This window comes from Alteromonas confluentis, assembly GCF_001757105.1.
Lineage (GTDB): Bacteria > Pseudomonadota > Gammaproteobacteria > Enterobacterales > Alteromonadaceae > Alteromonas > Alteromonas confluentis.
This window is the reverse complement of record NZ_MDHN01000037.1, coordinates 1-115,343: the sequence shown is the minus strand read 5'-3', so window position 1 is coordinate 115,343 and position 115,343 is coordinate 1. Positions and strand designations below refer to the sequence as shown.

Here is a 115,343-nt window from a genome sequence, read left to right as displayed (position 1 = left end):
CGACCCAGCCCTCGCTAAGCGCGCATGGCAAGAGTTTGCTAAAGAGTGGGGAGGCGAAAAGACCATAGGAACTACAGGGGTATACGGACCAAATGTGCTAAATCCAGTTGAAGAAGCGGCTTGGGTGTCTACTAACGACGCCGCCCAATGGGGCCTTGCTGCCATTCAAAATATAGCGCTTGTTAAATCAGCGTTATAGGTCGATCGAACAACGGAGTGTGTGAAGTGAGGTTTGTTATCAAACCTACTTTTATGGGCAGCAGCAATGCTGCCCTTTTTTTTCATAATTAAACTACCTATTGAACTTAGTGTTCCAAATGTGAAATTAATGTCACGTAGTTTTACAATTTGATTGTTAATGTGATGTGAAGCGATGTAACGTGATTGAAATTGATTTTTTCAGGTACATGACGGTACCGAAGTTTGGTTTCAACAAGGATTTCACATGCCTGCACTAGTTAACGACATCGCCTATTCCACCGTTCGTCAGAAAATAGACAAACTCATCGACAACCTGGTGAATATCACCGACGAAACCGGTGAGTTCTTATTAAAGCTGGAAGACGGCAGAATCATCGATACCAAAGGCTGGAACGACTGGGAATGGACCCACGGCATCGGCCTTTACGGTTTGCTTAAATACTGGGATATCACCGGCGACGATAAAGCCCGGGAAATCATCGAAGACTGGTTCGCCAATCGCTTCGCCGAAGGCACACCGACCAAAAACGTAAATACCATGTCGCCTTTCCTCACACTTGCCTACATGCAGGAACGCACGGGTAACCGCAGCTATTTACCCTACCTGGATGTGTGGGCCGAATGGATCATGGATGGCATTCCTCGCACCGAAGAAAACGGTATCCAGCACATTGTTTTCAACTCAGTCAATTATCAGCAAATGTGGGACGACACGCTGATGATGAGTGTCATGCCGCTGGCAAAAATCGGCTTACTGATGGATCGCCCCCACTACGTGGAAGAAGCCAAACGCCAATTCATGCTACACATCAAATACCTGGCTGACAGAAAAACCGGTTTGTGGTTCCACGGCTGGACATTCGACGGTCGTCACAACTTCGCAGATGCCCTTTGGGCCCGTGGTAACTGCTGGGTCACCATCGCGATTCCTGAGTTTATTGAGTTGCTGGATCTGCCTGAAACCGACGCTACCCGCATGTTCTTAATTGAAACCTTAGAAGCACAGGTTAAAGCGCTGGTTAGAACCCAACATGAAGACGGCCTATGGCACACCCTGCTGGACGATCCGACTTCTTATCTTGAAGCGTCTGCCGCTGCTGGTTTTGCCTACGGCATCATGAAGGCTGTGCGCAAAGGCTACATCAGCGACGAATACCTGCCTTGCGCAGAAAGGGCCATTAAAGCAGTGCTGGAGAACATCGACGACACCGGCGAACTGCAACAGGTGTCTTTCGGCACGCCGGTATTCGACACCTTGCAGGGATACAAAGATATTCCTCTGACTTCTATGCCCTACGGTCAGTCGATGGCAATTCTCGCCCTCGTTGAATACATGAACGCCTACATCTAACCGATAAATAATAAGGGGGAGAGCACGATGGCACGACGTGAACTCAAACCGATAAACTATGTCGCCTACGGTCTCAACGATATTCTTGGGGCCGGTTCCATGGCTGTTATCAGCGGTTGGATCCTGTTTTTCTATACCACCTTCTGTGGCCTGTCGGCAGTGCAGGCTGCCAGTATTTTCGCCATCGCGCGTATTCTGGACGCCGTTGCCTCTCCCCTGCTCGGCCACATATCCGACGGTTTAGGCAATACTCGTATTGGTCGCCGTTTTGGCCGTCGTCGGGTATTCCTGATTTTTTCTATTCCCCTGCTACCTAGCTTTGCGTTGATGTGGGTAAGCGGCCAGCACTACCTTTATTATCTGGTCACTTACGTGTTCTTCGAGCTGGTTTACGCCGCTGTTATCATTCCTTATGAAACCCTGGCAGCGGAAATGACTGACGATTATAAGAAGAAAGCAAAACTCGCCGGTGCCCGTATTCTTACCGGTCAGATGTCTGCAATCCTAGCTGGTATTTTGCCCGCCTGGATTGTCAGCGCTGTTGGCGGCAAAGAATCGGCTTCTACCTTCCTGATCATGGGTATTATCTTCTCGGTACTGTTCATGATTGTGGTGTTCACGGTGTGGATGTTTACCTGGGAACGCGACCTCGATGAAGTGGGCGAGCAGGAACTCACAAAAGGTGAAGGTTGGACTTTATCCGGTTCCATGAAGGCGCTTTACACCAACCTCTTGTCAACCCTGAAAATCCGCGCATTTCGTTTGCACCTGGGCATGTATCTGGGTGGTTACATCAGCCAGGACGTTTTCAACGCCGTGTTCACTTACTTTGTGGTATTTGCCATTGGCGGCTCGGTAGTCATTGCGTCTGAAATGATGGCGGTCACTTATGTTGCCCAGCTATTTGCCGTTGCCGTTGCCATTCCCATGGTAATGCGCTTCGGGCCATCCCCCAGCTATCGTGTCGCTGTGTCACTGTACATTATTGCGATAATCTCGCTGGTTGCCATGTACGCCACCACCGACAACTTTAACTTTGTGTGGCTGGTTGTGGGTGTCGTTATTGCCGGTTTAGGCCGGGGAGCGCTGAACTATATTCCCTGGAATACCTATAATTACATGGCCGACGTGGATCAGATAGTCACGGCACGTCGTCGTGAAGGCAGCTTTGCCGGGGTAATGACTTTTATCCGCAAAGCTACACAGGCCTTCGCTGTGATGTCGGTGGGTATCATTCTCGAGTTCGGTGGATTTGTTTCCAATGCAGAAACTCAGAACAGCCAGGCTATTTCGACCATTGTGATGATGATGGCAATTGGTCCGGTTCTGGTGCTGCTGTTCGGCTTCTTTGTTTCTACGAAGTTTCGCCTGAGCAAAGAGACGCACGAAGTGCTGATGAACGAGATCGAGCATTTCAAAGCCGGCCACACCAAGCCCACCAGCCCGGAAAACCAGGCGATTGTGGAAGACCTGTCCGGCTTTAGTTACAAAGCGCTTTGGGGCAACAACACGGTTGGCGCTGTACAGCAGGACGGCACGGCATCGGGGAGGACCCACAATGCTAATGTTTAAGGTATTAGCAGGTCTGGCGATGGCGGGCGTGCTTGCTGCGGCGCCAACAAAGGCTGACGAATCCATTCCAAAATCCTGGATTGATAAAGACACCGGTCACCGCGTTGTCAGACTTTCGGAAGAAGCCGGTTCCCGCTCGCTGTACTTCCACCAGAACGCTTACAGCGCCGACGGCAAATCCATGGTGATTTCTGTAGACAATCCTAAAGGTGTAGCAGTGGTGAACCTGGAAGACGGTTCGGTAAAACGGATTTTTGAAGATCCGGACGTAGGCATTCTGTTCATGGGTCCGTCGAGCCGTAACGTGTATGTGACTCGTATTGAAGGCGCCGGTACCGGCGAAGTGGTAGCCAAAAATGAGCTACAGTCGCCCACCGAAGTACTGGCCATCAACATCGATAGCGGCAAAGTAAAGCATGTGGCTACGGTTCCCCGGGGCAAGGTGCACTCCATCAACAACGATGAAACCCTGCTGATTGGTGCCTTTGCTGAGCAGGAATACAGCATGGAATCAGGCCCCCGTCACGCGCGGTTTGAAGCGCGCTATGAAGCCACCGACAAGAACGGCAACCCGATGAGTTTTGCCGATGCAAAGGAAGTGCGCATCAATGAGCGCCTCGAAGCCCGCATTCCTATGCAGATGTTTGTGGTCGATACCCGCACCGGTGAACAACGTACTATCCACCAGGCGACTGACTGGCTCAATCACATACAGTTCTCCCCTGCTGATCCGAACAAAATCATGTTCTGTCATGAAGGCCCCTGGCACAAGGTGGACCGCATCTGGACCATGAACGTGGACGGCAGCGACATTCGTAAAATGCACACCCGCACCATGAACATGGAAATCGCCGGGCACGAGTTTTTCGACGCCAGCGGCGAGCGGATTTTCTATGACCTGCAAACGCCCCGGGGCGAGGTTTTCTGGCTGGCCAGCGTAGATTTAAACACCGGAAAGCGGGTATGGCGTCATTTGCCTCGTGATTATTGGTCAGTGCATTTTAACGTTTCACCAGATGGCTCCCTGTTTGCCGGCGACGGTGGCGATGAGGAAATGGTGGCCCGGGCTGAAGACGGCAAGTGGATTTCCCTGTTTCGCGATGAACCCATTAACGATGTAGCCGGAATCAGTGCACCGGATGCCGAGTCCCTGATTAAGCCTGCGGTTCTCAAAGCAGAACGCCTGGTGAACATGGAAAACCATGATTACCGGCTGGAGCCCAACGTGACGTTTACTCCTGACAATAAATGGGTGGTATTCCGCTCGAACATGCACGGCCCGGTTCACGTTTATGCCGTGGAAGTGGCCAAAACGAATGACAATAAAGAGGGTAATTAAGGATGAGTATTTCTTTTGACCTAACAGGTAAAGTAGCCCTGGTCACAGGAGCCAGTCGTGGCATTGGTCAGGCGCTTGCCATTGGCTTTGCTAAAGCCGGAGCCAAAGTGATTTGTGCCAGCAGCCGCACCGGTGGTTGTGACGACACCGTCGCCGCCATCCGCGATGCCGGTGGTGAGGCTACAGCGCTGGCTGCTGACCTCAGTAACGCAGAGGCAACCATCAGGCTGGCCGAAGACGCACTGGGTGTGTATGGCGGTGTGGACATTCTACTGAACAATGGCGGCACGATTTTCCGCGCCCCTGCCGTAGAATTCCCACTGGATAAATGGCAGCAGGTGATGCAGGTCAATATCGACTCCGCATTCATTCTCTCTCAGGCAATTGGCAAAGCCATGGTGGCACAAGGAAGCGGCAAAATTATTTATATCGCTTCTATGCTGAGTTACAGCGGCGGCATTACTGTGCCTGCCTACACGGCCAGTAAACATGCTATCGCCGGTCTCACCAAAGCTTTAGCTAACGAATGGGGCACCCACAATGTGCAGGTGAACGCCATTGCTCCTGGTTATATTCGCACAGACAACACTCAGGCATTGCAGGACGATGAAAACCGCAGTACCGAAATATTAAAACGCATTCCGGCAAACCGCTGGGGTGAAGCCGAAGACCTGCAAGGTGCTGCGGTATTTCTGGCCAGCGCAGCCAGTAACTATGTCAACGGCCACATTCTGGCTGTCGACGGTGGATTTCTGGCTCGCTAGCCAAAGTGATAAAAAGGACACAACCATGACAGAACGTTATCTGATCCCAAGTGTTGTACATGCATGTGAAGTTTTCCGTCTGCTCGCCAGTCGCGATCGCGGAATGACCATGCAAGAGCTGGAAGCTTCACTTAATTTACCTCGCACCACAGTCTTCCGTCTGCTGCGAACTCTGGTATCCGAAGAAATGCTGGAGAAGCGCGGAAAGGTGTATTTCAGCGGTGCCAACCTGATGCAACTGGGCCTGCAAATCATCCATTCCGATCGCATGCAGCAAATGGCCATTCCTCATATTCAGCGATTGGCGCTGCGTACCGGACACACCGCACACCTGGCGGTGCCCAATCACGGCAAGGCGCTAATTGTAGAAGTGTTCGACAGCCCGAATCCGCTGATGGTATCGAAACGCCCCGGTGTAGAAGCGCAAATGCATTGCTCATCCACCGGCAAAGTGTTCCTGGCGTTCTTGTATTACGACAACCTGGAATTGTTATTGTCGGAACACCCCATGGAGAAGCATACGCCGTTTACCATCACCAACATGCAGGATCTCAAAAAAGAGCTAAACCGGGTGCGTGCCCTGGGGTATGCGGTTGATGAACGTGAGTACAATGAGAATGTACGTTGCGTGGCGGTGCCAGTGAGAAACAGCTTGGGAACCGTGGTCGCCTCAGTAGGCATTACTGCGCCAGCGGCAGTGTTCCCGAAAAGCGCGGTGCCGAAAGTGGCCGAAATGGTTAAAGAAGCGGCACGCGGCATCTATAAAGATGCCTATCAGCTTGACCGTGTTAGCAGTTCCTAGCAGGCCATAGAGAAACCCATGTCGCAATCAGCAGTATTATCGAATAGCCGTTCCCGTCGCTGTATCCTGGCCGGAGAAGTGATGATTGAGCTCTCTGAGGCGGACAAAGATCACTTCCGTCAGGGCGTGGCTGGCGACGTTTATAATACAGCGGTGTATTTAAAGCGCTGTTTGCCGGAAGGTGAAATAAGCCTGCTTACCGCCCTTGGCTGCGATACCCTAAGCGAGCACATGAAGTCGGTGATTCAGCATGAACACGTTGATACATCGATGATTTTATCTCACCCCAATAAGCAGCCCGGCTTATATGCCATTCATACCGACGATGACGGTGAACGTAGCTTTCAGTATTGGCGAAACGACTCTGCGGCTAAGCAATGGGTGAATCTTTGGTTGCATGAAAACAGCCTCCTGCCCGCAGTCGACCTTATCTATCTCAGCGGCATTACGCTGGCCGTGCTGGATAACAATCAGCGGGAGCAGCTACTTTATATGCTGTGTGAAGCCAGGGAAGCGGGTGCTCAGGTTGCCTTTGACCCCAATTATCGCCCCGCGCTGTGGCAGTCTGCAGACGAGGCTGCTTTGTGGACAGAGCGCGCTTACCAGCTAACAGATATTGCGTTTCCCGGCATTGAAGAGCACAAGCTTTTGTTTGGTCATCAAGACGGTTTTGATGCCATGGACGCATTGGCCAGCATGGGGGTGAGTGAAATAGTCTGTAAGAATGGCACAGACCATATTCAAATTCTGCATAACGAAACGATGGTAAGCGTGGAAGTAACGCCTGTCGAAAAGGTTATCGATACCACATCAGCCGGCGACGGCTTTACCGGTGGTTATCTTGCCGCCCGACTGCAAGGTAAACCAGTGCGAGCTGCTGCCGAGCAGGCCGCGAAGGTAGCAGGTATTGTCATTCAACATGCCGGCGCCATTGTGCCTCAAGCCCTGTTTCATCAGGCTTACAACTAGTCTTTTTCATCCTGCGAAAACGCCTTCCATATTGTTAATTATTTAAAAAAGTGATCCTTTTCTGTAAAGCATGCGCTTTTTTGTACAAACGCCTTGCTTGGTGGTTTAATAGGCGCATGTAATCCCAACCTGATATTAAGAATGCGTGCAGTACTGTGGTCCTGGTTTGCCGTGATGTTTTTGTGGTCTGTGAATTTGTCGCCTGCGTTGGCGCAATCCACGCTGCAACTCATCAATGAAGAAGTCGAAACCAAATTAACGGATAACCTTGAGTTTTATTTTGAGACGGATTCTCAACTGACCATCAGTGAAGCAATCAAACGCCGTCCAGATTTCAGGCTCTATACCGAATCGAACCCTAATTTTGGCTTTCAGTCCCGCGCGCTATGGCTGGTCACAAAAATTAATAACACCAGCAATGCCAATGACTGGGTATTCAATATCGATTTTAGCCAGCTAGATAAAGTGGACTTTTATCTGGTCGAAGGCGATGAAATCGTAAAGCAAAGTCACCAGGGAAAGCTGCAGTCAGAGCAAATCTATCGCGTTCCTACTATGCGTGTAGAACTGCCCGTTAATACCCCCATGGATCTTTATCTTCGAATTGCAAGCACCTCGTCGGCGTTAATTGTGCCGTTAAGTGCTGAAACAGAACAACATCACAGTTTTGGTACTCAACTCGACAGTTTAATGTGGGGCTTGTTTTACGGCGGCCTGATCATTCTTGCCATCTACAACTTCGTATTGTTTGTTGATGCCAAAGAATCCAGCCTGATGGCCTATGTGGGCTACATTCTGGCGGTAATGTTATGGCAGTTTGTCTGGGGTGGTCATTTACACCTGTTTGTCAGCGATGGACTGGCGCCCTGGTTCGCCTCGCACACCGAGCTAATATTCGTGATTATCGGAATGTGTTCCGGCTTTTTCACCCTGTCATTTCTGGAAACCAAAAACAACGCGCCCACAGCGCACCCCGTGATCCAGTCGTTGCTGTTACTTCAGTTCATTGTGGGGCTAACCTGCCTGGTAGACTTTCTTCCCCATATCTGGAAAAACAACCTGGTGTATGGCGTGGGCATGATTGCCATTTGCAGCTATATCTACGCCGGTTTTGAAGCTTTCTTTAACCATTTCAAGCCCGCTCGCTACTTTATCATTGCCTGGTCAATGTTGGCGGCAAGCGCCATTATCGGCATGCTGAGTTTGGTAGGGCTGCTGCCATCTAACGACTTCACGACTTACTGTTTTCAGGTTGGAGTATTCCTTGAAGCGGGCATGTTTTCCTTCGCGCTGATGGAAAAAAGTCGCAGCCAGATGGAATCCGAAGTGGATCAGGCCACCAATGACTTGCGTAACAACATGGAACTGATTGAAGAGCAGAACGCTCGGCTGGATATCGCCCGTAAAGATGCAATTAAAGCCAGTAACGTAAAATCTCAGTTCCTCGCCAACATGAGTCACGAAATTCGCACCCCGCTCAACGCCATTCTGGGGTTCAGTAAGGAATTAACACACACGGCGCTGCCTGTGGAGCAACAAGAGCAAGTTCGCATAATCAACACAGCGGCAGACAATCTGCTTGGTATCGTGAATGATGTACTCGATTTCTCGAAGATTGAGGCCGGTAAGCTGCAAATCAACAATCAGCCGTTTGCACCGAATCAGTTACTGGAAGATATGGTAACCATGATGGCCAAATCGGCCCATGCGAAGCGTATTGAATTTGTGTTTGATCTTGCGCCGTTACCGGAAAAACTCATCGGCGATGTTTTCCGCATAAAGCAAATCTTAAACAACCTGTTGAGCAACGCGTTAAAGTTCACTTCCTCCGGCACCATTACGCTTTCGGTAAACGGTAAGTCGCTACCTCATGGTATTCACGAATTGCACTTCCGGGTTGAAGATACCGGAATCGGGATTAGCCGCCAGGATAAGAAAAAGCTGTTTAACGCGTTCTCGCAGATAGACGATGCACTGAATCGCAGTTATCAGGGAACCGGTTTGGGGTTAGTCATTTGCCGTGAGCTCATCAAACTGATGCGCGGTAAGCTAGACCTTACCAGTGTACCGGGTATTGGCAGTACCTTTGATATTACCTTGCGCGCTAATCAGCTTAGCCAGAAGTACACGTTAGCCCCTAACGCAGACTGGATTGGCAAACGGGTGATAGTACTCGACCCTATTCCCGACACCCGTCGGGCGTCGGCATCGTTACTCAAACATTTGGGCGCGAACGTGACCTCGGTAGAATCTGTCGCCGGCTTACGCAGCCTGGATATGCAGGCAGACTTACTGTTCGCAACAGTGCCGGTTTCGCGTATAGCATCCAGAAACGAATACATCTCTGAAGCCGTGGAGTTTCCGGCGAAGAAGCGTATTCTCTGGTACTCGGGCCCAGAGCCGTTTAATCAGTATCCCAGCCTTGCTCAGCATTTCCATGAACAGGTTCGTATGCCGGTAACGATAACGAAACTGGAAAGTCTGCTGCATCAGAAAACCGCTAAGCGTCGCAACCCGTTACAGGAAAAAACGAATTCCTTGCCGAAAGCACGTATTCTGGCCGTCGACGACATGGAAATGAACCTGAAGCTACTGCATACCTGGCTCGATCATTCCCCTGTAAGCCTGACCACCTCGATGAGCGGACAAGATGCGGTTAACCGCTGTCACAGCACAGAATACGATCTCATTTTGATGGATGTACAAATGCCTGGCATGGATGGCTTACAAGCCTCCAGACAAATCCGTAAAACGGCACTGAACATGGGCACGCCCATCATCGCGGTTACCGCTCACGCCTTTAAAGAAGAGCAAGAGCGCTTATTAGCATCAGGCATGGATGACTATCTGCCTAAGCCTATTGAAATGGGCGCATTGCTAGACCTCATCAAACGCTGGTGTCAGAACGTGGCACCTGCCGCCATGGCGTTACCCACGCTTGATTGGCAATTGGCGGTAAAGCGCACGAACCAGAACCCGGATGCTGCCCGCACCATGCTGGGCGATTTCATCATGCTGCTGCCGCCTACAACGGCCACGCTAAAACTCATGTGGGAAAGTAAGGATTACGACGGACTGAAAGCGGAAGTACACAAGCTGCATGGTGCCTGTTGTTATACCGGTGTGCCCCGGTTGCAGGAACTGGCCAACGAGCTGGAAACCGCACTTAAACTGGAACAGCATTTCCTGGTGGCAGAACACCTACCCGCGCTGTTGTCTGAATGCGATATTCTGATGACCGAAGCCCGCCGCTTTATGGAAGAAATGAGTTACTCATTTCGTAGCTGATATAAGTCGTGGCCTGGCACATTATCAGGTTTGATTCTTTCTCAGGCTTCACCCACTGTGCGCTCTTGCCGCGCTTGCTGACATTGGCGTAAGAAAGCCGCAAATTCTGTGGGCTCTCTGTCGATATCAGAAGACGAGATAAAGACGTCATAACCGAACAGTTCCCTAAGCTGAGTCATGCGGTTTGCCAACATGGCTTTGACCCCGGTAAAGGTTTGCGCGTCTGCGGCGGTGTAATGCTTGTCGTCAAACATGTTCTGATCGAAGCAGGCACCGGTTTTACAGTTATTGTCCTGATGCAGTAACAGTGGTCGCTGCTCCATCAGCAGATGGGTAGCCAGGCGCGGTGAAACCTGATTAAGAAACGCGCCATAATCTTTAATCCGAATACCTACCGCTTCCAGGTCGACATGGTCGAGTCCTTGCTGCACTCGGGGACACCCCACACGCTGTACGTTGTCCCAATCTAACAGCCAATTTCCCAGACGATGGTGATAGCGAATATCGTCTGGCGAAATTTCGATACTGAACTGAGGTTCACGCACTTTGAACCACCCTATCAGCAGCGACACAATAGACGCGCTGGTAAGAAAAATACCGGCGAGAAATAACCATTCAGGAAACACATTAAGCCAGACTGCCGACACGCAAAGACCGACACCGCCTAACACCAGGGCGGTAATACCGTTGCTTTTGGACGTCGCTCGAACAAAAATCGGATCAGAATCAGTTCCAGACATAGAAATACACCACGAAAACAATAATTGCCCACAACACGATCATACGCATACGCTGACATTTCACACAGTCGGTTTGCCACCACGAGCGGGGCTTTCGGGACTGCGAATGAGGATTACGCTCTTTCATCGTTAACCTTTTCGAGTATAACAGGATCAGTTTATCTGATTGCATGAAGAAAAACTCACAATCCTAATTAGCGAACTTATCTCTACACCTAGAGCGGTTTTTGATAAACTATTCAGGTTTGTTTCATTTATTGAGAGCGCTTAATGTCACAGTTTACTGGCAATCATATTCTTTCGGTTAATCAATTCGACCGTGACGCCATCGAGAAAGTTTTCGCTGTGGCCCATTCAATGGAACCTTACGCCCGTCGTCAAAAACGAACGACCGTGCTGGATGGCGCCATTCTGGGCAATTTATTCTTCGAACCCAGCACCCGAACACGAGTGAGTTTTGGTACCGCTTTCAACCTGTTAGGCGGTGAAGTAAGAGAAACGACCGGCATGAGTAACTCTGCTCTGGCGAAAGGGGAATCGCTGTACGATACCGCGCGGGTGTTAAGTGGGTATTCCGACATTATCGCCATGCGACATCCGCAGGCCGGTTCAGTGGCAGAATTTGCCGAAGGTAGCCGGGTACCGGTTATCAATGGCGGTGACGGCGCCAACGAGCACCCCACACAAGCGCTGCTCGACCTGTTCACCATTAAACGTGAGCTGGAATACAATGGCAAAGGCATCGATGGACTGCATATCGCCATGATTGGCGATTTACGCTACGGTCGAACCGTACACTCTTTGTCTAAGTTACTGTGTCTGTTCGACAACATTCATTTTACGCTGATTGCCCCTGCCGAGCTGGCCATGCCCGATTACATCATCGATGCCATTGAAAATGCCGGTCACAAGCTCACCATCACCGACCATATCGATGGTCGCGTTGAAGCCGATATCTGCTATCAAACCCGTATTCAGGAAGAGCGCTTCCCCTCGCAGGAAGAAGCCAATAAATACCGTGGCCGGTTCCGCCTGAATCAAACCATTTACACCAAACACTTTCAGTCAAAAACCGTGATCATGCATCCACTTCCCCGAGATTCCCGTATGGAAGCTAACGAGCTTGATAACGATTTAAATTCCAACCCGAACCTCGCTATCTTCCGTCAAACCGATAACGGTGTGTTGGTAAGAATGGCACTTTTTGCCCTGACACTGGGCGTTGAGGATTTGGTCGCAAAATATGAACGCGACGTGGTTTGGTACACAAATAAGAGCCAGTAATTACTATGACAACAAAATCAGAAGCCCTATTTGCCCGCGCCCAGAAAACCATTCCTGGCGGCGTGAACTCGCCGGTACGCGCATTTAAAGCCGTAGGTGGTACGCCACGCTTTATCACCAAAGCCGACGGCGCCTATATCTGGGATGCCGACGACAATCGTTACATTGATTACGTACAGTCATGGGGCCCGATGGTATTGGGTCACAACAATGCCAAAATTCGTGAAGCGGTAGTTACCGCTGCACAGAATGGACTGAGCTTTGGTGCGCCTACGGAAGCAGAAATCATCATGGCTGAGAAAGTCAGCCAACTGGTACCGTCTATGGAAATGGTACGCATGGTGAATTCCGGTACCGAAGCCACCATGTCAGCCATTCGTTTGGCCCGTGGTTTCACAGGCCGTAACAAACTGGTTAAGTTTGAAGGTTGCTACCATGGTCACGCCGATTCTCTGCTGGTAAAAGCCGGTTCGGGCGCGCTGACGCTTGGCGTACCCAGCTCACCTGGCGTGCCTGCTGACGTAGCACAACACACGCTAACGGTTGAATATAACAACCTGGAAAGCGTTGAGGCGATCTTCAAAGAATGCGGTGACGACATTGCCTGTATCATCGTTGAGCCGGTGGCCGGTAATATGAACTGTATTCCTCCGGTACCTGGTTTCTTAGAAGGCCTGCGTAAAATTTGTGATGACTACGGCAGCGTGCTGATTTTTGATGAAGTGATGACAGGCTTCCGCGTGGCTAAAGGTGGCGCACAGGCTCGTTACAATATCAAACCCGACCTTACCTGCTTAGGAAAAGTGATAGGTGGTGGTATGCCAGTGGGTGCCTTCGGTGGTCGTCGCGACATCATTGAACATATCGCACCTACCGGCCCGATTTATCAAGCTGGCACGTTGTCAGGTAATCCGGTTGCTATGGCTGCAGGTTTAGCCGCACTGAACCAAATTGATAACGACGCCATGTATGAAGAAATCTTTACCCAAACACAGGCGCTGGCCGATGGTTTCAAAGCGATTGCCGACAAACATGGCATTCCCATGAGCACCAATGTGGCCGGTAGCATGTTTGGCCTGTTCTTCACTGATATTGAGCGGGTGACCAACTATCAGCAGGCGATTAACTGTAATCAGGAACAGTTTAAAGTGTTCTACCACGGCATGCTGAAAGAAGGTGTGTATTTGGCACCCGCTTCCTACGAAGCAGGTTTTGTTTCCAGCATGCATACTGCAGATGTGGTAGCAAAAACTCTCGAAGCAGCTGACAAAGTGCTGGGTTCGCTGTAAAACCCGGATTGCGGTGACACCATGACGTTAAGTTGGTTACTCATAATTCTGCTTATCGCCCTTGGCGGTGTCGCCGTGTATTTGCTGCAACAGCAGCGCCAGGAAATCCGTTTTCTGAAAAATGAATTAGAAAACACGCATCCGCGCAACACGCCCATCAAAGACTCTCCCGATGAACGGGAAGCCAGCTATGCCGAGAAAGCCAATGAGGCCATGCTGCTAACCCAAACATTTCAGAAGTTTGTCCCACGCCAGTTTGTTGAGCACTTTGCAAAACATGGGCCGGCCTCAACCCTGGAATTGGGTCACGCTGATGAAGACGAAGTGGCAATCCTGTTCTGCGATATACGCGGATTCACTGGCCTTTCAGAGCGGTTAAGCCCACAGGAATTAATGAAGTTTCTGAACTCCTACTTCCTGCGCATGAACGACCCTATTCACCAGAATCGCGGCTTCATCGATAAGTTTATCGGCGATGCCATCATGGCGTTGTTCGATCATCCCGGTGGCTCGCCAAAAGATAAAGCACGGGATGCTATTCAGGCTGCCATCGACCTGCGCAAAGCTTTGATTTTATACAATTCACATCGCGACAACTGCGAATACCTGCCTATCAACATGGGCATCGGCATTCACTTTGGCCCCGTTATTATTGGTACTGTAGGTTCAGATGACCGTATGGATACCACGGTACTTGGAGACAGTGTGAATATCGCGTTTCGACTCGAGTCGCTAACGCCGAAATACAATGCCGATATCATTGTGAGTGCACAAACCCTGCAAACCATTGGCGCCGATTATCCGCTTAAGACACGCTTGCTCGATTGGGTGAGAGTGAAGGGGCGTCAGTCTGCCATTGAAGTGTATGAAGTGCTGGAACATCTTAGTGAAGCAGAGCAGAAAGCGCGTCTGTCAGTACAAACGCAAATCGCCGCCGGATTAGCCTGTCGAATTCGTCAGGAATGGGATGATGCGCTGGCCCACTTCATGAAAGCACAGCAAATTAATCCTGAAGATAAGCTTGCTCAGCATCACATTGACGTGTGCCTGCAATATCGCGGATTAACCTTACCGAAAGACTGGGACGGTGCCCTCAGCCTGAGCCAGTAAGCAACCTGCACTTACTCGAGGCTTTGTTTCGCGTGTTCGCGGATGAAGGTGACAGAAGGAGCAAAAAACGCCGCCCCATTTTCTGCACTGGTGTAATCCAACCAGCGATCATAGTCGCCATCGCCCGTGCCAAATACCTGACTGTGTAACATGGCTTTAAATGGCTGTGCGCTGGCACCGCAGCTAACGAAAAATAGCCCCTGCGTGCTCAGATCGCCGTACGGCATACCTTGTTTAATTAACCCCGGTAAATCATCGTCAGCGGACTTCACACATGCTCTGATGCAGTGCGACATGGGATTTTGCTCTTGACTGACAAGGTTATGTTCGCGAGTGAGCCCCATCACCTGCTCTTGCTGTCTCGTAGACAAACTTTCCCAGCGCCGCAAATCGTGGCGATAACGCTGAACGTGCACGTAACTTCCGGCAACAAATTCATTTTGTTCATCGTTAATCAACCCCACTTTTCGCCGCTGCATGCCTCGTGGGTTATCAGGGGCATAAATATAGCCATTGAGATCCCTGCCATCGAGATAGCGGAAGCCGCGGACTTGCTCTACCAGCTCTACATGCAGCCGCAACAACTCCATAACTTCCATGCCTACGGCATGACAGATATCGAGGCGGTCGGCACGAATTTGAATGAAAAGATCGCAGGGCGTCGCTGGCGCGGTTCTGTCTTCACACTGCATATCGGGAAACGGTGCCAGCTCGGTAGGAATAAAGCCGGGGTACACCTCTGTCCAGAAATTAGCACCAATGGCGACCATACCCGTCAGCATGGCCTCGTAGTGCTCATTTTCGTAGTAATCAAAAATATCCAAAACCCGGGCGAGTTTGCCTCTAACCGTTTCCGCATCGTCATCCACGACATTCAGCAGCAAATACTGCGCATGCAGGTTTGGTTCAGCACACACCCCTTTTTGAGGTTGACTCATTTTAATCTTCCATTCGCCCGCTGGTTATTGAATTTATGGTGTTTTCCGCCGGACCTTTAGGTATTAGTTTGGCTCAATAACCCGCAGCTTGTCCATCTTTTCGGCTTTCTGAGGCACCAAAGTAAACTTTTCGCTTATTATCCCACAGGATTGCCATAAAACATGCTGCACAGAACAGTTTAACTGTCTGCTTGATGGTTGCTCTGTTATTGTTCAATTATCCTCTCCATAGTGCACTGTGCCTGTAATATTTACCGACTTTAAAGACTTTTATGGTGTATTACAAAGCCTGCATCGATTCGACCTTTACAGTGTTTAAAGGAATAATCATCGACAAGTCGCATAGTTACCATTTGAACTATACTAAAGTTGAAAGATGGAACTAAGTTTGCAGTGTTCTTTCCGATCAATTGACTGTTTTGCTCAAATGACTCACCACTAGCCGTATCTGTGGATCACTATTAAATCCGTCCGTTAGGACATGAACCGACAGAGAGACGACGCCATGAGCACTGAATTTAGTATTGTTACTATTGTAAAGCGACGTACCCAGCAGTTGTCTAACCTGATTAGCAGTATCGAGCGCTCCACTGTTCAACCAAAAGAAATGGTGATTGTGTGGATGGCGCCCCCCAGTGATGAATCGCTGCTGAGTAGCGAGCAATTCCCTATTGTGCACCGTTTTGCAGCAAGCGAGGAGCTTCCTATTCCCAAAGCCCGTAATCGCGGCTTTGACACCTGCAAAACCGATAAATTTATTTACCTGGATGTAGACTGCATTTGTCCGGAGACCCTACTTGACGACCTGACAAAATCCCTTGGCGTTGGCAAAGTGGTCACCGCTAACGTCAGTCAGCTTGAACAGAAAGTAGATAATATTGATGAACGCTACCTGCAATCACTGGTTGCCCCGAATGTGACCGCACCTGAGAAAGTCCCGTTTATTAATTTCGATACCAACATCTTCGGCATCACCCGTATCGATTACGAGCGCGTTGGCGGCTTCGACCTCGATTACCACGGTTTTGGTATTGGTGACCTCGATTTTGCTGCGCGCTGCAGTAAAGCGGGCCTTTATCTGCTGAATACCGGCAAACAGGTGTTTAAGCAGTTCCATGCTCACTACAACCCGCCGGTTAATCACCTTTACGATATCGTTGCGAACGCTGAAGTATTCAAACAGAAATGGGGCGCTTACCCGACCTGCGATATGTTTTCCCAATTTGCTGAGTTAGGTTTGATTAACCAGGACTACGAGCAGGAAGGTATGCGCGTAATGCGTTTAGTGACAGACGAAGAGCTTGCGAAATATCTGGTAAAAGAGTCGGATGAAGACGCAACACAAGCTGTGGATTTAGCGCAAACCGCCTAGGTGTTCGCGCACAAACTAGCTGTATAGCTGTTTAATACATTTAGCAGTAAGTTAAAAAACAAAGCCCGGCTTTTCAGCCGGGCTTTTTACTGTATTAGCTTATTAGCAATTAGTTATCTTCTAACGGTGTGTCATCGGTTACTGGCACGGCATTTACGTCAGAATCCAGTGCTTCATTGGCTTTTCTCACACCGGCGGCGTAATCAGGATGTACCTTTTCCAACACTGCATACCAACGCTCTTTCACGCTATCGGAACAAGGTCCCATCGCGGCAGCATAGTTGTTGTATAAGCGTTGCTTTTGTTCGTCCGAAAACATTTCGTATAACGCGCGCGGCTGCACATAATCAATATCGGCGTCTTCCTGATAATAGCGGTCTGCGTCACCATCAATACGCAATGGTGGTTCAGGGTTTTCAACCTGCGCTACCGGACCATTATGTTGATTCGGCTCATAGTAGGCGTCTGGATTATCAAAGTCATTCGTGAAGAAGCGCATAGCGCCGTCTTTATGATAGTGATTCACCTTAGCATTTTTAGGCGCGTTCGCTGGCAACGCTTCGTAATGCGTACCCAGGCGATATCGATGGGCATCGGCATAGGAAAAGACCCTTGCCTGCAGCATTTTATCCGGGCTGAAACCAATACCAGGTACCACATTCGACGGGCTGTAAGCCGCGTTTTCAATCATTTGGAAATAGTTCTCAGGCACCGTGTGCATTTCCAACTCACCCACTTCGATTAGTGGGAAGTCTTTGTGCGGCCACACTTTGGTTAAATCAAAAGGATTGTAAGCCTGGTTGCCCGCTTCTTCTTCTGGCATTACCTGAATATAAAGCGTCCATTTTGGATACTTACCTTCTTCCACCGCATTGATCAGGTCTTCCTGATACGACTCACGGGTTTTACCAATCAACTTTTCAGATTCTTCATTGGTATAGTGCTCGTGACCCTGCTGTGTTTTAAAGTGGAACTTCACCCAAAAACGTTCGCCTTCTGCGTTCCACATGCTGAAGGTATGAGAACCATAACCATTCATGTACATGGGGTTTTTAGGAATACCGCGGTCAGACATCAAGATGGTCACCTGATGCACACACTCTGGCTGCGCCGCCCAAAAGTCGAACATGGCTTCGGGACTACGTAAATTGGTTTTAGGGTGACGCTTTTGGGTACGAATAAAATCAGGGAATTTGTAACCGTCGCGGATAAAGAATACTGGCGTATTATTCCCTACCATGTCCCAGTTTCCGTCTTCAGTATAAAACTTCAAACTGAACCCACGCACATCACGCTCGGTGTCAGCAGCACCAGACTCACCGGCCACGGTGGACCAACGGCTTAGTACTTCGGTCTTCTTACCGATCTCATTGAATACTTTTGCACAGGTATATTTGCTGATGTCGTGGGTCACGGTGAATGTGCCTTGCAGACCCCAGCCTTTGGCGTGAACCGTGCGCTCAGGAATACGCTCCCTATTTTGGTGCGCCAGCTTTTCGATAAGCTGATAGTCGGTTAAAAGTGCCGGGCCACGGGCCCCTGCTGTACGGGTTGTTTGATTCGATTCGACCGGTGCACCGGCGCTTGTAGTAAGAGTTGGTTTCTTGCTCACATTGGTCTCCAGAGTGTCACTGTTGTGGTGTTTGTGTTAGTACAACAATGAGCAGAAAAACGACCAATCGGATTTAGTGATTTATGTAGTAAGTTTTTTTGATTAGAAAGAAAAAACCCCGCGAGATGCGGGGTTATAAGTTTGGTGAGTCAGACATTATAGTTGTATTTTAAACTGCCTGATCAAGTCTCCTGGAGTCTGTATTAACGACCAGAAGTGAAGTCTGGATATGCTTCCAGGCCACATTCTGCAACGTCAACACCTTCAAACTCTTCTTCTTCAGATACTCGGATACCCATGATTGCTTTGAGTACTACCCAAACGATCAGGCTGGTAACGAATACCCAAACAAAGATGGTTAATGCACCTAACAGCTGGCCACCAAAAGTAGAACCATCGTTAGTAACAGGAACCAGTAACAGACCTAACAGACCAACAACACCGTGAACAGAGATAGCGCCCACAGGATCATCGATTTTCAGTTTATCAAGGAACAGGATAGATACTACAACCAGTAGACCACCCAGCGCACCGAACAGTGTCGCTTGCAGCGGAGTAGGTGTAGAAGGTTCAGCAGTAATAGCAACCAGACCAGCCAGCGCACCGTTCAGTACCATGGTCAGGTCAGCTTTACCGAACATGATGCGAGCCAGCAGCAGAGCAGCAATAGCACCACCAGCGGCAGCAGCGTTAGTGTTCATGAATACAACCGCAACTGCGTTTGCACTTTCTACAGTAGCAGTAGCCAGTACTGAACCACCGTTGAAACCGAACCAGCCCATCCACAGGATGAATGTACCTAATGTTGCCAGTGGCAGGTTTGCACCTGGGATAGCGTTAACTTTGCCATCTGCAGTGTATTTACCTTTACGCGCACCCAGAACCAGTACACCAGCAAGCGCTGCAGCAGCACCAGCCATGTGAACGATACCAGAACCTGCAAAGTCAGAGAAACCTTCATCACCCAGCGTGTACATACCGAATACGGCTTCGCCACCCCAAGTCCAGGCACCTTCCATTGGGTAGATGAAACCAGTCATCACAACCGCAAAAGCAAGGAAAGCCCACAGTTTCATACGCTCAGCAACCGCACCAGATACGATAGACATAGCAGTCGCTACGAATACTACCTGGAAGAAGAAGTCAGCAGATGGTGCATAAGTGGCTGCATCTTCAGCAACGCCAGTTGCACCGTCACCAACGATACCAGAAAGGAATAAAGTGAAGTCACCACCACCGTACATGATGCTGTAACCGCAAATCATGTACATGGTACAGGCAATCGCGTAAAGCGCGACGTTTTTGGTCAGGATTTCAGTTGTATTTTTCGCTCGTACCAGACCCGCTTCCAGCATTGCAAAGCCCGCAGCCATCCACATGACCAACGCACCGCAAATCAGGAAATAGAAGGTATCTAATGCATACCCAAGTTCGAATGTGATTTCCATTGTGTTCTCCGCAATTTCTCTTTTTGTTTTTTACAGCGCGTCTGCGTCAGTTTCGCCGGTACGAATACGTACTGCATGTTCAAGGTCGTAGACAAATACTTTGCCGTCACCAATTTTGCCAGTTTTTGCTGCACCGGTGATGGCTTCTACCAGTCGCTCAACCTGATCAGCTGCAACTGCAACTTCCAGTTTTACTTTTGGTAAGAAATCCACCTGATATTCAGCACCGCGGTACAGTTCAGTGTGTCCTTTCTGACGTCCAAAACCTTTCACTTCGGTAACGGTCAGGCCGTCGATTCCGATCTCTGAAATGGCTTCACGAACATCATCCAGCTTGAACGGCTTGATGATAGCTGTGACTAGTTTCATGTGTTGCTCCCAGATAATGGTTGTTTGTGTTCGCTTAAAGCGGCTTTTCACAATCTAAGACAAGTCCTATGCCATAAATTTTAATCCAACAGAATCATATATTTATGCAAATCGATGAATAAAAAATGTGAATTTTTTGCACCACATGTGATCACTACACACCAATAGCACCAATTTGGTGCGAAGATTCATATCTGTTAGGAAATAGCATTGTAAATGACGGAACTTCAAGCAGTTATTCAGGTCTTTGATGCGTATGGAAACCATGGAAAGCCCTTTCTTTGCGCCTCAAAGGCCACATATTGAGACGCCTCACTGCAAAAAGCGACGAGGGGTATTTGTTGCATCTGTGGTAATACACGCTGTACTGATTGTGATTCTCGCAACCGCTGAAAAGAACAGGACTATTCCAGCCCCCGAACTGCCTCCTCCAATTAACGCAAGATTAGTGTTCAAAGCACCGACACCGGCAGTCACTAGCAAAGAAAATTTGCCGCAACCCGCCATTACGTCACCGCCGGCGACACAGCCTGTTGAAGAACCTTCACCTCAAATAGAGAAAGTCGACATTGAGCCCGTTGAGCCCGCGCCTGCTGAAAAGGTGAGTCAGGCGCCGGCGCAAAACCCCGTCTCGACAACGAAGGACACTGCACCTGCTGCATCTTCTGAACCGGCCCCAGTGGAATCGGAAAAGGGAAGTCGCCCTGCAACCTCATTAACATCACGACGTGCACTGGATGCTTTTTTTAGCCAACAGCAAGCGCAAGCCCGGCAACGAGACGCTGAAATGGCAGCGAAAGCATATAGAAAGCAGAAAACATCGCCTGATATTGTCGATCCCCGCAAAGATAAACTTGAAGAAGAAGTGAACGCTCCATCCACGGTTAACGTAAATTGTTCCGATACAACAACGAATGTGCTAGCCACTATCGCCACCTTTACCGGCGGGCGTGTCGCCTGTTCCAATCGAAGCAACGGCTTCGATAAGTTTATCGATAAACACCTGAACAAAGGTGTAAAAGACGATGAGAACCGCTAGCCCGCATATTGCGCACAACCATAACTGTGGTTAATCTACCCGCTGAAATTTTTATAGGAATTATCCATGGCAGCCGCCAACTTACTTGCTCTTATTGACGATATCGCCACCCTGCTCGATGACATTTCAGCCATGTCTAAGGTCGCCGCTCAAAAAACAGCCGGCGTACTCGGTGATGATTTAGCCCTTAATGCGAACCAGGTTCAGGGCGTACGCGCTGAACGAGAACTGCCTGTGGTGTGGGCGGTCGCGAAAGGCTCATTGCTAAACAAAGTGTTTCTTGTCCCCGCAGCCATGCTGATCAGTGTGTTTATACCTGTACTTATCACCATTTTGCTGGTCATTGGCGGCTTGTACCTGTGCTTTGAGGGGGCAGAAAAAGTCATTCATAGCCTGTTCCATAAGCAGGACGAGGCCGAACGGGAAGCGAGAATCGCCAAACTGGCGCAGGAAGATGTCGACCTTGTGGCAATGGAAAAGGATAAAATTAAAGGGGCAATTCGTACCGATTTTATTCTTTCTGCTGAAATCATTGTAATCGCACTCGGCAGTGTACAAGGCGCCGATTTAGTCACCCAATTAGGTGTTTTGTGTGCGCTTAGCGTGGGGATTACGGCTGGCGTTTATGGCATTGTCGCCGGTATCGTGAAAATGGACGATGTTGGCCTTTACCTGCTCAGAAAGTCTCTCACTGGCGGTTACAACGGTTTTCAACGCATTACCGGGCGCGCACTTCTGGTTTCGGCTCCCATTTTAATGAAAGTTCTCGCGTTTGTGGGAACTATCGCCATGTTTCTGGTGGGTGGCGGTATACTCACTCACAATATTCCTTTCCTGCATCATGTTGCAGAAAGTATGAGTCATGGCTTTGAGCAGCTTGGCTTTATCATTCCACTGCTCATCGATGGTGTAGCAGGTTTGATTGCGGGCTCGTTGATTGTGGGCGTGGTATCAATTTTCACTCGCGGTAAATCTCACGATTAAACCGACCTGTGCTTGCAGGCAAACATCAATGATCAAATAACAAAAGTGGTGATTTTCACCACTTTTGCTTTTTTATTTTCACCAAATTTTGGTTTCTTTCCTTTCAAGATTATTTATTCGCGCCCTCTTCGAAATAAAAATCCCTTTAAAATCAATACAAATGGAATTTTAAGCGATATGGCACAACTATCGCTATTCAACTATCACTTACGCAAATGCGACTAAACAATTAACTGCCGGGAAGTCAGCCAGCGCGCAGTTTCTAATCTTAGTTAATGGAGAGTAACGATGATAACTTCCGGTGGTTTATTACTTCTTGCGCTTGGGCCCGTTGTTGCTTACCTGGCCAGTGCTGTACTTTTCAGCGGACTGCAAAGCCTCGCAGCCCGCTTTCACTAATCCCAACGCTCCCGTAGGGCCTTTCCCTGGGTCAGCTGATATATCGCGTACGAGTTTTAATGAATCGATATATCCTGGCCGCAGGGCTTTTTTATGCCTGCGCCTTTATGTCTTTACAGTTTTGGAAAAGCAACGGCCTTTACCCATTGCAAGCTTAACCACCAAATAACCGCTCCCACCAACTCTTTTTCTTACCCGATTGTTGCTCTTGCCTTACTGGCTGACCATAACAATCCTGACTTGGTGGTGGCAGCACATCCAGAATCGCTGGCACACTCATAGAATCCGGACAACCAGCAATGGTAACAGCGCCGGTTTTGCTGTCGAAATGTGCAATCCCCAGCCCTTGCGGGAATCGACGGGATAATGATTTCGGAGACTGTGATTTCTGGTAATTCACGAATACTGGTAGTGCACCGCCCGCACCGGTAAGCAGAACCGGCTGGTTGTCATCGTTGCCGACCCAAACGGTGGCCACATTGTTGCGGTCGAAGCCGGTAAACCAGCTATCACGATAATCGTCGGTAGTCCCCGTTTTACCGGCCATATTGATATTGGGGAACGTTTGCCCTACCCGCTTCGCCGTACCTTCTGTAGTCACTTTATAAAGCGCGTAATTCAGCAGATAGGTGGCCGCCTCGTCTACCCGCTGCGAATAATACTCTGCATGTCGCCAAACCAAGCGGTTGTTTGCAGACACCACCGACGTAACAGTATGAAGTGGAATATACCGGCCATTATTAGAAATGGTCTGGTACATCTGGTTAGTTTCCAATGGTGATAAAGACATAGCACCTAACGTCATTGCGGGTACTTCGCGGAATGTGCTTTCCACGCCCAAACGATGAATGGTATCTGCTACGTTTTCTAGCCCAACCTGCATACCCAGGTTAACCGTGGGTACGTTGAGTGATTCAGACAAACCTTCCACCAGCGGGACCTGACCGCGGAATTTCTTGTCTGCGTTTTTGGGTGACCAGGTTTTTCCGCTTTCGTTTTCCAGCGTAATAGGTTCATCCTGAAGCGGTGTCGCCAGATTAAACGAAACAGGATCTTCCAGCGCAGTGAGATATACCGCTGGCTTAATTAACGACCCCACCTGGCGCTTGGCATCCAGCGCACGGTTAAACCCTTTAAATCCGGTTTCACGGCTACCAACAATAGCGCGAATTTCGCCACTGGCAATATCGGTTACCACCATAGCGCCCTGCAATTGCGCTTTACGATCTGACTGCAAACCGTTTAAGGTACTGGCAACGGCCTTTTCTGCCCGGCGCTGCGCGTAAATATCTAGCGTAGTAAAAACTTTAACGCCAGAGTCCCTTAGCGAAGGATCGGCCAGAATTTCCGTTAACTCCCGACGAACCTTGTCCATAAAGGCAGGATGTTTACCACTTGCCAGACTCGCACCCGAAGCCAAACCGATAGGGGAATTCACCGCGCGTTCATAGGCAGCCCGGTCGAGCTCATTGGCTTCAAACAGTATGCGCAATACCAGATTACGACGTTCCAGTACCCGCTCTTCGTAGCGACGAGGATTGTAATAAGAAGGCCCTTTTATCATTGCCACCAGCGTGGCGATTTCAGGGGTACTCAGCTCGTTCGCCGGACGGTCAAAATAGAAGTAGCTGGCGAGGCCAAAACCATGCACCGCCATGTCTCCATTCTGCCCCAGAAATACCTCGTTAAGGTAGGCCTGCAAGATCTCATCTTTGCTGTAGCGGGCATCAATGATCAATGCCATCAGCGCTTCTTTGATCTTACGGGTAATGGCTTTTTCCCTGGTAAGATAGAGATTTTTCACCAACTGCTGCGTGAGCGTACTGCCGCCCTGCACTGTGCGGCCTGCGCGAATGTTCGCTATCAACGCCCGTAAAATCGAAAGCGGTGCCACGCCGTGGTGAGAATAAAAATCTTTGTCTTCAGTGAGTATTAACGCTTTGGGTAATAATGCTGGCACTTCATCCAGTTTTACCAGCATGCGATCTTCGCGACTGCTGCTCACCATACGAGTGACCAGCCAGGGCTCCAGGCGAATACGGTTCAGCGACTGCCCGGCACTGTCGTCGTTAATCGAACCGATGCGATCACCGCTCCAGCTAATAGTGATTTGTCTTAGCGGCTCATCACCGTCGGGGAAACTGAACGCCCGGCGCTGCATCACTAACTTGTTTCGGGTATAGCGATATTCACCGCTACTATCAGGCGAGTTTACGCTGCGATAGCCGAGTAATTTCAGCTCATCGAGGACTTCTTTCGGGGTGATTTCCTGCTCTTCAGACAACACCAGTGGGCGAGCAAAAATTTGTGCGGGCACTTCCCACTTATTACCGGTGAAAGTGTGTTTTATCTGTGCATCGAGATACACCATGTAGCCAAGTAACACGGCAAAGCCAACCAGGCATAATTTAAAAAGCAGCCCGGGCCAGCGCCGACGGGGCTTACTACCAATTTTCTTCGGTTTCGTTACTTTCGTCTGTTTTTTAGCCACTTATCATGCCAATATAGAAAATGTCACAAAGGATTTTGCGGTTTTCGCAGCGGAATTGCCAGCCGCATGTTACCGTAAAAATCATTGTCGTTCTGTTGTGATAAAACCTTTACGTCAGAACCATCAATCCGGATGGCTGGATGAGCCAGAAAGGAGCGAAATATGAAAATTTCTATCGATGTTGACCTGTCCCCACAGGAAGCCCGCGAATTAATGGGCTGGCCGGACATGAGCAAAATCCATGAAGCCACCATCTCACAACTTACAGAGCAAATCAAAAGCGGCAATCAGGAACTAATGTTGTCAATGCTGAAGCCATACCTGGATGGCAGTCAGCAGGCCTTTACCTATTATCAGAAAATGCTGGAGAGCATGGCCACTGCAGGAACCAGCAAAAAGTAAGCATGGAGGTGTCTTGTGCACGAGCAGGACAAAGACGATATTCTGGACACACTGAATCAGTATGCGCAGCAGTTTAATGCAATGGTTCACAATATTCTTACCAAGAAAAATAGCAGCGAGGAGACGTCCGCTATGTTCGATCCGGAGAAGCTGGGCACATTGCTTTCAGGCGACGCGGTAGAAGTTGATTCAGCCAAACTCATTCAAACCCAAATGGATTTCATGCGCCAGCAAACTGAATTGTGGCAACAAGCCACAAAAGCGATGCTGGGCGAAAATTCCCATCCTGTCATGCAGGAAGAAAAAAGCGACCGTCGGTTTTCTCACACCGACTGGCAAGACAACCCTATTTTCAGTTACATGAAACAGGCTTATCTGATTAACTCTAAAATGTTGCAGGGAATGATTTCTTCCATGCAGTTCAAAGATCCAAAATCAGAAGAGCAAGTGAAGTTCTATACTCGCCAGTATATTAACTCGGTGTCTCCTACCAATTATTTGCTGTCGAACCCGGAAGTCTGCGAAGAAATTCTCAAAACCAAAGGCCAGAACATGGTGAAGGGTATCGAGAACTTCATGCGTGATTTGGAAAAGAGTCCGCTGGAAGCCTTCAAAATTACCCAAACCGATATGGATGCTTTTGAGGTTGGTGTGAACCTGGCTACAACGGAAGGCCAGGTGATTTACCAGAATGAGCTCATGCAGCTGATTCATTACAAACCTAAGGTGGAGAAAACCTATTCAACGCCAGTGCTGTTTGTGCCGCCGTTTATTAATAAGTACTACATTCTTGACCTTGATGAGCGCAAGTCTGCGGTAAAAGGATTGCTGGATTCTGGCTTTTCAGTATTCATGATTTCCTGGGTAAACCCAGATGCATCACTCGCAGACAAAGACTTCTTTGACTACATGAAACAAGGTCCCATAGAAGCACTGGATGTGGTTTGCGACATTACCGGTAAGAAAAAAGTGAACATGGTGGGCTTTTGTGTTGGTGGCACATTGTTAAGTGCAGCCACGTCTTACCTGCGAGCGAAAAAAGATACCCGGATCGAGTCACTCACCCTGCTCACCACACTACTGGACTTTAGTGAGCCCGGAGAAGTTGGCAACTACCTCACCGAAGATGCTTTGCCCATTATGGAGCAAAATGCAGACATTAAGGGCATTTACGATGGCCGCATTCTGGGTTTGAGCTTCAGCCTGCTGCGTGAGAACAACCTGTTTTGGTCGTACTTCATCAATAATTACCTTAAAGGCAAGGACCCAGCGGCTTTCGACATTCTGTTCTGGAACAGTGATGCGACCAACATTACCGCGTCTTGCTTCAAGCAGTACATTCGTACCACCTATTGGGAAAACAAACTGAAAGATCCGGGCGCGGTGGAAGTCGATGGCATTCCGATTGATCTTGGCAACATTGATGTTCCAGTCTATTTCCTGACGACTCTGGCCGACCATATCGTACTGTGGCAAGGCGCATACAAAGGTACGCAGTTAGTGAAAGGCGATACCCGTTTCGTACTGGCAGGTTCAGGCCACCTGGCTGGCGTTATTAATCCACCAGAAACCGGCAAATACCCGCACTGGACGAACGAAAAGCTGCCTGAAAGTGCCAGTGAATGGTTCGACGGTGCGGTGAAGCACGAAGGTTCATGGTGGCCAAACTGGCACGAATGGCTTATTAGCCATCGCAAAACCAAAGTAAACGCCCCTCAACCCGGAGAACACGAAAATTACCCAATCATCGAAGCCGCGCCCGGCTCGTACGTGAAAAAGCAACTCGGTTGAGTTGCTGGTTTGTGGTTGGTGCTTCGCTCTCGGTGACGAAGAGAAACAAAAAAGGGGCCTTGCGGCCCCAGTGCTTTTGTCTATTCGGTTTGCGGTAAATTATGACTCGCTGTTTTTCTCTTTAGCGATGTCTAGTACACGTGAACGCAATTTTTCATCCGTTTGTACTAATTGTGCAATTGTGGTGTAAGTCTGTACTTCCAGACCTGTTTTCTCAATTTCACTTACCATTTCAGTTTGCGCTGCTTGCTGAATTTGCTGCATTTTTTCAGGCGTTTCATCGCCGCTGATTTCAGACTGGTATTTATCTGCTACATCGCTAACTGCATTCATCGCAACAGTAAATTTTTCCAGAGTTGCGTCATCAAAATTTTCAGTTTGCATTGTAGGTGCGCTGGATAGACCCGTCTCTTTGGTATCTTCGGCAGCCTGTGAAGCGAAGTTAACAGAACATGCTACTGCCAGGCCAAGCGCTAATGATTTGACGAATTTATTCATATTGATCTCCAATTTGGATTCGAATTGCCGTCTAACCTTAAGACTCAGCGTAAAACGGCTCTCATCATCACTACAGCGATAACCATGCCACCCCGACAAAACCGAGCAATATCATGTAATTAAGAAAGCCGCATATATTTTCACCGGTAATTGTTGTGCAACAGTGTCGCTTTTTTTCACACCTTTTAAGTTGCCGGTGGAGCGTCTAATGCGCTACTCTGCGTATTGAACCGAAGAGGTAACGTCATGATCATCATTAAAAAATATCCTAACCGCCGACTGTACGATACGTCACAGAGTCAGTATGTAAATCTTGATTACATCAAAACACTGATTAATGAACGGCAGGAATTTAAGGTCATCGACTCCAAAACCGAAGATGACATCACCAAGTCATTACTCCTGCAGATCATCAGTGAATCTGAAGCCAACGAAAATCAGTCTCTGCTGACCAATACCCTGCTTAAGCAACTTATTCGCTATTACGACACTGACATGCAATATTTTCTTCGTCAGTATTTAGAACAGTCGTTAGTGGCCTTTATTGAGCAGCATGATCAGGTTCAAGGTGTGATGAAGAATATGATGGATAACACGCCTTTTGGTATGTTCAATAAAATGATTGAACAAAATATGGAAGCGTGGAAAAAGTCGCAAAAATAAGTTTGTCTCCCTCCTTAACGCCACTTTGTTGCACAGCAGCATAAAAAGCTATTTGCTTATTATTTATTCGTCTAACTATTTTTGCTGCACCGCAACATTTTAGTTGATCTCCTGATTTCGATTGCTTAATATCTAACCAAAGATTGCTGCAACGCAGCAGATGGAAATCATCAACTGGTCAGGAGAAGAATATGTTTGGCAAGTTTTCAGAGCAGCTGAAAAGTACCACTAAGCCGGTACACACGCTGTTTGCTGTGAATACAAAAACATTGGAAAGTCTGTCTCAGCATCAGACAACACTGTTTACAGGGTTACTGAGCGACGGTATGCACTATATCGAAGCGGTATCTAAGCAAACAGAGTTGAAAGGTGTGATGAATGCGAATTCAGAGCTGGCAGAATCAGTTCGTGAGCGCATGACCAGCGCATCGAAAGATACCTACTCTACGCTCAACGCCATGCGAGAAGAAGTAACAGAAGTGATGGCTTCCAGCTTAACTTCTGCAGCGGAAGCAGCAAAAGAGACGGCGACTAAGGCAACCACTGAAACGAAAGAAGCAGTGAAAAAAGCCACGCCAAAGCCAGCCGCTAAAGCGACACCGAAAGCGGCCGCCAAACCTGCGAAAGAAGCAGAAACCGTAACGAAAGAAGCGGAAAAGGCAGTCGAAAAGGTCGCAGAGGCAACGGAGAAAACGGTTGAGAAAGCCGCAGAAACCACAAAGGCTGTAGCAAAAGAAACCAAGCAGGCTGCGACTGAAACCAAAGCAGCACCGGCTAAAAAGCCTGCTACCAGAACCCGTCGTACGGCTGCGAAAAAGCCTGCGGCAACTAAATCTACAAGTTAAAACAACCCAGAAACTGGAGAAGAGTAATGTTTGAGCAAATGAACGAGCAAATGAAAAGCGCAATGAAGCCTATGACTGACCTTGCTACATTAAACATGAGCACTATGCAGGATCTGGCTGAGAAGCAAAACGCCATGTATAGCTCTCTGTTATCAGAGAACATGTCTTATTTTGAGAAAGCAGCACAACAGAAAGACATGTCTGCGCTGGCTGAAATGAACAAAGCTTATGTAGAAACTGTTCAGGAAACAGTGACTGATACTGCAAAAAGCTCTTACGCCATCATTTCAGAAGCACAGCAAAAAGCTGGCGAAATGTTTAAAGGTTTAAGCGACGAAATGACGTCTAAGTTCCAAAGCGCCGCTAAAGCGTAAAAAAACGACAGAGCGACGTTCTCGTCGCTCTTGTTCCCCTCCACATTATGTGAGCCTTTTTCCCCTAAAGGTCTTAGCCCCAGCCAGTTTTCGAGGAGAGACGTAATGAATTATCAGGCATATGATTATCTGACACGCGGTGCATATATTATGCACGAGGGTTTCAGTCTGCTTAACGATATTGCGAGCCATCCTTCCAATCTCTATGGTCATACCTTGCCCGGCCGCATCACCCGCGCTTCGCTGGAAACTGCTATGCGGCTGACACAACGCTACGAAAAGCTGGGGTTTAATATCGACGAGATAAAAATCGACGATAAACGGCATAAAGTGAAAGAAGAGGTCGTATTTAGTAAGCCGTTTTGCGACCTCATTCACTTTCATCGAGCCGGTGTGCACGACGACCATAAAGTATTATTGGTTGCTCCGTTATCAGGTCACTTTGCCACGTTACTAAAAGGTACCGTTGAAGCATTATTACCTGATCACGAAATTTACGTGACCGACTGGGCTGATGCCCGTGAAGTACCTCTTGAAGATGGCCCTTTCAGTTTCGACTGCTATGTTGGTTATCTTATCGAAATGCTCGAATTTCTTGGCCCTGGCACACACTTGATGGCGATCTGTCAGCCAACTGTGCAGGCGCTAATTGCAACAGCCGTTATGGCTGGGAAGAAAAATGAATGTGTGCCTAAGTCGCTAACACTCATGGCCGGCCCGTTAGATTGCTCCAAAAATCCGACACGGGTAAACGAGTTCGCTCAGGAACACTCGATGAACTGGTTTCGTAATGTAGCCATTATGAAAGTGCCTTATGGTTACCCTGGTGAAGGTCGACAGGTTTACCCTGGCTTCATGCAGCTCGGCGGCTTCATTAGTATGAACCAGAAGTCACACTTGAAGAAATATCAGAACTTTTTCCAGAACCTGGTATTTGGCGAAGAGGAAGATGCTGACCGCTTCCGTGCATTCTATGATGAGTACATGGCCGTTTTAGATATGCCGGCTGAGTTCTATCTTGAAACCATTGAACGCGTTTTCAAGAACAATGAAATTGCCCGCGGCGCTATTACCTATCAGGGTGAACCGGTGAATTTCGAAACAATCACCAAAACGGCACTACTCACCGTGGAAGGTGCCGATGATGATATTTGCGGTCTTGGCCAAACGGAAGCTGCGCAGGATATTTGCAAGAATATCCCCAAAAACATGCGTAAGCACCATGTTCAACCGGGCGCAGGTCATTACGGTATTTTCAGTGGATCTAAGTTCCGTCAAAGTGTGCGCCCCATCATCACTGATTTCATCCACAAATACGCTTAATCACGCTGTGGTTAACGCACGACCATCTCTACGCGCCTGATCTCCAATCAGGCGCGTTTCGTATTTTCCCCTATGTTTCTCTCGCCCCAATGGGGACAGTTAAGGTAGCATGAACGCCTCAACAAAAAGGGTAATTTGTCATGTCTAAATGGATCCCGCGTAAACTTGGTTTATCTGTTCTGTCATTACTGGCAGCGTCTTCTTCTGTTTACGCCAACACCGATTTTGAACAGTGTAAAACGGAACTGTCACAACAGGCCGTTGCGCAGGGCGTTAGTGGCGAAACGGCCAGTAAAGTATTTGCCAACATTCAATATCAGCCCAGAGTGATTACACTCGATCGCAGCCAACCAGAATTTGTGCAAACGTTTCCGGGCTATTATGGTAAGCGCGTAACGGCGTGGCGAATTGGCAAAGGTCGGGAGATGTACGCGAAGCATCGCGAACTCCTTCGTAAACTGAGTCATAAGTACGGCGTTCCGGCGCACTACCTTGTTGCATTTTGGGGTCTTGAAACTAACTTCGGCTCCTACAAAGGCAAAATGAACGTATTAAACTCTTTGGCAACATTAGCGTGTGATGAGCGTCGTAGTACCTATTTCACTAAAGAATTAATAACCGCAGTGAAGCTACTTGAGCGGGAATCCCTCGACCAAACACAAATGGTTGGTTCGTGGGCTGGCGCCATGGGCCACACGCAATTTATGCCATCGGCCTACATGAACTATGCTATCGACGGAGACGGCGATGGACAAATCAATCTCTGGGAAAGTGAAGAAGACGCCTTAGCATCTGCAGCGAATTTCTTATCGCAGTTAGGCTGGCAGCCAGGCTTCCGCTGGGGCCGGGAAGTAAACTTACCAGAAAATTTCGACTACCGTGATACCGGTTATAAAAACCGCCAGGCAATTACCAACTGGGATCAGATGGGCATTACCAAAGCCAATGGCGAGTCACTGGGTAGCAGCGACGAAAAAGGATACGTTGTGGTGCCGGCAGGACATAATGGCCCTGCTTTCATTGCCTACCACAACTTCCGCATCATCATGCGTTGGAATAATTCTGAGTTTTACGCTATTTCAGTAGGAAAGCTTGCCGATCAAATTGCCGGTGAAGCCGGACTCATCAAGCCGCTACCTGAACTCCCCGCCTACGAACGCAACGATATCATAAAGCTGCAAACTGCGCTCAATGAACTGGGCTATGATGTGGGCAAGCCTGACGGCATTATCGGACCTGCAACTCGCTCAGGTATTCGGGAATACCAATTGTCGAAAAACTTAGTTGCCGATGGATTTCCAGGTTTAGATGTGATGGAAGCGATAGGGGTTTTCAGCGAAGCGCCAAAGCAAGAAAAGCAAAGTTAATTTGAATCTTTCAGAGAGCGAACAATCGCTCTCTGAAGTGTTGTACTGTGCCGAAAGGCTTAGTACATGTGTTGACCACCGTTTACGGACAGAGTTGAACCGGTAATAAAACCCGCTTCATCGCCAATTAAGAACAATACGCTACGCGCGATATCTTCTGGCGTACCAAGACGCCCAACCGGGATCTTAGCAACAATCTTCTTCAATACTTCTTCTGGTACAGCGCGAACCATTTCAGTATCAACGTAACCCGGTGCAATTGCATTCACGGTAACGCCTTTCGCCGCACCTTCCTGAGCAAGTGCTTTGGTAAAACCATGAATACCTGATTTTGCAGCGGCATAGTTGACCTGACCATATTGACCAGCCTGACCATTAATTGAACCGATATTCACAATGCGACCAAAACCTTTCTCGCGCATAGAATCGATAACTGCACGACAAGTATTAAAACAGGAAGCAAGGTTCGTTTGAATAACAGCATTCCATTGTTCAAAATCCATGCGGTGCATGGTGCCATCCCGGGTGATACCGGCGTTATTTACAAGAATTTCAACAGGGCCATAATCAGTCGCAATTTGCTCAATTGCTTCTTTGGTTTTTTCAAAATTCGAGACATCAAATTTAAATGAAGGAATGCCGGTGTGCTCAGTGAACGCTTTGGCTGCTTCATCGTTACCACCATAATTTGCCACAACAGTATAACCAGCATCTTTTAATGCTGTGCAAATCGCTTCACCAATTCCTCGGGTACCGCCTGTGACTAGTGCAACTTTACTCATTTCGTCTCCCTCTTATTGTTGACGTAAATATGTACAACAATGCATATATAAACACGCTTATTCATACTTTTACAACGGGTTCAGAAAGACTTTTTATGCGACTTTTGTCTAATAAAATTTATAAATAACTATGCGCGTAAATATTTACCATAAATATCATACGCTTAATTTTCATGCAGGGAATTTATGCCAGAATTAATCTCATTATCTTTTTCAAAAACAAGGAGTTGAGTCAGGTAAAAATTACTACCAAATAGCAGTAGGCAGCACGGAAAATAACTTTTTTATGAGCGACGGTCGGATTACTTGTTTCTTGGTTTAATCGAACGCCCAGGTTTTTCACTCATCGGATCGTCAGGCCACCGGTGTTTAGGATATCGACCTTTCATTTCTTTCTGCACATCGAAGTAACTGCCCTGCCAGAACGCTTTAAGATCAGAGGTGGTTTGAATGGGTCGTCCGGCCGGCGACAATAATTCAATGGTCACAGTTTTGTTTCCGTCGGCGACTGTGACAGTTTCGGTTTGCCCGAACATTTCCTGTAATTTTACTGCAAGCATCACTTCGCCATCGGACCGATAAACCAACTTACGATTCTCGCCAGCAGGTACCGTAATACTCTCTGGCAGGAAAGTATCCATTGCATGCTGTTGTCCCCAGGGCAATGCCTGGTGACAAAGGTTTGCCCAGCCGAGACCTTCAAGCTGCTCCCAGCGGCGGAACTTCCCGAGTCGCTTTTTTAACTCGTCAGCTTGCAGTAAAGATAACGGCGAGTCTGCGGGCAGCCAATTTGCGTCGCCGTCGAATGCCTGCGGCTGCCGTAGTGAGTACTTACAAGCCAGTTGATATCTGTTCCACCATGTCCGGTCTTTTTCAGACATCGGCCAGTCATTCAAGAGCGTCGCTTCAAGAAGCTGATACCATGCCGTAGCGACTACGGTTTCACTTACCGAAGTCGCGGGTTCGCTACTCAACGTAATGTTATAAAAACCTTCAGTGGTTCGCGCCTCCATCTGCTTCTTCTGAGCATTGAAGATCATTGTTTCCCGGGCGCTAAAATGCTGCGGAAATAGTGTTCGCAAATCCGCTTCGGTTATCGGTTCTGCAGTGCGAATAATGACGTCACTTCCCAGAACCTGACCATCTAACACCACCAGCCAATCCGACTTCTCAATAACATTGTCTGGTAACTTGGCACCGCGGCCACTGGCAAGCTTATACTCGTTACCCTTGCGGCGATAAGCCACCCGAAATGGGAAAGCAACCGCGAGACACAGACTTAGCGCTCTGGCGGGCAATTTATCGGGCGAATGTTTTAACGCCGTCGCTATCAGTTTTGCGTACCGTCGGGCCTGACTTTTCATGCGTTCGACTGTAGAAGCGTCTGCGTGCTGAAGCCATGTTGAAAGGTGAATACCTGACGACTGCACAATATTCTCTTCAGCAACTGCTGCTATCCAACATGCCGCCTCTTTGATGGTGCCCTCTATAAACAGATCATTAAATTGCGAAGCCAGCGCCTCGGCTTTCATTAGCATTGCTGCGATAGCGGGTTGCGCGGGCACTTCGGCAATCTGTCGCCCGGTGGCTGTGAGGCTACCGCTATCATCAAGTGCATCAAGGGCTTGCAAACGCTGGGTCGCACCGTTGCACTGCGCTTTAGAAGGCTTGGTAAGCAAGGCCATGTCTTCGGGCTTGGTGCCCCATGCCAGCGCATCGAGATACAGCGATGTGATATCTTCACGCTGAATTTGCGGTACGGGAAAACCAGCCAGGCGATCTTGCTGCTCTTTACTCCATAACCGATACACCTTACCCGGCCCGAGTCGTCCTGCTCGTCCTTTTCTCTGAGTCGCTGATGCCTGAGAAATTAATTGGGTGTTCAGTTGGGTAAAACCATTGGACTGATGGAAGGTCGCTACATTTTCGAGGCCACTATCAATCACCACACGTATGCCTTCGATGGTCAGACTGGTTTCTGCGACATTGGTTGCAAGAATAACTTTTCTTCTACCATTTTCGTCCGGTTGAATTGCTGCCATCTGCCGATCTTTAGTAAGCGCACCGTACAGCTGATGAATCACACAATGAGACGACACATTTCGATCATGAAGCAAATTCGCAACCCGCCTGATAGCGCCGGTGCCCGGCAAAAATACCAGAATGTCGCCATCATCCAGATCTACGCTGTTTTTCACCGCGCGAGCCACGGCTTCATGCATTTGATGTGCAGCAGGCTGCCCAAGGTAGACCTCTTCCACCTCAAATTGTCGGCCTTCCGACTTTAACACTGCGGCATCGGGCAACAGCATTTTCAGCTCGTCCACATCGAGGGTGGCAGACATAACGATAACACCTAAGTCATCCCGCAAGCCCTCCTGCACTTCCAGCGTCAGCGCCAGGCCAAAGTCGCTATGCAGGCTGCGCTCATGGAATTCATCGAAGATGATCAGAGAAACGCCAGTGAGTTCGGGGTCGTTCTGAATGAGTCGGGAGAGTACGCCCTCGGTTACAATTTCAAGTCGGGTGGCGTTACTGGTTTTATTCTCACCGCGAATGCGGTAGCCCACCGTTTCTCCTACCTTCTCACCCAGCTGGGATGCCAGATAAGCGGCCAGATTGCGAACCACCACACGACGGGGCTGCAACATGATAATGCGCCCATTCACCGCCTCTAACAGCGCAAGAGGTAAAACCGTTGATTTACCCGCTCCCGGCGGCGCGCCGACAATCACATTGCCGGTTGCAACGGCATGGAGCAGTTCAGGAATAAGGGCACTGGCAGGCAAATCAGTTCTGGCGGCAGTCATAGTGCTTCAGTGTGGTTTATGTATGGCGCATTTTACCTGCCTGCCATGATTTTGCACGGGGCGAATGAGAGCAATATCGCAGTATGCTACATCACTCTATTTACGATTACTCTGGCGCTACCTTTATCAGCATATCTTCCACTGCCTGAATAACTGCTGAAGGAGCATCTGCGGGAATATCATGGGTCGCGCCCTCAACCACACGTATTTCACTGTTGTCAGAGAGAGCGGCCAACTCTTCTTGCAAAGCTGTCCATAAAGGACCAACCCCCTCGAAACGTGGATTACCTTCGTAGGCTTTATCATCGTGAGACAGCACAATCATGGGCAAATCACCAAAGTCATAGTCGAATTCATCCAATGGCGTGTAATTGCCTTTTTCCCGAACATAAGTTGAGAGCACGTGCGCCCAGCGAAGGCTGACATAATACGCGCTCGAATCAACTTCTCCTTCCTCCACGCCCGGCCTGAACATGGCCAGAATGTCATCCACACCAAACCAGGCTGTCCAATAGGCTTTCTGTTCCACTTCGGCAGGAATAGGGTCGAGCTTGCCACGCAGGATCTCGTGCTGATTTTCGTGGGCGGAGTCCACCAGAATAAGGCCGGCTATGTTCAAGTTCGCCACTTCACCAGTGTTGTTTAAAGCGCGATGCAGCGTGCGTCGAGCCAAAATACCGCCGTAGGAATGCCCAACGACAATCACTGGCTGGTCAGCGGCAACATGGGTAAGAATGGCTTGCTGCACCATCGATTTATCGTCGGTAGAGAAATCGGGGGCAATGTCATCACTGCCGCCATAACCTAAGCGATCGTAGTAACAAACCCGATTCGTTTGAGATAATTTTTCAGACAGCGATTTCCAGGTTTCATCTGAGCCTGAACCAAAGCCACTCTCAAAAAATATCAGCGGCGCCCCGTCGCCACTGCATACGTACCTTACCTGTTTACTATTTACCGACAGGTATTCACCGGGATAATGAGAAGAAGGAGAATGTACCCAGGCAGCCGCTCTTAGCACACCGTAAATAATCACAACTAGTAGAATGAGCAGTCCGATGCCTTTCAAAATTTTGTGCGTCATTGCCATGAGTCATTAGTCCTTTAATCATTGATCCCGGCTTAAACCGTTAACCTATCAATAACATATTAATTTCCAGACAACCAGATCGACGCCAGACTGATATACTCACACCCATGAGCGCCAGACGCCCTGTTTAAGTCGACATTAAAAGTGGTAAAAGCATTATGCGTAGTTTCATCGGACTGGACTTGTCCGCTAACAACAAACTTGCCCTGGCAGAATGGCGTGAGAAAGCCCTGCCGTCGGTGTCAGCCAAGCGACCTGAAGGATTACTGCCTAATCAGAAAAGTCCGCCGGTTTCGGTGCCGCCAGAGAACTATCACATCACCCTGGCATTTCTGGGTGACATCACTCCCCGCCAGCATGACGAATTACTTTCCATTCTGGATGAGCTCACAGCTGAGCCTTTTGACATTGAATTGGATACCACCGGCTACTGGGACGGCCCGAAAATTCTCTTTGCCGCGCCCTTTTCGCCTGAAAAGCCGCTGATGAAACTAGCAAAGGAAATCCGCAAAGCTGCCCGGGCCAGTGGTATTCCGGTAGAAAGTCGGGAATATCGCCCGCATGTTACTTTGGTGAGGAAAGCCACCAGCGAGGTTCCTGCTCCTTTACTCCCGCCGTCACTAAAATTGCACTGTCAGGATTTCCACTTTTTTGAGTCTGTTTCAACGCCTTCTGGGGTGCGGTATCCCATCCGACACTCCTGGTCATTGGAGCCGAATATTTCTGTCCGCGAGCGGCTTCGCCGGGGACTGCTATGAGATATATTAATTTCGGCTTTACAGATGCGCACCGCATGGTAAAACATGAGGCATATTTTTCAGAGTTATAATCATCATGCAGCACACGTTTCGTTTAGTTATCGATTGCCCTGATCAGGTTGGCCTGGTTGCACGGGTTTCTCAGTTCTTAGCCGACCATGGCGGTACCATTGTAGAAGCCAGCCATCATACCGATTTGCAAACCGGTCGTTTTTTCATGCGCCACGAAATTGGCGCAGACTCTCTTCGCTTAAACTACGACAGCTTCATCGAAGCTTTCACCCCGCTGGCCAACGAATTCCAGATGAACTGGAAACTCACGGATTCGCGCGCTAAGCAGCGCATGGCATTGCTAGCTAGCCTTGAGTCACATTGCCTGGTGGATTTGCTTCACCGCTGGCATACCGGTGAACTTCACTGTGATATTCCGGTAATTATCGGGAATCACCCGCAAATGAAACAGTTTGCTGACTGGTACAAAGTGCCATTCCGCTGGGTGGATTTCAAATCGTTAGGTAAAGAACAAGCGTTCTCTCAAATTGAAACCTTGCTCGAATCTTACAACATTGATTTAACCGTGCTAGCGCGCTTTATGCAGATTTTACCCGATACCTTGTGCCAAAAACTGCAGGGCAAAGCCATTAACATCCACCACAGTTTCCTACCTTCTTTTGCGGGTGCCCGTCCGTATCAGCAGGCTTACGATCGCGGTGTAAAGCTGATTGGTGCAACTTGCCACTACGTCACCAAAGATCTCGACGAGGGGCCAATCATCGAGCAAAGCGTGAAGCGTATCAGCCATAGCGACAGTGCAGCAGATATGGTGCGCAAAGGGAAAGACTGCGAAGTAAATGCCCTCGCCCACGGCGTGCGTAATCACCTGGAAGACCGGGTGATCATTCATCGCAATAAGACGGTTGTTTTTGCTTAAGACGCTTTTGCGTAAAGGTAAAGTAACTCGCCTCAGGTAGTGCCCGTCGTCGCTATATAGCGATGTGATCAGCATTCCAGTAGACTGGAATGCTGATAATAACGACGATGGAATGAACCATGGGAAACTTTAAAACCTCACTAACGGCTCTGGCCGTTGCTCTGTCCCTTACCGCTTGTTCTGATCAGGCTGCCAATGAATCAGCGACTACCGCTGCTGCACCGCAAACAACACAAACCCAGCAAGCCAGTGAATTTAGCAATGTGCTACTGCAAGAGTTCCCCGGCCCCTACGGCGGTGTACCACAGTTCGACAAAATGAAGGTTGAAGATGTAAAACCAGCCCTGCGCAAAGGGATGGAGTTGAACCTCGCTGAAATTGAAGCGATTGCCAATAATCCAGAGCCCCCCACATTTGAAAATACTATTGTGGCCATGGAACGCGCAGGCAGTGCACTTAGCCGCGTGTTTAAATATTACGGCATTTTTAGTTCCAATAAATCGAGCCCAGAGTTCCGCGCCGTGCGCACGGAGATGTCTCCAGAGCTGTCGGCCTATTCAACAAAAATTACCCAGAATGAAGCCTTGTTCGAGCGTGTAAAAGCCGTATATGAAAGCGAAGAACTGCAAAGCATGGGCGAAGAGGAAAAGCGTGTAGTTAGTAATGTTTACAACGGTTTTGCTCGCAACGGTGCCACTTTAGATGCCGAAGGCAAAGCGCGCTATGCTGAAATCAGCAAAGAGTTAGCTGGTCTATATAACAAGTTTTCCAGCAACGTGCTGCATGATGAAGAAAACTATGTCACTTACATCACTGAAGATCAACTAGGCGGATTACCCGATTCATTTATTAAGGGTGCCGCTACGGCAGCTAAAGAACGTGGCCACGAAGGTGAGTATGCAATCACTAACACACGATCATCCATGGACCCGTTCCTCACCTACAGCACCAATCGCGAGCTGCGTGAGAAAGTGTGGAACACCTACTACAACCGTGGTGACAATGGCGATGAGTTTGATAACAACGACGTTATCAAGCAAATCCTAACGTTGCGTGATGAGCGTGTAGAACTGCTTGGCTACGACAATTATGCCCAGTGGCGCTTAGAAGATCGTATGGCTAAGACACCTGAAAATGCCATGGATCTGATGATGAAAGTGTGGCCTGCAGCCATTGCACGCGTCGACGAGGAAGTCGCCGACATGCAGGCGATTGCCGACGAAGAAGGCGCAGACATCACTATCGCACCGTGGGATTATCGCTTCTATGCTGAGAAAGTCCGTCAGGCAAAATACGATCTCGATTCCAATGAAGTAAAACAATATCTGCAGTTAGATAAGTTACGTGAAGCGATGTTCTACGTAGCCGGTCGTTTGTTCAACTTCGACTTTACACCAGTACCAGAAGGAAAAGTGCCCGTTTTCCACCCTGACGTGAAAGTGTGGGAAGTGAAAGACAAAGACAGCGGTAAGTTGATTGGTTTATGGTACCTCGACCCGTTTGCTCGTCAGGGTAAGCGCTCTGGCGCCTGGGCAACCACGTATCGTAGTTACACCACCTACGATGGCGAAACAACCGTACTGGCCTCTAACAACTCAAACTTCGTGAAAGGGCCGGAAGGCGAGCCAACGCTGATTTCCTGGGATGACGCTAACACGTATTTCCACGAGTTTGGTCACGCACTGCACTTCCTGTCGGCAGATGTAAAGTATCCAACGTCACATTCCGGCGTTCGTGATTACACCGAGTTCCAATCTCAATTGCTGGAACGTTGGCTTACCACTGACGAAGTGATCAACAACTATCTGGTTCACTACAAAACCGGCGAGCCAATCCCAGCAGAACTGGTGCAGAAAATTAAAAATGCCGCCACGTTTAACTCAGGCTTCGGCACCACTGAGTACATGGCATCCGCTATTATGGATTTGCTGTATCACACCACGGATCCTGACAAAATTGATCCCGATGCTTTCGAGCGCGAACAGTTAGCTAAACTGAATATGCCAGAAGAAATCGTGATGCGTCACCGCAGCACCCAGTTTGGTCACGTATTCTCTGGTGAAGGATATTCATCAGGTTACTACGGCTATATGTGGGCCGATGTATTGTCTTCCGATGCCGCTGAAGCTTTCCGTGAAGCGCCAGGCGGTTTCTACGATAAGGAAGTGTCTGCGAAGCTGGTTAAATACCTGTTCTCTGTACGTAACGCAATGGACCCAGCAGAGGCGTATCGCAAGTTCCGCGGTCGCGATGCAGAAGTAGATGCATTGATGCGAGACCGCGGCTTCCCGGTTCCAGAAGATAAGTAAGTAACCACTTGCATATAAGAAAGGGGGCGATGAAATCATCGCCCCCTTTTTATTGAAACCGGCCTCTCAGTCGATATCAGAAACTAATTCGGTAACCCAGTTGCAGTTGATTGTCGTAACTTTTATCCCAGTTAAGCGCCAAATCCGAAGTATTGCCTAACCACGTCTCACGTCGCATAGCAAAAGACAAAACATGATCTTCTTTGAAGCCATCGGTTTCGAGGTAAACGGATAGCGTGCGACTATCTGGTAACGCCAATGACCCGCTCATGGGTAAATCAAGGTCGTGGGCTGGACGTAAGCCTGTTGCGATGCCGTAACGAAAATCTTCATTATGCCACCACGAGATCACTTCGTAAGAACGGGATGTTACACGTTGATTGAAAACACCAAACTCTAATACCCCTCTGCCGTAAAGGGCCAGGGTTTCAACGCTTGTATTGTCTGAAAGCTGTAAAGACATACTGAGTTTGTAGTCTTTCTGCTGACAGCCATTAAACTTGATTTTGTTCTTGGTAAGTGAAACGGCAAATTGCTTTGAGACTTCGAGGTGCTTTTTCAGCCAAGCCTCCGTTTTCTCACTGAACAAAGAGCCAGCATGAACCTGAAATGTGCTCAGCGAAGCAAAAATCGCTAGAGATGCAACAAACTTCAACATTGCCAGCTCCCTTTTCATAATTGGTTAACGCAGCACATCGCTGCAATCGATGAACTGAGTATAAGAAAAGGTGAGAGACTTTGGGTATAAAATTAGATTATCAATTAGTCTAAAACTATACCCTTATAATCGGCATCTGTTGATTTTTAAAACAATTAGTGGATTTTCAGTACTGCGATTTTTGCAGAAGTATATGGAGAACTTTCTTGTGTGAGCCAGATATTGCCATTTGGCGCATGACAAACGCCTTCTACTTGCGCAAATTGCGGCAGCATATGAACGCCGGTAACTTGATACTCATTGCTAATCGTGGCGATAAACGGCTTAAACATGCCCAGTGCGTTACTGCGATACCCCACCAGCGCATATTCCTGCTTCTCTTCGCTCCAGTCTACGCCAGTAACAACACCTGGTAACCCTTCAACGTTTGCGATTGGCGAAAGCGCTTGTTTGGCTTTGATGTCCTGCACGTTATACACATGTGCGGTCTCTGTCGCCCAGCTCTTTGAGAAAATCTGCAGTTTACCGTCACGCATAGTCATTGCTTCACCGTCGTAATCGTGGGCGTAAGGCACATTGTCTGCAGGCTTATTACCGGTATACGTGAAGCGCAATTTTTCTGTTTTCGAACTGTCTTTGCGATCTATTCTGTATATCTTGAGGTTTTTTCGTTTACCGGCGTTATTGCCAATATCACCGATATACAAATAATCTTCATTTCCCGTGATGGTTTCCCAATCCTGGTTAGTGATATCCAGCTCTGCTTTTCCGGTAATTTTACCCAATTCGTTTATGGTGAACAGTTCCGGCTTATTGCCAGAATCGTTAATTGAGAACGCGCCTCCGTCTATACAGAACAGACCTGAGGTTTCTTTTAGTGCATTATCCAGAGAATAACTGGACAGTACCTCAACCCCTCGCTGGGTATCTGCTGACACGGAGCAACCCGTCATCAGGAACAAAGGGCTCAATAACAAAAAAATACGATTCACAATTACTCTCTTTGACAGAAGGGCCTAAGCTATATTAGCTATAGATAATTAAAACAATATGATAAGAACAAACTTCAGTACTATGCACGCAGGTAGCGACGTTATGCAACCTTTTGAAAGTAAATCCGGTTCGTCCTGCAAGCAGTATAAACAAGCCATATAACAATAAGATGCCAAATTTGTTTAATGGCGGAAAACTTAAGGTAAAAAGGAAAATAACGTGTCAGACCCTTTACTGAGCCTCGTCACCGTTGGACTACTGTCGATTTGCTGCCAGTTCCTGGCCTATAAAATTCGGTTACCGGCTATCTTGCCGCTACTCATTGTCGGCATTATCGTCGGTCCCACATTTCACCTACTGGATGCCGATGCACTGTTTGGCGATCTGTTATTCCCAGTGGTCTCACTGTCTGTAGCAATTATCCTGTTCGAGGGCGCATTAACGCTCAAGTTCAGCGATATCGCCGGTCATGGCAACATGGTGAGAAACCTGTGTAGCGTAGGTGTTTTGGTTACCTGGGTAATAGCAGCACTTGCCGCGCATTTTAGCTTGGATCTGTCATGGCAGCTTTCAGCACTTTTTGGGGCCATAGTCACTGTAACGGGCCCAACGGTTATTGTTCCGATGATTCGGACAGTAAGGCCCAAAAGTAATATCGCCAACATTCTTCGTTGGGAAGGCATTGTTATAGACCCCATCGGGGCCTTACTAGCGGTTCTGGTTTACGAGTATATCGTGGCGTCACAAGACACCGCGCTTATGCACACCCTCATCGCCTTTGGTAAGACGGTAGGATTGGGCACCATTTTTGGTCTTGCTGGTGGTTATCTGCTTGGTATTTCACTAAGAAAAGAGCTCATTCCGCATTATCTGCAAAATACTGCCGTACTCACCCTTATCCTTGGCATTTTCGCCATTTCAAACGCGCTTGCCCATGAGTCAGGCCTGCTGGCAGTGACTATTGCGGGTATGGTGCTGGCAAATATGAAAGATGTGGATGTTGAAGACATCCTGGAATTTAAGGAAACACTCAGTGTGTTGCTTATCTCCGGATTATTTATCATTCTCGCATCACGACTCGACCTGAACGCCGTTATGGAAGTCGGTTCTGGGGTGTTTGTGGTGTTGATTGCCATTATGTTTGTCGCGCGACCGCTTTCAGTACTCGCTTCATCGGTAGGAACCGGACTAAACTGGCGTGAATTGGCACTGATCAGCTGGATTGCACCCCGAGGTATCGTCGCCGCTGCGGTATCAGCACTGTTTTCTCTGCAGTTGGAAGAAATAGGTTATGAGGGCGCAGGCGTTATTGTGCCAATGGTTTTCGTGGTCATTATTGCCACCGTGGTGGTACAGAGCTTGTCCTCTAAATATGTGGCAACGTTCCTGAAAGTGCGTTCGCCAGCCCCTAATGGTTTTCTCATTTTTGGTGGGAGCAAATTCAGCCGACTTCTTGCAAAGGAATTGCAGAGCCACAACTTACCGGTTTGCATAGCAGACACGAACTGGGATGCTATTCGGGAAACCCGCATGATGGATATTCCTGCTTATTTCGGTAACCCTATGTCAGACCATGCTGCCCGAAGCCTCGAGCTTAACCTCTTCGGCACGGTACTGATCATGTCGCCCTACAAACAACTTAATCCAATGATTGCCTATCACTTTGAGTACACCATGGGGAAAGATAAGGTTTGGGGACTTACCAACAATGAGCAAACGGCAAGACCTAGCCATCAGGTCAGTACTCAGTATGCGAAGAAAATGGCATTGTTTGACGAGGGTGTAACGTATGGCTATCTGGCAACGGCGGTCACTCGCGGTGCCAAAGTTAAGACAACCCGCCTGAGTGAAGAGTTTAGCTTCGCCGATTATACTAAACAGTATGGTGACAGAGCGGTACCCTTGATTGCATTTGATGAGAATGGGCGTACTCACACCTTCCTTACCGGGAAAGCGCTGGAGCCAAAAGCGAACTGGAAATTGATAAGTCTTATTGTTCCTGACAGTGAACCTGTCTGAGATCTGATGCCAGAACAGCACCCTACCTTTCGGCAGGGTGCCTCTCCCTGGAAAAACGAGTAATCAAGTGCTCCCCTCTATTATTATTATTGGATGCGTTGTTGTTTATTTTTTGCTTGATTAGCGTCGTCGGCCATATAAAAGCAAACACAGTGCCAAATGTAAAAAAGCCTAAAGAAACATAAACGTAGTTAAAATCTTGATGAATAATCAAGCAATCAAAAAATCAGCCGCACCAAATTGGTGCCCATAAAACTCTTATTCGCACTAATGCTGGTCACAGGGAACGAATGACTTCGATGGTTTTTTCTACAGCGCCTTGATTAGCCCTTAACACAGCGTAGCCAGCCTCACCCGACTGTTTCGCTTTGGCAGGGTCTGCCAGCAGTGATTGGCAACAGGTTGCCAGTGCCGTTGCGTCATTAACGATAAACAACGCGCCATTGTCCTGCAGGTACTGACAAATTACGGGGTTGTTATAGGTGTTTGGCCCCATGATGACGGGTAACTTTACTGCTGCGGGTTCCAGGGCATTGTGTCCGCCTCTGTCCGCCAGACTCCCCCCCACAAAAGCGATGCTGGCAACCTGGTAAGCAGCATTCAGTTTGCCCATTTCATCCACCAATAGCACATCGGTTTCCGGTGTCACCAGCCCGCCTTCAGAGGAAAAGACGGCCTGCATTTTTTCTTCCGTCAGCAATTTTTTTACCGTATTAAAGCGCTCAGGATGCCTGGGTACCAGGATTAACAACAACGGCGGGGATTCACTTTTTAATTGCTGGTAGGTGCGGATCAGCGCGAGTTCCTCAGTATCGTGGGTACTGCCACCAATGAGTACGGTGCGGGAATCGCGACTGACGCCATGAAAATCTGACAGCACGCTACCGGCAGACACGGCCTGATCAAATTTGATGTTGTTGGTAAGCGTCAGCTTTGGCTTATCTAAGCCAAGGAACAGGTAGTTATCAAAATCCCGTTGGCCCTGAGCACAAACATGACTGATTTTATGCAACATGGGAGCGAACAGTATGCTGAGTTTTTTATAGCGCCTTGCGGAGCGGTTCGTCATGCGGGCATTAACCACAACCACTGGAATGTGACGCCGCCAACAACAATGAATGAAGTTGGGCCATAATTCCACTTCGGTAATCAATACCATTTTGGGTTTAACCCGGCGAAGCATGCCAGACATGGCCATGTGAAGATCGTAAGGCAGATAAAAATGATGTACCGCATCACCGAAAATATCGCGTACCCGTGCAGAGCCTGTTGGCGTGGTTGTGGTGATTGTTATGGATGTTTCTGGCTCATCGCGCATTATTTTTTTAATCAATACCGATGCGGCGACCACTTCCCCCACCGACACGCAATGGAAAAGATACCCACCAGTTTTTGCCGGGCGACGCACAAAACCAAATCGCTCGAATCGGCGATGATTATAGTCTTTGTTGCGCTTGCGGCCTCGAATCATCAGGTTGATAAACGCAAAGGGAACAATCAGCGCCAATACCAACGAATAAAACCAGCGAAACGCATTCTGGCCCAGGGTTGGTCGGTAAGTGTCGCTAGGGCGTGTCATTAGTTACTTCCTGTCGTCATTAAAATGTCGCGAATGCATGCTTAACTGCTAAGTCAGAGAGTTTGTTAGTTCGCTTATTTATGTCAGATGCCCCAACACAACCAAGCGTTCTTTTCGTAAAGTTAAGCGCTATCGGCGACATTGTAATGGCCTCGGGTTTACCGGCCAACATAAAATCAACGTTTGATGACAGCCGTATTACCTGGCTGGTTGAATCCCCATATCAAAAATTCGTTGCTGCACACCCGCATATCGATGACGTGATCCCGTGGCCGAAGGCTGAATGGTCTGCACTAGCAAAAAATAAGCAATGGGTTACTTTGTTTAACGCAGTACGGAGTTTCCGACGTGAACTCAGGCAACGCAACTTTACCGTTGCCATTGATGCTCAAGGGTTACTTAAGAGTGCTTTGCTGTGCTGGTTGTCAGGCGCAAAACGGCGCATCGGCTTTAAAAGTAAGGAACACAGTGAATGGCTGCTGACCGAGTCTATTGCAAAGCCGCAAAGCGATGATATCTGCTCTGAATATAAAGCGCTAGGGCGTTACCTGGGAGCGAACCGCTACCAGATGAACCTGCCAGCACCGGCAAGCGCTTATGCTGAACTGAATGTAAAGGTAGAGGCTTCCCTTATCCATAAGCCGTTCATTGCCATCTGCCCGTTTACCACACGCCCACAAAAGCACTGGCCTCACGGCCACTGGCAACAACTAATTAAGGATTTTCGTGCAACGTCGGCAATGCCCATTGTTATTCTCGGCGGCCCTGGCGACCAGGAAAAGGCAGCGGAACTTGCCGCCGTAATCGATGATGTTATCGTCGTTGCCGGGCTGCTTTCTCTGGAAGCCAGCGGCGCATTACTTTCACAGGCTTATGCAGTGATTGGCGTAGACACCGGGCTCACGCACCTGGCCATTGCACACGACCGCACCACTTTGACCCTGTTTGGTTCTACTTGCCCCTACCGGTTTACCGATACCCCTAACGCTACCGTAATCTTTAAAGCCCTTCCCTGCGCACCGTGCAAACGCAGACCAACCTGCGATGGGGCCTATATCTGCATGAGCAACATACAGCCAGACGACGTGCTTAAATGGCTGGAGAGACTGTTATGACACTGCGTATTTTGCACATTGAGTTGGGTCGCCAGCTTTACGGCGGGGCAAAGCAAGTTGAATATCTTATTCGTGCACTCGACCCTTCGCAGCATACAAACCTTCTGGTTTGTTCGGCGGGCAGTGCGATGTCGTCGCTGGCGCTGGATAATTGTGAGGTTTTACCTCTGCCCTGTGCCGGAGATATAGATTTACAATTTCCGTTCCGACTACATACCTGCATACGGCAACATAAGCCCGATATTGTGCATGTGCATAGTCGCCGTGGCGCAGATGTGTGGGGTGGCATTGTCGCGCGTTATAATAATCTGCCTGCCCTATGCACCCGCCGTGTAGATAACCCTGAGTCATCCATCGCTAAATATAAATATCGTCAGTACGATGCGGTTGTGAGCATTTCTGAAGGTGTTCGACAAGTGGTGGGAAAACACTGTCAGGACAGTCGTCAGGAAGTGATTCACTCGGCGGTTAACCAACACGACTTTAGCTATACACACACCCGCCAGTGGCTGGAATCCACCTACCACATTCCTCCAGGCACCCGGATCATTGCTAACTTTGCCCAGCTTATTCCCCGAAAAGGCCAAGCAGAGTTGATTGCAGCTATGGACAAAGTAACAGCACATCACGACAACGTGGTCTGTTTGTTGTTCGGTAAAGGTAAGCAGCATGATAGCTATCGACGTCTTATCGATTCTTACGGACTGCATGGCAAAGTCAGACTCTGCGGATTTACCGACGATGTTCCGCGAATTTTACCGGCTATCGATATCATGGCCCACCCTGCTCACGCCGAAGGACTTGGCGTAATTTTACTGCAAGGGGCCGCGTGTAAACGGCCCATGGTGAGTTGTCCTGTTGGCGGCATTCCAGAAGTTATCATTGACGGCAAAACCGGTTTACTGGTGCCGCCTGGCGATAGTGCCGCATTGGCTAATGCCCTGCTCAAACAGCTAGATGATCCGGCAACAGCCCAACGTTTAGGCAACGCGGCTTACCACCATATTGAAGCTCACTTCACGCCAGCTGTGATGGCTCGCCGCTACGCTTCTCTCTACCAGGCGCTCACTTCGAAAAAGGGTTAACGCACTGCGCCCACCTCACCAAGCAAGGAGAGCGCGTTATCGGTAACCGCATCAACGGATAAATCGGCCACTATGGTGTCTGAAAACAAGCGACAGTTCGCCGATGGCGGGCACCAGTGGGCTGACGCGTTGCGCATGAGCACACATTGCGGTACGGATAACGCCTCTGCAAAATGCATAATGGCAGTCTCAACGGTAAGAACACAATCAGCCTGATATATCATGGCCGCAAGTGACTGCACACCTGCCTTTGCAGTGAACGCCACGGCAGGAATTTGATGATGGCTTACGATTGCTTCTGCTTTGCCCGTAAAATCTTCAATGAGATGGGGAGGTGCATTCAGAACAAACAAATAGTCAGGATATTGCCCATGCAACCGCTGAATCACCGCTTCCATTTTATCCCAGGGATAGTCGCGCTTTGCGGTGGTAGAGATAGTATTCACCAGCATCATCCGCTGGGTACCAAACTTATTGTGCCAGCGCTGCAGCACGTTACCAGCCAGGGTTTTCGCATCAGCTTCAACGGTTAAAGAGGCAATAGCAGGTGCACTGTGTAACCCCGCCAGTTGAGCAAAATTATCACCGTATTTAGCCAGGATTGGTTTTTGCCCATCCCGTTTGTTATTACGATAACAAGCATCAAGGCCCGCAAACTTCCAGGGTTGTAGCCAATCCAACGACTTCTGATTTACAACACCAGCACAATATCCTGATTTGCCAGCAATCTCTTTTGCCGCACTGGCGAAGCGCTCACTACGTAGATTGGCAATAAACAAGACGGCATCGTAGCCACGGTTTTTTGCTTCCTCCAACACATCCTTGCGGTGAGCAATACTGGTGGCTTGAGGGTAAAGACGAGTAATAAAAGTCTCATCTTTCATCCAATTGGAAAGGAAATCCGAGCGCCCTTTCTGCCAGTCTTTCCCTTTCGTGCGAAAATCATCTATCCATAGATCAATCTCTGCATTGGGATACTGCTCCGACAGCATTTGAAGATAAGTTCGCTGATAAAGATAATCACCGATGGCCATATGGCTCATATAAAGAATTTTGCTGGCAGAAGAAAGCCGGTTGGCTATAGCCGGGTTCACATTCTTGTCCTTTTGGTGCACTTTGCGTGAAAGCTTGGATTTAGGCGCAAGACGGCATGGTAAACGACAAATACGACGAGATGATTAAAGGGATGTAAAGGCCGGTGTAAATTGTCTTTACGTGGCGGAGTGTTCAGTAGTTAGAGAGAGCAATAGGCATAAAAAAAACCGCGCTGATTGCTCAGCGCGGCTTTTTCAATCGGTTTAACTGGTTAGCTATTAAGCTTCAGCAACGATTACAACTTTAACAGAAGTAGTTACTTCTGAGTGCAGTTGCAGGTCGATGTCGTATTCGCCAGTTTCACGCAGAGTACCGGTAGGCAGTTTAACTTCTGCTTTAGATACCGCAACGCCAGCAGCAGTGATTGCATCAGCGATGTCGCGAGTACCAACAGAACCAAACAGTTTGCCTTCATCACCAGCAGGAGCAGCGATAGTTACCTCGCCCAGCTCAGCAACTTTGTCAGCGCGTGCTTGTGCAGCAGACAGCTCTTCAGCAACTTTTGCTTCGTACTCAGCACGACGTGCTTCGAACTTTTCAACGTTTGCTTTAGTTGCAGGTACTGCTTTACCCTGTGGGAACAGGAAGTTACGAGCAAAACCAGCTTTAACGTTTACAGTATCGCCCAGACCACCCAGGTTAGCGATTTTGTCTAATAAGATGATTTCCATCTAAGTTACCCCTTCGCTTACTTGTTGTGTGAATCTGTGTACGGCAGCAGAGCTAAGAAACGCGCGCGCTTAATAGCAGTAGACAGCTGACGCTGATACTTTGCACTGGTACCAGTGATACGGCTAGGAACGATTTTACCGCTCTCAGTGATGTAGTTTTTCAGTGTAGCAATATCTTTATAATCGATTTGCTCAACACCTTCTGCAGAAAAACGGCAGAACTTACGACGTCTGAAAAAACGAGCCATGATAGATCTCCTTACGCGTTGTCTTCAGTGGTTTCAGTTTTCCGTTCCGCGCGCTCACCGCGTGGAGCAGAATCGTCACGACGCTCACGACGTTCTTCCTTCATCATAGGAGAAGGTTCAGTCACAGCGTTTTTCGTGCGCATAACCAGGTTACGCAGGATCACATCGTTAAAGCGGAAAGCATTTTCCAGCTCATCAACAGCTTCAGCAGTTGCTTCTGCGTTGATCAGAACATAGTGTGCTTTGTGAAGCTTTTCGATTGGGTAAGCCAGTTGACGACGGCCCCAGTCTTCCAGACGATGGATTTGACCACCTTCTTGCTTCAGGATAGTGGTATAACGCTCGATCATACCAGGTACTTGTTCACTCTGATCAGGGTGAACCATAAATACGATTTCGTAATGACGCATTACACGCTCCTTACGGTTGTAGCCTCGACAGTACAGCCAAACTGTATAGAGACAAGGAACTAGATAGGTTTGATGGCTGTAAGGGCGCGCATTATATAGATCAATTGTTCACCAGACAAGCAATTTGCGCGTCAATGTGGCTTTGCCGTTACCCGAATGGTTTTCCTCTCATCAGTCCCCACTCACATACAGGCAGTACTACACGCCAGTGATGAAAAGGTGGCAACCCCTAAACATAAATGATACTTTAATTTCATAATTATTTAATTTGGAAAATTAATTTCATTCATGTCAATTTTCCAACAGCAAGCTCGACAATACCGTTGAACTGCACACTGGAAGTGTAAGGGTGTGCCATCACTGGAGCAAAGAAATGCGTAAAATTGGTTTGGTCGGATTTGGTGTGGGTGGCAGTAACTATCACGCCCCCCTGATTACGACAACGGAGGACTTACAACTCGCGGGAATCGTCACACGTTCAGCCGAACGAAAGCAGCTGATAAATGCACGTTATCCCGATACCCCAGTATTTAACTCGCTTACAGAGATGCTTGACGCGGGCGTAGATACCGTAGTGATATCGACACCGCCTGACAGCAGACTGTCACTTATCGAACAAGCATTAAAAGCAGGTATACCAGTTGTTTCAGACAAGCCTTTCGCCATGGACTATTCGAGTGCAGTCAGGATTAAATCATTGTCAGAGAAGTACAGTACGCCGGTTTCAGTTTTCATGAATCGCCGCTGGGACTCTGATGTACTGACTGTCCGCCATCTGCTGTCGACAGGAAAGCTGGGAAAATTGCGTCGTCTTTATAATGGTATCGAAGCTTTCGCTCCAGAAAATGAAGGTAACGCTTCTGGTGGCGGTTTACTCAGAGATCTTGGCAGTCACCTGATAGATCAGCAAGTCATGCTATTGGGGCCGGTTGCTTCAGTATATGCACAGGTGGATGCTGTACTTCATGACCCTGAATTGAACGATGCCTTTAACCTCACGCTTGTCCATGAGTCTGGTCAGCACAGTCAGGTAAATGGGTTTATGATGCAGCATAACCCTGGCCCCCGGTTCCGGGCTGACGGTGAGTCAGCATCATTTCAGATAGATGGACTGGATATCCAGACTGAACAGGCTTTTGCCGGCCATCATCCACATTCCCACGAGATAGAATGGGGCGTTGAGCCACAAGAGAAATGGGGCACGCTCTTCAGCAACGGAAAATCGGAAAAGTTCCCCTCAGAACAAGGCAACTGGCCGGCATTTTATCTGGCACTGAAAAATGCCTTAAAAGGTGATGGCTGCATGCCTGTTGATGTTGATGATGCAGTGCACGTAACGGCCATTCTTGATGCCGCACTAATCAGTGCAAGAGAAAACCGCGTTGTGGCGATTGAAGAAATAACAGGCGATAAATGAAAGTATGGATACATTCGCGGGTAAGGATATATAACCCTCACCCGCTTTGTATATTTTTAAAGCGCGATATCAGCAACGTTCGACTTTTCAACCACCGGTACACCCGCTTCCGGTGCAGGTGCTTTCCCGGTTGCAGCAACCGGCTTTTTCAGATGCAGGGTTTCGCTGGTTGCAATCAGCTCGTCCATTGTCGCGCTCACGTTACCGTTAAGCTTGGTACCGTATGAAGGAATAATCGCTTTTAGTTGCGGCAACCATTCACCTTTCACTTTTTCCGGAAACGCCCGTTCCATCAGATTAAGCATAATTGGCGCGGCAGTAGAGGCACCTGGCGATGCGCCCAGCAATGCGGTTAACGTTTGGTCGTCAGACACCACCACTTCAGTACCAAACTGCAGCTTACCGCCTTCCTCTGGATCTTTTTTGATGATCTGTACGCGCTGGCCCGCAGTGATCAATTTCCAGTCTTCCGCTTTTGCTTCCGGATAGTACTTACGCAGCTCTGCCATTCTGTCTTCATCGTCCAGCATGACCTGGCTAATCAGATATTGCACCAGGCTGAAGTTATCCAGACCCACCTCAATCATAGGAATGATATTAGAGGTTGTCGTTGAATCTAACAGATCCCAAAGAGAACCGTTCTTGAGGAATTTCGTCGAAAACGTGGCGAAAGGCCCAAACAGTACGATTTCTTTACCGTCGATACGGCGAGCGTCGATATGCGGAACAGACATCGGCGGCGCGCCCACTTCTGCCTGACCGTAGGCTTTCACCTTGTGATTCGCCACTACCTCGGGATTGTCGGTATATAAGAACTGTCCACCCACCGGGAAGCCACCGTAGTTTTTGGCTTCAGGAATGCCCGATGCTTGTAGCAGCGGCAGTGATGCACCACCGGCACCAATAAACACGAATCCCGCATCAACGGTGTACTCTTTATCGTTTGCCAGATCGGCAATCAGTACATGCCATGAACCGTCTTCGTTCTGGCTCATTCCACGCACTTCTGAACGCAGACGTAAATCGAAGTTATCGTGCTTTTTCAACCCGTTCACCAGCTGACGGGTAATTTCACCGTAGTTTACGTCGGTGCCGATCCCTGAACGGGTGGCAGCAATAGTCTCGCCCGGATCACGACCTTCAATTAGCAGCGGTGCCCATTTTGCAATTTGCGCATGATCTTCACTGTAGTCCATGCTCTGGAACAGGCTGTTCTTTTGCAGTTCCGCATAACGTGCGCGCAAGAAGTTTACGTTGGTATCGCCCCACACGAAGCTCATGTGGTCGACGCTGCGAATAAACGACTGCGGGTCATTCATTACGCCATTTTCAACCTGATACGCCCAGAACTGACGGCTTATCTGAAACGCCTCGTTGACTTTGATGGCTTTTTCCACATTCACGGAACCATCTTCTCTTTGTGGCGTGTAGTTCAGCTCCATCAGCGCAGAATGGCCGGTACCGGCATTGTTCCAGCCGTTCGAACTTTCTTCTGCTGGGCCATCGAGGCGTTCAGCCATCATCATCGACCAATCGGGTTGAAGCTCTTGTAAATAAGTACCGAGCGTAGCACTCATGATGCCGCCACCGATGAGCAGCACATCCACTTTGGTGTCGGCCTTGATGTCTCTGCCAGAATCATCTTTTACCGATGAATAGATGAATGAAGCGGCAACCACTGCCACTAACGAGCAACCGATAATTGCTCTTTTTGAAAATCGCATAGGGACTCCTGATATACGAAGGGGGGAGAATGCTTGAAACACGCAGGCTGGGGCACTCAGATTTGTGCCTGCTTGAATAGCATAATTTGGTAATCAGGAACGGTTTTATCGCCGACTGGCATAAATGAAAAGTTAATATACGGGCCGAAAAAACTCACTTTCCTTTTATTAACAAGCCATTTATCTGCCCATCACTTTATTCACTTTTTCGATCAGGGGGGGTAAACGCTTTGAAGGGAAACTGGCAACGACGCATACAAAAAAGCCGCGAGAATAATTCGCGGCTTAATGAATGCTTAAAAGCGCTAGGCTTAGCGGAAATCAGTTAGCGTGTTGTCGCCGATTTCACGAACCCAGATATTGCGGAAGGTAACAGGGTTACTGTGGTCTTGCAGCTGAATAGGCGCACAACCGTGAGCTTCATAAGAAGGCCCACCAATCCATTCGGTTTTACCCAGGATTTCGGTGTGGTTCTGAACCAGCACGCCGTTAATCAGCACAGTGAGATAACCCGGCTCTACCAACTTGTCGCCATCAAACTCCGGTGCATTAAAGATAATGTCGTAAGTCTGCCACTCACCCGGCGGATTTACCGGGTTAACCAACGGAATAGATTGCTTGTAAATACTGCCAGCCTGTCCATTGGGGTAGGTTTTATTGTTGTAAGAGTCTAATACCTGCACTTCGTAACGCTGCTGCAAGAAAATACCGGAGTTGTTACGCTGCTGACTTTCCAGCCCTTCAACGTCAGTCGGTGTTTTCCATTCGGCATGCAGTTGCACGCTACAGAAAGACTGCTTAGAAACAATATCACCCGCACCGGGTTTTACGGTTAAGGTGCCGTCTTCTACTGTCCACTTCGCTGCACCGCCTTTTAGCGATTCAAAGGCAGACAAGTCAGTACCGTCAAACAGTACCACCGCATCTGAAGGCGCTTTACCTGGCGCAGTTTCAACCATAGCCGGAACCGGCTCCCACACTTCAGACTTTGCCGCCTGTTGTTCAGGAGTCAGTTCTTTCGCTGACACACCAAAAGCAGCGATGGATGCGGCCAGCCCCATTACTATGGCATTTTTTCTGTTCGTCATTTTTTGTGTCCTTATTATTTTTAAAAGAGAAGAAACGCGGGCTACCTTAGGTAGCCCAAGCTCTGTCACCTTTCTTATAAGGGATATCTTCGTATTTGGTTGGAATAGCAACGTAACGTAGCACTTTCGTTGCGCCAACCTGAGACGTGAAGAATGAGAACAGCACTAATTGCTTGATCAGCGAGAAGTAGTGAGGAGCAACCAGCTCTTCATCCCATGGCGCACCGGCATTCGGATTGCTCATGGCCACATCACCATAAATGCCTTTTTTAGCATTGTAGGCTTTGGCTTCTTCATCGAGGGCAGACAACAACTCCATTTTCTGTTCCGCAGACAGCAGCAGGAAATCTTTGCCGTATTCTTTTTCTGCGCGTTTCTTCAGCGTTACCAGACCGTCTTTAAAGGTTTTCTGCATGGTGGGGTGATAGCAGTCTGCTACCAGTACCGCCATACAGCTACCTACGTCAGCGTCTTTTGCTCCCGGCGTGTCGGTACGGGGAATGATGACTTCGCCTAATTCGTTGAAGAAGGCAACGTCTTCTTTGCTGAAACCGGTGTCAGACAGCGGCACCACTGGCAGGTTTTCGTAAGCCAGCGCTTTGCCACCGACAAATGCAACACCTGTGGCAGCAGTGATGAATTTTAATAAATCACGACGGTTCATGGCTACAGGTTTCCTTTTTTCAGTTCGTCTACTGCAAAGTCTGCGGCACGGGCAGTCATTGCCATGTAGGTCAGAGACGGGTTAACACACGATGCTGAAGTCATTGCCGCACCATCGGTCACAAACACGTTTGGTGCATCCCAAACCTGGTTGTGCTTGTTAAGTACTGAACTCTTCGGATCGCGACCCATACGCGCAGTACCCATTTCGTGAATACCCATACCTGGCGCGTAGTCCACGTCGTAGCCTTGAACGTTCTTAAGGCCCGCCGCTTCAAACATCTCAACCGCATCCTTTTGCATGTCTTTACGCATTTTGTATTCGTTCTCACGAATTTTAACGTCCATGGTCAGTACCGGCAGACCCCATTTATCTTTCTTGTTCTTATCAAGGAAGATACGGTTGTCGTGATGTGGCAGCATTTCACCGAACGCTGTCATACCAATAGTCCAGTCACCAGGCTCAGAAATCGCGTCTTTCAGGTTGGAACCCAGACCCAGTTCAGCGATGTCTTTACGCCAGCCTGCACGGCTCGCAGAACCCTGATAACCGAAACCACGCACGTAATCACGCTTGTCGCCATCCCAGTTACGGAAACGCGGCACATAGAAGCCTGCTGGACGACGGCCGAAGTAATAGCTGTCTTCGTATCCTTCAACACTGGCGCTTGCACCTACGCGGAAGTGATGGTCCATGACGTTGTGACCCAGCTCGCCAGAGCTGCTGCCCAAACCACCTTCCCATACGTCGGTCGCTGAGTTCATCAGCAGCCATGCAGAGTTAAAGGCAGAGGCGTTAACGAATACGATTTTACTGTTGAACTCGTAGGTCTCGTTAGTTTCCGCATCAATGATTTCAACACCCGTTGCACGCTTCTTATCTTTATCGTATTTGATTTCTTTTACGATAGAGAAAGGACGCACGGTCAGGTTCCCGGTTGCCATTGCTGCTGGCAGCGTAGAAGACTGAGTAGAGAAATAGCCACCAAACGGACAGCCTAACCAGCACTTATTACGGAACTGACAACCCACACGGATATCGTTGATACCCTGGGTAATGTTGGCAGAACGAGAGTGAATGAAGTGACGTGAGCCACCAAACGCTTTCTTCACGCGGGCAGCTACGTCTTTTTCAACCGCATTTAACGGAATCGGTGGCATGAAGTGGCCGTCAGGCAGCACACTCAGGCCTTCACGAGTACCACTGATACCGGCATATTTTTCAACATAGTCATACCACGGCGACAAGTCTTCGTAACGAATTGGCCAGTCAACAGCAATACCTTCCTTGCCGTTAGCCATGAAATCTTCCGGGTTCAAACGATAGCTCTGACGACCCCATAACAGTGAACGTCCACCCATTTGATAGGCGCGATACCAGTCAAAACGCTCTTTCTCGATGTAAGGCGATTCTTGCTCGTTGGCCCACATACCGAGCGTCATTTCGTTCAGCGGATAATCGCGTGAAAGTGCAGGATAGATTTCTTTCATGTCCTGCGTGGCCAGGCCACGGTGAGGATAATCCCAGCTTTCTTTGTGTGCGTTGATGTAGTCTTTTACATGTTCGATATTTTGACCACGCTCAAGCATTAAAACTTTCAGACCTTTCTCGGTCAGTTCTTTGGCAGCCCAGCCGCCACTGATCCCTGATCCGACAACGATCGCATCATAAGTATTACTTGCCATGTATTGTCCCCTTAAACACGTCCGGCAAAAGCATTTATTGTTCAGACATCACAAATACGGATCGCCTGGTTCAGCGAATTCAGTTTGCCTGCCTTGTTATCTGGAGTTGGAACAAATTCCTGGGCCAGATACCCGTCGAACGGTAAATCACGGATCGCTTTTGCAATAGCCGGATAATACAGTTCCTGAGAGTCATCAATCTCGTGACGCCCCGGCACGCCAGCAGTGTGGTAGTGCCCGAAATACTGATGGTTGTCACGAATGGTGCGAATGATGTCACCCTCGCTGATTTGCATATGGTAAATGTCGTAAAGCAGTTTGAAATTAGGCGATTCCAGGCGACGGCACAACTCGATACCCCAGGCTGAATTGTCGGCCATGTAATCAGGATGATTGACTTTACTGTTGAACAGTTCCATTTGCAGAACTACCCCATGCTTCTCAGCATGAGGCAGAATTTGAGATAAACCTTTTACGGCATTTTTGAGTCCGGTTTCGTTATCCATGCCCCGTTTGTTTCCACTGAAACAAATCAGGTTGGTATAACCGGCTTTGGCGACTTTTTCGATATGCGGAATATAACGCTCGATAAGTGCCTCATGAAAACGGTCGTCACACCAACCGTCTTCAAGATTGAGCTCTGCGCCATTACACATGGAGCAATCAACACCATGCTTTTTAAGAATGTGCCATTCGTCTGGACCAACCAAATCGATGGCAGCAAATCCCATATCTTTAATCGCTACACAAAGCTCATCTAAAGAAAAGTCCGGGAAAGTCCAGCGCGCCACGGCGTGCTTGATATTCCCTTTCAACGTTCCATGTTCAGCATTCCCGTGTGCGCGGGCCTGCATGGATAAAGCACTGGCCGCTGTCAGCCCAACCCCCGACAGCGCCAGCCCTTTAAGCACCGATCTGCGCCCATTACGCATCGGTGGTAACCTTTTTCTCTTCTTTGAAGAGGATGAAGAACAGTACCAGCACTACCGCTGCAAAGCCTGCAGGGAATAGCCAGATATTTGCCCAATCCGCGCCCGCTTCGGTGGTGTACGCGTCTGTAATTTGGCCGGCAACCCAGAAACCAATCAGCATACCGACACCATAGGTAGCCAGCGTAATTAGACCCTGCGCCGCACTCTTGATGTTTTCACCCGCTTTTGCGTCGGTGTAAATCTGACCAGACACAAAGAAGAAGTCGTAACAGATACCGTGCAGTGCAATACCAATCAGCAGCAGGAACATGCCGCCATCAGCATCGCCGTAAGCGAACATCACGTAGCGCAATACCCAAGCCAGCATGCCTAGCAGTAACGTAGCTTTGATGCCGAAGCGATTTAAGAATACGGGTAATGCAAGGATGAATAAGGCTTCAGACACCTGACCCAAGGCCATTTTACCGGTAGGGTTTTCTACGCCAATGCCAGCCAAGAACGGGTTCGCATTCTGGTAGTAAAACGCCAGTGGAATACAAATTAGTACCGATGACAGGAAGAACACCAGGAAACTGCGACTCTTCAGTAGCGTAAGCGCATCCAGACCCAGCATCTCGCCAATGCTTGCTGAAGCCGCGCCTTTTGCTTTAGGTGGTGTTGCAGGTAACGTGAAGCTGAAGATACCTAGAATTAATGAGCCAATGGCAGACAGTGCAAAGGTGTTACGCAGTGCGCCTTCTGAGATAGCCGATTGTGAATCCCAAGAGAATACATAACTGATTACCAGGCCGGCAAGGATCCAGCCAATAGTGCCCCAAACACGTACTTTACCAAACTCTTTCGACGGGTCGGTCATCTGGCCAAACGACACAGAGTTAACCAGCGCCAGAGTTGGCATGTAGGCAATCATATAGCCTAGTACGTAAGGATAGAATGAAGCAAAGTCTGTGGAGGTGTACATCATGTACATCAGTGCGGCACCAATAAGGTGAAGCACGCCCAGAATACGCTCTGCATTAAAGAAGCGGTCGGCAATCAAACCCACAATAAATGGTGCGATGATTGCGCCCCATGACTGAGTCGAAAACGCCATACCGATTTCACTACCGGTGGCACCTAGCGACGTCCCCATGAAAGTACCTAAGGTTACAAACCAGCCACCCCAGATAAAAAACTGGAGAAACATCATAATACTCAGGCGGGTCATTATCATTGTTATATCCTCTTACTACTCTTCGGGGCGCTGCCGCCCCAGCCTTGGTGTTATTATTTATCCAGACCCAGGATCCGGCGGTTTCTTTCTGTACTGCTACCGGCACCAGCAAAGTCATCAAAGGCCACTTTGGTTGGCTCAATGATGTGTGATGCAATGAATGGTGCACCTTCAGCAGCACCTTGTGCAGAATCTTTCAGGCAGCATTCCCATTCCAGTACAGCCCAACCTTCGAAGCCGTATTGAGTGAGCTTAGTAAAGATCCCTTTAAAATCTACCTGACCATCGCCCAGTGAACGGAAACGTCCCGGACGGTCAACCCAGCCCTGGTAGCCGCCGTACACACCGCTGCGACCATTTGGATTAAACTCAGCATCTTTAACATGGAACATTTTGATACGGTCGTGATAACGATCGATAAAGTCCAGATAATCCAGTTGTTGCAGCACAAAGTGGCTAGGATCGAACAGGATATTGGCACGAGGATGATTATCAACTTCTTCAAGGAAACGCTCGAAGGTCGCGCCGTCGTGCAGGTCTTCACCAGGATGGATTTCGTAGCAAAGATCCACACCAGCTTCTTCAAAGGCATCCAGAATCGGCTTCCAGCGTGACGCAAGCTCTTTAAAGCCTTCGTCGACCAGACCAGCAGGACGCTGCGGCCATGGATAAACCAGATGCCACATGAGTGCACCTGAGAAAGTAACGTGTGCAGTCAGGCCCAAACGCTTACTGGCTTTTGCCGCCAACATCAGCTGATTGATTGCCCACTCAGTACGCTCTTTTGGCTTGCCGTGCAGGTGCTCTGGCGCAAAGTTGTCGAACAGTTCATCGTAAGCCGGGTGAACAGCAACCAGCTGTCCCTGTAAGTGCGTAGACAGTTCGGTGATTTCCACTCCTGCCGCCGCGCATTTCGCTTTGATGTCATCACAGTATTCCTGACTCTCTGCCGCGATTTCTAAATCGAACAGTTTTGGATCGGTAGGTACCTGAATACCTTTGTAACCTAAAGACGCGGCCCACTTTGCCATGCCTTCCAAGGTGTCGAACGGTGCTGTATCACCGGAAAACTGTGCCAGGAAAATTGCTGGCCCTTTTATTGCTGCCATGGTTGTCTCCTAAATTCGTATTCTGTTTCAATTATTCTGTGTCAGGGATAGCGTGCCATTTCACATCGCTAGCACCAGATGCCACCATGGCTTCAATGAACGCCATACCGCGTAAACCGGATTTCAGGCCTGGTACGCCATCGGCTTTACCGCTTTTGCCTTCGCGCAATGCAATGGCGAAATAGCGATACAGGTTGGCAAACGCTTCCAAATAACCTTCAGGGTGACCAGATGGCGTGCGGCAGCGATCAGACGCTTCAGGATACAGGCCAGGCTGACCGGAACCTGCGCGATACACCGAGTACACATCGCCCAGCGGACGGTAGATAACTGAGTTCGGTTCCATTTGGTGCCATTCCAGGCCACCTTTGTCACCGTAAACTTTGATTTTCAGTGCGTTCTCTTCGCCAGCGCAGATTTGGCTGGCGATGAGCACACCTTTAGCACCTTCAGCTGTGCGGAAAAACGCGGCGCCGTCATCGTCGAGACGACGATTCGGTACAATAATATTCATGTCTGCACACAGTTCCGTTACTGTGTGACCACTGATAAATTCAGCCAGACCAAAAGCGTGAGTACCAATGTCACCCATACAACCCGCACCACCAGACAGTGCCGGGTCGGTACGCCAAGAAGCCTGCTTGTTTGATGGATCGTCTTCGCCGCTCAACCAGCCTTGCGGATACTCCACCAAAATTTTGCGGATGTTGCCTAGCTTGCCATCTTCAATCATGGCTTTTGCCTGCCACACCATAGGATAACCAAGATAGGTGTGCGCAAGACCGTAAAGCTTGTCAGAGTCGTTTACGACGTTTGCCAACTCTTTCGTTTCTTCCAGATTCAGGCCAGCAGGTTTTTCACAGAATACGTGATAGCCCGCTTTCAATGCGGCAATGGTTACCGGAACGTGAAGGTGATTTGGCGTCACCACGATAACCACTTCCATGCGTTCATCCGCAGGAAGTGCATTTTCTTTATCGAGCATTTCCTGCCAGGAGGCATAAACGCGGTTTGAATCCAGCCCCAGACTATCTCCGGTGCGCTGGTTGTTGCCTTCGTCGCGGCTGAATGCGCCACAAATCAGGTCATACTGGCCGTCCAGACCCATTGCGTGACGGTGTACCGCTCCGATAAATGCGCCTTCGCCGCCACCGACCATTCCCGCGCGAACACGTTCTAACTTCGCCATGGTTTCTCCCAAATCTGCAGTTCTAATGTTACAAAGTTGTAATTACTGTAAAAATGTAACGGATTACATTAGAGGCTGTCAACGGCTTTTAGTCTAAGGTAGTAGACATTACGGACAATTATTTTGATTTACCAGAATAATTGTTGTTTTTTTGTTTCATTTTTGGATTTTACACTGGATTTCTTGTTACATTTGAGTAATTCTTCACAGTCTTAATGTAACCCGTTACATATTATTAAGTTTTTGTGATAACCAAGTGCCTTGTCTCTGTTTGTGTTGAGAGTTAATAGTAAAACATGCCAAACATTCGTGATGTCGCTGATTTAGCTGGGGTTTCTGTAGCGACTGTATCGCGCGCCCTGCAACAACCAGAACGTGTTTCACCGAAAACGCGGGCTAAAGTGATGTCTGCTGTGAGTGAGGTAAGCTATAAACCTAACTTAATGGCGGTGAAATTCCGCTCCGGTAAAACCCATAATTTAGTAGTACTGGTTCCCACCGTTGCGACCGTATTCTTTGCGCGGGTTATAAGCGGTATGCAGGAAACGGCAGCAGAACTTGGCTATTCGCTCTTGTTAGGTAACACCTTAGGTAATCCTGAAATCGAAGCCAGCTATGCCAAACTGGTACAGACCTCCCAGGCCGACGGACTCATTCAGCTGCGGGCGCACAATCCTTTTCCCGAAGACAATAACAGCAACAATACAATGCTCCCGATGGTTAATGCCTGTGAGGTGATGAACACCGTTAAGTTCCCCACCGTTACACTGGATAACCGCGCAGCGGCAAAGGCCATGACAGAACACCTGTTGTCGTTAGGTCATAAACGTATCGCTATTTTTAAAGGGCCAGCACAGAGCCCGCTCACGCAAGATCGATTAGCGGGTTACCGAGATGCCTTGCAAGCAGCGGGCATTGAATATGATGAATCTCTGTTATTTGCCGGAGACTTTACATTACAAGCAGGTTTTGAAGCAGCGGGCAGAATGCTGGGGCTGGATAGTCGCCCTACTGCCGTGTTTTGTGAAAACGACGAAACCGCCATGGGTGCGGTTCAGGGTTTTAAAAAAGCAGGATTAAAAGTCCCTGATGACATTTCTGTTGCAGGTTTCGATAACATCGATTTTGCAGCGTACTGCGATCCGCCGCTTACAACCATTGCTCAGCCGGCGGAAGCATTTGGTCGCACTGCAGTGAACTTGCTGGTAGACCTTTTAGAAGGCAAACTAACTACCACGCCCAAAGTCATTATGCCCTTCGAGCTGATCTTGCGGGGCAGTACCGGGAAAGCGCCGGCGTAAGTCTTAGAATAAGGGCTTAGCGGTGAAGATTTCGGGCAAGTTTACAACGGTCAGGAAAACTAAAGAGTTGTATTAAAGCTATTTTCAGCTTTCATTATAAACGTCATTATGACGAAGGAGAGAAACATGTCAGGCACAAATAAAGCGGTAAGCCGTTTAGCCGCTCAGGTTACGCATTCAAAACTGGATCGCCGCCAATTCGTCAAACTGGGAGCTGCGGGTCTTGGTCTTGCTATGGCGCCAGGCTTTGCATTCGCACAGGCTAAACCCGAAATCCGTGTTGGCTTACAGCTTTATACACTGCGCGACATGATGGCAGTGAGTGTTCCAGCCGTACTCAAACTAGTTTCTGCTGTGGGCTATAAAGAACTGGAGTTTGCCGGTTACTTCAACCACAGCACCAAAGAAATTCGTAAAATCATTGATGGTGAGGGCCTTTCAGCACCGTCTGCCCACATTCCTTTAGATACCTTCCGTAACGACGGTATCAATAAAGTTATCGACACCGCGATGGAAGTCGGTCACAAATATGTGGTTATTCCCTACCTGACTGAAGAACAACGCGGTACCACCATTGATGTTTACAAGAAGCTTGCTGAACAGTGCAATGTGTGGGGCGAAGCCTGTAATAAGCACGGTCTGAAACTGGCTTATCACAACCATGATTTTGAATTCCATGTCACTGACGGTGTTGAACCTTACGACGTTCTGCTTAACGAAGTGGATGCCGACAAAATGGCCATGGAGATGGATCTGTTCTGGATGAGCAAAGCAGGTAAAGATCCACTGGCTTATTTCGCTAAATACCCAGGTCGTTTCAAACTGTGGCATGTAAAAGACAAAGATGCTGAAGGTCAGTTTGCCGATGTTGGTACCGGCACTATCGATTTTGCCCGTATTTTTGCTGCATCAGCCCAGGCGGGTGTCGAGCACCGTTTTGTTGAACGTGACCAAACGCAAGACAAACTGAAGACCATTCAACAAGGTTACAAAGCAGTATCAGCACTACTTGGCGCCTGATAGCTTTCAAATACCCACGTTGAAAATCAGATACGCTGGCTAATGCTCGCCAGTGCTACATTACTTGATATTGAATGCCCGCAATAGCGGGCATTTTTGTGCGCTAATGGCAGTGCAAAGACGCTGCGCCCCATGCAAATCAATAAAAACGAGCATCAGGAAATACGTATGATACAAACCTTGGGTCAGTTCAGTCAGTGGCTTTCGCCCTACTTTACGCAACTTAGCATTATGTTGATGGCCACAATATTGGTGGTGTATGGCGATGTGATTAACAAACATATCAAGCGCATGCTGGCCCCCTATCATTTCCTTATTCGCACCACTTTATTTGTGCTGCTTTGTGCCTTCGGGTACGGGTTGCTTACCATTCATGGGGCACCGTTTTTATTGTATTTGGTCAAGTACTTACCCTGGTATTTGCAGGGTATTGGTTTTGTTTCTGCGTTTATCGTGCTTGGGATCTTAGCTGAGCGTCGTCGCTACATCTGATCCACGAACACGAAATTCGTCACGGTAAATGACAAAAAAATCCCGCATCGAAGTGCGGGATTTTCTGTAGCTACTCAAGCAATAATTTACTGAGTGCCTTTTTTCAGGTATTCACGGATGACGTAATGCAGAATACCGCCATGCTCAAAGTAAGTGAATTCATTCGCGGTATCGATGCGAATATCCATCATAAATGAACGGCTTTCACCGGAGTCGTCAGTAACCGTAACTTCCACTTCTTTCTGATCGCGGCTTACCGCTGCAATCGAATACGTTTCGTCACCGCGCAACTCTAGCGAGGTTGCACTGTCGCCGGGTTTAAACTGAAGCGGCAGAATGCCCATACCAATCAGGTTAGAACGGTGAATTCGCTCGTAGCTCTCAACCATTACAGCTTTCACGCCGAGCAACGACGGCCCCTTTGCAGCCCAGTCGCGGCTTGAACCGGTACCGTATTCCTTACCACCAATGACCACCGCCGGAACACCTTCCTGTTGGTAACGCATTGCGGCATCAAAAATAGACATCGACTCACCACTTGGGAAGTGAGTGGTCGCACTGCCGGTAGTGCCAGGTGCTAATTGATTTTTCAAGCGTACGTTGGCAAACGTACCACGCATCATGACCTCGTGATTACCACGACGGGAACCCAGTGAGTTGAAATCTTCTGGCTCGACGCCCTGCTCTAGCAGGTATTTGCCCGCGGGACTGTCTGGTGCAATGGCACCTGCCGGTGAAATGTGGTCGGTTGTAATAGAGTCGCCCACTTTAACCAGACAACGAGCACTTTCAATAGCACTTAACGCCTCCGGTTCACCGCCCATTTCGGCAAAGAAAGGCGGGTGTTTGATGTAGCTTGAATCCGGCCAGTCGTAAACCGAAGTAGACGATACATCAAGCTTGTTCCAGATTTCATTACCTTTAAAGACATCAGCATATTTCTGTTTAAACAGATCGCCCGATACATACTCGTTAATCTTCGACTGAATTTCTTCTTCAGTAGGCCAGATATCTTTCAGGTAAACAGGTTTACCGTCTTTGCTTTTGCCCAGTGGCTCTTTGGTAATATCAATACGCATATTTCCAGCCAGCGCATAAGCAACCACGAGTGGTGGCGATGCCAGGTAGTTTGCGGCTACATCGGGGTGTATACGCCCTTCAAAGTTACGGTTACCCGATAACACTGAAGTTACGGTGAGCTTCGCATCGTTAATGGCACGAGAAATCTCTTCCGGTAATGGGCCTGAGTTACCAATACAGGTTGTACAGCCATAGCCCACCAGGTTAAAACCGAGTTTTTCCAGCGGGTCCATTAAACCTGCATCTTCAAGGTATTGGGTTACCACCTGAGAACCCGGCGCAAGGGATGTTTTCACCCACGGCTTGCGAGTTAGGCCTAATTCAACGGCTTTTTGCGCCACCAGACCAGCCCCAATCAGTACAGACGGGTTAGACGTGTTAGTACAGCTGGTGATAGCAGCAATCACTACCGCTCCGCTTTCCAGATTGAATTTCTCTCCGTCGAACTCTACGAACGAGTCTTGCTCTTCATCGATTTCAGCCATATCGCCGCCTTCAGCGACAAACTTAGCTTCCTCTTCAACCACTTTCACATCGATTTGTTGCTTATACCAATCGGTGAACGCAGCAGCGGCATTATCCAGCGGAATGCGGTCTTGCGGACGCTTAGGACCTGCAATAGACGGCACAACTTCCGACAGATCAAGCTCCATGTTTTCGTGATAGATAGCATCTTTGCTGTGGTCATCGTGCCAAATACCTGCGCTTTTCGCATAGCTTTCCACTAACTCAATTTGTGAGTCAGGGCGACCTGTCAGTTTAAGATAATCTAAAGCAACCTGGTCGATGGGGAAAATACCGCAAGTCGCACCATACTCGGGGGCCATGTTGGCGATAGTCGCGCGATCGGCCGTAGTTAGATATTTGATACCCGGACCATAAAATTCCACAAACTTACCCACTACGCCGTGGTTACGCAGTTGTTCGGTGATGGTAAGTACCATATCGGTTGCGGTAACACCTGGATTCAGTTTGCCGGTTAAACGAAAGCCCACCACATCAGGGCGAAGCATGGTGACAGGCTGCCCAAGCATAGCCGCTTCGGCTTCAATACCGCCCACACCCCAGCCTAGTACGCCAAGGCCGTTAATCATTGTGGTGTGAGAGTCGGTACCCACCAGCGTGTCAGGGTAAACCAAGGTGTCGTCACCCTCTTGCTTGGTGAATGCACAGCGCGCTAGGTATTCAAGGTTAACCTGGTGAACAATGCCTCGACCTGGCGGTACCACTTTAAAGTTATCAAACGATGATTGTCCCCATTTCAGGAACTGATAGCGCTCGCGATTTCGCTGCACTTCTACGTCAACGTTCTTTTCGAAAGCATCGTCTGAGGCAAAATAATCCACCATAACGGAGTGGTCAATGACCAACTCTACCGGGTTCAGCGGGTTGATGGCCTGCGCATCGCCGCCGAGGTCGTTTACCGCATCACGCATGGCAGCAAGGTCGACAATAGCAGGTACACCCGTGAAGTCCTGGAGGATAACCCGGGCTGGCACAAACGAAATTTCATGTTGAGAATCGTCGCTGGTATCCCACTTTGCCACTTTTTCAATGTCGTCGCTGCTGACAAATTCCTTATCTTCATGGCGGATTAAATTTTCTAGCAGGATCTTGATACAAAATGGCAAACGGTCGAGGTCAAACTGCTTGCCGATGGAATCGAAGCTGATTGCCTTATATGCATTTTCACCAACGTTAACAGTAGTAAACTTCTGATATTTCACGTTTTCACCTATCGCACATTAGTTTATGGGCCAGAACAACCTACGACACTGTTCTGAAATCCCTTGGAATAATTTTTCATTCATACGAACTGTCGTCGAAAAAAAGTTCACCTGACTTCACAAGTGAATTGTTGCGATTTAGTTAACTATCATGATAATTTTGTTTAAATAGCGCGGTAAGCTATTAAGAAGAGGGCACTTAACCCAGGGATATAAAAATCAATGGTTATGACACTGGCTAAATCGCGACAACATCCACTCATTGAACAGTTGCAGATGGAACCTCATCCAGAAGGTGGCTATTTTCGCCAGATCTTTGAATCTTCCAAACAAGTCAACTCGCCTTCACACGGGCAGCCTCGCCCAGCAATGACACACATTTACTTCCTGTTATTGGCGGGTCAGATCAGTCGTTTTCACCGAGTTCTGCATGATGAAGTGTGGAATTTCTACGAAGGCGCGCCACTGCGACTGTATCAAATACATCAGCAACAACTGAGAGAGCAGCGCTTAGGTGATGCTGCACACGGTTACGCCGCGATTGTTCCTGCGGGGAATTTTCAGGCTGCGGAAACCACGGGGGATTACACACTGGTGGGTTGTTCAGTTGCCCCCGGATTCGATTTCGCCGATTTCAGTTTTATTGAAGAGCCTTGCCTGAAACAATGGATTGAAGTGGCCCATCCCGACATGGCCAGATTCATCTGACCCTGTCGGAATAGCTTTTATTTTTAAGCCATTGCAGCGCGAAGTCGTGCTACTGGGCGCTCGTCGATAAAGACATGAATTACCGCCGTGACGGCAGCAATAACACAAGCACTCCACCACACCATGTCGTAAGAACCCGTTTGATCGTACAGATAGCCGCCAAGCCACACGCCGCTAAACGACCCCAATTGATGGCTTAGAAACACAATGCCATACAGTAAGCCCATGTGCGGCAAGCCAAACAATTGCGCCACCAGCCCTGAAGTGGGAGGTACCGTTGCCAACCACAGCAAGCCCGTGACTACGGAGAAAACATAAACGGAAGTGGACGTCATCGGGAAAAACATAAATGCAGCAATAGCCACCGCTCTTAGGGCATAAATTAATGTAAGTAGATTTTTCTTTGAATATTTCCCCGCCCAGGAACCGGAAAGCAAACAGCCAAAAATATTGAACAGACCTATCAGCGCTAAACTCACCACCTCAACGTTTGCGTCGAACCCTCTGTCTGAAAGGAATGCTGGCATATGAACGGTAATAAAAGCGAGCTGAAAACCGCAAACATAAAAACCCACCACGATCAGCCAGTAATGTGGATAGCTACAGGCTTCTTTTAATGCTTCTGAAACGGTTTGTTTTGGCTGAGCGCTGTTGGTAGCACCACTTTGTCCGCTACTGCCTTTTAATGAACCAGACATCAATGCCATCAATAACGCACATCCCGCCATCAGCAGTAACGCATTGCTCCATCCAAAACTGGCAATGAATGCCTGCGCGGCAGGCACCACCAGTAATTGGCCGGCTGAACCCGCTGCACTGCCCAGCCCTAAAGCGAATGAGCGTTTTTCTGCAGACACCATGCGCGCCATCGCCGGTAACACAACGCCTAAGCCAGAACCGGCGATGCCCATACCCATAAGCAGGCCCGCACCAACATTAAGGCCACCTGAATTGTCAGTTAACGCAGTAACCGCCAGGCCTGCGGCGTAGAAAACTGCGCCGACGATAATGGTACGCACGGTACCGTAGCGATCTGCCATCGCTCCAGCCAGCGGTTGAAACAGCCCCCAACACAAATTCTGCAAAGCCAATGCAAACGCGAACACTTCTCTGCCATAGCCAAACTCTGAAGACACCGGCTCCATAAAAAATCCCATGGAGGAACGCAGGCCAAAGTTGAGTGCTAAAAGCACACAAGCAAACGCAATAGAAAAACTCAAGAGTCGAACAGGCTGTGACATAAGGGGGCCTTAAAAGAAAAACAGTAGTTGGCGGGAAAGATTCCACCATACTACCGTCTTTTTTATTGGAGAAGAAGTGTATCAACAGCACATGAGTTTAGGACAATCTATGCGCAAGGTATTTGCATTTATGGCTCCTGTAAATACGCATTACCAATGCCACAATGTGCCATCTTCCAGCCTGTTTACCGGCAACATAGCTCGTCTGTAAGGATATTTTGCGGCCTCATTTTCATCAATATCAACCCCATGTCCAGGCGATTCACCCGGTGTGAAATAGCCCTTTTCGAAGGTATAGTCAAAACGAAAAACAGATTCCATCTTCTCACTATGGGGCATGTGCTCCTGGATACCAAAATTAGGTACCCAGTAGTCAAAATGCAGTGCAGCTCCCATACATACAGGCGAAAGATCTGTGGCTCCATGAAACCCAGTTCTGACATTGTATAAAGCGGCAAAATCCGCAATTCTCCGCATTTGCGTTATGCCCCCAGCATGAACCAAGGTAGCACGCAGGTAATCAATATACTGATTCTGTATCAACACACGGCAATCATGAATAGAGTTGAAAACCTCCCCTACCGCAATTGGTGTAGTAGTATGATGGCGAAGTAAACGAAAACTTTCCTGATTTTCAGCAGCTACACAATCTTCCAGCCAGAATAGGTGATAGGGCTCCAACTCCTTGCCCAGTCTGGCAGCTTCTATAGGTGTCAGGCGATGATGTACATCGTGAAGTAGATGCACATCGTGACCAAATTGGCTTCGTACTTCATCGAAAAGACGCGGTACAAAGTTAAGATATTTTTCTGTCGACCATACATTCTCTGTCGGTAAAGCCGCATCGGCAGGCTCATATTTCTCACCGTTTTTAGACACCCCATAGGTACTTGCCATTCCAGGTACACCGCATTGAACACGAACAGCTTCATATCCGGCTTCAATGGCTTTCCCGACCTCATCAAGCGTTGAATCTAGACAGGCTCCATTGGCATGGGTATAAGTCATAATTCGATCTCGGCTCTTTCCACCAAGCAGTTGATAAAGCGGCATGCCCGCGACTTTGCCTTTGATATCCCAAAGCGCCACATCGATGGCAGCGATGGCTGTCATGCCCACTGGGCCGCGACGCCAATAGGCTCCACGATATAGATATTGCCAAATATCTTCAATTTGCCGAGCATCTTTACCGATAAGTGCCGGAATTAGATAATCTTCAAGATAGCTGACAACTGCCTTTTCGCGCCCATTCAAGGTAGCATCACCAATACCGTATATGCCTTCCTCGGTGATAATTTTCAGAGTGACAAAATTTCTTCCTGGTGAACAAACAATGACCCTGGCGTCAGTAATTTTCATAAAAGGGCTCCAGCTAATAAACTAAATTCGGTAAAAAAAGAACGAGAGACGGAAACAAGGCAAGTAGCCCTATGAGCCCAAGTACGGTGGCGTACAACGGCCACGCAGCTTTGACAAAGGTTTCCGTTGGACAGCGAAGAATGTTACAGACGGTGTACATGCTGACGCCAACTGGTGGCGTTGTTCCACCAAAAGTCACCATGATCATCATTAATACGCCAAAATGTACCGGGCTTATTCCGGCAGTTTCGATAACCGGCACCAGAATAGGTGTGAGCAATAGTACTGTTACTGTGCCTTCCATCAGCATACCTACAAAGAGCAGCAAAATAAGACTGATAAAAAGGACAAACAGTGGCTCGTTAGTAATGCTCGTCACGCTTTCAGCCAACGCAACCGGCAATTGTTCGTAAGCAATGGCGTAGCCAATTACGCCTGCACTGACAATAATGAGCATAATCATGCCGATATCATCAACGCTATCTTCCAGTGCAATTTTCAGCTTGCTCAGTGACAGTTCTTTATAGGCTAATGCACCCACCAAAATGGCATAGACAACAGCAAAGGCCCCCGCTTCAGACGGGGTGAAAATACCAAACCGAATAGTAACAATCAGAATAATTGGGAATAGAAGCGCCCATTTACAGGAATTGAATGCGCTTAATATGGCATGACGTTCCGGCGGTGACTTACCCGCCGATTGCTCCGGATAAACTCGCCGAACATAGAGGAAAACTGATAGCATCAGCGTCACTGTTAGTAATATACCCGGTACGATGCCAGCTAAAAATAACTGCCCAATGGATACGTTACCAACGAAGCCATAGAGGATAAGTCCAATACTAGGCGGAATGCAGGCTGTTATGAGCGCACTTACCGTAATAATGGCAGCACTGAAACCTTTCCCTAATCCAGAGCCTTCCATCGGCCCGCCGAGAATTCGAGCCTGCATGGCAGCATCTGCAATTGCTGACCCAGACACGCCTCCCATTAATGCACTGAGAATAATGGTTACATGAGCAAGCCCACCCGCAATCCAAGCAACCAATAGATTCGAGAAGTGGATCAATCTCTGCGTGATCCCGGAGTGATTCATAATATGTCCGGCAAGAATAAAAAAAGGGACTGCAAGTAATGGAAAGCTCTGGCTACTGGCAACAATGCGCTGAATAGCTACCGCCATGGGTAGGCTCTCAGCACTGATAAAGTAAGCAAAGCCACTAATGAGTAGGCAAAATGCAAGCGGTAACCCGGCTAAAAGCAAGATGAGAAACAGACCGAGGAGAATCACTGGGCATCTCCTTCTAGCTGGGGAGCAATGCACGCACCTATACGCCGGAACATCAAACGATGAATCAATGAGATTATCATTATTGCCGCGCCGGTTGGGAAAGCTAGCGTAACCCAAAAATAAGGGATGTCTGTACTGCCCAATGTGCGCTGCGGATTTTCTGACACCAGCTCAAATCCAAACCAAACAATCACGGCCAGTATTAGCATCATGATGACATCAAAAAACCAGAATAGTCGATATCGGCCTCTTTCGCTGAGACGCCGAGTAAACATATCCACGCCAGCGTGCTCTGCTCGAATAAGTGTCTGATTTGCCGCGAGCATAGTCAGCCATGCAAATAATAACTGTGCGACATCGACTGACCAGATTATGGGATAGCCTACAGTGCGCATACACGCAGCAGAGAAAACCAGGAGTACGATCGCTGACAGAAGGATCAGACAAAATACGCGCTGAATATTATTGAACAGGGTCATTACCAGCCCTCTTCAACAATGCGCTAACTTCAGCACGAAGTTGAGTATAACCTAGACGCGAGTAGACCTTATTTGTCGCTTCTGTGAATAGCGTTATGTCCACCTCATCAACCGAAACGCCCTGACTTATCAATGCGGCCTCGATTTGAGCTTCCGTTTCTCTGACTCTAGCCGATGCAATAATTCCTGCTTCGTAAGCGGCATCATAGAGAATTTCCTGTTCGTCATTGGTTAAAGCACTAAACCATTTCTGACTACCCACCAAACCGGATAACAACTGAATATGTCCAGTCTTAGTAACGTGAGATATCACTTCGTATAGGCGTGCCCCATAAAGCCCAGTCAACTGCGCTTCTGCTGCATCAATCACATTTTGCTGCAAGCCACTGTAGACCTCTGACCAAGCTAGTGGCGTTGGTGTTGCCCCCATTGCATTGATGGTATCAATCCATACCGGCGCACCTATTGTTCGCATGCGAATTCCTTGAAGGTCAGACGGAGAACTGACAGAGCGCTGTGTCAGCAGGTGACGAGATCCCTGCCACCAATTAAAAGACAGTATGTGAAGGCCTGAATTTTTAGCTAACGCTTTGCTCCAGCGATAGAATAATTCAGAATCGGTCAGTACATTTAATTGCTGGTAATCTTCCACCAAATAGGGTGCCCCGAGGATCCCTAGCTCGTTTTGATAAACAGCGAGGCGCCCAGCATCAGCCAACACAGCCACATTTGCTCCAAGCATCGCCTGCTCAAGCATGTCGTTATCATTGCCAAGTTGAGAGCCAATAAAAATTCGGATTGTAATTTGCTTCTGACTTCTCTTCTCTACCAATGCCTTGAATGCAACCAATCCCTCATACATCGGATCACTTTGACTAAGTGAAGTCACTACATTGAGCGTAGCGTTAGCACTCACACTGGCTGACATCAGCAGCATGATGCTGCCGATGAAAACAAGTCCACAACGCGTTCCAGCGAATTGCATTCGTTAGCCCTGCCCTGGCGCATGTGGAAATGAAAGCGACTGATAATACTCAAGGTCGTGTGAAGGCTTCTCCAAATTATCTGGCAGCGGTTGTTGGGAGTATTGCATGAAGTAAAGCACACATGCGTCGCGCCACCAGATAGCTTCCTTCTGCTGAATGGCCAGCGACATTCTCACCTGTTCAAATTGAAGTGGATCGATATGCTCTTTCAACGAATTCCATTTTGCCGCCATGCGGGCCACATCTTCAGCCCCTTGATAATAGCGATGTACAATTTCATTCCACAGCGTGCGTCCACTTGATGACACACGATAATCCCATGGCAAATGGTGGAACCAGAGCAGATACTTCTCAGGAGTGGTTTCTGGTTTAGCCCACAATTCCTTAAGCGGTGGGAAGTATTGCTCAACCGAGTTTACACCTGTAGGGGAACGATCAAATCCGACACCGTCTTCAGCAGCTTTATGATAGTACACGGAATTCCAGTCATCTCTGGCTAGCCAGTCCACCCATGGCGCTGGACCAAAGTGATGACCAGCCCCCATTATGTGATGGAGTCCCAAAGGCGTCATATAATTCACTGTAATCTCGTGACTATCCATCAACATAGTAGTGACCGCATCGACAGTATCTGGGTCATGACTGAGTGTCATTTTGGTCCAGTCATTTGCTACTTCTCTGGCTGATACCTCTGGATCCCATGCCATACGACCAAACACATACCAGTTTGACTGCAACATGATATTGCCAGTCCAGTTTCTGTCAGCACCAATGTTTGCAACACCTGCCATGCCGGTGATGTGATTACTGAAAAGTTGGCCATCTATAACTTTTGCCACCGTCGAGCCCTCTCCTTTAGCAAAAGTATCGGATTCAAGCACTTCTTCGTACATGGTGCCGAGATAAACCATGTGAGTACTAAAGCCCAGGTATTCCATAGTAATCTGGAACTCCATCATTAGCGGGGTTTCAGGCGTAGCCCCAAACAATGGACTGAAAGGCTCACGGGGTTGAAAATCGATGGGACCGTTTTTTACTTGTACTAACACGTTGTTTGCAAACTGCCCGTCAAGCGGTTTGAATTCGGAATAAGCCTGCTTTGAGCGCTCTTCGTTTTTTTCATTCGCGTAAACAAAAGCACGCCACATTACTATGCCATCAAAAGGCTGGAGCGCAGCTGCCAGCATATTGGCACCTTCGGCGTGGGTTCGGCCGAAATCACCAGGTCCAGGCTGTCCCTCAGAATTCGCTTTGACGAGGAAACCGCCAAAATCAGGTATGGTTTTGTAAATCTCTGATACTTTTTCACGCCACCACTTTTGCACTCCGGGCTCTAGCGGATCAGAGGTTTCTAACCCTCCGAGCAATTGGGGGGAGCTGAATTTCACGGAGAGATACACTTGAATGCCATATGGCCTGAAGAGATCAGCCAATGCACGTACCTTTTGCAAATAAGCGGGCGTTAACATCAACGGATCGGCGTTAACGTTATTTAGTACAGTACCATTAATACCAATAGAAGCATTTGCCCGCGCATAATCCACATAGCGTTGGTCGATATAACCAGGCAACTTATGCCAGTTCCAGATAGATCGACCGGCATAACCTCTTTCGACATGTCCATCTAGATTATCCCAGTGATTCAAAACTCGAAGCTGCACTTTCGGACTTGACGCTACATTGATGCCTGAAAGAACATCGTCGGTTTGAATTTGTTTCAATAGACGAAAGGTTCCGTACAGCGCCCCTTTTTCCGATTTGCTCAAAACGAATATTTTGGGTTGATTCTGTGAACCTACATCGTGGATAAAATAACCATCATCACCCTGTTTGGGCCATTCAATTCCGTATTGCTTTGCGAAAGTAGCTGCATTGTCCCCCGCTGCAATTATTAGTGAAGCCTCCTTTTCCTTTACTTCTTGTCCTTCACCAAGCAAACCTGATGACGCCAGAGACAGTTCTTGACGCACTACCTCAAACGTAGGAGAAGAACCGACCACTGCATACTTACCCAGAACGGTTAGATAATGGTTACGTTTCACATCATCTGAAATAAGGTCATATTTCAACCACAGACGATAGCCATCTTCTCCCTGAATCTTGGGTTCAGCGGAACACTGAAAAGTGATAGCTAGTAAGCAAAGGAAAAATAGACGTATCATATACAACTCCTTTAGAGGGAGCGCTCTGCGCGCTCCCCTTCCTCTATCAATAGTTAGAAAGAACCACGTAGCCCTAACGTATAGGTAGCTCCTGGATAGAAGGCATTAAAAGCAATACCCTCATATTCATGCCAATTGCCTACGGGTTCATTGGTGAGGTTGTAAGCATCCAGTGTCAGCGTCATATCCATATCTGTCGGAAGATTGTAGCTAGCTGAGAAATCAATTTGCGTGCGATCGAAACTGAAAACCTCTTTTCCATTGCTGTAGTAACTCGCCGAACCATCTTGATGATAGATTGTCACTCTCGATTGAAAGACATCATTTTCATAGAAAAGTGTGCCGTTATAGCTGAGGTCGGAAATACCCGTAATGATAGCGTCTTCATCACTCGCATCTTGACGAATGGATGTCGCGCTAACGTTAAAGCCCAAACCTTCAACAATAATATCAAGAGGTTGCACCCAAACAGCTTCAAAACCACTAAGAATAGTAGAGCCATCGATATTGTTGCGGGTATTTACGGTTGCCGTACATTGCGAAGGACCACCACATTCCAACAGAGCCTGTTCGCGATCTTCGCCGATATTGCCTATGTCGATACCGTAATCGCCTAGATTTTCAAACGATACAATTAAGCTATCAGAACGCGTAAATCCCGTTACTTCCTTCTCAAAATAGGTCAAGCCTACGTAACCCAAATCGGAGAAATACCATTCCCCCCCTATATCAAAATTCGTTGCCTCAAAGGGAGAGAGGTATGGGTTACCTGCGTTCACCGTTTCAATACCTGAACCACCCCAGGATGCATTTGGGAACATATCAGAAGGATTGGCTCGGGTGAGACTTCGAGAAGCACTGGCTCGAACTTTTACATCTTCCATCAGGTCATACACGAGACTGAGAGAGGGCAACATCTTGCGATAACTTGCTTCTGTGTTACTCGACGAAGTCGCAACACTTTGGTCAGTTGAAACCCATCTCACCCCCACGTTCATCCGCAGTGCGCGATCGGCGATTTCTGTTTCAGTATTTGCCTCTATATAGATAGCAAAGATTTCTTCTTCAATGTCACCGACTGTCGCACCAAACTGATCACCTTGGACTTCTATTGCTTCAAAACTGTCGTAATTGGTTGCAGCCCTAATTCGATCCCAATCTACCTGGGCTATGCCACTGTAACCGCTGTAACCACTAATTCCAGAACCCAGATCGCTGACAAGCGACGAGCCTATATAGTCTGAAAAATTGTTGTAGGCATCTGAGTTCTTAACATTCTCATCGGTGAATACCGCAGTCCCTCCAAACGCCGTCATGTTGCTGGTATTCTTATCCCACGCTAGACCGAACTTAAATCCGCTATACTCAGGCGCTTCACCATAAGCAAAATCAAAATGCAGTCCTTGGGTTTCGGTTTCACGATGGTTTCGTTGAATTCGGAACATGTCTCCGAATTTCTCGTCCTCACTGATAGTGCCATCTTGATTCTGGTCGTACTCTTGCTGCCATGTCCAATCGATGTTGGGGTCAGCTGGATCTTCACTGAATGAGAAACTGGGAACGTCACCGTTTTCAAACTGCAACGTACCGCCTGGCGACATATAAAGTACGTAAGGCTCGTCCCTTTCAAACTCAGATTTAGTGAGGCTTGCAGACATATCTACTTTCAGCAAGTCTGTCGCTTGCCATGAGAAACTCGGCATGACGCTGATAAAATCAAGGTCTTCTTGGTAATCATGAGAGCCGACCCAGATGTGGGAATTATAAAAGGTACCGCTGGTGACATAGCCGGTATCGCTGACGGTTAGATTCTCAGGAATGATAGCAGCACCTTGATGCAGATAATTTCTGCGCCCCCACCACATAGCTTCCGTTCTAACGAAATCTTTCGAAGCTTTGGCGTACATTATATCGATAGCGCCATCCATGGTGTCATTTGGTCTAAATTGCAGCGATACCAAACCTGACACACGGTCTCTCGAACCATAAGTGAACATGGGACGGCCAAGATAAGGAAGCAGAGCCGTATCCAACACGTCTGCAGCCAAACCTGATGTGGCGACAGGGTCTACTGCGTCACCTACGTTGACACCGGGATTAGCAGCAGCGTAGTCTGGTGTCGCTTCAGGAGACCAGAAAAAGTGATTCAACCCCTGACTGCCATCTACGCAAGAAGAACCTGTATGCTCAGGATTGCTCCATTGAGCCACGCAGCCGTCGGTAAACAATGCTACGGCCTCGTAGCCATCCACTCGAGATTTAGTATTCGCACCTGCAACCCCTACCAGAATGCCAAATGTATCATCGAATTTTTTGGTGTAAATTGCAGAATATCTTGGGCTCACCGCATCTCGAAGCTCGCCATATGCGCCTTCTAATGAATATTTAAATGTTTGAGAGCCAGGGTCAAATGGCCGAGCAGTTCGCATGTTAACGAAACCAGAGACTCCACCTTCGAGCTGATGTGCCATGGCCGTTTTAGATACTGACAGACTGCTAAACAATTCTGTGGGGAATATATCCAAATCTATTTCGCGATTTCGGTTACCTGACCCCAAGCTACCGTCAGATGCGATGGCCATAGAATTTCCATTCAGTGCAATCTTCGTGAAGCTCGGCCCCAATCCGCGTACAGATATTTGTTGCCCCTCCCCTGTTACTTCACGGTTTATTTTTACACCTGGAATTCGACTGAGTGACTCAGCAAGATTTTGGCTTGGCATTTTGCCAATATCATCCGCAAAAACTTCATCGACAAAGCCTTGTGAATCCTTTTTGGCTATCGTGGAATTTATTAGGCTGCCGCGGTAGCCTTTGACCTCTATAACTTCTGCTTCCTTTTCTTCGGCAATGGTTTCATCTGTTTCCTGCGCCATTGCTGTTGACGATATCGCTGTAGCAACTGCCATCATGAGCAATCCGCGCTTACTAAATTTAAATGTCCTTGGTGTGTTCATAGTTTTTCCCGTCCCGGCTATAAGGATTTAGGCAAAGCCAGCACCTTTATCCTTGAAATCATTAGTGCAAACACTCTTGAATACTTGTATACAAGTAAGATTCCGGACTACTATAACCTTGTGTTCAACGATTAACCACAATAGTTAACACTAAATATACATTTTGTTAAAAAACGTAATGTGATACTCAGGTTAATTAAATGTTGTAGGTAGTATTCAAACTGTCAGAATGTAAATTGCTGTATAGTCTATGAGGAAAAGGTATTGCGGTTATGTCACTCATAGACATGGTTAGTTAGAATAATTATGAAAATGCCCGGGCCGCAGGCGAAATACCGCGAGATAGAGAAGTAATGTCAGAACTGCAACTTTCCTACAATCAGTCAACTTCAGAGCAACTGTTCAATCATCTCCGTGAGCAGATCGTAAATATGTCTATCCCACCAGGTAGCATGATTTCAGAAAATAAACTTGCTGAGGCTTTCGGCGTTAGCAGAACGCCAGTGAGAGAAACAATAGCCAGGCTGGTTACATTCGGATTTGCTGAAGTACGGCCACAACGCGGTACATTTGTCACTAAACTTAGTGTTAGCAAGATTCTGGAGGCGCGTTTCATTAGAGAGGCCCTCGAAGTAGCTATAGTGACAGAGTGTGCCGCATCTGCCACTGATGAACTGATAGGTGAGTGCGAAGAATTAATAGCAAAGCAAGAAACTGCTGCTGAACAAGCAGATGCACTTGCTTTTCAAATGTTAGATGATGAATTCCACCAAACGCTGGCTGATTTTGTTAACCAGGAACGAGCCGCAAGTCTCATTCAGTATGAAAAGGCGCATATGGATCGTGTAAGAAACTTAGGACTGAAAGAATTTGGCGGACAATTTGAAAGCGTGCTGGCTCAGCACTGTGCCATTTTGGATGCTGTGAAAGCCCGTGATCCGGAGGCTGCTCGCCATGCGATGAGCAGCCACCTTCACTTAATTTTACAAATCTTGGATGATATCAAAGAAAGTCACCCTGACTATTTCACTGATGAGCAGATACTTTAGTCACTAGTTACTTATTACCGAAATCACCGCTTTTCCCGTTTTCAGACCCGGGCTGTTTGCAGTAATGGTCATATCGCCAGTGTAGCCTTTTACCGGTTTGACGATAACCAGCAGCTTACCACTAAATGCGTTCCTTTTATGTGAAGGGAAAGGCGTAAAATCGGTAGAGTCACCGTTATCTGTAGCAACGATCTCCCCTCCTTCGCTAATAGACAGGCTGACATGGTTGGTCGCACCTGGCACTAACCTACGTTCTGCGTCGGTAACATCTACGGTGATAAATGCTAAATCGTTGCCGTCGTTACCAATTTCAATTCTATCAGCCTTCAGACTGAGACCTTGAGGTTTACCGGCAGTCACGACAACATCTTCAGCCCAGAGCTTCCCCTTTTTATACGCTATTGCTTTCAATTCTCCGGGTTGGTACTTCACATCATCAAACCGTATCCGATATTCGAATTTCTTCATCGGTTTTCGCTCCAGTGACTCACCGTTGAGGAATAACTCAACTTCGTCCCCAGAAGTGAATACATGTACAGGCGTTATCAAACCTTCACGTTCCGGCCACGTCCAATGTGGCAGCATATGCACCATGGGAAGTTCTGGTCGCCATTGGCTCTGATAGAGGTAGAATCTATCTTTTGGGAAGCCCGCAAGGTCTATCATACCAGAGTAAGAACTTCGAGAGCTGTAGTAGGGTGTTGGCTCACCAAGGTAATCCCAACCATTCCAAACAAATTGCCCGGCTACGTAAGGATACATGTCCATATAACGGAACACCTTGTCTGCAGAGGAACCGAAATCAACCGCGTATAGCTCATAAGCGCTGACTTGGTGCGTTTTCGAATCGCCTCCCCGTCCGTCTCTCACCGGTGAGCTTTCTTCCTGTGTGACTGGAAATAAATAGATGCCTCTAGAACTAAATGCGGAAGCGGTTTCACTGGACAATATCATCTTGTCAGGGTGCGTTTTGTGAAAATCAGGGTACGACGGTGGCGTACGAATGCGGTCTGTTCCTTCAAATTCAGGAAGCTGACGAATACCTTCTCCCTGGTAGTTGAGACTAATCACGTCCATTTCCGCAGTAAAAGGAAAGTCAGCTTTCGCCCAATTCATTGAGGCGGTAACTGGACGCAACGGATCTTCTTCCCGAACAATCTCCCTCAGAGCGCTAGCAACGGCGGCACCTTCGTCGCCGCTATACTGCTCGCCAACCTCATTCCCGATATACCACATGATTACCGAAGGGTGATTTCGGTCTCGTCGCACCAGTGCACGCAAGTCTTGCTCATGCCAGTCTTCAAAAATGAGATGGAAATCCAGAGGCGTTTTCTTTTTAAACCAGCTGTCAAAAGATTCGTTTAGGACTAGCAGTCCCATCTTGTCAGTGAGGTCTAGTAATTCAGGGGCCGGCGGATTATGCGCCAGACGAATCGCGTTAACCCCCATATCCTGAAGCAGTTGTAGCTGGCGCTCTGCCGCTCTAACATTAAATGCCGCCCCCAAAGCCCCGAGATCATGATGCTGATTTACACCCTGTAAGCGTATTTTCTCGCCATTTACCAGTACCCCATTATCTGCATCAAACTGTAGACTTCGAACTCCGAATATTGTTTCCACACGATCGGTTTGCTGACCGTTTACCTCTATCTGCGTAACAATCACGTATCGGTGAGGAGTTTGCGTGGGTTTTGGCCCCCACAGTTTAGGGTTTGATAACGTCAGTTCAGATACAACGTTTGCCTGCTGACCTGCATTTATCTGAACGGATGAAGGGCGAAAAGTCCCAACACTTTTTTGCTTTGGTTTACCATCATCACCGAGCTCATAAATTTTGCTGATTATTTTCGCTTTCTGCTCTGCTTCCGAGCCGTTGTCAATTTGCACTTTCAAGTTAACCCGCGCGCGCTTCTCAGTAACTTCTGAGGTGCTGACTTCCGTTCCCCAATGCGCAACATGAACAGATTGGGTTTTAACTAACCACACATTTCTGTAGATCCCGCCTCCAGGGTACCAACGAGAAGAATTTGGTGGGTTGTCCAGGCGAATGGCAAGTTGATTTAGCCCATCCCTTTTAACATAAGGAGTTAGATCTAAGCGATAGGAGGTGTAACCATAAGGCCAACCACCAACTAGGTGGCCATTTAGCCAAACCATCGAATAGGACATCGCACCATCAATATCTAGAAATATCTGCTTCCCAGCATCCGAAGCAGCAAGGTTAAACCCCTTTCGGTACCACGCCACGCCGGGACTAGGGAGCCGTCCCATCCCTCCTCCCACTTCGGGGTCTTCTGAGGTGAAAAAAGGGCCGCTAATTGCCCAGTCGTGAGGCAAATTCACATTCTGCCAATTTGAATCATCGAATTCTGACTGCACAAAAGCAAACTCACTTCCCGGGTTCCCCGGCGGCCTCGTAGCCTTTTGGGACGGATTAGCAATAAAGGAATTTCCGGTGGGTAGGATCCAAGGTTTAAGCACTTCTTGATGACGCGATACGGTTTCAGCTTCGGTTGGCTTTGCATCAGCATTGATCGAATCGTCAAATTCCCTGATTTCTGGACGCACATCGTAAATTAATGAATCAGCTTTATCTGCAGACTCATATTTGAAGAAGCGCCAACCTTCATTAAACGATACTCTCTCCCGTTCAGCCGCATTTCCCTGCGCGATACCTGCAAAGCTTAAAATCACGAACAATATCCGAATACTGAATCCAGTCATTAAAAGAAAATCCTTTCAACTTGCATACAAGAATACAACCAGCTTAAATGATTCCCCCTAACTGTTAAATAAGTAGCATTTAATCATAAATGAAAAGTTAATTTTCGGAACGAAATATAATAAAGCCGGATCATGTATCCGGCTTTTTGCTTAGTTAGAGGTAAGGGTCGATGGGTATGATAGAACCATCGTCACGATATTTTAATTCAGTTACTTTCACACTCCGAAGATGCGTCTTACCACCTGAAAGCGAACTGTCATGATAGAAGAGGTACCACTTACCTTCATACTCAACAATCGAGTGATGATTTGTCCAGCCAACAACCGGTTTGAGCACGACCCCCTGGTATGTAAACGGCCCGTAAGGATTATCTCCAGTGGCGTAAACAATTTTATGTGTGTCACCAGTAGAATAGGAAAAATAGTATTTACCGTCGTACTTATGAACCCATGCAGCTTCAAAAAAGCGTCGCTCATTGTCTCCAGCTAACAGTACATTCCCACTTTCATCAAGGATTTCTATAGATTTAACCGGCTCGGCGAAAGACTTCATATCATCAGACATTTTCGCTACGCGAGGTGCAACTTCAGGCTCATTATCACCGGGAAATACATCTTCCGGATTATATTCACCGTGCTGATAGCGCTGTAGCTGCCCTCCCCAAATGCCTCCTACATACATATAGTATTGGCCATCATCATCTTCGAAGACCGCAGGATCGATACTAAAACTTCCTTCAATAGGCTTGTCTTCTGGTGTAAATGGTCCCGTTGGCGAAGCGCTTGTTGCAACACCAATTCGGAAAACGTCTTCTTTGTCTTTCAACGGAAAATACAGATAATAAGTATCACCTTTTTTGGCTGCATCCGGCGCCCACAGTTGACGTCCTGCCCAAGGTATATCTTTAACCGATAAAGCCACGTCATGAAGCGTTACGGCATCTCCCACAATATCCATGGATAAAACATGGTAGTCACGCATGTCAAAATGGTCACCGTTATCATTTTCAGGAATCCCGGCTTCAACGTCGTGACTCGGATAAACATATAATTTTCCGTCAAAGACATGGGCCGAAGGATCTGCTGTGTAAATATCAGTGACTAACGGTTCAGACTTTCCCGAAATTATAGTTACTTTGTCTTCGACAGAAGTACCTGTAGATTGTTGACAACCAACTACTGTCAGACTGGCAGCAGCAAGGCACATGAGCGTCTGCTTGCTCTTTAAATAGGCCATAACTTTCTCCTGATTGATTTATTCCATGGAGATAATGCAGGGAGAAATCTTAGACAGCAATGGACGAGGCCTCGATTAAAAAATAACACTATCGCAAAATGCAATAACATAAAATTTACATCACTTTATTTTTCTTTCTGCTTGAACTGACTTTGAGGAGGACCTAGGAAAGAGGGTTTTAAACCTCCTGTATCTACGATTATTTTCTGTACTACAACCCCCTCATCTTTACCCCATAAGGTTAGAAGATGTTGCCCCGACTCAGGAACATGGATGGTTGTTTTGATGACTCTTACATTATTCAGAACATCGTTTTCCCAACTTCTTAGGTAGTCCTCGCCAAGCGCACTCAGCCAAACTGGCTCAAAATCATCTAGGCTCAGACCGAATAACAAGTTACTTTCCGGATTAAACTTCTGGGTGGGAGACACCTCAATGTATACTGGAAAGTCACCTTTGTGAGCAAAATGCACGGGATAAGTTACTTTACTACCGTTGTTTCTGTGTTGCGGGAGATAACGAATAGCTTTGCCTGTTCTGCCATGCTGTACAAGCGTTTCCCACCCTTCTTCAATAGCCACATGAGAGTTAGCAGCTTCAATTGACAACACGCCATCACCTTCCATGAAGCCGAACCCATCGCGCCCCTCATTTTCTGCAAACACATTTATTACAGCACCTCCCCAGCCAGTACCAACGACCGTGAAACTACCGCTCACGGCTTTACGTTCAGGGACAGCTGACCAGTCAATGGTCACCTTCAATTCAATAGACTCGTTTACAACACCTTTTTCTTGAGACACCACAATCCAACTATCTTTTGAGGTTACGCTAAAAGGAAATGCCGAGGCCTGTCTGTTGTAGATGAAAACACTACGACTCTTTTTTCCAAAACGTGTAAAAGGCGGTAATTCCAATTTCTCGTGCCGAAACTCAATTGCTGGCCACCAGTCCAGGCTTCCTTCAACAGCAACCCCCATGTCAGCAACCTCTACGAGCGCTTTCGTACTAACAGCAGGAGGCAGATTGGCTGGCGGATTCCGCCAATGCACGTAACCAATATGAGGTTGCAACATCATGCCGTCCCATCGCCCGTTATTCATTTCATGATATATATTGGTTAGTTCGCCATCCCTAGCAAACCATTCTCGGATTGATTGTGCCGTACCGTTTATCTCTGCTCTTCGCTGTGCGCCAAAAAGATTGTTAAGCGCAAGCTGATGATTAAGCTCGAACACAGCTTGAGTTGCTCGGAGAGGATGTTCAACAAGTTGGAAGAAAGCGTCATGCAAGTTAGGGTTTAGCACCGCCTTAACGTCGTCGGCCTGCTTAACGCGGGTAGCTAATAGCGAAGAATATCGTAAAGCCTCATCGTAATTGATAATGCTGTATGTCTCGCTATCTAGTGCCTCTGGTTTTCGTTGACCGTTTACAAGCAACGTGGTTTTAATAATGTCGGTAATACTTTCACTATCAGAGCCAGGGAACATTCGCGATGACCATTGCGCTAGAAACTTATCTGCTGAACGACCATCAAACGATTCCGGATCCCAAGCCATCTTGAGAAAGAAGTCGATGGGAAGCTCCATAGGCTTAAGATCCCCAACATTAGCAATCCATATTTTCCTCGCTTTTTTGCGGTAAGCCAGCGACATTTGCTCATAGATTTTGCCAAGTGGCACCGTATTAATCCATCGATAGGAACGCGGGCCACCAACGTAATCAAAATGATAATAGACGCCGGCTCCACCAACACGCTTGGCTTCTTCATCAGTAGGCAGTCTGCGAATATTTCCAAAATTATCATCAGACCATAATAAAGTAACATCGTCTGGCACTCGCATGCCATTCTCATAGTAACTTTGAACTTCTTTATATAAAGTCCAAACCTGTGGGATATCTTCTATTCGTGTATTGGGGAAATTTGAGGTGAGAATATTCCGCTGATCAGCAACAATTTGTTCCAATAAAGCGATATTTTGATTTTCGCTCATGGGGGTGTCAGCCTGCCCCCTCATGCCCAGAGTAAATACAGCAGGTTTGTCTCGATACCTTTTTGCACCTTCCTCCCAGAACATATAAATATTCTGCGGATTTTTTGCATAATCCCAAGGCCCTTTCCCATATCGATTCCACTCTACATCGGCTCGCATCATGGGTTCGTGATGCGAAGTACTCATCACAATGCCAAGCATCGCCGCTAGTTCTGCATTTTGTTTATCATCATCTGCAAATGCGCTGTCCCACATTGCTGGCCAGAGGAAGTTACCTTTCAGTCTTAGCAGTAAATCAAATATGTGTTTGTAGAATTTTGCATTAAAGCCACCAAACTTTTTCTTTGCCCATTTAGTAAGCGCCGGTGCTTCATCGTTAAGAAATATGCCGCGGTATTGAACTTTAGGCGCGTCCTCGATACGAGTATCACCGTTTAAATAGAGTGAAGCTTGGGGTAAGACAGGAATGTCTGCCCACCAATACCAGGGAGAAACGCCAATTTTTTCACTCAGGTCTAAAAGACCATATTCGACGCCTCGCAGATTATTTCCTGCAATCAACCAAACGGGTCTACCACCATCATTCAAACTCTCAATATGATACCCATCCCAGGATGAAGCTGTTGTAGTGAGATCCAACTTTAGGCGAGATGCCAACGCACCAACATGACGGCTTTCGCCCACAATTCCCGCAATAATTATAGGGCTTTTTTCTGTAGTGAGGTGATTGGAAATACGCGGACGCACGCCACTCACTTTTTCAATATCGCGACTCACTGTGTCTGCTATCCATTGCAGGCCCGGTGGTGAATCGTCATCTATTAACAATATGGCCGCTTTACCCTCGTTATCCACAAGAGGAAAAGCATCTTCAGCTTTATCTACATTTAGATAGGCATGCGCTTGCGCTGCAATACAAAGTAATAAAGCTGCAATTGCGAACTTCATAAACAATCAATCCCTTTAATTATTTCCGAAAGGCAGCATGACCTGAGCAACCATGCCACTGCAAATTGCATTCGTTATGTATTGCATCGAAGCTGTTACTTTTTTTGCTAGGACCAACGAGCGCTTAAAAAATATCAATAGGAACAATAAATGAAGTAATTGCACGACAACAGGGATTGGGGCAACGTCAAAATGAATAATATCTACTAAAACGAGAGTTGCCTTATGTCTGTTCGATTATGCTGCCTTGCTGTTTTCATTGCGATGCCCGCCTTTGCTGATATTTCACTGCACAAATTGTTCAGCAACGGAGCGGTAGTCCAACGAAATCAATCTATTCCCCTTCAGGGCTATGCATCTGAAGAAAAATCAGTTGATGTATATCTCGATGACATTTTGCTTGGTTCAACGACGGTTACTGCAAAGCGGTGGCAATATATACTCCCCGCGACATCCGCAGGTGGGCCTCACACATTACGAATTGAAGGTGGTGGCAACAGTACGTCAGTGCAGGATTTGTACTTTGGAGATGTGTGGCTGCTTGCTGGCCAATCCAATATGGAACTCACAATGAGTCGTGTTGAAGAAGCTTTTCCCGAAGATATTTCCAACGCAGATTTTCCCCTAATTCGTGAGTTTACAGTACCAGATACCTACGACTTCGATGGACCTCGAGAGGACTATACAGAAGGTAAATGGCTTACTGCTACATCAGCCAACATACGCCAATTGTCGGCAGTTGGATATTATTTCGCGAAGAATTTAAACGAAGAGTTAGGTATACCGATTGGTCTTATTAATGCTTCTCTTGGAGGATCACCTATAGAATCCTGGATGAGTCCAGATGCGCTTTCCGGTTTTCCCGAAGCCCTGAACGAGACGCAACCATTCAAAGACGACAGCTATGTTGCTGCAATAAAAAACTCAGATGCGCAGCGCCAGCAGGTCTGGTACACCATGCGGGATGCAATGGACCTGGGGTTTAAGGAAAATTGGAAAGCCGGGAACTATGATGACCGTGATTGGGAGTCAGTTAACCTTCCTGCTTACCTTCCAGGTACGAATGAAGATTCGAATTTCGCGGGGGTATGGTGGGTTCGTCGTGAATTTGAATTAAACAAAAAGCCCGATGCTCCCGTTGTAATCCGTTTGGGAAGAATTGTAGATGCTGATGCTGTGTATATTAACGGCACTTTCATCGGCGAAACGACTTATCAGTATCCGCCCAGACGATATGAGGCAGATCCTTCTCTTTTTCAAAAAGGAAAAAACCTTATCGCAGTACGTGTGACTTCTGTAGGGGCTGATACCCAATTTGTTGCAGACAAACCCTATTTTATGACCGTTGGAGATACAAAAATCTCACTCGACGGAAAATGGAAATATCAAGCCGCTGCCACCCTACCTCCCTTAATGCCACAAACATTTATTCGCTGGAAGCCTACCGGGCTTTATCATGCGATGATTGCACCAGCACTGCGCTTCCCATTAACTGGAGCGCTCTGGTATCAGGGAGAGTCAAACACCAAGTCGCCAGCGCTATACAACAGTAAACTCAGCACAATGATTGAAGATTGGAGACAACGTTGGGGCCAATCATTTCCTTTCATAACAATTCAATTGACCAATTTCATGGAGCGCTCAGATATTCCCTCTGATACGGCTTGGGCTAGCCTCAGGGCTCAGCAGTGGGAAGTGTCACAGACTGTCCCTGATGTCGCTACGGTAATAAGTATTGATGTGGGTGAGTGGAACGATATACATCCAGTGAACAAAAAAGCGGTTGGCTTCCGGGCATCATTAGCGGCAAGGGCGTTAGCGTACGGAGAGAAAATTGACTATCAAGGGCCAGTTGTTACTAGCGCTAAGCTTGAGGATGATGAGCTTATACTGACATTTAGCGATGCAGCACTTCCCTTGCGATTTAATGGAGCATCCAACAGAAGCTTTGCAGTAGGAACGAAAGAAGGGGCATTTTCTTGGGCAGTTGCCCATTTAAAAGGCAATAACCAGGTAGTACTAAGCGGGTTTGCTAACACCGAACCAAATATGGTGCGCTATGGATGGGGCAACAATCCAGAAGCAACCCTGACTGATGCTTCTGGCTTACCGGCTCCCCCATTCAAAATTAACATTGAGTAATGGGAATGCTGTTTTCGTTTCAAAATATAAAAGTTACGGTTAGAAGCTCGCCCGGTTACTTACCGGGCTTTTTCTTGTTCTGTAGACTTCGCAGATAATGACTGAGCGCCTGAGCGTCTGACTTATCGAGTTTATTGACGAAGCTAGGCATTCCCCGGCTTTGTAACGCACCATGCAATATTATCGCTGAAAGAGGTTCTTCCGCCGTCATTAGGCTACTGAGCAAGTTTGGAGCAATTCCACCACGACTGTCGTCGACAACGTGACAGACCGCGCAATGGGAATCAAAAAGTCGCTCCCCAGCCTCAAACAGTGGACGAGAAACTTGCCAGCTTAAATCAGGAACAACCTGAGAATCAGCAGGTGTAAACCGGTTAAACTCTTTTGCGACAATCTCATTTACGATATTTACAGACGGATTCGACTCGTTTTGCAGCGCAAACGTTAAAACAGCGTTTGAACGCAGTTTATTAGTGAACAGGTTTTTCATACCAAACCCTCCACCCCAGCCTGCGGCTACCGTGACATATTGAACACCATTTATCTGATAAGTGATCGGTGGAGCAAGTATGCCAATTCCTGTCTCCGTGCTAAACACGAGTTCCCCAGTTTCACTGTTATAGGCCGTTAAACGACCATCTGCCGTTCCTTGAAATACCACTCCACCAGCAGTGGCAAGAAGGCCACCATTCCAGAATTCATCTTGTTCTACCGTCCAGACAGCTTGCCCTTTCTTTGGGTTCCATGCTTTCAGAAAGCCGCGTTTTACTGGGGCTGCGGCGTCTTTTCTATCTGCTTTGTTATCCTGTTGTCCAATTGCCAAATTCCAGCCAGCGCCAGTTCCAAAACCTTGGCTGTTATACTTCCAATTAAGATCTCTGCCGTACATAGAAAGCGTATTGCGGCCTGGGATAAAAACCAGCTCACGATTAGGATCGTAAGCCATTGGATGCCAGTTGTGGCCTCCATCGTAATTTGGCGCGATTTCTGCGTTGATATTTTCGTAACGAGCAAATTCGGTTTCTACCGGCCTTCCTGTTTTTAAATCTATCCCGGTGGACCAGTTAACGTAGGTAAAAGGGTCTGCCTTAAGTAATTCGCCAGTTTTTCTATCAAGCACATAGAAATAGCCATTCTTTGGGGCCTGCATCAGCACGCTACGTTGCTTACCATCAATTTCAATATCAGCAAGAATAATGTGCTGTGACGCGGTAAAATCCCAAGAATCACCCGGTGTAGTTTGGTAATGCCAGACCAGTTCTCCATTACTTGGCCTTACAGCAAGAATCGAAGAGAGATAGAGGTTATCGCCACCCTCAGGACTCCGATGATTGCGGTCCCATGGGGAACCATTTCCTGTGCCCACATAGAGTAAATCTAGCTCGGGATCATACGCCATAGAGTCCCAAACCGTGCCACCGCCTCCGACTTTCCACCACTCTCCAGTCCAGGTCTTTGCAGCATCCTTAAGCGCCGCATTTTCAAACCCTTCATCTGGATTACCCGGAACGGTATAAAACCGCCAATTCAGCTTACCGGTACTTGCATCATAGGAAGAAAAATATCCTCGGACACCAAGCTCTGCGCCCCCGTTACCGATGAGAACCGCCCCGTTTATCACACGCGGTGCCCCCGTTATTGTATAGGGTCGGTCTTCGGGTACGGTGTTAGTTTCCCAGCTCACCTTACCGCTTTGACGATTCAGGGCTATCAGCCGACCATCAAAACTACCAAGGTACAATTTGTCATCCCACGCTGCCAGGCCACGATTAACGACATCGCAGCAACCGTTGATTGCAGTTTGACCCGATACTTGGGGGTCATATGACCACAGAAGCTCCCCACTGACTGCATCTATAGCAAATACCTTACTCCATGGACCCGTAACATAAAGCACGCCATCAATGAGAAGTGGCGTAGCCTCCATACCTCTCCAATCAGGAAGTAGGGTTTTGTTTAAAAGTTTAAGCTGCCCAATATTTTTCTGATTAATCTGCGTAAGCGGGCTAAAGCGGGTCTCACTATAATTTTTACCATAACTGAGCCAGGCGCTGTCGTTGCTATCAGCATTCACTAGAGTTTCAGAAGTGATTGCTTCTTGCGCTCGGCAAGGGGTGACAATATAAGAAATGATTAGTCCAGCAAGAATGAGGCGACTGTGCATTTAAGCTCCGGATAGCGATGTTGATTTATGTTGGTTATGCAAAGCATTAAAAACAAATAAATCACATTTATTTTACAATCTCTACCGGATATGAAATTTGGTAAACTCAGCAGTAAAATCAATAAGTTTAAAACATGCAGCATTAATTCTAATACTGCGCATTTTCAAATGTTTTAGATAAAATTCTCGCCAGTGCTAAACGGTTGCTGGCGAGAACTTTATTTTCTTTGGGGTAGTCAGAGAATAATCTCAATAATGCCTAAAATAATCATTAACCCTGCATATCCTCAAGTTCCCGGCCGCGAGTCTCATAAATGTACCGCACCACAAACAGCACAGAAAGGAATGCACACACGGCATAGAAACCATAGGCACCAGCGAGACCCACACCGGCCAGCATCATCGGGAATGTCCAGGTAATAGCAAAGTTTGTCAGCCACTGGATTAGTCCGCTCACCGCCAGTCCTGAGCCGCGGATTTGATTCGGGAACATCTCGCCGAGCATCACCCACATCACCGGACCCCAGGAAAAGTTAAAGCAGAATACATAGAGGTTGGCTGCTACCAGCGCCACCGGCCCCCAGTCGCCCATGATCAAGCGACCATCAGTGCCCTGGTCGGCATTGCCAAAGGCAACAACCAGTGCGGCAAGGGTAATAGTCATGCCGACAGAACCCCACATGAGTAGTGGTTTGCGGCCAACTTTGTCGATAATCGCAAGGGTTACCAAACAAGCTGCAATGCTAATAGCGCCACTGATAACGTTTATCAACAGTGCATCGCTTTCAGAAAAACCGACCGCTTGCCAGAGCACGGCACCGTAATAGAACACCACATTAATACCCACCAATTGCTGTAACGTGGCGAGCCCCAGTCCAATCCACACAATGGGTCGAACCTTGCCGGTGTCGGGCTGCTTCAGGTCACTCAGTTTTGGTTGGTGATCAGTGGCCAGTGTATCCTGGATTTCTTTGAGTTTTAGCTGTCCTTCGACGCCATAAAGGCGCGTAAGCACTTCTCTGGCTTTTTCTGTTCGCCCTTTTACCACTAAGAATCGCGGACTTTCAGGTATAAAAAGCAACATTGTCAGAAACAAAAACGCCGGGCACAATTCCATCCAAAACATCCAGCGCCAGGCGGCATAATCTAACCACAGCGGCTGGGTTGAACCGGCTGCAACGTCAGCAAGAATGTAGTTACTAAGAAACGCGGCAAATAACCCACTGATTATGGCGATTTGCTGTATTGAAGTGAGCATGCCACGATACTTTGCCGGAGACACTTCTGCGATGTAAGCAGGCGCCATCACCGATGCGGCACCAACCGCCAAACCACCGAGAATACGGTATACCACGAATTCACCGCCAGTGGCAGAAACGCCAGACCCCCAAGCACTGATGATGAAGAGCACAGCTGCTACCAGTAGTAAACTACGTCGGCCAAATTTGTCTGCCAGTCGCCCAGCAAAAAAAGCTCCCACGGCACAACCCAGCAGCATGCTCGATACGTTAAAACCGGTGCCCACACTTTCAGACTGGAAGGCAACCTGTAATCCGTCGACGGTGCCGTTGATCACCCCGCTGTCGAATCCAAACAGAAAGCCGCCGATGGTGGCAACAATACTGATAAACAATATGAACGCCCCATTGGTTGTTCGCTCGCTACTACTTGATGTCATCACTGTATCCATGCTGTTGTTATTCTCCGTGGGTTAGGGTTGTAAGAGGTTCAGAGTGCCGCGAACTTTGGCAGTGTTTTGTCCGGCACATCTTCCAGGCTTTGCGGCCGGTTTGCCTGTCGGTACTCCACCGGTGTTTGATTAAAATGCTTCCGAAAAATAGCGTACATGTATTGAATAGACGGATAACCGCACAATTCCGCGATTTCGGTAGCGGGTTCTTCGGTTTCTTTTAGCATTTTGCAGGCACGGTTGAGTTTTTCGTTATGAATTTCGGTGTGAATGCTGTGCCCACGTTCATCACGAAAGCGCCCTTCAAGATTAGAGCGGGAGATGCCAACGTGATCGAGCACTTGATCCACTTTAATTCCCCGGCAGGCATTATGTTGAATGAAATGCATTGCCTGCATAACCAGCGGATCTTTAATGGCTTTGTAATCGGTTGACTGCCGTTCTGCTACTCGCTCAGGTGGCACCAGCACCGGCGCTTTTGTCACCGGCATGCCCTGCAACTGGCGGTGCAACATTCTGGCAGCCTGAAAGCCCATGTCGAAACAGCCCTGCTTAACGGAAGTTAAACTGACCCGACTAAGATAACGGGCCAGTTCGTCGTCATCGATGCCGATAACGGAAAAGCGTTCAGGAATAAGTAAGCCCAGATGATCACAGGCTTGCAGAAGATGACGAGCACGGGCATCGGTTACAGCAACGATACCTGTTGGTGCAGGCAAACTACGTAACCAATCGGTAAGGCGTTTAAGTGAGTACTGCCAGGTTTCGGGACGAACGGCATGACCACGATAAAGGTAGCATTCATAGCCTTCCTTACGAGTAAGCTCAAGCATGGCGCGTTCACGTTCCTGCGCCCAGCGATGCTGCGGATTAACCGGCGCACCATAAAAGGCGAAACGTTCAATGCCCTTTTGCTTGAGATGTTCAAACGCCGCCTCAACTAGCGCATAGTTATCAGTGGCCACATAAGGCACTTCAGGATAGTCAGATTTATTCTGGTACGACCCGCCCACCGCCACCACCGGCACTTTTGCTTTGGTCAATGCCCGCTCAATGGCTGGGTTATCGAAATCAGCAATAATCCCGTCGCCGCTCCACTCATCGAGGTGCTCTAAGCGGGTCATGAAATCTTCTTCGAGATACAGATCCCAGTCGGCTCTGGAGGTCTGCAGATATTTCCCTATTCCTTCAACGATTTGGCGGTCGTAAACCTTACTGGCATTGAACAGCAACGTGATACTGTGCGACTTCTCAAACATGATTCTGTCCTGATAAAAGCAAATTCCATAAAAGCGATTATGATTATTGTTTTTCAGCATCCTAAACCAGTCAACATCAATTAACAAAAAGATTACAAAATTTCATAATTGCCCAAACTGCATTTGATAATCAACATAGCGGTATCAGCGATTTTAAGAAGTGAACGAAACATGTATCTGGGCATAGATTTAGGCACCTCCGGCGTTAAGGTGGTGTTAACCAACGAACAGGGCGCGGTGGTAGCAACCTCTCATGCGGCACTGGACGTGTCGATGCCAAAGCCCCTTTGGTCAGAACAAAATCCGCAGGACTGGTGGAATGCCACCTGCGCCTGTCTGGATGAATTAGCAGATAAACAATCACTCGCAGATGTGAAAGCCATTGGCCTGAGCGGCCAAATGCATGGCGCTACGTTGCTTGATGAAGACGGCGAAATACTTCGCCCTGCTATTTTGTGGAACGACGGCCGCTGCGACGCCGAATGTCGTGAAATTGAATCTACGGTAAAAGATGCCCGTCAGCGAAGCGGCAACATTGTCATGGCAGGTTTTACTGCGCCCAAACTTCTGTGGGTGAAAAATCACGAGCCAGACGTGTTCGCGAAAGTGAAAAAAGTCCTGCTTCCGAAAGATTACCTGCGTTACAAACTTACCGGCGAATTCGCCAGCGATATGTCTGATTCAGCCGGGACAATCTGGCTTAACACTGAATCTCGTAGCTGGGACAACACACTACTGAATGCTTGTGGTTTAACAGAATCTCATATGCCGTCATTGTTCGAAGGTAACGAGGTGACTGGTTTTCTGAACGCCGGACTGGCTGAGCGCTGGGGCATGAACGCCGTTGCCGTAGCTGGTGGCGGAGGCGATAACGCGGCGGGTGCTATCGGTTGCGGTATTGTTGAACCCGGGCAAGCCATGTTGTCGTTAGGCACGTCAGGTGTGTACTTCGCGGTAACTGAGGATTTTCGCACTAACACAGCGCAAGCGGTGCACAGCTTTTGTCATGCCCTACCCAACCGCTGGCACCTGATGTCGGTAATGTTAAGTGCGGCGAGCTGCCTGCAATGGTACGCCTCGCAAAGCGGCTACAAAAACGTGGGTGAAATGATTGACGATGTCGAGCACAACGTAGCGTTTGATGATGCTGCCATCCCGTTGTTTTTACCTTATCTCACCGGCGAGCGCACACCGCACAATAATCCTTACGCCAAGGCCTCTTTCTTCGGTGTATCAGCATCCACAACCCGCGCCCACATGGCACGAGCAGTGATGGAAGGGGTGTCGATGGCGCTTGCTGATGGCATGGATGCGGTGGATGAAAGCGGCGTTACTGTGTCGGATATCAGCCTCATTGGCGGCGGTGCGAAAAGTGCGTTCTGGCGACAACTTCTCAGCGATGTGAGTGGCCGTAAGCTCTCTTATCGCCAGGGTGGCGATGTGGGGCCGGCGCTTGGCGCTGCTCGTCTGGCACAATTGGCTGTTAATCCAGACACCGCAGCTTCAGACATTTGTTTTCAGCCTGCTATCGAAGCCAGCTATTCGCCCAACGAGACCATTCACAATGCGTATTTGTTGAAGCGTCAGCAGTTTCGTGAACTTTACTATGCTATTGAGCCATTTTACTCGGCCCCGAAAAAACACAAAACTTTCACTAATTAACATAATTGTTGCAAACGAAGAGATACACCAGACTGACTGGTAACGTTTACAGCGCAATTTATCCGTGCAGGAATATTTCCTGGGCGACTCATTCCTTCGACGGGGAAAATAACTATGAGCAATTATTTCGACGCCATTCCGGCGATTAAATACGAAGGTCCGGAATCGACCAATCCACTGGCTTTTAAACACTACAACCCTGAAGAAGTGATCATGGGTAAAACCATGGAAGACCACTTACGCTTCGCGGCCTGTTACTGGCACAACTTCTGTTGGGACGGTGCCGATGTATTCGGTGCGGGCACGTTTAATCGTCCGTGGTTAGCTGGCGGCGACCCAATGACACAAGCGAAAGCTAAAGCGGATGCCGCTTTTTCGTTTCTGGAAAAACTCGGCGCGCCCTACTACTGCTTTCACGATGTAGACGTAGCCCCTGAAGGAAATTCGGTAAACGACTATATCAGCAACTTTTCGGCGATGACCGAAGTGCTGGCCCACAAGCAGGAAGAAACGGGTATGAAGCTGCTGTGGGGCACAGCGAATGTATTCAGCCATCCTCGCTATATGTCAGGCGCAGCAACCAACCCCGATCCCGCCGTGTTTGCTCGCGCTGCCACTCAGGTGTTTCATGCGATGAATGCCACCAAACAACTGGGGGGTGAAAACTACGTATTGTGGGGTGGTCGTGAAGGCTATGAAACTTTACTGAATACCGATCTGAAGAAAGAACGTCAGCAACTCGGTCGCTTCATGAACATGGTAGTAGAGCACAAACACAAAATTGGCTTTGATGGCCTGCTGCTGATTGAGCCAAAACCACAAGAACCCACTAAACATCAATACGATTACGATACTGCCACCGTACACGGCTTCCTGACTGAATTTGGTTTGGAAAAAGAATTTGCCGTTAACATCGAAGCTAACCACGCAACGCTATCGGGCCACTCTTTCCATCACGAAATCGCTACCGCGTTTGCGTTGGGTGTGTTCGGCTCTATTGATGCTAACCGTGGCGACCCGCAGCTGGGATGGGACACCGACCAATTCCCTAATTCAGTAGAAGAAATGACGCTCATCTGTTACGAGATCCTGAAAAATGGCGGCTTTACCAGCGGCGGCCTTAACTTTGACACCAAATTACGTCGTCAGAGCATCGACGCAGAAGACTTATTCCTTGGTCATATTGGTGGTATGGATACCTGCGCCTTAGGCTTGAAAAAAGCAGCGGCGCTGCTCGAGTCTGAAGCTTTATCCAGCGCGGTAGAAAAACGCTACGCCGACTGGAATCAGGACTTTGGTCATCAGGTGCTTAACGGCACTATGTCTCTGGAAGACGTTGCCAACTATGCCCGCAACAATGCACTGGATCCAAAACCCGTTTCAGGCAAGCAGGAAGGTCTGGAAAACCTGGTTAATCAAATTCTCTACAAATAATCAGTTGTAGCACTGTCCCTTAGCAGCCCCCTGTAATACCGGTAATAACACAGACGGTATTATCCGGGGCTGCACCTTCTCCTATGCGCTGTTATGATGTCGCCCCTATGTATCGGAAAACATGTAACGGGAACGCAAAAACGTTGAAATTTTCAGACCGCGCCAATGCCATCACGCCATTTTATGCAATGGCATTTTCAGAAAAAGCCTCTGCGCTAGAAGCTCAGGGTTTTCATGTTGTCAGACTCAATATCGGTGAGCCAGACTTCGGTGCGCCGCAACCTGTAGTGGCTGCCATGCAAGCGGTAATGGAAAAAGCCGAATTGCCCTATACATCAGCGCTAGGATTGCCTGCTCTTCGTGACGCCATCGCGGGGTTCTATCAAACCCGTCATGGGGTAGCAGTGAAGCCCAATAATGTGGTAGTAACCGCTGGTGCATCTGCCGCCCTGCTGTTAGTTTGCGCGGCGCTGATTAATGAAGGTGATGTAGTGATGCTCGCCGACCCGGCGTATCCTTGTAATCGTCAGTTTATCCGCGCTTTTGGTGGTCAGCTTCAAAGTATTGCAGCGGGTGCTGAGGACCGTTTTCAACTTACGCCGCAGAGCGTGAAAGCAAACTGGCAGAGTTCCACTAAAGGCGTGATGTTGGCCTCCCCTTCTAATCCAACCGGTACGTCTGTTTCCCAAGCCGATTTACAAGCCATCTGCGAATTCGCCAAAGCAAAAGGGTGCTGGCGCATCGTTGATGAAATCTATTTAAACCTCAGCCATCATGATGATGGGCAAACCGCTCTGGCATTTGATCCTGACGCCATTGTGATAAACAGTTTCTCCAAATACTTTGGCATGACAGGCTGGCGTCTTGGCTGGTGCGTGGTGCCAGACGAAATGGTACCGGTAATGGAGCGTTTGGCGCAGAATCTCTACATTTGCCCGTCTACACCAGCGCAACATGCAGCCCTTGCCTGTTTCACGCCCGAAACCCTGAATGTATGTGAACGTCGTCGTGATATTTTGCTGCATCGCCGCCAGTTGGTGTTAGAAGGCCTGGCAGAAATCGGGCTGTCGGTGGATGTGGAACCCGATGGCGCCTTTTATGTGTACATCAACGTAACGCCTACGGGGCTAACTGCCATGGATTTCTGCGAGCGATTGCTCGAAGAGCATCATGTTGCACTCACGCCGGGTAACGACTTCGGTCAGGCCACCGGTGATGATTATGTGCGTTTATCGTTTGCCGCTGCAGAGCAGGAACTGGAACTGGGCATTAAGCGGATGGGTGAGTTTGTCAGTAAGTTAGGTATATCGGCTTAAGGCGAGATGTTGCATTGAATAGAAGCTAAATGCGTGAAGGAACACGCCTCTTAGTTATCGAAAAGATCGACGCTTCCTGTTTTGCTCGTGTCCGCATTTACCTTCACAGACAATTCCGCTTCGCGCTCGTAAATGGTGTTGTTGTGCATATCGTATATGCGTTTCATAATGACAGATCCATCTGACGGCGTGAAATACACCTTGCGGGCGTAGTTTTTCAATAAGTCGTGCGCGAGAACCGGTATGTTTTCTGTTTGCAGAAACTCAAGCCCAAAGGCCGCATTGGTTGCCCCAATATCGTTGCTCACATAACCCGGTAGCACCCGCGCGCCGCCAAATACCTTTGCCACCAGACGTTTCTTTTCAGCGCCCAATCGTAGGCAATCGTTTAGCAGCACTTCCATAGCATGCACGCCGTAACGGTTCGCCTCAAACGATGCCGCGCTTACTGTGTTATTGCTGGGAAGCATGAAATGGTTCATACCTCCTACTTCGGTGATAGGGTCGTACAAACATACCGCCACGCAAGAGCCCAACACGGTAACTATGAGTTTGTCTGCACTGGTAACGTAATATTGCCCGGGCAAAATCTTTACTGCATCTCGTCCGAAGCGAGAATCGTAATAAGAGGGTGGACGGCTAAAATCGTGGTCAGGCACGTTCGGTTACGTCTACCGAACAGGCGCATAAATGGTTTTGCCAACCGGTTTAAGCAAGTGGGTTGCCTCCTGGAAATGCTCAGAGTGGCCTGCAATATATAAACTGTCTTGCTTCATATTGCCCACCAGGTTGTTTAACACTTTGTACTGCGTGGGTTTATCGAAATAAATCATTACATTACGGCAGAAAATAACGTCCATTTTCTCTTTAAAGCCATAGTCATCGTGAAGCAAGTTAATCTGACGAAACTCGACCATTTCCCGCACTTCATCGACCACTCTCACCATACCGGACTTAGGCCCTGTGCCACGATAGAAAAACTGCTTCTGCAAACTCTCGTCCATTTTTTCAATAGACGAGTACTTGTAAATGCCGTTTTTTGCCGTTGCCAGCACTTTAGAGTCGATATCCGATGCATAAATTTTAATGCCAGTGCGAAACGTACCAAACACTTGTGCCAACGTCATCGCAATAGAATAAGGCTCTTCACCGGTACTGCTTGCTGCACACCAAATAGCGGTTACGTTTTTATGCGTGCGGAGAAACTTCTCCAGTGCAACAAAGTGATGCACCTCGCGAAAAAACGATGTGAGGTTGGTAGTGAGCGCATTAACAAACTCTTGCTGCTCAATGTCATCTCTTTCTACTTTCTCTAAATAATCTCGGAAGCTTTTAATTCCCAACGCCCGAAGGCGTCGGGAAAGGCGGCTATACACCATGGTTTCTTTCGAGTCTGCTAGCCTGATCCCAGCAATTTTAAACACGGTGGCGCGCACCCGTTCGAAGTCGTCCTGACTATATGCGTACTCTCTGTCGGTCTTCTCCGCGGATGCTGTTGCCATTTAGAACGACTCCCACTCGTTTTCGCTAGGTGTACTCGGCTTGAGCGCTCGCCCTGTGTTCGCAGCCACGCGCATTGCAGGTTTACTGGTAACGTTAGATGAACGCTTAGGTGGTGGCGCAAGCATGCTACCGCCATCCAGCTTAAACATCGCCACGCGCTCAGACAGGCCAATGGCTTGCTGTTGCAGGCTATCAGCCGCTGCTGCCGCTTCTTCAACCAGTGCCGCGTTTTGCTGCGTCATCTCATCCATGCTATTCACCGCTTTACCCACTTCTTCAATGCTGGTTGCTTGCTCAGAAGAAGCCGCGGAAATTTCAGACATGATGTCGTTAACCCGCTGAATTGCGGTAACCACTTCTGCCATGGTATCGCCAGACTTGTTCACCAATTGGTTACCGCCGTTCACTTTCGATACCGAGTCGGAAATCAGCTCTTTAATTTCCTTCGCAGCTTCGGCTGAACGCTGAGCCAGGGTACGAACTTCGGAAGCAACCACGGCAAACCCGCGACCTTGCTCACCGGCTCTTGCGGCTTCAACCGCGGCATTCAGTGCCAGAATGTTGGTTTGGAAAGCAATGCCATCAATAACCCCAATGATGTCGGAAATTTCCTGCGCAGACGCATTAATTTCGCCCATGGTGGTAACCACCTGACGAATCAAGTCGCCGCCCTCGTTGGCAACTTTCGATGCCTGTGATGCCAGCATGTTGGCCTGCTCTGCGTTTTCTGCGTTCAGGCGCACCGTGCCGGTAAGCTCTTCCATGGCCGACGCCGTTTCTTCCAGACTCGAAGCCTGCTGTTCGGTACGACTTGAGAGGTCAGCGTTACCCGTGGCAATTTCAGAAGAGGCGGTATTGATGGTATCTACGGCATCATTAATGGAACGAATGGTGCCAGAAATCTCTTCCGAGAAGGAGTTGATGGCGTCTCCAAGTACCGCAAATTCGCCTTCGTAGTTTTCAGTGATACGTTGGGTAAGATCACCCGCCGACATAGCAGACATCACATCGCTGATGCGGCTGATAATGGCTTTAATATCACTCACAAACTGGTTGATGGAGTTACCCAATTCGGCAAAGTCACCATCAAGGTTTAGCGGTGGCGTATCCAAGTCACCCACCACCAGCTTTCTCATAGTGGCACGAATAGCCTGCACCGCCTCAACCCTAGCGGTAATATCAACAGCATATTTCACCACCCGGTAGGGTTCGCCGTTCTGGTCGAGAATTGGGTTATAAGACGCCTGAATCCAGACATCATCGCCCGCTTTATTGATGCGGCGGAATTCGTCAGAGAAATAAATGCCTTTCTTCAACTGATCCCAGAAAGATTGGTATTCTGGACTTTTGCGATATTCGGCATCAACGAACATGCTGTGATGCTTACCTTGGATTTCCTCCAACGAGTAACCCATGGCACCGCAGAAATTGTCATTCGCATGAATAATCGTGCCATCAAGGTTGAATTCAATTACCGCTTGCGCTCGATTAATCGCCTCGATTTGTCCGCCCCAGAAAGCGTTTTTGACCTTTTCATCGGTGATGTCTGTGGCGAACTTCACGACCCGAATCACTTTGCCGTTTTCATCGTAAATGGGGTTGTAAGACGCGTTGATCCAGATTTCAGACCCGTCTTTGCGAATTCGACAGAATTCACCGGCGAACACTTGCCCTTTAGCCAGATTGCGCCAGAAATCTTTGTACTCCGCTGAAGAAACATAGGCGGGCAAACAGAACATACGATGGTGCTGACCTTGAATTTCCTCAAGTTCATAACCTACCGCACCGCAGAAGTTTTCATTCGCAGTAATGATGGTGCCGTCGGGCTCGAACTGAATCACAGCTTGAACGCGATTGAGTGAGTCTGTCAGCGCTTTGGTTAGCTGGTCAGCTTCGTTGTCGATAAGCTCGACACTGTATGCCGTAGCTTCGCCGCGAATATTTTTTAGCGGCGTCACTTTTAGTTTCACGCTTCGGGAAGGCAGTGGCAATGCTGTAACACCACCTTCGGGTGACGCGTTTGCTGCCTGTTGGACAGCAGAAGCCTGTATACCTAATGCAGAAATGTTGCTACCCACCACCATTGCTGCAGAGAAGCCCCCGTTCTTGGCGCGTATATCACTTTCAATACTCGCTAACAGCGATTTCGACGCTCTGTTGGCCACAACAATATTCATCTGGCTGTCTAGGATCAGTAGGCTGGATGTCGATGCGTCCAGCGTCTGCATGCTTTCCAGCGACCCGATGACCGCATTATCTTCACCACTCAACCATTTAAAAACACCCATCGATTACTCTCCTACGCCAGCCTGACCAATCTCAACCAGACCGAGTTCATTACTGTTAATTAAGCTTTCAATATTGACAAGAATGACCATGGTTTCGTCCACATCCGCCAAGCCATGTAAATAACGACTATCAAATGCCACACCAAATTCCGGGGGTGGCAACATTTCTTCATCTGACAGGCGGATAACGTCGGAAACGCCGTCCACCACAATGCCAACAATTCGCTCATCGACACTCAGCATAATTACTATGGTGAATTCGTTGTAAGTAGCTTCACCAACGTTGAACTTAATCCGCAGGTCTACCACTGGAACTATATCGCCCCGCAGGTTCATGACCCCTTTTATGAAGTCAGGGGCATTGGCGATTTTTGTTACCTGCTCGTAACCGCGAATTTCTTTAACCGTTGTGATATCGAGGGCGTAGTGCTCGTCGCCCAGGACAAAACTCAGAAACTCACGGTCGTCACCTGCCATATCGGTTTGTTGTACGGCGGCTTCGCTCATACATTCAGCTCCTCTTCCGCGCTTGCTAACGTTAGTTAAAAATCACTCATTCACACTTCAGCCCAAGCCATGAGTGGTCGTAGCGCTGGATCTTGGGGATCATAGCCAGTGCGAACTGATGATTAAGCTCGCGGGACCACTGGGCTCATTTTTTTACTGATTAGGTACTGACACGACGTTGTTTAATTTTTGTGCCTCAATAGTATTTAGTCGAGGAATCAAAAAAATGCGACTTTCAAAGTGACCCTTAATGGTAAGTTTATTTATACCTACTTCGCCGGATTCATCACAAACAGCTGACTCGCTTGATTTTTATGGTTTATTTTTGTTGTCGCGATAACAATAAAATTTGCCGCAATATCTGTGTTCGGGCAGTTGCACATACGTTATGAATGCCAGGGGAACCTTGTCTAGCAGATACAAGACAACTGATTTCCGTTAAAAAATAGGTATAAAAAGATGCTTAGTACATGCCGTTATCGGCTCATGAGCTTGCCTAAAACTGCAATCAACTTATTGGGGTCAAAGGGCTTAACCATCCAACCTGTCGCACCGGCTGCCCGCCCCTGCTGCTTCATGTCATCACTAGACTCGGTAGTCAGCATCACGATGGGAGTGCGCTGGTAGGTTTGCTTAGTCCGCAACGCGCGAATAAGACTTAAGCCGTCCATGCGTGGCATATTTTGATCGGTTAACACAAAGTCGAAGGCTTTGTTTGAGCACACCTCGAGGGCATGCTGTCCATCTTCGGCCAATGTCACGTCGAAATCTGCCGAACGTAATGTCATCTCTACCATTTGCCGAATAGAGACTGAGTCGTCTACCACTAAAACCCGTGCTTTCATTGTGTGATCTCCACTTTGAATATTGCCCGCACTTCACACTGATAATGCATTGATACAAAGTATGATCTGAATGTGTAATTCCGAAATTATACTTTTGACCATTTGGCGACATTAGGACTTAACACGACATTTGCGACAACGACTTTTGGATCTTCATAAAAAATTGTTTTGATTAGAAAAAAATCACTTAACTGTTGCTTTTGAGCTCGCAGCAGGCAAGCAGGGATGCCTGCCTATACAAAGTTATACAAAGGCATAACATTAAGGCCTTCTCAATCAGCAAGGGAAGTAAACATCAACTGGTAGCTCCTACCTTGAAATGCGGCCCTAAAACTGCTGATTATTTGTTCTTCGTCAAATACCGGCAACTCATCGCACCTTATGATGAAAAATAGTACAGGTGACCTTATTTGGTTATTTGTACCCTACCTCCCCTTTCAGGGAGACGCTTCTTACAAATCCATCAGGAGGACTTATGTCCGTTACACCTCGCACTGTCACCTCACCTAAAAAATTCTATATCGGTAAAGGCCTTCTTGGTCAGCTCAGTGAATATGTGAGCGACTTCGGTGATAATGCTTTCATTATCAGTGATGAATTCATTCTTAATCGCGTAAAAGAAGAAGCCGTTCCCGGCCTGAATGAAAACAGCATTAAATCTCACGTCGAAAAATTTAATTACGAATGTACCAAGCAGGAAGTACAACGCCTGGCGGCGCTTTCTGAGGAAAATCATGCCAACGTAATCGTGGGAATAGGTGGCGGGAAAACGCTGGATTCCGCCAAGGCCACTGCTTATCACCTTAAATTACCCGTCGTGCTTTATCCCACTATTGCCTCTACTGATGCCCCTTGTACTGCTCTGGCAGTACTGTACAAAGAAGATGGCGAATTCGACGAATATTTGTTCCTGCCACAGAACCCAGATGCGGTTATCGCGGATATGAATATTCTAAGTGCCGCCCCGGCTCGATTCTTCTCTGCCGGTGTGGGTGATGCCCTTGCCACTTACTTCGAAGCCCGCACCTGTTATGCCTCAGACGGGGTGAACCTGGTTCTGAAAAAGCCATCCCGCACTGGTCTTGGTCTGGCTGAACTTTGTTATACCATGCTGCGCGAAAACATTGATGCAGCAATGGGTGCCATCGACAATAAGATTGTGACACCAGCACTCCAGCAGATTGTCGAAGCGACCATTTATCTTAGCGGTGTGGGGGCTGAAGCGGGTGGTTTGGCAGCAGCGCACGCGGTGAATAACGGTATGTCTGCAGTACCTGATTTACACAAAGTTCAACACGGCGAGAAAGTGGTGTTTGGTTTGTTAACGCAACTGGTGCTTGAAAACGCGCCCAAAGCGGAAATTGATGAAGTGGTCCGCATCATTAAAACCGCACGTCTACCGCTGACACTGGCCGACATGGGGCTGAAAAACTTCGTTGAGGAAGAATGGCGCACAGTGGCTAAAATTGCCTGTGCCGAAGGCGATACTATGGGCAACATGACCATGGAAGTCTCTGAAGACGATGTTTATCAAGCAATGATTGCCGCGAATGCCATGGCTGAAAGATACAAAGCGCAAGCATAAGCTTTCCACTTTTACTGAGATTACAGCCGCCCAACGTTGCACAACGATGGGCGTCTTTACACTATGACCCCGATTCAACAGAAGCACAGTAAGCTGCAAATAGCGCTGCCACATCATCTAGGGCAGAAGCCAATCCGTGATCACTATTCACAAGATGCAGCGCGGCAAGTTTACTGCGGGCGAAGCTCACACTATTGTCGAACGGGATCACCTCATCATTCCAGCCATGCACAATGCTGGTATTACCGCTGAAAAGATAACTCTGCCGACTGTAACCAGGCATGAACAATGCCGGTGCCATCAAGAATAAGCCTCTTGGCTGCAGTTTCTCTGCCGCCACCAGCGACACATAGCCCCCCATACTTGAACCCACCAATAGATCCGGTGCCGCACTGTTCTCACAGTGACTCAATAGCTGTTCTACCCGTTGGTCAGGATCAAGAGTATCGGTGTAATCCAGGCTTTCAACCGTGTGCCCCGCACTTTCAGCTTCGGCGGCCAGCCTACGAATTTTACTGCCCCAAGGACCGCTTTCCTTACCGTGTGAAAAAATAATGTGCATGGTGAGTACTCCTTACGTATGTGACTTCCAATTAATTATGATGTACCACTGATAAGCTCCAGATCCCGCTGCAGCGAACGGGTTAGCCACTCTGTCATCGAGCGCAATCTTTTGGTCTGGAGCTTCACTGGCGCATACAGCAGATGCACAGGTAACGGACGAGGCTCATAGTCTTCCAACAAGATACAAAGCTCACCACGCTTAACTGCATCTATGACTTGATAGTGCAAAAAACGACAAAGCCCGACACCGTTAATACAAGCATTCAAAGCGACGTCTACCTGGTTGGTTGAAAGTCGGCTCTGCAATGGCATTTTAACCACTTCCCCATTGGTCTCAAAAGACCATTCGTCGCTGTGATCCAGTGCGCTTAGTTGAATAGAAGGCTGGTTGCGGATGTCCTCAAGGGAGCGAATCATCACTCTGGACGCTAAAAAGTCGGGACTAGCGCATAATACGTGTCGCATTTTACCTAACTGCCGGGCCACTAAGTCGTGATTACCTATGCGACCAATGCGCACCGCAATATCAATCCCCTCAGACAACATATCCACCGTGCGATCGACAAAAATCAGATCCACCGTCATTTTCGGATACTTCCCCAGATAGGCATTTATTTTGGGTGCCACATGGCGCTTGCCAAACGTGACCGGTGCGGTAACAGAAACACGTCCAAGGGGCTCAGCCTGTCGCTCTGACAGCATGGATTCAGCATCTTCAATTTCGCTGAGAATGGTGCGGCACCGTTGGTAATATTCACGCCCCTCGTCTGTAATCACAATTTTGCGGGTATTTCGATTGAACAAACGTACCCCAAGGTTCTCTTCAAGCCCGGCTAAACTCCGCACTACAGAAGTCAGCGACATGCTGAGCACTTTCGCCGCCCCGGTGAGACTATTGGCATCAGCAATTTCAACAAACACCCGCATGGCTTTTAGTTTGTCCAACGTGCAATTCCTCTTGTCGAATTTCCAATTAGTGCGAAAAACGGTTTACAGAAATCAACTATTGCATATTTTTTGCGAAAAGCGGACCGATTAATCTGTTTGAAACTTGTTAAAAAGACACCCGCCTGGGGGAGAAAATGATGAAACTCTACGATTTAGAATTATCTGGTAACTGCTTTAAAGTAAGACTGTTCGCCGCGCTGGCTAACATCGATCTCGACATTATTCCCGTTGATTTTCTCGGCGGCGAACACAAATCTGAAAAAATGCTGGCGCTGAATCCCTTCGGCGAACTGCCGGTGTTCGAGCATAACGATGTGGTATTACGTGACGCGCAGGCAATTCTTGTTTACCTGGCACGCTTCCATGAGCTGGAAAGCTGGCTGCCTTCTAACGCAGCAGAAATGGCAGACGTACAGCAATGGTTGTCTACCGCATCGAATGAAGTTCAGCATGGCCCTAATGCATCACGCTTAGTGGATAAATTTGGCTACGAACTTCACAAACCTACCACTATTGCGAATTCTGAAAGGATCCTGGCACTGCTGGAAGACCACCTGCAGCACAACGACTGGCTGGCACTGGCTCGCCCAACCATCGCCGATTGTGCGGTTATGCCTTATGTCGCACTGGCACCAGAAGGTGGCGTTTCACTTGCCGACTACCCTGCGATTAATAAATGGATAGCACGCATCAAGGCGCTTCCTGGTTTTAATGGTATGCCGGGAATTGCGAAATAAGCGCTCTATACGAACCCGTTGCGATGGGCTTTGAGTTAAGCCTGCAGCGTTTTACGGAGGCCACCTGGTCTCCGTTTTTTTGCCGTTTATTGCACTTCTGGCAAAGTTGTTATGAATACCGATTTGCAAACGAGGATTACGCTGCTTTTCATAACCCAGCGTAGAAAACTCCCGCTCCATCAGTTCGCCACCACACACCGAGCCTGCGCCATAAGCGGGGTAAACGACTACGTGATCAGGAAGATGCATCAGTTTATTTAAGCTTTGAAAGAGTACAGATGAAATATAAGCTTTGTCTCCGGAGTAACCTCCGGACAGACCTGCATTGCTGACAAACAGAGTTCCACCGGTGAATATCACTTCAGTCTTATCGCAAATGCGGGTATTGGCAACCTGATAACACACGCTGTCTTTGGTATGGCCTGGTGTTTCAAGTACAGTCACTTTCAGTTTACCAGCGTAAAGTACATCACCATCCTCGACGGCTGTTGTGTAGTTATTGATGCAATCTCTGCGAACGCCGTGATAAACAGGAATATTAAGAAGATCGGCGAGCGCTTGGCCGCCAGAGACAAAATCAAGGCTTCTGTGCGTTTCCAACACAAAGCAGATCTTCACACCGAGGCCTTCAGCAGCATTCAGGTATGTGCCGATATCCAAATGAGGGTCGACAACAATTGCCTTTGTTCCTTCAGAAATAAGGTATGAAAGCTGAGCGAAACCTTCCGCCTTGAAAGCTCTGACTTGCATGGGATACTGCCTAAAAATATAACGTCTCGTTTATATTATTTTAGGCAGCATTTAGATCATGACGGTTAGCACCGTGGACAGGCGCTAACCGAACAAGATTTTACTTCTCCAACACGGTAAACGAGATATTGCTTGGCATGTCTTCCGTGCGATACACGCGGTGGAAGGCTTTCACAAAATCACTGTCATCGGCTTCAAAGATATTTTCTACGTACTTCTGCGGGTTCATGTCCATGAACGGGAACATGCTGCTTTGTACCTGAATTTGCAGTTTGTGGCCCCGTTTGAAGTCGTGCAGTACATCGTACAGCTGGAACTTCACTTCAGTAGGCGTGTTTGGCGTAAATGCCTCAGGCTCACTGAAGCTGTTACGAAAACGGCCACGGATAATGCCCCAACGTACCAGCTCATGGCGGTTGTCGGTTTCGCGGTCGACCTTATTGGTGTTTTCATCCACTCCCGGGAACACATCAACAATTTTCACCACGAAGTCTGCCGCAGATTCAGTGGTAGATACCCACAGCGATACATCTACTGGACCGGCAATGGTCATGTCCGATTCCATAGGCTCAGAATTATAAATCAGTACGTCAGGACGGCGTGCAGCAAAGCGCTGATCTTCCGCCATGTACGGGCGATCCCAACCGCGGCTGATACTTGCAGAATGTGGAACCGGTTTATTCGGGTCGCTGAGGTATTCGTCAAAGCCTTGTTTGTCGGCAGACGGCTTATCAGAAATTGATTCATCTGCCGTTAGGTACCAGGTTTTCTCGCTCACCTGCTTTGGCGGCCAGGTTTCAAAGGTACGCCAGCGGTTTGCACCGGTTTCGAACATGGTGGTTTGCGGCTTGTAGGCCACTTTGCTGTCGTCTTTTAAATGTTGATTAAAGAATGGCAGCAAGATGTTGTCCTGGAAGTAGATGCTGGTTTCAAAACCGAACTGTGCCAGTCCCAGGTTTTCGCCTTTGTCGCGGATCCACTGACCGTGATACCAGGGGCCCATCACCAGTTGTACATTGTCTTTCTTGTTGTTGTCAGACATGGTTTTGTAAGTCGCCAGAGGACCATACAGGTCTTCGGTGTCGTACCAGCCACCCACAACCAGCACGGCAGGTTTCACATCATCAAGATGCTGCAGTACATCACGGGCTTTCCAGTAATCGTCGTAGTTCGGGTGCTGAGTGAGCTCATCCCAGAACGGACGTTCATGGTGGAAGTATTTCTCATTCACATTCTTCAGAGAACCTAGCTCATGATAAAACTGGTAGCCATCTTGTGTAGGCAAGTCGCGGCGATCTTCAGACCAGGGAAATACGCCGTCACGAGGCTTATCGAATGAATCAAAGAAGATAAACGCCATAGGCGTTGAGAACGCACCGTTACGGTGGAAATCATCGAAGAACCAGTCAGCAATGGGGGCTTGTGGAGAAATCGCTTTCAGTGCTTTGTGACTGTTAATCGCGGAAACTGAGGTGTAATAACCCGGATACGAAATACCCCACTGGCCTACTTTGCCGTTGTTGTTAGGAATATTCTTTACCAGCCAGTCGATGGTGTCGTAGGCATCTGTCGCATCATCCACGGCTTTCTTGCCGCGCTTGTAAGCATCCTGGGGACGCATGTTCACGAACTCGCCCTCGGACATTTGCTTACCGCGCACGTCCTGAAATACAAAGATAAAACCTTCCTGCTCAAACTTCTCACTGGGGCCTAAGCGGGTTTTATATTTGTCGGTGCCGTATGGCGCAACACGATAAGGCGTGCGCTGCATCAGCATGGGATATTTCTTCGATTGGTCGTTGGGCACATACACTGAGGTAAACAGAGTTTTACCATCGCGCATGGGAACGTTGTACTCATACTTTGCATAATGTGAGCGAATATATTCCGCCCGTTTGTCTTCCGTCGCCGCAGTGGCACTAAAAGCGGAAAACAGTACCGCCAGCGCCAGCAAAAATGCTGGCAACTTTACCTTTATTGTCATAGTTATCTCCGGGTAATCGTTCAGAGTTGGTTCGCCGCCAATGCACGCATGCGCAGCGTGAACGCAGTCTAGCACTGTTACTGGTGCGTAAAGGGCGGGTTTCTGATGAAAGCGGTAGATGATGCGGTTGTCGGCGAGAGTGTATGGTTTGAGGCGAAGGCGCTCCGTAGATGAAGCGCCTTATGAACACCAATACCAGGTGAAGAGGTTTAGGTGATTTAACTTTCTGGTTTATTCAACATCTCATCATGTGCATCCATCTCCCAAGGCAACTCACCAGGGCTGGTGTCGAGGAAGTGAAGATAATTCTCGAACTGATCCAGAATATCCTTCGCAATACTCTGTTTGTCATATCCGTAAATGTCGTAAGCCTGACCACCCCGACGCAGGAATACTTCTGCGCGGAAATATTTTTCTGATTCATCGTCTTCGTGACGCAGCTCAGCATAGCTGAACCCCGGAACCAGATGCTCGGTCATGCGGATGTCGTAAATAAAGTCCATGTGCTCGTGGCGCTCCACGGTAAAGATAGCCCGGCCCATCTCACTGTCGAATTCCACGTTTGCATCCCACTCTTTGTGTTTAAGCTCAGACTGCATTTCATTCATGGCTTCAATAACGGTCGTTTCAATAAATTCGTGCACCTCCTTGCGGGTCGGGTAATCCACCATGGCCGCCAGGCGCCCTTTGAGGTTTGTAGAGCGCCCACGATTGCGGTTCAGCGTGTTCGCCTGCAGGCTGTTGTTGCGATAACCTTCGATGATAAGCGCGCGCCACAACCCGGCAGCAGCCATTAGCATGATTACGGCAAACGGCAGTGCACTGGTTATCGTCATGGTTTGCAACGCACTCAGCCCGCCTGCCAGCAACAGCACTGCGGCAACCGTGCCTTCCAGAAACGCCCAAAAGATACGCTGCCATACCGGGCTTTCTTCCTTACCTCCTGAAGCCAGGGAATCGATGACTAAAGAACCAGAATCTGAAGACGTCACGAAGAATGTGATAATGAGCAGCACCGTAAGGCCAGACATTATCGACGAACCCGGCAGTAAGTCGTAAAGCTTAAATAGCGCAATGGCTTCGTTATCCTGCACATCGGTGATCAATGTATTCACGCCTTCGTTCATGATGGCGTTCAGCGCGGTATCGCCAAATACGGAGAACCAAAGAAAGGTAAACATGGTAGGCACCAGCATCACCCCGAAGACAAACTGACGGATGGTTCTGCCGCGGCTGATTTTAGCGATGAACATGCCCACAAAAGGTGCCCAGGCGATAGTCCAGCCAAAGATGAACAGGGTCCAGTTACCAATCCAATCGCTTCGGCTATACGCCTGAATGTTAAATGTGCGCTCAACAATGCCGCTTAGATAGCTGCCCGTGTTCTGTAGAAACGCTTCAAGAATATGTACCGTTTCACCGAAGATAAACACCGTGGTCATCAATGCCACAGCGAGGATCATATTCAAAATAGATAAGCGTTTTACGCCCTTGTCCATACCCGCAATTACCGAAACCGTCGCCGCAACGGTGACAATAGCAATGGTGCCCACCTGCACCATGATGTCGATGGGAATATCGTCTGAAAGATAATGCAGGCCCGCGTTTATCTGCGTGACCGACAAGCCAAGCGTGGTGGCAATACCGAACAGTGTGCCCAGAATCGCGAACACGTCGACCGCATGCCCAATTGGGCCGTAAATTTTGTCACCGATAAGCGGATATAGCGCAGAACGAATGGAAAGCGGTAAGCCGTGACGAAAGGCGAAGTAAGCTAGCACCAGGCCCACCAGCCCATAAATCGCCCAGATATGGAAACCCCAATGAAAGAACGCAATCTGCATGGCCTGCCTGGCGGCGTCTACTGTTTCAGCCGCACCTGCGGGCGGTGAGGAATAGTGTAAAACCGGTTCCGCCACACCAAAGTAAAGCAACGCCACACCGTAGCCAGCAGAAAACAACATGGCAAACCATTCGGGAAAACTGTACTGGGGCTCGGCGTGGTCAGGGCCCAACTTAATGTTGCCCCAACTCGATGACGCCACAGCAACAATGAATACCAGAAAAATGGCCACCGACAGCATGTAGAACCAGCCAAAGGTTTTGGTGATCCAGGCGAGCGTGGCATCAAATGCCTCCCCTGCCAGATCGGGGTTACTGATAGTACCAATCACCAACAATAAAATAATGGCTACGGCCGGAAGAAATACAGGAAGGAGAATGGTAGAGCTATTCGCTTTGCCTTTCATGAAAAGTCCTTGTCAGTGACAGATAAGTTGCGTGCTGTTGGTATTGTTTTAACTTTCTGTTTACTACTGGAAGGAGGATGGATTGGTTCAGGTTGTGAATGCTTGCCGATTTATAATGAATATAATAAAAGTCGCCCAAGGTGAAATACTAAACTATGCTTTAGTCAGCCAATTCACTAATGGAGAACATTATGAAAAGTTGGGAAGAACATAAGGAAGATATGAAACGCGAATCACGAAGGGAGTGGATTTTTGCTATGTCTTACTCGCTGTCGTTAGTCGCTATTTGTTTTTTAGTCGCCTAAATTCATTCGGAATGAGAGGAGCCAGGAATTAACTAAAACGCCTAGCCCTATCCACTATTGTTAAATTACTCAGGTTTCGCCAACACCTTCAAAGTGGCTAAAGTCAGTGCTTCGGTGGCGCTACTGATCACCTTTTCAGCATCTGGTGCCCAGAATGGGCTGTGTAACGAAGGCAGTTTTTGGTCTCCGCTTTGAGCGGCTTCCCAGCGATCTTCTGGCACACCGCCCACCCAGAACAAAAAACTCTTAATGGATTTATCTGCCCGGTAGTATCGACCGAAATCCTCACCCGCCATGGTTGGTGGCACTTCGGTAACCATCTCATCCCCCATTTCAGCGCGGAAGAAATCTGTCATTTCCACTGCGAATTCAGGCGGATTGTAGGCTGCTGGGGTGTATTCGTCTTTCACCAGCACTTGCGGCAGCATGTCATCAGGCAAACCAGCGGCAATTCCCTCACCTTTGGCGATACGGGCAATACCATCTAGCAGTTTCTGTCTGGTTTCATCGGAGTAGCTTCTCACCGTTAGTAACAGTGTCGCTTTATCTGAAATGATATTGTGCTTGGAGCCACTGATGAAACTGCCTACAGTAACTACCGCCGAATCCAGAGGATCCAGCTCCCGGCTAACCAGGGTTTGAAGAGAGGTAACAATGCGGCTGCCCAGTACCACAGGATCTTTGGTTGCCTGTGGATACGCACCATGCCCCCCAATACCTTTAATATTAATGTCCACGCTGTCTACGTTGGCGAAGGTGAAGCCCGGCGTATAGCCAATAACGCCTGCCGGAATGGCAGCCGAGTTATGAAAGGCAAACGCGTAGTCAGGTTTGGGGAAGCGTTCATATAAACCATCCGCCAGCATATCGCGAGCGCCCTTACCCCGCTCTTCTGCAGGTTGCAGAATCATTACCACCGTACCGGACCACTGATCTTTGAACTTCACTAATTGCTGGGCGGTACCCATCCAGCCAGACATGTGGGTATCGTGAGCGCAAGCATGCATTACACCGGATTCCACGCCGTCATCGGTGGTTGCTGTAACCGTAGAAGCGAAAGGCAACCCGGTTTGCTCTATCACGGGTAAGCCGTCCATATCAGCGCGAATAAGTACCACCGGGCCAGGACCATTTTCCATCACTGCCACAACACCGGTGCCGCCAACTTTCTCAGTGACCTCAAAGCCAAGCTTGCGCGCTTTGTCGGCCAGTAACTTGGCGGTTTCTACTTCATAACCACTCAGCTCAGGATTCGCATGGAGGTGCTTATACAGCTCCATTAGCTGAGGAAGGTCATCCTGAATTGCAGACTCAACCGCCACCGGCTCAGCCAGTGCCTTGGCACTACTAAAACCTAACACCGCCAGGCACACACCTGTTTTCAAAAATTTGTTCATTTCAGGATCTCCTTGTTTGTAAAAACAATACCCTAGAGGGGGAGAGGATGAAATAGTGATGAGCTGGACGTTAACGTAGTTATTGGCAGGCTGAGCGAATTGCGCTTTAACAGATAAGCAATCAGGAAGGAGCACTACATCGAACCTGACTACTGGGCTCGAATCAGCACAAACATCGAGTAGGGTGAGGCATCACCGCCTCATCCCTCTCACAGAACCGTACGTACGGGCCTCGTATACGGCTCCTGTACAGTTTATCCAGCGTAATTGCTGGGCACATTTCCCGTTCTAACGTCTTCCAGATTCACCAGTCCAAGTTCGTTAAACCAGCTGTTTGGCATCGCGTAGCTTGCCAGTGGGCTTCTTGCGCTGCGCCAACTCGTCATGCTCATGGACGCGAACTTGCCTTTGTAGCCCCGCTGTCGTAGCCAGCGATGCAGGCGGCTCGCCTTTTTCCATAACTTCAGTTGAACACTGCGCAGTCTGCGTCTCAGCCAACTCGCGATTTGCTTGAATGCCCTGCTGGCATTGGCAATCCTGAAGTACTGGCTGAACCCTCTTAGCAGTGGATTCAGTCTGTTGATGACATGTGACAACGGTTTTCCCCCGTTGCGTTTTGTCATCTCCTTTAGCTTCATTTTGAACAATGCCAGTTTCTTCGCTTGGATTCGGGTATATTTCGTCCCGATTTCCACACCAAGGAACCTGACACCCGCATCACTGTGTGTGATGTGGGTTTTCTCTGTGTTCACGGTCAGCTTCAGTTTACCTTCAAGGATTTGGGTCGCTTGTCGTTGCGCATTCTCTGCCGCTGAACGACTGCGACACAAGATAAGAATATCATCAGCGTAGCGCACTATGCGGTGGCCACGTTGCATCATCTCCTTATCAAACGCATCCAGATAGATGTTCGCTATCAAGGGGCTGATTACCCCACCTTGCGGACTCCCTGTGTCTGTCTGCTGCCAATGGCCTTCAACCATCACCCCACTTGTTAAGAACTGGCTGATTAAGCGCAGCACGCTACCATCACGCACCCGCCGTTTAATGCTTTCTATGAT

At 48.3% G+C, this 115,343-nt stretch carries 90 protein-coding genes and 1 pseudogene (1 of these 91 running past the window's edge); 39 read left to right on the top strand and 52 right to left on the bottom strand.

The window, feature by feature from the left end; translation table 11 throughout:
* The 8 genes from BFC18_RS15640 to BFC18_RS15605 all read left to right on the top strand — a co-directional run.
* A protein-coding gene (locus BFC18_RS15640; protein WP_070126490.1) for an exo-rhamnogalacturonan lyase family protein crosses the window boundary here: on the top strand, positions 1-199 show its final stretch. Its footprint begins 2,504 nt before the window's first position; only the last 199 of its 2,703 coding nucleotides appear in the window; the start codon falls outside the window, past its left edge; its stop codon occupies positions 197-199.
* A gap of 246 nt (positions 200-445) precedes the next feature.
* Positions 446-1,552: a beta-galactosidase BglB gene (bglB, locus tag BFC18_RS15635; protein ID WP_070126489.1), complete on the top strand. Its 1,107-nt coding sequence runs from the start codon at positions 446-448 to the stop codon at positions 1,550-1,552.
* 27 nt (positions 1,553-1,579) lie between these two features.
* Positions 1,580-3,124, top strand: coding sequence for an MFS transporter (locus BFC18_RS15630; protein ID WP_070126488.1), 1,545 nt, complete (start codon positions 1,580-1,582; stop codon positions 3,122-3,124).
* Positions 3,117-4,463: an oligogalacturonate lyase family protein gene (locus BFC18_RS15625; protein ID WP_070126602.1), complete on the top strand. Its 1,347-nt coding sequence runs from the start codon at positions 3,117-3,119 to the stop codon at positions 4,461-4,463. Before BFC18_RS15630 ends, BFC18_RS15625 begins: the two co-directional genes overlap by 8 nt.
* 2 nt (positions 4,464-4,465) lie before the next feature.
* A complete protein-coding gene (locus tag BFC18_RS15620; protein WP_070126487.1) occupies positions 4,466-5,227 on the top strand; it encodes an SDR family oxidoreductase in 762 nt (253 codons plus the stop codon).
* Positions 5,228-5,252: 25 nt separating this feature from the next.
* On the top strand, positions 5,253-6,029 hold the full coding sequence (locus BFC18_RS15615; protein ID WP_070126486.1) for an IclR family transcriptional regulator: 777 nt from the start codon (positions 5,253-5,255) through the stop codon (positions 6,027-6,029).
* 18 nt (positions 6,030-6,047) lie between these two features.
* Positions 6,048-6,998: a sugar kinase gene (locus BFC18_RS15610; RefSeq protein WP_070126485.1), complete on the top strand. Its 951-nt coding sequence runs from the start codon at positions 6,048-6,050 to the stop codon at positions 6,996-6,998.
* Between the two features lie 141 nt (positions 6,999-7,139).
* Positions 7,140-10,286, top strand: a complete 3,147-nt coding sequence (locus BFC18_RS15605; RefSeq protein ID WP_070126484.1) for a hybrid sensor histidine kinase/response regulator — start codon at positions 7,140-7,142, stop codon at positions 10,284-10,286.
* Positions 10,287-10,327: 41 nt separating this feature from the next.
* Here the strand turns inward: BFC18_RS15605 and BFC18_RS15600 are convergent, their stop codons facing one another.
* Positions 10,328-11,026 carry a DUF2982 domain-containing protein gene (locus BFC18_RS15600; RefSeq protein WP_070126483.1) on the bottom strand — a complete coding sequence of 233 codons (699 nt, stop codon included), beginning with the start codon at positions 11,024-11,026 and terminating at the stop codon, positions 10,328-10,330.
* A gap of 270 nt (positions 11,027-11,296) precedes the next feature.
* Between BFC18_RS15600 and BFC18_RS15595 the strand changes: the two genes are divergently transcribed.
* Genes BFC18_RS15595 through BFC18_RS15585 form a run of 3 tightly spaced genes read left to right on the top strand, consistent with a single transcriptional unit; the run spans position 11,297 to position 14,709 of the window.
* Positions 11,297-12,310: an aspartate carbamoyltransferase gene (locus tag BFC18_RS15595; protein ID WP_070126482.1), complete on the top strand. Its 1,014-nt coding sequence runs from the start codon at positions 11,297-11,299 to the stop codon at positions 12,308-12,310.
* 5 nt (positions 12,311-12,315) lie between these two features.
* Positions 12,316-13,599 (top strand): glutamate-1-semialdehyde 2,1-aminomutase, encoded by a 1,284-nt coding sequence (gene hemL / locus BFC18_RS15590; protein WP_070126481.1) that lies wholly within the window; start codon positions 12,316-12,318, stop codon positions 13,597-13,599.
* A gap of 21 nt (positions 13,600-13,620) precedes the next feature.
* Positions 13,621-14,709: an adenylate/guanylate cyclase domain-containing protein gene (locus tag BFC18_RS15585; protein ID WP_070126480.1), complete on the top strand. Its 1,089-nt coding sequence runs from the start codon at positions 13,621-13,623 to the stop codon at positions 14,707-14,709.
* Between the two features lie 11 nt (positions 14,710-14,720).
* Here the strand turns inward: BFC18_RS15585 and BFC18_RS15580 are convergent, their stop codons facing one another.
* Positions 14,721-15,647: a Dyp-type peroxidase gene (locus BFC18_RS15580; RefSeq protein WP_070126479.1), complete on the bottom strand. Its 927-nt coding sequence runs from the start codon at positions 15,645-15,647 to the stop codon at positions 14,721-14,723.
* A 73-nt stretch (positions 15,648-15,720) separates the two neighbouring features.
* Positions 15,721-15,807, bottom strand: a pseudogene (locus tag BFC18_RS22185) (gamma-glutamyltransferase); the annotation flags it as partial.
* 345 nt (positions 15,808-16,152) lie between these two features.
* Here BFC18_RS22185 and BFC18_RS15575 point away from each other — a divergent pair.
* The gene (locus BFC18_RS15575) at positions 16,153-17,019 is read left to right on the top strand and encodes a glycosyltransferase family 2 protein (protein WP_070126478.1); all 867 of its coding nucleotides are present in this window, start codon (positions 16,153-16,155) and stop codon (positions 17,017-17,019) included.
* Positions 17,020-17,128: 109 nt separating this feature from the next.
* On the opposite strand, the gene BFC18_RS15570 is transcribed toward BFC18_RS15575, so the two are convergent.
* The 3 genes from BFC18_RS15570 to glnK all read right to left on the bottom strand — a co-directional run bounded on the left by BFC18_RS15570 (position 17,129) and on the right by glnK (position 20,448).
* Entirely contained in the window at positions 17,129-18,631 is a 1,503-nt protein-coding gene (locus BFC18_RS15570; protein ID WP_070126477.1) for a catalase, read from the bottom strand.
* Positions 18,632-18,834: 203 nt separating this feature from the next.
* The gene (locus tag BFC18_RS15565) at positions 18,835-20,079 is read right to left on the bottom strand and encodes an ammonium transporter (RefSeq protein WP_070126476.1); all 1,245 of its coding nucleotides are present in this window, start codon (positions 20,077-20,079) and stop codon (positions 18,835-18,837) included.
* A gap of 30 nt (positions 20,080-20,109) precedes the next feature.
* Positions 20,110-20,448, bottom strand: a complete 339-nt coding sequence (gene glnK, locus BFC18_RS15560) for a P-II family nitrogen regulator (RefSeq protein WP_070126601.1) — start codon at positions 20,446-20,448, stop codon at positions 20,110-20,112.
* A 250-nt stretch (positions 20,449-20,698) separates the two neighbouring features.
* Here glnK and BFC18_RS15555 point away from each other — a divergent pair, with 250 nt between their 5' ends.
* Together BFC18_RS15555 and BFC18_RS15550 are read left to right on the top strand one after the other, a co-directional pair.
* Positions 20,699-21,487 (top strand): hypothetical protein, encoded by a 789-nt coding sequence (locus BFC18_RS15555; protein WP_070126475.1) that lies wholly within the window; start codon positions 20,699-20,701, stop codon positions 21,485-21,487.
* 66 nt (positions 21,488-21,553) lie between these two features.
* Positions 21,554-22,471, top strand: coding sequence for a DUF808 domain-containing protein (locus tag BFC18_RS15550; RefSeq protein ID WP_070126474.1), 918 nt, complete (start codon positions 21,554-21,556; stop codon positions 22,469-22,471).
* Between the two features lie 553 nt (positions 22,472-23,024).
* Here the strand turns inward: BFC18_RS15550 and mrcB are convergent.
* Positions 23,025-25,361 carry a penicillin-binding protein 1B gene (mrcB, locus tag BFC18_RS15545; protein WP_070126473.1) on the bottom strand — a complete coding sequence of 779 codons (2,337 nt, stop codon included), beginning with the start codon at positions 25,359-25,361 and terminating at the stop codon, positions 23,025-23,027.
* A gap of 162 nt (positions 25,362-25,523) precedes the next feature.
* Between mrcB and BFC18_RS15540 the strand changes: the two genes are divergently transcribed.
* Both BFC18_RS15540 and BFC18_RS15535 read left to right on the top strand, forming a co-directional pair.
* On the top strand, positions 25,524-25,763 hold the full coding sequence (locus BFC18_RS15540) for a DUF6489 family protein (RefSeq protein ID WP_070126472.1): 240 nt from the start codon (positions 25,524-25,526) through the stop codon (positions 25,761-25,763).
* A 15-nt stretch (positions 25,764-25,778) separates the two neighbouring features.
* Positions 25,779-27,554, top strand: coding sequence for a PHA/PHB synthase family protein (locus BFC18_RS15535; RefSeq protein ID WP_070126471.1), 1,776 nt, complete (start codon positions 25,779-25,781; stop codon positions 27,552-27,554).
* Between the two features lie 99 nt (positions 27,555-27,653).
* Here the strand turns inward: BFC18_RS15535 and BFC18_RS15530 are convergent, their stop codons facing one another.
* Positions 27,654-28,052: a DUF4168 domain-containing protein gene (locus BFC18_RS15530; protein ID WP_070126470.1), complete on the bottom strand. Its 399-nt coding sequence runs from the start codon at positions 28,050-28,052 to the stop codon at positions 27,654-27,656.
* A gap of 246 nt (positions 28,053-28,298) precedes the next feature.
* On the opposite strand from BFC18_RS15530, the gene phaR reads away from it, so the two are divergent.
* The 5 genes from phaR to BFC18_RS15505 all read left to right on the top strand — a co-directional run bounded on the left by phaR (position 28,299) and on the right by BFC18_RS15505 (position 32,624).
* Positions 28,299-28,715, top strand: coding sequence for a polyhydroxyalkanoate synthesis repressor PhaR (gene phaR / locus BFC18_RS15525; protein WP_070126469.1), 417 nt, complete (start codon positions 28,299-28,301; stop codon positions 28,713-28,715).
* Between the two features lie 191 nt (positions 28,716-28,906).
* Positions 28,907-29,560 carry a phasin family protein gene (locus tag BFC18_RS15520; protein ID WP_070126468.1) on the top strand — a complete coding sequence of 218 codons (654 nt, stop codon included), beginning with the start codon at positions 28,907-28,909 and terminating at the stop codon, positions 29,558-29,560.
* A gap of 26 nt (positions 29,561-29,586) precedes the next feature.
* Positions 29,587-29,934, top strand: a complete 348-nt coding sequence (locus BFC18_RS15515) for a phasin family protein (protein WP_070126467.1) — start codon at positions 29,587-29,589, stop codon at positions 29,932-29,934.
* Between the two features lie 105 nt (positions 29,935-30,039).
* The gene (locus tag BFC18_RS15510) at positions 30,040-31,257 is read left to right on the top strand and encodes a polyhydroxyalkanoate depolymerase (RefSeq protein ID WP_070126466.1); all 1,218 of its coding nucleotides are present in this window, start codon (positions 30,040-30,042) and stop codon (positions 31,255-31,257) included.
* Positions 31,258-31,397: 140 nt separating this feature from the next.
* On the top strand, positions 31,398-32,624 hold the full coding sequence (locus BFC18_RS15505) for a lytic murein transglycosylase (protein WP_070126465.1): 1,227 nt from the start codon (positions 31,398-31,400) through the stop codon (positions 32,622-32,624).
* Positions 32,625-32,683: 59 nt separating this feature from the next.
* Here the strand turns inward: BFC18_RS15505 and phbB are convergent, their stop codons facing one another.
* The 3 genes from phbB to BFC18_RS15490 form a co-directional block, all read right to left on the bottom strand.
* The gene (phbB, locus tag BFC18_RS15500; RefSeq protein ID WP_070126464.1) at positions 32,684-33,406 is read right to left on the bottom strand and encodes an acetoacetyl-CoA reductase; all 723 of its coding nucleotides are present in this window, start codon (positions 33,404-33,406) and stop codon (positions 32,684-32,686) included.
* A gap of 302 nt (positions 33,407-33,708) precedes the next feature.
* A complete protein-coding gene (gene hrpB, locus BFC18_RS15495; RefSeq protein ID WP_070126463.1) occupies positions 33,709-36,216 on the bottom strand; it encodes an ATP-dependent helicase HrpB in 2,508 nt (835 codons plus the stop codon).
* Between the two features lie 106 nt (positions 36,217-36,322).
* On the bottom strand, positions 36,323-37,306 hold the full coding sequence (locus BFC18_RS15490; protein WP_083273131.1) for an alpha/beta fold hydrolase: 984 nt from the start codon (positions 37,304-37,306) through the stop codon (positions 36,323-36,325).
* A 158-nt stretch (positions 37,307-37,464) separates the two neighbouring features.
* Here BFC18_RS15490 and thpR point away from each other — a divergent pair, with 158 nt between their 5' ends.
* The 3 genes from thpR (at position 37,465) to BFC18_RS15475 (ending at position 41,304) form a co-directional block, all read left to right on the top strand.
* Positions 37,465-38,064 (top strand): RNA 2',3'-cyclic phosphodiesterase, encoded by a 600-nt coding sequence (thpR, locus tag BFC18_RS15485; protein WP_070126462.1) that lies wholly within the window; start codon positions 37,465-37,467, stop codon positions 38,062-38,064.
* Between the two features lie 76 nt (positions 38,065-38,140).
* Complete coding sequence (gene purU, locus BFC18_RS15480) at positions 38,141-38,995, top strand: formyltetrahydrofolate deformylase (protein ID WP_070126461.1); 855 nt, start codon at positions 38,141-38,143, stop codon at positions 38,993-38,995.
* Positions 38,996-39,114: 119 nt separating this feature from the next.
* Positions 39,115-41,304, top strand: coding sequence for a M3 family metallopeptidase (locus BFC18_RS15475; RefSeq protein ID WP_070126460.1), 2,190 nt, complete (start codon positions 39,115-39,117; stop codon positions 41,302-41,304).
* 76 nt (positions 41,305-41,380) lie between these two features.
* Here the strand turns inward: BFC18_RS15475 and BFC18_RS15470 are convergent, their stop codons facing one another.
* Both BFC18_RS15470 and BFC18_RS15465 read right to left on the bottom strand, forming a co-directional pair.
* On the bottom strand, positions 41,381-41,962 hold the full coding sequence (locus BFC18_RS15470) for a hypothetical protein (RefSeq protein ID WP_083273130.1): 582 nt from the start codon (positions 41,960-41,962) through the stop codon (positions 41,381-41,383).
* 155 nt (positions 41,963-42,117) lie between these two features.
* The gene (locus tag BFC18_RS15465; RefSeq protein WP_083273129.1) at positions 42,118-42,954 is read right to left on the bottom strand and encodes a hypothetical protein; all 837 of its coding nucleotides are present in this window, start codon (positions 42,952-42,954) and stop codon (positions 42,118-42,120) included.
* A gap of 220 nt (positions 42,955-43,174) precedes the next feature.
* On the opposite strand from BFC18_RS15465, the gene BFC18_RS15460 reads away from it, so the two are divergent.
* Complete coding sequence (locus BFC18_RS15460; RefSeq protein WP_070126459.1) at positions 43,175-44,974, top strand: cation:proton antiporter; 1,800 nt, start codon at positions 43,175-43,177, stop codon at positions 44,972-44,974.
* Positions 44,975-45,251: 277 nt separating this feature from the next.
* On the opposite strand, the gene waaA is transcribed toward BFC18_RS15460, so the two are convergent.
* Positions 45,252-46,553 (bottom strand): lipid IV(A) 3-deoxy-D-manno-octulosonic acid transferase, encoded by a 1,302-nt coding sequence (gene waaA / locus BFC18_RS15455; protein ID WP_070126458.1) that lies wholly within the window; start codon positions 46,551-46,553, stop codon positions 45,252-45,254.
* A 146-nt stretch (positions 46,554-46,699) separates the two neighbouring features.
* Between waaA and BFC18_RS15450 the strand changes: the two genes are divergently transcribed.
* Entirely contained in the window at positions 46,700-47,668 is a 969-nt protein-coding gene (locus BFC18_RS15450) for a glycosyltransferase family 9 protein (protein WP_245680408.1), read from the top strand.
* The gene (locus BFC18_RS15445; RefSeq protein ID WP_083273128.1) at positions 47,665-48,753 is read left to right on the top strand and encodes a glycosyltransferase family 4 protein; all 1,089 of its coding nucleotides are present in this window, start codon (positions 47,665-47,667) and stop codon (positions 48,751-48,753) included. Before BFC18_RS15450 ends, BFC18_RS15445 begins: the two co-directional genes overlap by 4 nt.
* Here the strand turns inward: BFC18_RS15445 and BFC18_RS15440 are convergent.
* The 4 genes from BFC18_RS15440 to rpsF form a co-directional block, all read right to left on the bottom strand.
* On the bottom strand, positions 48,750-49,847 hold the full coding sequence (locus BFC18_RS15440) for a glycosyltransferase family 9 protein (protein ID WP_070126456.1): 1,098 nt from the start codon (positions 49,845-49,847) through the stop codon (positions 48,750-48,752). The genes BFC18_RS15445 and BFC18_RS15440 overlap by 4 nt on opposite strands.
* A gap of 219 nt (positions 49,848-50,066) precedes the next feature.
* The gene (gene rplI, locus BFC18_RS15435) at positions 50,067-50,519 is read right to left on the bottom strand and encodes a 50S ribosomal protein L9 (protein ID WP_070126455.1); all 453 of its coding nucleotides are present in this window, start codon (positions 50,517-50,519) and stop codon (positions 50,067-50,069) included.
* Between the two features lie 17 nt (positions 50,520-50,536).
* Positions 50,537-50,767, bottom strand: a complete 231-nt coding sequence (gene rpsR / locus BFC18_RS15430; protein ID WP_070126454.1) for a 30S ribosomal protein S18 — start codon at positions 50,765-50,767, stop codon at positions 50,537-50,539.
* Positions 50,768-50,778: 11 nt separating this feature from the next.
* A complete protein-coding gene (rpsF, locus tag BFC18_RS15425) occupies positions 50,779-51,177 on the bottom strand; it encodes a 30S ribosomal protein S6 (RefSeq protein ID WP_070126453.1) in 399 nt (132 codons plus the stop codon).
* 373 nt (positions 51,178-51,550) lie between these two features.
* Between rpsF and BFC18_RS15420 the strand changes: the two genes are divergently transcribed.
* Positions 51,551-52,594, top strand: a complete 1,044-nt coding sequence (locus BFC18_RS15420) for a Gfo/Idh/MocA family oxidoreductase (protein WP_070126452.1) — start codon at positions 51,551-51,553, stop codon at positions 52,592-52,594.
* Between the two features lie 56 nt (positions 52,595-52,650).
* Here BFC18_RS15420 and mqo read toward each other — a convergent pair whose 3' ends face one another.
* The 8 genes from mqo to BFC18_RS15380 form a co-directional block, all read right to left on the bottom strand.
* Positions 52,651-54,318 (bottom strand): malate dehydrogenase (quinone), encoded by a 1,668-nt coding sequence (gene mqo, locus BFC18_RS15415; protein ID WP_083273127.1) that lies wholly within the window; start codon positions 54,316-54,318, stop codon positions 52,651-52,653.
* Between the two features lie 311 nt (positions 54,319-54,629).
* The gene (locus BFC18_RS15410) at positions 54,630-55,406 is read right to left on the bottom strand and encodes a 3-keto-disaccharide hydrolase (RefSeq protein WP_070126451.1); all 777 of its coding nucleotides are present in this window, start codon (positions 55,404-55,406) and stop codon (positions 54,630-54,632) included.
* Between the two features lie 46 nt (positions 55,407-55,452).
* Entirely contained in the window at positions 55,453-56,070 is a 618-nt protein-coding gene (locus BFC18_RS15405) for a gluconate 2-dehydrogenase subunit 3 family protein (RefSeq protein ID WP_070126450.1), read from the bottom strand.
* 2 nt (positions 56,071-56,072) lie between these two features.
* Positions 56,073-57,755 carry a GMC oxidoreductase gene (locus BFC18_RS15400; protein WP_070126449.1) on the bottom strand — a complete coding sequence of 561 codons (1,683 nt, stop codon included), beginning with the start codon at positions 57,753-57,755 and terminating at the stop codon, positions 56,073-56,075.
* Positions 57,756-57,796: 41 nt separating this feature from the next.
* Entirely contained in the window at positions 57,797-58,687 is an 891-nt protein-coding gene (locus BFC18_RS15395) for a hydroxypyruvate isomerase family protein (RefSeq protein WP_070126448.1), read from the bottom strand.
* Positions 58,680-59,900: a nucleoside permease gene (locus BFC18_RS15390; protein ID WP_070126447.1), complete on the bottom strand. Its 1,221-nt coding sequence runs from the start codon at positions 59,898-59,900 to the stop codon at positions 58,680-58,682. The genes BFC18_RS15395 and BFC18_RS15390 overlap by 8 nt, the downstream gene beginning before the upstream one ends.
* A gap of 53 nt (positions 59,901-59,953) precedes the next feature.
* Entirely contained in the window at positions 59,954-61,009 is a 1,056-nt protein-coding gene (locus tag BFC18_RS15385; protein WP_070126446.1) for a sugar phosphate isomerase/epimerase family protein, read from the bottom strand.
* Positions 61,010-61,040: 31 nt separating this feature from the next.
* Positions 61,041-62,198, bottom strand: coding sequence for a Gfo/Idh/MocA family protein (locus tag BFC18_RS15380; protein ID WP_070126445.1), 1,158 nt, complete (start codon positions 62,196-62,198; stop codon positions 61,041-61,043).
* A gap of 296 nt (positions 62,199-62,494) precedes the next feature.
* On the opposite strand from BFC18_RS15380, the gene BFC18_RS15375 reads away from it, so the two are divergent.
* The 3 genes from BFC18_RS15375 (at position 62,495) to BFC18_RS15365 (ending at position 65,011) form a co-directional block, all read left to right on the top strand.
* Complete coding sequence (locus BFC18_RS15375; RefSeq protein ID WP_070126444.1) at positions 62,495-63,499, top strand: LacI family DNA-binding transcriptional regulator; 1,005 nt, start codon at positions 62,495-62,497, stop codon at positions 63,497-63,499.
* Between the two features lie 126 nt (positions 63,500-63,625).
* Positions 63,626-64,519, top strand: coding sequence for a sugar phosphate isomerase/epimerase family protein (locus BFC18_RS15370; protein ID WP_070126443.1), 894 nt, complete (start codon positions 63,626-63,628; stop codon positions 64,517-64,519).
* 168 nt (positions 64,520-64,687) lie between these two features.
* Complete coding sequence (locus BFC18_RS15365) at positions 64,688-65,011, top strand: DUF3392 family protein (RefSeq protein WP_070126442.1); 324 nt, start codon at positions 64,688-64,690, stop codon at positions 65,009-65,011.
* Positions 65,012-65,097: 86 nt separating this feature from the next.
* Here the strand turns inward: BFC18_RS15365 and acnA are convergent, their stop codons facing one another.
* Positions 65,098-67,818 (bottom strand): aconitate hydratase AcnA, encoded by a 2,721-nt coding sequence (gene acnA, locus BFC18_RS15360; RefSeq protein WP_070126441.1) that lies wholly within the window; start codon positions 67,816-67,818, stop codon positions 65,098-65,100.
* A gap of 222 nt (positions 67,819-68,040) precedes the next feature.
* Between acnA and BFC18_RS15355 the strand changes: the two genes are divergently transcribed.
* Positions 68,041-68,526, top strand: coding sequence for a cupin domain-containing protein (locus tag BFC18_RS15355; RefSeq protein ID WP_245680407.1), 486 nt, complete (start codon positions 68,041-68,043; stop codon positions 68,524-68,526).
* 23 nt (positions 68,527-68,549) lie between these two features.
* Here BFC18_RS15355 and BFC18_RS15350 read toward each other — a convergent pair whose 3' ends face one another.
* The 7 genes from BFC18_RS15350 to BFC18_RS15320 form a co-directional block, all read right to left on the bottom strand.
* A complete protein-coding gene (locus tag BFC18_RS15350; RefSeq protein WP_070126440.1) occupies positions 68,550-69,767 on the bottom strand; it encodes an MFS transporter in 1,218 nt (405 codons plus the stop codon).
* 150 nt (positions 69,768-69,917) lie between these two features.
* Positions 69,918-71,126: a D-mannonate dehydratase ManD gene (manD, locus tag BFC18_RS15345; RefSeq protein ID WP_070126439.1), complete on the bottom strand. Its 1,209-nt coding sequence runs from the start codon at positions 71,124-71,126 to the stop codon at positions 69,918-69,920.
* Between the two features lie 13 nt (positions 71,127-71,139).
* Positions 71,140-72,417 carry a TRAP transporter large permease gene (locus BFC18_RS15340; RefSeq protein ID WP_070126438.1) on the bottom strand — a complete coding sequence of 426 codons (1,278 nt, stop codon included), beginning with the start codon at positions 72,415-72,417 and terminating at the stop codon, positions 71,140-71,142.
* Complete coding sequence (locus BFC18_RS15335) at positions 72,414-72,896, bottom strand: TRAP transporter small permease (RefSeq protein ID WP_070126437.1); 483 nt, start codon at positions 72,894-72,896, stop codon at positions 72,414-72,416. The genes BFC18_RS15340 and BFC18_RS15335 overlap by 4 nt, the downstream gene beginning before the upstream one ends.
* Positions 72,880-73,881 (bottom strand): C4-dicarboxylate TRAP transporter substrate-binding protein, encoded by a 1,002-nt coding sequence (locus tag BFC18_RS15330; protein ID WP_083273126.1) that lies wholly within the window; start codon positions 73,879-73,881, stop codon positions 72,880-72,882. The genes BFC18_RS15335 and BFC18_RS15330 overlap by 17 nt, the downstream gene beginning before the upstream one ends.
* A gap of 3 nt (positions 73,882-73,884) precedes the next feature.
* A complete protein-coding gene (locus tag BFC18_RS15325) occupies positions 73,885-76,044 on the bottom strand; it encodes an alpha-glucuronidase family glycosyl hydrolase (protein ID WP_070126436.1) in 2,160 nt (719 codons plus the stop codon).
* A gap of 53 nt (positions 76,045-76,097) precedes the next feature.
* Complete coding sequence (locus BFC18_RS15320; protein WP_083273125.1) at positions 76,098-78,956, bottom strand: TonB-dependent receptor; 2,859 nt, start codon at positions 78,954-78,956, stop codon at positions 76,098-76,100.
* Positions 78,957-79,354: 398 nt separating this feature from the next.
* Between BFC18_RS15320 and BFC18_RS15315 the strand changes: the two genes are divergently transcribed.
* The gene (locus BFC18_RS15315; protein ID WP_070126434.1) at positions 79,355-80,050 is read left to right on the top strand and encodes a GntR family transcriptional regulator; all 696 of its coding nucleotides are present in this window, start codon (positions 79,355-79,357) and stop codon (positions 80,048-80,050) included.
* 3 nt (positions 80,051-80,053) lie between these two features.
* Here BFC18_RS15315 and galB read toward each other — a convergent pair whose 3' ends face one another.
* The 3 genes from galB to BFC18_RS15300 form a co-directional block, all read right to left on the bottom strand.
* Positions 80,054-82,774, bottom strand: coding sequence for a beta-galactosidase GalB (galB, locus tag BFC18_RS15310; protein WP_070126433.1), 2,721 nt, complete (start codon positions 82,772-82,774; stop codon positions 80,054-80,056).
* Between the two features lie 154 nt (positions 82,775-82,928).
* Complete coding sequence (locus BFC18_RS15305; RefSeq protein ID WP_070126432.1) at positions 82,929-84,011, bottom strand: glycoside hydrolase family 43 protein; 1,083 nt, start codon at positions 84,009-84,011, stop codon at positions 82,929-82,931.
* Between the two features lie 125 nt (positions 84,012-84,136).
* Entirely contained in the window at positions 84,137-86,953 is a 2,817-nt protein-coding gene (locus tag BFC18_RS15300) for a glycosyl hydrolase 115 family protein (RefSeq protein ID WP_070126431.1), read from the bottom strand.
* A gap of 225 nt (positions 86,954-87,178) precedes the next feature.
* On the opposite strand from BFC18_RS15300, the gene BFC18_RS15295 reads away from it, so the two are divergent.
* Complete coding sequence (locus tag BFC18_RS15295; RefSeq protein ID WP_070126430.1) at positions 87,179-89,095, top strand: sialate O-acetylesterase; 1,917 nt, start codon at positions 87,179-87,181, stop codon at positions 89,093-89,095.
* Positions 89,096-89,150: 55 nt separating this feature from the next.
* On the opposite strand, the gene BFC18_RS15290 is transcribed toward BFC18_RS15295, so the two are convergent.
* The 3 genes from BFC18_RS15290 to BFC18_RS15280 all read right to left on the bottom strand — a co-directional run bounded on the left by BFC18_RS15290 (position 89,151) and on the right by BFC18_RS15280 (position 94,208).
* On the bottom strand, positions 89,151-91,259 hold the full coding sequence (locus BFC18_RS15290) for a PQQ-dependent dehydrogenase, methanol/ethanol family (protein WP_070126429.1): 2,109 nt from the start codon (positions 91,257-91,259) through the stop codon (positions 89,151-89,153).
* A 271-nt stretch (positions 91,260-91,530) separates the two neighbouring features.
* Positions 91,531-92,937, bottom strand: coding sequence for a sugar porter family MFS transporter (locus tag BFC18_RS15285; protein WP_070126428.1), 1,407 nt, complete (start codon positions 92,935-92,937; stop codon positions 91,531-91,533).
* Between the two features lie 50 nt (positions 92,938-92,987).
* Positions 92,988-94,208 (bottom strand): XylR family transcriptional regulator, encoded by a 1,221-nt coding sequence (locus BFC18_RS15280; protein WP_070126427.1) that lies wholly within the window; start codon positions 94,206-94,208, stop codon positions 92,988-92,990.
* Between the two features lie 171 nt (positions 94,209-94,379).
* On the opposite strand from BFC18_RS15280, the gene xylB reads away from it, so the two are divergent.
* From xylB to BFC18_RS15265, 3 genes are all read left to right on the top strand, one after another.
* Positions 94,380-95,870, top strand: a complete 1,491-nt coding sequence (gene xylB, locus BFC18_RS15275) for a xylulokinase (RefSeq protein WP_070126426.1) — start codon at positions 94,380-94,382, stop codon at positions 95,868-95,870.
* Between the two features lie 114 nt (positions 95,871-95,984).
* Positions 95,985-97,304, top strand: a complete 1,320-nt coding sequence (gene xylA, locus BFC18_RS15270) for a xylose isomerase (protein ID WP_070126425.1) — start codon at positions 95,985-95,987, stop codon at positions 97,302-97,304.
* A 143-nt stretch (positions 97,305-97,447) separates the two neighbouring features.
* Positions 97,448-98,620: a pyridoxal phosphate-dependent aminotransferase gene (locus BFC18_RS15265; RefSeq protein ID WP_170826613.1), complete on the top strand. Its 1,173-nt coding sequence runs from the start codon at positions 97,448-97,450 to the stop codon at positions 98,618-98,620.
* A gap of 50 nt (positions 98,621-98,670) precedes the next feature.
* Here the strand turns inward: BFC18_RS15265 and cheD are convergent, their stop codons facing one another.
* The 5 genes from cheD to BFC18_RS15240 form a co-directional block, all read right to left on the bottom strand.
* Entirely contained in the window at positions 98,671-99,279 is a 609-nt protein-coding gene (gene cheD / locus BFC18_RS15260) for a chemoreceptor glutamine deamidase CheD (protein WP_070126423.1), read from the bottom strand.
* A gap of 12 nt (positions 99,280-99,291) precedes the next feature.
* Positions 99,292-100,122, bottom strand: a complete 831-nt coding sequence (locus BFC18_RS15255; protein ID WP_070126422.1) for a CheR family methyltransferase — start codon at positions 100,120-100,122, stop codon at positions 99,292-99,294.
* Positions 100,123-102,411, bottom strand: coding sequence for a methyl-accepting chemotaxis protein (locus BFC18_RS15250; RefSeq protein ID WP_070126421.1), 2,289 nt, complete (start codon positions 102,409-102,411; stop codon positions 100,123-100,125).
* A gap of 3 nt (positions 102,412-102,414) precedes the next feature.
* Entirely contained in the window at positions 102,415-102,918 is a 504-nt protein-coding gene (locus BFC18_RS15245; RefSeq protein WP_070126420.1) for a chemotaxis protein CheW, read from the bottom strand.
* 476 nt (positions 102,919-103,394) lie between these two features.
* On the bottom strand, positions 103,395-103,763 hold the full coding sequence (locus tag BFC18_RS15240) for a response regulator (protein ID WP_070126419.1): 369 nt from the start codon (positions 103,761-103,763) through the stop codon (positions 103,395-103,397).
* 475 nt (positions 103,764-104,238) lie between these two features.
* Here BFC18_RS15240 and BFC18_RS15235 point away from each other — a divergent pair, with 475 nt between their 5' ends.
* Positions 104,239-105,348 carry a glycerol dehydrogenase gene (locus BFC18_RS15235; RefSeq protein ID WP_070126418.1) on the top strand — a complete coding sequence of 370 codons (1,110 nt, stop codon included), beginning with the start codon at positions 104,239-104,241 and terminating at the stop codon, positions 105,346-105,348.
* 61 nt (positions 105,349-105,409) lie between these two features.
* Here the strand turns inward: BFC18_RS15235 and BFC18_RS15230 are convergent, their stop codons facing one another.
* Together BFC18_RS15230 and BFC18_RS15225 are read right to left on the bottom strand one after the other, a co-directional pair.
* A complete protein-coding gene (locus BFC18_RS15230) occupies positions 105,410-105,910 on the bottom strand; it encodes a YqiA/YcfP family alpha/beta fold hydrolase (protein WP_070126417.1) in 501 nt (166 codons plus the stop codon).
* A 35-nt stretch (positions 105,911-105,945) separates the two neighbouring features.
* Entirely contained in the window at positions 105,946-106,857 is a 912-nt protein-coding gene (locus tag BFC18_RS15225; protein WP_070126416.1) for a LysR family transcriptional regulator, read from the bottom strand.
* A gap of 137 nt (positions 106,858-106,994) precedes the next feature.
* Between BFC18_RS15225 and BFC18_RS15220 the strand changes: the two genes are divergently transcribed.
* Positions 106,995-107,597 (top strand): glutathione S-transferase family protein, encoded by a 603-nt coding sequence (locus BFC18_RS15220; protein WP_245680406.1) that lies wholly within the window; start codon positions 106,995-106,997, stop codon positions 107,595-107,597.
* Positions 107,598-107,648: 51 nt separating this feature from the next.
* Here the strand turns inward: BFC18_RS15220 and BFC18_RS15215 are convergent, their stop codons facing one another.
* From BFC18_RS15215 to BFC18_RS15195, 5 genes are all read right to left on the bottom strand, one after another.
* Entirely contained in the window at positions 107,649-108,347 is a 699-nt protein-coding gene (locus tag BFC18_RS15215) for an MBL fold metallo-hydrolase (RefSeq protein ID WP_070126415.1), read from the bottom strand.
* A 100-nt stretch (positions 108,348-108,447) separates the two neighbouring features.
* Complete coding sequence (locus BFC18_RS15210; RefSeq protein ID WP_245680405.1) at positions 108,448-110,331, bottom strand: CocE/NonD family hydrolase; 1,884 nt, start codon at positions 110,329-110,331, stop codon at positions 108,448-108,450.
* A 218-nt stretch (positions 110,332-110,549) separates the two neighbouring features.
* Complete coding sequence (locus BFC18_RS15205; RefSeq protein WP_070126414.1) at positions 110,550-112,580, bottom strand: BCCT family transporter; 2,031 nt, start codon at positions 112,578-112,580, stop codon at positions 110,550-110,552.
* Between the two features lie 370 nt (positions 112,581-112,950).
* Entirely contained in the window at positions 112,951-114,282 is a 1,332-nt protein-coding gene (locus BFC18_RS15200; protein WP_070126413.1) for an amidohydrolase, read from the bottom strand.
* 254 nt (positions 114,283-114,536) lie between these two features.
* The coding region (locus tag BFC18_RS15195) for a reverse transcriptase domain-containing protein (RefSeq protein ID WP_245680317.1) at positions 114,537-115,343 on the bottom strand (807 nt) is incomplete at its 5' end.

Coding starts and splice junctions, on each gene's coding strand:
- bglB (WP_070126489.1), top strand. CDS start 446: ATGCCTGCACTAGTTAACGACATCGCCTATTCCACCGTTCGTCAGAAA.
- BFC18_RS15630 (WP_070126488.1), top strand. CDS start 1,580: ATGGCACGACGTGAACTCAAACCGATAAACTATGTCGCCTACGGTCTC.
- BFC18_RS15625 (WP_070126602.1), top strand. CDS start 3,117: ATGTTTAAGGTATTAGCAGGTCTGGCGATGGCGGGCGTGCTTGCTGCG.
- BFC18_RS15620 (WP_070126487.1), top strand. CDS start 4,466: ATGAGTATTTCTTTTGACCTAACAGGTAAAGTAGCCCTGGTCACAGGA.
- BFC18_RS15615 (WP_070126486.1), top strand. CDS start 5,253: ATGACAGAACGTTATCTGATCCCAAGTGTTGTACATGCATGTGAAGTT.
- BFC18_RS15610 (WP_070126485.1), top strand. CDS start 6,048: ATGTCGCAATCAGCAGTATTATCGAATAGCCGTTCCCGTCGCTGTATC.
- BFC18_RS15605 (WP_070126484.1), top strand. CDS start 7,140: ATGCGTGCAGTACTGTGGTCCTGGTTTGCCGTGATGTTTTTGTGGTCT.
- BFC18_RS15600 (WP_070126483.1), bottom strand. CDS start 11,026: ATGTCTGGAACTGATTCTGATCCGATTTTTGTTCGAGCGACGTCCAAA.
- BFC18_RS15595 (WP_070126482.1), top strand. CDS start 11,297: ATGTCACAGTTTACTGGCAATCATATTCTTTCGGTTAATCAATTCGAC.
- hemL (WP_070126481.1), top strand. CDS start 12,316: ATGACAACAAAATCAGAAGCCCTATTTGCCCGCGCCCAGAAAACCATT.
- BFC18_RS15585 (WP_070126480.1), top strand. CDS start 13,621: ATGACGTTAAGTTGGTTACTCATAATTCTGCTTATCGCCCTTGGCGGT.
- BFC18_RS15580 (WP_070126479.1), bottom strand. CDS start 15,647: ATGAGTCAACCTCAAAAAGGGGTGTGTGCTGAACCAAACCTGCATGCG.
- BFC18_RS15575 (WP_070126478.1), top strand. CDS start 16,153: ATGAGCACTGAATTTAGTATTGTTACTATTGTAAAGCGACGTACCCAG.
- BFC18_RS15565 (WP_070126476.1), bottom strand. CDS start 20,079: ATGGAAATCACATTCGAACTTGGGTATGCATTAGATACCTTCTATTTC.
- glnK (WP_070126601.1), bottom strand. CDS start 20,448: ATGAAACTAGTCACAGCTATCATCAAGCCGTTCAAGCTGGATGATGTT.
- BFC18_RS15555 (WP_070126475.1), top strand. CDS start 20,699: ATGCGTATGGAAACCATGGAAAGCCCTTTCTTTGCGCCTCAAAGGCCA.
- BFC18_RS15550 (WP_070126474.1), top strand. CDS start 21,554: ATGGCAGCCGCCAACTTACTTGCTCTTATTGACGATATCGCCACCCTG.
- BFC18_RS15540 (WP_070126472.1), top strand. CDS start 25,524: ATGAAAATTTCTATCGATGTTGACCTGTCCCCACAGGAAGCCCGCGAA.
- BFC18_RS15530 (WP_070126470.1), bottom strand. CDS start 28,052: ATGAATAAATTCGTCAAATCATTAGCGCTTGGCCTGGCAGTAGCATGT.
- phaR (WP_070126469.1), top strand. CDS start 28,299: ATGATCATCATTAAAAAATATCCTAACCGCCGACTGTACGATACGTCA.
- BFC18_RS15520 (WP_070126468.1), top strand. CDS start 28,907: ATGTTTGGCAAGTTTTCAGAGCAGCTGAAAAGTACCACTAAGCCGGTA.
- BFC18_RS15515 (WP_070126467.1), top strand. CDS start 29,587: ATGTTTGAGCAAATGAACGAGCAAATGAAAAGCGCAATGAAGCCTATG.
- BFC18_RS15510 (WP_070126466.1), top strand. CDS start 30,040: ATGAATTATCAGGCATATGATTATCTGACACGCGGTGCATATATTATG.
- BFC18_RS15505 (WP_070126465.1), top strand. CDS start 31,398: ATGTCTAAATGGATCCCGCGTAAACTTGGTTTATCTGTTCTGTCATTA.
- phbB (WP_070126464.1), bottom strand. CDS start 33,406: ATGAGTAAAGTTGCACTAGTCACAGGCGGTACCCGAGGAATTGGTGAA.
- hrpB (WP_070126463.1), bottom strand. CDS start 36,216: ATGACTGCCGCCAGAACTGATTTGCCTGCCAGTGCCCTTATTCCTGAA.
- BFC18_RS15490 (WP_083273131.1), bottom strand. CDS start 37,306: ATGGCAATGACGCACAAAATTTTGAAAGGCATCGGACTGCTCATTCTA.
- thpR (WP_070126462.1), top strand. CDS start 37,465: ATGCGTAGTTTCATCGGACTGGACTTGTCCGCTAACAACAAACTTGCC.
- purU (WP_070126461.1), top strand. CDS start 38,141: ATGCAGCACACGTTTCGTTTAGTTATCGATTGCCCTGATCAGGTTGGC.
- BFC18_RS15475 (WP_070126460.1), top strand. CDS start 39,115: ATGGGAAACTTTAAAACCTCACTAACGGCTCTGGCCGTTGCTCTGTCC.
- BFC18_RS15470 (WP_083273130.1), bottom strand. CDS start 41,962: ATGTTGAAGTTTGTTGCATCTCTAGCGATTTTTGCTTCGCTGAGCACA.
- waaA (WP_070126458.1), bottom strand. CDS start 46,553: ATGACACGCCCTAGCGACACTTACCGACCAACCCTGGGCCAGAATGCG.
- BFC18_RS15450 (WP_245680408.1), top strand. CDS start 46,700: ATGGCCTCGGGTTTACCGGCCAACATAAAATCAACGTTTGATGACAGC.
- BFC18_RS15445 (WP_083273128.1), top strand. CDS start 47,665: ATGACACTGCGTATTTTGCACATTGAGTTGGGTCGCCAGCTTTACGGC.
- rplI (WP_070126455.1), bottom strand. CDS start 50,519: ATGGAAATCATCTTATTAGACAAAATCGCTAACCTGGGTGGTCTGGGC.
- rpsR (WP_070126454.1), bottom strand. CDS start 50,767: ATGGCTCGTTTTTTCAGACGTCGTAAGTTCTGCCGTTTTTCTGCAGAA.
- rpsF (WP_070126453.1), bottom strand. CDS start 51,177: ATGCGTCATTACGAAATCGTATTTATGGTTCACCCTGATCAGAGTGAA.
- BFC18_RS15420 (WP_070126452.1), top strand. CDS start 51,551: ATGCGTAAAATTGGTTTGGTCGGATTTGGTGTGGGTGGCAGTAACTAT.
- mqo (WP_083273127.1), bottom strand. CDS start 54,318: ATGCGATTTTCAAAAAGAGCAATTATCGGTTGCTCGTTAGTGGCAGTG.
- BFC18_RS15410 (WP_070126451.1), bottom strand. CDS start 55,406: ATGACGAACAGAAAAAATGCCATAGTAATGGGGCTGGCCGCATCCATC.
- BFC18_RS15405 (WP_070126450.1), bottom strand. CDS start 56,070: ATGAACCGTCGTGATTTATTAAAATTCATCACTGCTGCCACAGGTGTT.
- BFC18_RS15400 (WP_070126449.1), bottom strand. CDS start 57,755: ATGGCAAGTAATACTTATGATGCGATCGTTGTCGGATCAGGGATCAGT.
- BFC18_RS15395 (WP_070126448.1), bottom strand. CDS start 58,687: ATGCGTAATGGGCGCAGATCGGTGCTTAAAGGGCTGGCGCTGTCGGGG.
- BFC18_RS15390 (WP_070126447.1), bottom strand. CDS start 59,900: ATGATAATGACCCGCCTGAGTATTATGATGTTTCTCCAGTTTTTTATC.
- BFC18_RS15385 (WP_070126446.1), bottom strand. CDS start 61,009: ATGGCAGCAATAAAAGGGCCAGCAATTTTCCTGGCACAGTTTTCCGGT.
- BFC18_RS15380 (WP_070126445.1), bottom strand. CDS start 62,198: ATGGCGAAGTTAGAACGTGTTCGCGCGGGAATGGTCGGTGGCGGCGAA.
- BFC18_RS15375 (WP_070126444.1), top strand. CDS start 62,495: ATGCCAAACATTCGTGATGTCGCTGATTTAGCTGGGGTTTCTGTAGCG.
- BFC18_RS15370 (WP_070126443.1), top strand. CDS start 63,626: ATGTCAGGCACAAATAAAGCGGTAAGCCGTTTAGCCGCTCAGGTTACG.
- BFC18_RS15365 (WP_070126442.1), top strand. CDS start 64,688: ATGATACAAACCTTGGGTCAGTTCAGTCAGTGGCTTTCGCCCTACTTT.
- BFC18_RS15355 (WP_245680407.1), top strand. CDS start 68,041: ATGGTTATGACACTGGCTAAATCGCGACAACATCCACTCATTGAACAG.
- BFC18_RS15350 (WP_070126440.1), bottom strand. CDS start 69,767: ATGTCACAGCCTGTTCGACTCTTGAGTTTTTCTATTGCGTTTGCTTGT.
- manD (WP_070126439.1), bottom strand. CDS start 71,126: ATGAAAATTACTGACGCCAGGGTCATTGTTTGTTCACCAGGAAGAAAT.
- BFC18_RS15335 (WP_070126437.1), bottom strand. CDS start 72,896: ATGACCCTGTTCAATAATATTCAGCGCGTATTTTGTCTGATCCTTCTG.
- BFC18_RS15330 (WP_083273126.1), bottom strand. CDS start 73,881: ATGCAATTCGCTGGAACGCGTTGTGGACTTGTTTTCATCGGCAGCATC.
- BFC18_RS15325 (WP_070126436.1), bottom strand. CDS start 76,044: ATGATACGTCTATTTTTCCTTTGCTTACTAGCTATCACTTTTCAGTGT.
- BFC18_RS15320 (WP_083273125.1), bottom strand. CDS start 78,956: ATGATGGCAGTTGCTACAGCGATATCGTCAACAGCAATGGCGCAGGAA.
- BFC18_RS15315 (WP_070126434.1), top strand. CDS start 79,355: ATGTCAGAACTGCAACTTTCCTACAATCAGTCAACTTCAGAGCAACTG.
- galB (WP_070126433.1), bottom strand. CDS start 82,774: ATGACTGGATTCAGTATTCGGATATTGTTCGTGATTTTAAGCTTTGCA.
- BFC18_RS15305 (WP_070126432.1), bottom strand. CDS start 84,011: ATGGCCTATTTAAAGAGCAAGCAGACGCTCATGTGCCTTGCTGCTGCC.
- BFC18_RS15300 (WP_070126431.1), bottom strand. CDS start 86,953: ATGAAGTTCGCAATTGCAGCTTTATTACTTTGTATTGCAGCGCAAGCG.
- BFC18_RS15295 (WP_070126430.1), top strand. CDS start 87,179: ATGTCTGTTCGATTATGCTGCCTTGCTGTTTTCATTGCGATGCCCGCC.
- BFC18_RS15290 (WP_070126429.1), bottom strand. CDS start 91,259: ATGCACAGTCGCCTCATTCTTGCTGGACTAATCATTTCTTATATTGTC.
- BFC18_RS15285 (WP_070126428.1), bottom strand. CDS start 92,937: ATGACATCAAGTAGTAGCGAGCGAACAACCAATGGGGCGTTCATATTG.
- BFC18_RS15280 (WP_070126427.1), bottom strand. CDS start 94,208: ATGTTTGAGAAGTCGCACAGTATCACGTTGCTGTTCAATGCCAGTAAG.
- xylB (WP_070126426.1), top strand. CDS start 94,380: ATGTATCTGGGCATAGATTTAGGCACCTCCGGCGTTAAGGTGGTGTTA.
- xylA (WP_070126425.1), top strand. CDS start 95,985: ATGAGCAATTATTTCGACGCCATTCCGGCGATTAAATACGAAGGTCCG.
- BFC18_RS15255 (WP_070126422.1), bottom strand. CDS start 100,122: ATGGCAACAGCATCCGCGGAGAAGACCGACAGAGAGTACGCATATAGT.
- BFC18_RS15250 (WP_070126421.1), bottom strand. CDS start 102,411: ATGGGTGTTTTTAAATGGTTGAGTGGTGAAGATAATGCGGTCATCGGG.
- BFC18_RS15245 (WP_070126420.1), bottom strand. CDS start 102,918: ATGAGCGAAGCCGCCGTACAACAAACCGATATGGCAGGTGACGACCGT.
- BFC18_RS15240 (WP_070126419.1), bottom strand. CDS start 103,763: ATGAAAGCACGGGTTTTAGTGGTAGACGACTCAGTCTCTATTCGGCAA.
- BFC18_RS15235 (WP_070126418.1), top strand. CDS start 104,239: ATGTCCGTTACACCTCGCACTGTCACCTCACCTAAAAAATTCTATATC.
- BFC18_RS15230 (WP_070126417.1), bottom strand. CDS start 105,910: ATGCACATTATTTTTTCACACGGTAAGGAAAGCGGTCCTTGGGGCAGT.
- BFC18_RS15220 (WP_245680406.1), top strand. CDS start 106,995: ATGATGAAACTCTACGATTTAGAATTATCTGGTAACTGCTTTAAAGTA.
- BFC18_RS15215 (WP_070126415.1), bottom strand. CDS start 108,347: ATGCAAGTCAGAGCTTTCAAGGCGGAAGGTTTCGCTCAGCTTTCATAC.
- BFC18_RS15210 (WP_245680405.1), bottom strand. CDS start 110,331: ATGACAATAAAGGTAAAGTTGCCAGCATTTTTGCTGGCGCTGGCGGTA.
- BFC18_RS15205 (WP_070126414.1), bottom strand. CDS start 112,580: ATGAAAGGCAAAGCGAATAGCTCTACCATTCTCCTTCCTGTATTTCTT.
- BFC18_RS15200 (WP_070126413.1), bottom strand. CDS start 114,282: ATGAACAAATTTTTGAAAACAGGTGTGTGCCTGGCGGTGTTAGGTTTT.